General features: G+C 65.0%; 120 protein-coding genes. 56 read left to right on the top strand and 64 right to left on the bottom strand.

Annotated features, from left to right (window positions below):
* The first annotated feature begins 96 nt into the window (after positions 1-96).
* The 9 genes from HAP40_RS17915 (at position 97) to HAP40_RS17955 (ending at position 4120) form a co-directional block, all read left to right on the top strand.
* Positions 97-348: a hypothetical protein gene (locus HAP40_RS17915; RefSeq protein ID WP_166816560.1), complete on the top strand. Its 252-nt coding sequence runs from the start codon at positions 97-99 to the stop codon at positions 346-348.
* The gene (locus HAP40_RS17920) at positions 341-652 is read left to right on the top strand and encodes a hypothetical protein (protein WP_166816559.1); all 312 of its coding nucleotides are present in this window, start codon (positions 341-343) and stop codon (positions 650-652) included. The genes HAP40_RS17915 and HAP40_RS17920 overlap by 8 nt, the downstream gene beginning before the upstream one ends.
* Positions 653-815: 163 nt before the next feature.
* Entirely contained in the window at positions 816-995 is a 180-nt protein-coding gene (locus HAP40_RS17925) for a hypothetical protein (RefSeq protein ID WP_166816558.1), read from the top strand.
* Complete coding sequence (locus HAP40_RS17930) at positions 992-1117, top strand: hypothetical protein (RefSeq protein WP_256380439.1); 126 nt, start codon at positions 992-994, stop codon at positions 1115-1117. Before HAP40_RS17925 ends, HAP40_RS17930 begins: the two co-directional genes overlap by 4 nt.
* Before the next feature lie 3 nt (positions 1118-1120).
* On the top strand, positions 1121-1561 hold the full coding sequence (locus tag HAP40_RS17935; protein ID WP_166816557.1) for a DUF2493 domain-containing protein: 441 nt from the start codon (positions 1121-1123) through the stop codon (positions 1559-1561).
* Positions 1498-3177, top strand: a complete 1680-nt coding sequence (locus HAP40_RS17940; RefSeq protein WP_166816556.1) for a DUF7178 family protein — start codon at positions 1498-1500, stop codon at positions 3175-3177. Before HAP40_RS17935 ends, HAP40_RS17940 begins: the two co-directional genes overlap by 64 nt.
* On the top strand, positions 3137-3304 hold the full coding sequence (locus HAP40_RS17945; RefSeq protein WP_166816555.1) for a hypothetical protein: 168 nt from the start codon (positions 3137-3139) through the stop codon (positions 3302-3304). The genes HAP40_RS17940 and HAP40_RS17945 overlap by 41 nt, the downstream gene beginning before the upstream one ends.
* Positions 3305-3453: 149 nt before the next feature.
* Positions 3454-3708, top strand: coding sequence for a hypothetical protein (locus HAP40_RS17950; protein ID WP_166816554.1), 255 nt, complete (start codon positions 3454-3456; stop codon positions 3706-3708).
* Positions 3650-4120: a hypothetical protein gene (locus HAP40_RS17955; RefSeq protein ID WP_166816553.1), complete on the top strand. Its 471-nt coding sequence runs from the start codon at positions 3650-3652 to the stop codon at positions 4118-4120. The genes HAP40_RS17950 and HAP40_RS17955 overlap by 59 nt, the downstream gene beginning before the upstream one ends.
* 54 nt (positions 4121-4174) lie before the next feature.
* Here the strand turns inward: HAP40_RS17955 and HAP40_RS17960 are convergent, their stop codons facing one another.
* The 17 genes from HAP40_RS17960 to HAP40_RS18045 form a co-directional block, all read right to left on the bottom strand.
* A complete protein-coding gene (locus tag HAP40_RS17960; protein WP_166816552.1) occupies positions 4175-5455 on the bottom strand; it encodes a hypothetical protein in 1281 nt (426 codons plus the stop codon).
* Positions 5452-7272, bottom strand: coding sequence for a hypothetical protein (locus tag HAP40_RS17965; protein ID WP_166816551.1), 1821 nt, complete (start codon positions 7270-7272; stop codon positions 5452-5454). Before HAP40_RS17965 ends, HAP40_RS17960 begins: the two co-directional genes overlap by 4 nt.
* 9 nt (positions 7273-7281) lie before the next feature.
* Entirely contained in the window at positions 7282-7581 is a 300-nt protein-coding gene (locus HAP40_RS17970) for a hypothetical protein (RefSeq protein WP_166816550.1), read from the bottom strand.
* 1 nt (position 7582) lies between these two features.
* Entirely contained in the window at positions 7583-7825 is a 243-nt protein-coding gene (locus HAP40_RS17975) for a hypothetical protein (protein WP_166816549.1), read from the bottom strand.
* Positions 7822-9240 carry a hypothetical protein gene (locus HAP40_RS17980; protein ID WP_166816548.1) on the bottom strand — a complete coding sequence of 473 codons (1419 nt, stop codon included), beginning with the start codon at positions 9238-9240 and terminating at the stop codon, positions 7822-7824. The genes HAP40_RS17975 and HAP40_RS17980 overlap by 4 nt, the downstream gene beginning before the upstream one ends.
* Positions 9241-9582 carry a hypothetical protein gene (locus HAP40_RS17985; protein WP_166816547.1) on the bottom strand — a complete coding sequence of 114 codons (342 nt, stop codon included), beginning with the start codon at positions 9580-9582 and terminating at the stop codon, positions 9241-9243.
* Position 9583: 1 nt separating this feature from the next.
* Positions 9584-9973, bottom strand: a complete 390-nt coding sequence (locus HAP40_RS17990) for a hypothetical protein (protein WP_166816546.1) — start codon at positions 9971-9973, stop codon at positions 9584-9586.
* A gap of 45 nt (positions 9974-10018) precedes the next feature.
* On the bottom strand, positions 10019-10225 hold the full coding sequence (locus HAP40_RS17995) for a hypothetical protein (protein ID WP_166816545.1): 207 nt from the start codon (positions 10223-10225) through the stop codon (positions 10019-10021).
* 67 nt (positions 10226-10292) lie between these two features.
* A complete protein-coding gene (locus HAP40_RS18000) occupies positions 10293-10712 on the bottom strand; it encodes a hypothetical protein (RefSeq protein ID WP_166816544.1) in 420 nt (139 codons plus the stop codon).
* Positions 10713-10790: 78 nt separating this feature from the next.
* Positions 10791-12056, bottom strand: coding sequence for a DUF4043 family protein (locus HAP40_RS18005; protein WP_166816543.1), 1266 nt, complete (start codon positions 12054-12056; stop codon positions 10791-10793).
* 152 nt (positions 12057-12208) lie between these two features.
* A complete protein-coding gene (locus HAP40_RS18015) occupies positions 12209-12400 on the bottom strand; it encodes a hypothetical protein (protein WP_166816542.1) in 192 nt (63 codons plus the stop codon).
* Between the two features lie 477 nt (positions 12401-12877).
* Positions 12878-13093: a hypothetical protein gene (locus HAP40_RS18020; RefSeq protein WP_414645389.1), complete on the bottom strand. Its 216-nt coding sequence runs from the start codon at positions 13091-13093 to the stop codon at positions 12878-12880.
* A gap of 534 nt (positions 13094-13627) precedes the next feature.
* Positions 13628-14347 carry a Crp/Fnr family transcriptional regulator gene (locus tag HAP40_RS18025; protein WP_166816541.1) on the bottom strand — a complete coding sequence of 240 codons (720 nt, stop codon included), beginning with the start codon at positions 14345-14347 and terminating at the stop codon, positions 13628-13630.
* Between the two features lie 149 nt (positions 14348-14496).
* Positions 14497-15075: a hypothetical protein gene (locus HAP40_RS18030; protein WP_166816540.1), complete on the bottom strand. Its 579-nt coding sequence runs from the start codon at positions 15073-15075 to the stop codon at positions 14497-14499.
* A complete protein-coding gene (locus tag HAP40_RS18035; RefSeq protein ID WP_166819464.1) occupies positions 15072-15323 on the bottom strand; it encodes a helix-turn-helix domain-containing protein in 252 nt (83 codons plus the stop codon). The genes HAP40_RS18030 and HAP40_RS18035 overlap by 4 nt, the downstream gene beginning before the upstream one ends.
* Before the next feature lie 208 nt (positions 15324-15531).
* Positions 15532-15963: an ArsR family transcriptional regulator gene (locus HAP40_RS18040; protein ID WP_166816539.1), complete on the bottom strand. Its 432-nt coding sequence runs from the start codon at positions 15961-15963 to the stop codon at positions 15532-15534.
* Between the two features lie 235 nt (positions 15964-16198).
* Entirely contained in the window at positions 16199-17620 is a 1422-nt protein-coding gene (locus tag HAP40_RS18045; protein ID WP_166816538.1) for a tyrosine-type recombinase/integrase, read from the bottom strand.
* A gap of 305 nt (positions 17621-17925) precedes the next feature.
* Here HAP40_RS18045 and HAP40_RS18050 point away from each other — a divergent pair, with 305 nt between their 5' ends.
* The 4 genes from HAP40_RS18050 to HAP40_RS18065 all read left to right on the top strand — a co-directional run bounded on the left by HAP40_RS18050 (position 17926) and on the right by HAP40_RS18065 (position 21087).
* Positions 17926-18876, top strand: a complete 951-nt coding sequence (locus HAP40_RS18050; RefSeq protein ID WP_166819463.1) for a DUF2778 domain-containing protein — start codon at positions 17926-17928, stop codon at positions 18874-18876.
* A gap of 67 nt (positions 18877-18943) precedes the next feature.
* Entirely contained in the window at positions 18944-19201 is a 258-nt protein-coding gene (locus HAP40_RS18055) for a hypothetical protein (protein ID WP_166816537.1), read from the top strand.
* Between the two features lie 94 nt (positions 19202-19295).
* Positions 19296-19799 (top strand): SMI1/KNR4 family protein, encoded by a 504-nt coding sequence (locus HAP40_RS18060; protein WP_166816536.1) that lies wholly within the window; start codon positions 19296-19298, stop codon positions 19797-19799.
* A 196-nt stretch (positions 19800-19995) separates the two neighbouring features.
* Entirely contained in the window at positions 19996-21087 is a 1092-nt protein-coding gene (locus tag HAP40_RS18065; RefSeq protein WP_166816535.1) for a TRAP transporter substrate-binding protein, read from the top strand.
* A gap of 148 nt (positions 21088-21235) precedes the next feature.
* Here the strand turns inward: HAP40_RS18065 and HAP40_RS18070 are convergent, their stop codons facing one another.
* The 6 genes from HAP40_RS18070 to HAP40_RS18095 all read right to left on the bottom strand — a co-directional run bounded on the left by HAP40_RS18070 (position 21236) and on the right by HAP40_RS18095 (position 26430).
* The gene (locus HAP40_RS18070; RefSeq protein WP_166816534.1) at positions 21236-22018 is read right to left on the bottom strand and encodes an ABC transporter ATP-binding protein; all 783 of its coding nucleotides are present in this window, start codon (positions 22016-22018) and stop codon (positions 21236-21238) included.
* Positions 22006-23061, bottom strand: a complete 1056-nt coding sequence (locus tag HAP40_RS18075) for a dihydrodipicolinate synthase family protein (RefSeq protein WP_166816533.1) — start codon at positions 23059-23061, stop codon at positions 22006-22008. Before HAP40_RS18075 ends, HAP40_RS18070 begins: the two co-directional genes overlap by 13 nt.
* 6 nt (positions 23062-23067) lie before the next feature.
* Positions 23068-23889 carry a GNAT family N-acetyltransferase gene (locus HAP40_RS18080; RefSeq protein WP_166816532.1) on the bottom strand — a complete coding sequence of 274 codons (822 nt, stop codon included), beginning with the start codon at positions 23887-23889 and terminating at the stop codon, positions 23068-23070.
* Positions 23876-24913 carry an NAD-dependent epimerase/dehydratase family protein gene (locus HAP40_RS18085; RefSeq protein ID WP_166816531.1) on the bottom strand — a complete coding sequence of 346 codons (1038 nt, stop codon included), beginning with the start codon at positions 24911-24913 and terminating at the stop codon, positions 23876-23878. The genes HAP40_RS18080 and HAP40_RS18085 overlap by 14 nt, the downstream gene beginning before the upstream one ends.
* A gap of 15 nt (positions 24914-24928) precedes the next feature.
* Positions 24929-25699, bottom strand: a complete 771-nt coding sequence (locus HAP40_RS18090; RefSeq protein WP_166816530.1) for an ABC transporter permease — start codon at positions 25697-25699, stop codon at positions 24929-24931.
* Positions 25700-25782: 83 nt separating this feature from the next.
* Complete coding sequence (locus HAP40_RS18095; RefSeq protein WP_166816529.1) at positions 25783-26430, bottom strand: TetR/AcrR family transcriptional regulator; 648 nt, start codon at positions 26428-26430, stop codon at positions 25783-25785.
* 100 nt (positions 26431-26530) lie between these two features.
* Here HAP40_RS18095 and HAP40_RS18100 point away from each other — a divergent pair, with 100 nt between their 5' ends.
* The 6 genes from HAP40_RS18100 (at position 26531) to HAP40_RS18125 (ending at position 31193) form a co-directional block, all read left to right on the top strand.
* Positions 26531-27547, top strand: coding sequence for an ABC transporter substrate-binding protein (locus HAP40_RS18100; RefSeq protein WP_166816528.1), 1017 nt, complete (start codon positions 26531-26533; stop codon positions 27545-27547).
* 311 nt (positions 27548-27858) lie between these two features.
* Complete coding sequence (gene minC / locus HAP40_RS18105) at positions 27859-28554, top strand: septum site-determining protein MinC (protein WP_166816527.1); 696 nt, start codon at positions 27859-27861, stop codon at positions 28552-28554.
* A 21-nt stretch (positions 28555-28575) separates the two neighbouring features.
* Positions 28576-29391: a septum site-determining protein MinD gene (minD, locus tag HAP40_RS18110; protein WP_166816526.1), complete on the top strand. Its 816-nt coding sequence runs from the start codon at positions 28576-28578 to the stop codon at positions 29389-29391.
* Positions 29388-29669 carry a cell division topological specificity factor MinE gene (gene minE, locus HAP40_RS18115; RefSeq protein ID WP_060735910.1) on the top strand — a complete coding sequence of 94 codons (282 nt, stop codon included), beginning with the start codon at positions 29388-29390 and terminating at the stop codon, positions 29667-29669. Before minD ends, minE begins: the two co-directional genes overlap by 4 nt.
* A gap of 167 nt (positions 29670-29836) precedes the next feature.
* Positions 29837-30910: a linear amide C-N hydrolase gene (locus tag HAP40_RS18120; RefSeq protein WP_166816525.1), complete on the top strand. Its 1074-nt coding sequence runs from the start codon at positions 29837-29839 to the stop codon at positions 30908-30910.
* 97 nt (positions 30911-31007) lie between these two features.
* Positions 31008-31193: a hypothetical protein gene (locus HAP40_RS18125; protein ID WP_060735911.1), complete on the top strand. Its 186-nt coding sequence runs from the start codon at positions 31008-31010 to the stop codon at positions 31191-31193.
* 7 nt (positions 31194-31200) lie between these two features.
* Here HAP40_RS18125 and HAP40_RS18130 read toward each other — a convergent pair whose 3' ends face one another.
* From HAP40_RS18130 to HAP40_RS18140, 3 genes are all read right to left on the bottom strand, one after another.
* Complete coding sequence (locus HAP40_RS18130) at positions 31201-33312, bottom strand: PAS domain-containing protein (RefSeq protein WP_166819462.1); 2112 nt, start codon at positions 33310-33312, stop codon at positions 31201-31203.
* Between the two features lie 134 nt (positions 33313-33446).
* Positions 33447-33698 carry a hypothetical protein gene (locus HAP40_RS18135; protein ID WP_166816524.1) on the bottom strand — a complete coding sequence of 84 codons (252 nt, stop codon included), beginning with the start codon at positions 33696-33698 and terminating at the stop codon, positions 33447-33449.
* Between the two features lie 108 nt (positions 33699-33806).
* Entirely contained in the window at positions 33807-34199 is a 393-nt protein-coding gene (locus HAP40_RS18140) for a hypothetical protein (protein ID WP_166816523.1), read from the bottom strand.
* A gap of 131 nt (positions 34200-34330) precedes the next feature.
* Between HAP40_RS18140 and HAP40_RS18145 the strand changes: the two genes are divergently transcribed.
* Positions 34331-35116 carry an SDR family NAD(P)-dependent oxidoreductase gene (locus HAP40_RS18145; RefSeq protein WP_166816522.1) on the top strand — a complete coding sequence of 262 codons (786 nt, stop codon included), beginning with the start codon at positions 34331-34333 and terminating at the stop codon, positions 35114-35116.
* Here HAP40_RS18145 and HAP40_RS18150 read toward each other — a convergent pair whose 3' ends face one another.
* Both HAP40_RS18150 and HAP40_RS18155 read right to left on the bottom strand, forming a co-directional pair.
* Positions 35117-35347 carry a DUF6894 family protein gene (locus HAP40_RS18150; protein ID WP_166816521.1) on the bottom strand — a complete coding sequence of 77 codons (231 nt, stop codon included), beginning with the start codon at positions 35345-35347 and terminating at the stop codon, positions 35117-35119.
* A gap of 393 nt (positions 35348-35740) precedes the next feature.
* Positions 35741-36748, bottom strand: coding sequence for a hypothetical protein (locus HAP40_RS18155; RefSeq protein WP_166816520.1), 1008 nt, complete (start codon positions 36746-36748; stop codon positions 35741-35743).
* Between the two features lie 322 nt (positions 36749-37070).
* Here HAP40_RS18155 and HAP40_RS18160 point away from each other — a divergent pair, with 322 nt between their 5' ends.
* From HAP40_RS18160 to HAP40_RS18170, 3 genes are all read left to right on the top strand, one after another.
* A complete protein-coding gene (locus tag HAP40_RS18160) occupies positions 37071-37688 on the top strand; it encodes a L,D-transpeptidase (RefSeq protein WP_246556689.1) in 618 nt (205 codons plus the stop codon).
* Between the two features lie 121 nt (positions 37689-37809).
* Positions 37810-38796, top strand: a complete 987-nt coding sequence (locus tag HAP40_RS18165) for a hypothetical protein (RefSeq protein ID WP_166816518.1) — start codon at positions 37810-37812, stop codon at positions 38794-38796.
* A 17-nt stretch (positions 38797-38813) separates the two neighbouring features.
* Positions 38814-38978 carry a hypothetical protein gene (locus HAP40_RS18170; protein WP_166816517.1) on the top strand — a complete coding sequence of 55 codons (165 nt, stop codon included), beginning with the start codon at positions 38814-38816 and terminating at the stop codon, positions 38976-38978.
* A gap of 18 nt (positions 38979-38996) precedes the next feature.
* Here HAP40_RS18170 and HAP40_RS18175 read toward each other — a convergent pair whose 3' ends face one another.
* Positions 38997-39428 carry a hypothetical protein gene (locus tag HAP40_RS18175; protein ID WP_166816516.1) on the bottom strand — a complete coding sequence of 144 codons (432 nt, stop codon included), beginning with the start codon at positions 39426-39428 and terminating at the stop codon, positions 38997-38999.
* 133 nt (positions 39429-39561) lie between these two features.
* Positions 39562-40026, bottom strand: a complete 465-nt coding sequence (locus HAP40_RS18180) for a MarR family winged helix-turn-helix transcriptional regulator (RefSeq protein ID WP_166816515.1) — start codon at positions 40024-40026, stop codon at positions 39562-39564.
* Between the two features lie 103 nt (positions 40027-40129).
* Between HAP40_RS18180 and HAP40_RS18185 the strand changes: the two genes are divergently transcribed.
* From HAP40_RS18185 to HAP40_RS18200, 4 genes are all read left to right on the top strand, one after another.
* Complete coding sequence (locus HAP40_RS18185; RefSeq protein ID WP_166816514.1) at positions 40130-42052, top strand: FAD-binding monooxygenase; 1923 nt, start codon at positions 40130-40132, stop codon at positions 42050-42052.
* 175 nt (positions 42053-42227) lie between these two features.
* Positions 42228-42506, top strand: coding sequence for a hypothetical protein (locus tag HAP40_RS18190; protein ID WP_166816513.1), 279 nt, complete (start codon positions 42228-42230; stop codon positions 42504-42506).
* A gap of 273 nt (positions 42507-42779) precedes the next feature.
* Positions 42780-42986: a hypothetical protein gene (locus HAP40_RS18195; RefSeq protein ID WP_166816512.1), complete on the top strand. Its 207-nt coding sequence runs from the start codon at positions 42780-42782 to the stop codon at positions 42984-42986.
* Positions 42987-43056: 70 nt separating this feature from the next.
* Positions 43057-43362, top strand: coding sequence for a hypothetical protein (locus tag HAP40_RS18200; RefSeq protein WP_166819461.1), 306 nt, complete (start codon positions 43057-43059; stop codon positions 43360-43362).
* 19 nt (positions 43363-43381) lie between these two features.
* On the opposite strand, the gene HAP40_RS18205 is transcribed toward HAP40_RS18200, so the two are convergent.
* The 3 genes from HAP40_RS18205 to HAP40_RS18215 form a co-directional block, all read right to left on the bottom strand.
* On the bottom strand, positions 43382-43951 hold the full coding sequence (locus HAP40_RS18205; RefSeq protein WP_166816511.1) for a TetR/AcrR family transcriptional regulator: 570 nt from the start codon (positions 43949-43951) through the stop codon (positions 43382-43384).
* Positions 43951-44295 (bottom strand): DMT family transporter, encoded by a 345-nt coding sequence (locus HAP40_RS18210; protein WP_166816510.1) that lies wholly within the window; start codon positions 44293-44295, stop codon positions 43951-43953. The genes HAP40_RS18205 and HAP40_RS18210 overlap by 1 nt, the downstream gene beginning before the upstream one ends.
* Before the next feature lie 210 nt (positions 44296-44505).
* A complete protein-coding gene (locus tag HAP40_RS18215; protein WP_166816509.1) occupies positions 44506-45171 on the bottom strand; it encodes an O-methyltransferase in 666 nt (221 codons plus the stop codon).
* Positions 45172-45258: 87 nt separating this feature from the next.
* On the opposite strand from HAP40_RS18215, the gene HAP40_RS18220 reads away from it, so the two are divergent.
* From HAP40_RS18220 to pdxY, 3 genes are all read left to right on the top strand, one after another.
* Entirely contained in the window at positions 45259-45891 is a 633-nt protein-coding gene (locus HAP40_RS18220) for a TetR family transcriptional regulator (protein ID WP_166816508.1), read from the top strand.
* A gap of 102 nt (positions 45892-45993) precedes the next feature.
* Positions 45994-46635, top strand: coding sequence for an FMN-binding negative transcriptional regulator (locus tag HAP40_RS18225; RefSeq protein WP_166816507.1), 642 nt, complete (start codon positions 45994-45996; stop codon positions 46633-46635).
* Positions 46636-46675: 40 nt separating this feature from the next.
* A complete protein-coding gene (gene pdxY / locus HAP40_RS18230; protein WP_166816506.1) occupies positions 46676-47494 on the top strand; it encodes a pyridoxal kinase in 819 nt (272 codons plus the stop codon).
* 5 nt (positions 47495-47499) lie between these two features.
* Here pdxY and HAP40_RS18235 read toward each other — a convergent pair whose 3' ends face one another.
* On the bottom strand, positions 47500-48798 hold the full coding sequence (locus HAP40_RS18235; protein ID WP_166816505.1) for a hypothetical protein: 1299 nt from the start codon (positions 48796-48798) through the stop codon (positions 47500-47502).
* A gap of 359 nt (positions 48799-49157) precedes the next feature.
* Here HAP40_RS18235 and HAP40_RS18240 point away from each other — a divergent pair, with 359 nt between their 5' ends.
* The 4 genes from HAP40_RS18240 to HAP40_RS18255 all read left to right on the top strand — a co-directional run bounded on the left by HAP40_RS18240 (position 49158) and on the right by HAP40_RS18255 (position 50472).
* The gene (locus HAP40_RS18240; protein ID WP_208024939.1) at positions 49158-49322 is read left to right on the top strand and encodes a Flp family type IVb pilin; all 165 of its coding nucleotides are present in this window, start codon (positions 49158-49160) and stop codon (positions 49320-49322) included.
* A gap of 92 nt (positions 49323-49414) precedes the next feature.
* Entirely contained in the window at positions 49415-49621 is a 207-nt protein-coding gene (locus HAP40_RS18245; protein WP_166816504.1) for a hypothetical protein, read from the top strand.
* Between the two features lie 172 nt (positions 49622-49793).
* Entirely contained in the window at positions 49794-50045 is a 252-nt protein-coding gene (locus tag HAP40_RS18250; RefSeq protein ID WP_166816503.1) for a hypothetical protein, read from the top strand.
* 280 nt (positions 50046-50325) lie between these two features.
* Positions 50326-50472, top strand: coding sequence for a hypothetical protein (locus tag HAP40_RS18255; protein ID WP_166816502.1), 147 nt, complete (start codon positions 50326-50328; stop codon positions 50470-50472).
* Here the strand turns inward: HAP40_RS18255 and HAP40_RS18260 are convergent.
* Entirely contained in the window at positions 50439-51050 is a 612-nt protein-coding gene (locus HAP40_RS18260; RefSeq protein WP_166819459.1) for a bifunctional transcriptional activator/DNA repair enzyme AdaA, read from the bottom strand. The genes HAP40_RS18255 and HAP40_RS18260 overlap by 34 nt on opposite strands.
* A 132-nt stretch (positions 51051-51182) precedes the next feature.
* Here HAP40_RS18260 and HAP40_RS18265 point away from each other — a divergent pair, with 132 nt between their 5' ends.
* The 5 genes from HAP40_RS18265 to HAP40_RS18285 all read left to right on the top strand — a co-directional run bounded on the left by HAP40_RS18265 (position 51183) and on the right by HAP40_RS18285 (position 54627).
* The gene (locus tag HAP40_RS18265) at positions 51183-51599 is read left to right on the top strand and encodes a nuclear transport factor 2 family protein (RefSeq protein WP_166816501.1); all 417 of its coding nucleotides are present in this window, start codon (positions 51183-51185) and stop codon (positions 51597-51599) included.
* Positions 51600-51685: 86 nt separating this feature from the next.
* Positions 51686-52606: a DMT family transporter gene (locus HAP40_RS18270; protein WP_166816500.1), complete on the top strand. Its 921-nt coding sequence runs from the start codon at positions 51686-51688 to the stop codon at positions 52604-52606.
* A gap of 316 nt (positions 52607-52922) precedes the next feature.
* The gene (locus HAP40_RS18275; protein WP_166816499.1) at positions 52923-53333 is read left to right on the top strand and encodes a VOC family protein; all 411 of its coding nucleotides are present in this window, start codon (positions 52923-52925) and stop codon (positions 53331-53333) included.
* A 218-nt stretch (positions 53334-53551) separates the two neighbouring features.
* The gene (locus tag HAP40_RS18280) at positions 53552-54211 is read left to right on the top strand and encodes a cell envelope biogenesis protein TolA (protein ID WP_166816498.1); all 660 of its coding nucleotides are present in this window, start codon (positions 53552-53554) and stop codon (positions 54209-54211) included.
* 89 nt (positions 54212-54300) lie between these two features.
* A complete protein-coding gene (locus HAP40_RS18285) occupies positions 54301-54627 on the top strand; it encodes a (2Fe-2S) ferredoxin domain-containing protein (RefSeq protein WP_166816497.1) in 327 nt (108 codons plus the stop codon).
* A 42-nt stretch (positions 54628-54669) separates the two neighbouring features.
* Here the strand turns inward: HAP40_RS18285 and HAP40_RS18290 are convergent, their stop codons facing one another.
* The gene (locus tag HAP40_RS18290) at positions 54670-54927 is read right to left on the bottom strand and encodes a hypothetical protein (RefSeq protein ID WP_246741078.1); all 258 of its coding nucleotides are present in this window, start codon (positions 54925-54927) and stop codon (positions 54670-54672) included.
* Between the two features lie 215 nt (positions 54928-55142).
* Here HAP40_RS18290 and HAP40_RS18295 point away from each other — a divergent pair, with 215 nt between their 5' ends.
* Positions 55143-55421, top strand: a complete 279-nt coding sequence (locus HAP40_RS18295; protein WP_166816496.1) for a hypothetical protein — start codon at positions 55143-55145, stop codon at positions 55419-55421.
* 341 nt (positions 55422-55762) lie between these two features.
* A complete protein-coding gene (locus HAP40_RS18300) occupies positions 55763-56269 on the top strand; it encodes a hypothetical protein (RefSeq protein WP_166816495.1) in 507 nt (168 codons plus the stop codon).
* 181 nt (positions 56270-56450) lie between these two features.
* Here the strand turns inward: HAP40_RS18300 and HAP40_RS18305 are convergent, their stop codons facing one another.
* Positions 56451-57248 carry a transglycosylase SLT domain-containing protein gene (locus HAP40_RS18305; protein ID WP_166816494.1) on the bottom strand — a complete coding sequence of 266 codons (798 nt, stop codon included), beginning with the start codon at positions 57246-57248 and terminating at the stop codon, positions 56451-56453.
* Between the two features lie 206 nt (positions 57249-57454).
* Between HAP40_RS18305 and HAP40_RS18310 the strand changes: the two genes are divergently transcribed.
* Positions 57455-58489, top strand: a complete 1035-nt coding sequence (locus tag HAP40_RS18310) for an acyl-CoA desaturase (RefSeq protein ID WP_166816493.1) — start codon at positions 57455-57457, stop codon at positions 58487-58489.
* Between the two features lie 93 nt (positions 58490-58582).
* Here HAP40_RS18310 and HAP40_RS18315 read toward each other — a convergent pair whose 3' ends face one another.
* The 5 genes from HAP40_RS18315 to HAP40_RS18335 form a co-directional block, all read right to left on the bottom strand.
* Positions 58583-59785, bottom strand: coding sequence for a calcium-binding protein (locus tag HAP40_RS18315; RefSeq protein ID WP_166816492.1), 1203 nt, complete (start codon positions 59783-59785; stop codon positions 58583-58585).
* A gap of 95 nt (positions 59786-59880) precedes the next feature.
* Positions 59881-61083 carry a calcium-binding protein gene (locus HAP40_RS18320; protein ID WP_166816491.1) on the bottom strand — a complete coding sequence of 401 codons (1203 nt, stop codon included), beginning with the start codon at positions 61081-61083 and terminating at the stop codon, positions 59881-59883.
* Between the two features lie 269 nt (positions 61084-61352).
* The gene (locus HAP40_RS18325; RefSeq protein ID WP_166816490.1) at positions 61353-62405 is read right to left on the bottom strand and encodes a hypothetical protein; all 1053 of its coding nucleotides are present in this window, start codon (positions 62403-62405) and stop codon (positions 61353-61355) included.
* A 282-nt stretch (positions 62406-62687) separates the two neighbouring features.
* Positions 62688-63380: a phasin family protein gene (locus HAP40_RS18330; protein WP_166816489.1), complete on the bottom strand. Its 693-nt coding sequence runs from the start codon at positions 63378-63380 to the stop codon at positions 62688-62690.
* Positions 63381-63523: 143 nt separating this feature from the next.
* Positions 63524-63697 carry a hypothetical protein gene (locus HAP40_RS18335; RefSeq protein WP_166816488.1) on the bottom strand — a complete coding sequence of 58 codons (174 nt, stop codon included), beginning with the start codon at positions 63695-63697 and terminating at the stop codon, positions 63524-63526.
* Between the two features lie 361 nt (positions 63698-64058).
* Between HAP40_RS18335 and HAP40_RS18340 the strand changes: the two genes are divergently transcribed.
* Complete coding sequence (locus HAP40_RS18340; RefSeq protein ID WP_025575662.1) at positions 64059-64325, top strand: DUF2312 domain-containing protein; 267 nt, start codon at positions 64059-64061, stop codon at positions 64323-64325.
* Between the two features lie 120 nt (positions 64326-64445).
* Here the strand turns inward: HAP40_RS18340 and HAP40_RS18345 are convergent, their stop codons facing one another.
* The 3 genes from HAP40_RS18345 to HAP40_RS18355 all read right to left on the bottom strand — a co-directional run bounded on the left by HAP40_RS18345 (position 64446) and on the right by HAP40_RS18355 (position 69762).
* The gene (locus tag HAP40_RS18345) at positions 64446-64961 is read right to left on the bottom strand and encodes a ParB N-terminal domain-containing protein (RefSeq protein WP_166816487.1); all 516 of its coding nucleotides are present in this window, start codon (positions 64959-64961) and stop codon (positions 64446-64448) included.
* A 260-nt stretch (positions 64962-65221) separates the two neighbouring features.
* On the bottom strand, positions 65222-65908 hold the full coding sequence (locus tag HAP40_RS18350; RefSeq protein ID WP_166816486.1) for a hypothetical protein: 687 nt from the start codon (positions 65906-65908) through the stop codon (positions 65222-65224).
* Positions 65909-65991: 83 nt separating this feature from the next.
* Entirely contained in the window at positions 65992-69762 is a 3771-nt protein-coding gene (locus HAP40_RS18355; RefSeq protein ID WP_166816485.1) for a vitamin B12-dependent ribonucleotide reductase, read from the bottom strand.
* Positions 69763-70532: 770 nt separating this feature from the next.
* Here HAP40_RS18355 and HAP40_RS18360 point away from each other — a divergent pair.
* Complete coding sequence (locus tag HAP40_RS18360) at positions 70533-71432, top strand: DMT family transporter (protein ID WP_166816484.1); 900 nt, start codon at positions 70533-70535, stop codon at positions 71430-71432.
* Here the strand turns inward: HAP40_RS18360 and HAP40_RS18365 are convergent.
* The 3 genes from HAP40_RS18365 to HAP40_RS18375 all read right to left on the bottom strand — a co-directional run bounded on the left by HAP40_RS18365 (position 71429) and on the right by HAP40_RS18375 (position 75067).
* Complete coding sequence (locus HAP40_RS18365; protein ID WP_166816483.1) at positions 71429-73669, bottom strand: CHASE3 domain-containing protein; 2241 nt, start codon at positions 73667-73669, stop codon at positions 71429-71431. The genes HAP40_RS18360 and HAP40_RS18365 overlap by 4 nt on opposite strands.
* The gene (locus HAP40_RS18370; RefSeq protein ID WP_166816482.1) at positions 73666-74088 is read right to left on the bottom strand and encodes a response regulator; all 423 of its coding nucleotides are present in this window, start codon (positions 74086-74088) and stop codon (positions 73666-73668) included. Before HAP40_RS18370 ends, HAP40_RS18365 begins: the two co-directional genes overlap by 4 nt.
* A 208-nt stretch (positions 74089-74296) precedes the next feature.
* Positions 74297-75067 (bottom strand): BA14K family protein, encoded by a 771-nt coding sequence (locus tag HAP40_RS18375; RefSeq protein WP_166816481.1) that lies wholly within the window; start codon positions 75065-75067, stop codon positions 74297-74299.
* A gap of 241 nt (positions 75068-75308) precedes the next feature.
* Between HAP40_RS18375 and HAP40_RS18380 the strand changes: the two genes are divergently transcribed.
* The gene (locus HAP40_RS18380; protein ID WP_166816480.1) at positions 75309-75719 is read left to right on the top strand and encodes an NADH:ubiquinone oxidoreductase subunit NDUFA12; all 411 of its coding nucleotides are present in this window, start codon (positions 75309-75311) and stop codon (positions 75717-75719) included.
* Positions 75720-76679: 960 nt separating this feature from the next.
* Here the strand turns inward: HAP40_RS18380 and HAP40_RS18385 are convergent.
* Positions 76680-77366, bottom strand: coding sequence for a DJ-1/PfpI family protein (locus HAP40_RS18385; protein ID WP_166816479.1), 687 nt, complete (start codon positions 77364-77366; stop codon positions 76680-76682).
* A gap of 91 nt (positions 77367-77457) precedes the next feature.
* Here HAP40_RS18385 and HAP40_RS18390 point away from each other — a divergent pair, with 91 nt between their 5' ends.
* Complete coding sequence (locus HAP40_RS18390; RefSeq protein WP_166816478.1) at positions 77458-78396, top strand: GlxA family transcriptional regulator; 939 nt, start codon at positions 77458-77460, stop codon at positions 78394-78396.
* Positions 78397-78466: 70 nt separating this feature from the next.
* On the opposite strand, the gene HAP40_RS18395 is transcribed toward HAP40_RS18390, so the two are convergent.
* The 3 genes from HAP40_RS18395 to HAP40_RS18405 all read right to left on the bottom strand — a co-directional run bounded on the left by HAP40_RS18395 (position 78467) and on the right by HAP40_RS18405 (position 81715).
* The gene (locus HAP40_RS18395; RefSeq protein ID WP_166816477.1) at positions 78467-79444 is read right to left on the bottom strand and encodes an MBL fold metallo-hydrolase; all 978 of its coding nucleotides are present in this window, start codon (positions 79442-79444) and stop codon (positions 78467-78469) included.
* A 192-nt stretch (positions 79445-79636) separates the two neighbouring features.
* On the bottom strand, positions 79637-80650 hold the full coding sequence (locus HAP40_RS18400; protein WP_166816476.1) for a Na+-dependent transporter: 1014 nt from the start codon (positions 80648-80650) through the stop codon (positions 79637-79639).
* A 117-nt stretch (positions 80651-80767) separates the two neighbouring features.
* Positions 80768-81715: an alpha/beta hydrolase gene (locus HAP40_RS18405; RefSeq protein ID WP_166816475.1), complete on the bottom strand. Its 948-nt coding sequence runs from the start codon at positions 81713-81715 to the stop codon at positions 80768-80770.
* A 205-nt stretch (positions 81716-81920) separates the two neighbouring features.
* On the opposite strand from HAP40_RS18405, the gene HAP40_RS18410 reads away from it, so the two are divergent.
* Complete coding sequence (locus tag HAP40_RS18410) at positions 81921-82946, top strand: DUF2155 domain-containing protein (protein WP_166816474.1); 1026 nt, start codon at positions 81921-81923, stop codon at positions 82944-82946.
* Between the two features lie 9 nt (positions 82947-82955).
* On the opposite strand, the gene aat is transcribed toward HAP40_RS18410, so the two are convergent.
* The 10 genes from aat to HAP40_RS18460 form a co-directional block, all read right to left on the bottom strand.
* On the bottom strand, positions 82956-83636 hold the full coding sequence (gene aat / locus HAP40_RS18415; protein WP_166816473.1) for a leucyl/phenylalanyl-tRNA--protein transferase: 681 nt from the start codon (positions 83634-83636) through the stop codon (positions 82956-82958).
* A 60-nt stretch (positions 83637-83696) separates the two neighbouring features.
* Complete coding sequence (locus tag HAP40_RS18420) at positions 83697-84800, bottom strand: sensor histidine kinase (RefSeq protein WP_166816472.1); 1104 nt, start codon at positions 84798-84800, stop codon at positions 83697-83699.
* Positions 84797-85237, bottom strand: coding sequence for a response regulator (locus HAP40_RS18425; protein ID WP_166816471.1), 441 nt, complete (start codon positions 85235-85237; stop codon positions 84797-84799). The genes HAP40_RS18420 and HAP40_RS18425 overlap by 4 nt, the downstream gene beginning before the upstream one ends.
* Positions 85234-86760, bottom strand: a complete 1527-nt coding sequence (locus tag HAP40_RS18430) for a sensor histidine kinase (RefSeq protein WP_166816470.1) — start codon at positions 86758-86760, stop codon at positions 85234-85236. Before HAP40_RS18430 ends, HAP40_RS18425 begins: the two co-directional genes overlap by 4 nt.
* A gap of 107 nt (positions 86761-86867) precedes the next feature.
* Positions 86868-88226, bottom strand: coding sequence for an acetyl-CoA carboxylase biotin carboxylase subunit (gene accC / locus HAP40_RS18435; protein WP_166816469.1), 1359 nt, complete (start codon positions 88224-88226; stop codon positions 86868-86870).
* 59 nt (positions 88227-88285) lie between these two features.
* Complete coding sequence (accB, locus tag HAP40_RS18440; RefSeq protein WP_166816468.1) at positions 88286-88780, bottom strand: acetyl-CoA carboxylase biotin carboxyl carrier protein; 495 nt, start codon at positions 88778-88780, stop codon at positions 88286-88288.
* Positions 88781-88814: 34 nt separating this feature from the next.
* The gene (aroQ, locus tag HAP40_RS18445) at positions 88815-89282 is read right to left on the bottom strand and encodes a type II 3-dehydroquinate dehydratase (RefSeq protein WP_166816467.1); all 468 of its coding nucleotides are present in this window, start codon (positions 89280-89282) and stop codon (positions 88815-88817) included.
* A gap of 228 nt (positions 89283-89510) precedes the next feature.
* On the bottom strand, positions 89511-90332 hold the full coding sequence (locus tag HAP40_RS18450) for a DUF1236 domain-containing protein (protein WP_166816466.1): 822 nt from the start codon (positions 90330-90332) through the stop codon (positions 89511-89513).
* A gap of 207 nt (positions 90333-90539) precedes the next feature.
* On the bottom strand, positions 90540-91307 hold the full coding sequence (locus HAP40_RS18455) for a DsbA family protein (protein WP_166816465.1): 768 nt from the start codon (positions 91305-91307) through the stop codon (positions 90540-90542).
* Positions 91308-91406: 99 nt separating this feature from the next.
* Positions 91407-92807 carry a M48 family metalloprotease gene (locus tag HAP40_RS18460; RefSeq protein WP_166816464.1) on the bottom strand — a complete coding sequence of 467 codons (1401 nt, stop codon included), beginning with the start codon at positions 92805-92807 and terminating at the stop codon, positions 91407-91409.
* Between the two features lie 206 nt (positions 92808-93013).
* On the opposite strand from HAP40_RS18460, the gene HAP40_RS18465 reads away from it, so the two are divergent.
* The 3 genes from HAP40_RS18465 to HAP40_RS18475 all read left to right on the top strand — a co-directional run bounded on the left by HAP40_RS18465 (position 93014) and on the right by HAP40_RS18475 (position 96268).
* Positions 93014-94201: a pyridoxal phosphate-dependent aminotransferase gene (locus HAP40_RS18465; protein ID WP_166816463.1), complete on the top strand. Its 1188-nt coding sequence runs from the start codon at positions 93014-93016 to the stop codon at positions 94199-94201.
* A 90-nt stretch (positions 94202-94291) separates the two neighbouring features.
* On the top strand, positions 94292-94849 hold the full coding sequence (locus tag HAP40_RS18470; protein ID WP_166819457.1) for a biotin transporter BioY: 558 nt from the start codon (positions 94292-94294) through the stop codon (positions 94847-94849).
* Between the two features lie 84 nt (positions 94850-94933).
* Entirely contained in the window at positions 94934-96268 is a 1335-nt protein-coding gene (locus tag HAP40_RS18475; RefSeq protein WP_166816462.1) for a dicarboxylate/amino acid:cation symporter, read from the top strand.
* 113 nt (positions 96269-96381) lie between these two features.
* Here the strand turns inward: HAP40_RS18475 and HAP40_RS18480 are convergent, their stop codons facing one another.
* Positions 96382-97614 (bottom strand): NAD(P)/FAD-dependent oxidoreductase, encoded by a 1233-nt coding sequence (locus HAP40_RS18480; RefSeq protein WP_166816461.1) that lies wholly within the window; start codon positions 97612-97614, stop codon positions 96382-96384.
* Positions 97615-97990: 376 nt separating this feature from the next.
* On the opposite strand from HAP40_RS18480, the gene HAP40_RS18485 reads away from it, so the two are divergent.
* Positions 97991-98656 (top strand): helix-turn-helix domain-containing protein, encoded by a 666-nt coding sequence (locus tag HAP40_RS18485; protein WP_166816460.1) that lies wholly within the window; start codon positions 97991-97993, stop codon positions 98654-98656.
* A 161-nt stretch (positions 98657-98817) separates the two neighbouring features.
* Here HAP40_RS18485 and HAP40_RS18490 read toward each other — a convergent pair whose 3' ends face one another.
* Complete coding sequence (locus HAP40_RS18490) at positions 98818-101118, bottom strand: Rne/Rng family ribonuclease (protein ID WP_305793600.1); 2301 nt, start codon at positions 101116-101118, stop codon at positions 98818-98820.
* Between HAP40_RS18490 and HAP40_RS18495 the strand changes: the two genes are divergently transcribed.
* The 5 genes from HAP40_RS18495 (at position 101050) to HAP40_RS18515 (ending at position 108872) form a co-directional block, all read left to right on the top strand.
* Positions 101050-102012: a hypothetical protein gene (locus tag HAP40_RS18495; RefSeq protein WP_334271021.1), complete on the top strand. Its 963-nt coding sequence runs from the start codon at positions 101050-101052 to the stop codon at positions 102010-102012. The genes HAP40_RS18490 and HAP40_RS18495 overlap by 69 nt on opposite strands.
* A 616-nt stretch (positions 102013-102628) precedes the next feature.
* Positions 102629-103924 (top strand): N-acetylmuramoyl-L-alanine amidase, encoded by a 1296-nt coding sequence (locus HAP40_RS18500; protein WP_166816458.1) that lies wholly within the window; start codon positions 102629-102631, stop codon positions 103922-103924.
* Between the two features lie 321 nt (positions 103925-104245).
* Entirely contained in the window at positions 104246-106747 is a 2502-nt protein-coding gene (locus tag HAP40_RS18505) for a penicillin-binding protein 1A (RefSeq protein ID WP_166816457.1), read from the top strand.
* A gap of 109 nt (positions 106748-106856) precedes the next feature.
* A protein-coding gene (gene prfB / locus HAP40_RS18510; RefSeq protein ID WP_166816456.1) for a peptide chain release factor 2 occupies positions 106857-107988 on the top strand; the annotation gives its coding sequence in 2 pieces (ribosomal slippage) (positions 106857-106925 and positions 106927-107988; 1131 coding nt in all).
* Between the two features lie 2 nt (positions 107989-107990).
* Positions 107991-108872 carry an NAD(P)-dependent oxidoreductase gene (locus HAP40_RS18515; protein ID WP_166816455.1) on the top strand — a complete coding sequence of 294 codons (882 nt, stop codon included), beginning with the start codon at positions 107991-107993 and terminating at the stop codon, positions 108870-108872.
* The last annotated feature ends 56 nt before the right edge of the window (positions 108873-108928 follow it).

Genomic DNA, 108928 nt, shown 5'->3' on the forward strand with positions numbered 1-108928 from the left:
GCCCCAAGGGCGGCATCATCGAGGCCTCGCCGGGTCGCGCGCGCAAGCCCCCCAGCCCCAGCGGCGCGGCCCGGCAACAATCATCGAGGACAGGCGATGATCGATCTGGACCACGAGATCAACCGCGATGTGCTCGTCGAGCGCATCGACGCTCTCCAGGACGCGCTGCAGTCCATCGTGCAGTGGTCCGAAGCCTATCCGCTCGATGTTTTCCCCGAACCCGATCTGAAGAAGGCACGCCAGCTGCTGGAAGCAGGCGGCGTCAGCCTCGACAGCGTGAGCGCGCACTGCATGCGCCACGTCATCACGTCGGTCGGCGAGATCGCGAGGAGGGCGCTCGATGAGTGACAAGGCCGTCGCCGCGCTGCGCGCCCACGTTGCCCGCCTGGAGGCCCGCGTCCATGCGATGGAGACGGTGCTGTTCAAGCTGTCGCCGTCCAAGGATGTCACGTATCTCGACAGCGTCGAGGCGGTGAAGCAGTTTCTGCGCAAGATCGACATCGATGCGATGCCGCCGCACGTCGCCACGTTCCTCCAGGAGCGGCTGCCGTCCGATTGGCGGCTGCTGTGCTCGCAGCACGGCTACCGGCAGACCTTCATGCTGCTGAAGGATGATCTCTCGATCATCGAGGCGCGCAGGAGGCTCGCATGACGACGAAACTGACGCGTGAGCAGTGCATCGATGTCATCCGCGACGAGCTGAAGCGCCAGCAGCGCGAGCGCAAGGTGTCGATTGTCGCCGCCGAGACGCCGACAAGTTCGAGGTGATGTGTGATCGACATCCACGCCATCGCCGAAGCGATTGCGGGGCGCGAATGAGCGACGAGTTCGACCGCATCATCGAGACCGCGCTCGACAAGTCGTTTCACAACGGCGTCGCCACCACGGTGGCGCTGTTCGAGCATTATGCGAGCCTCGGTTACTGCCCGTTCTGCTGCTTGCGCGAGGTCAGGAAGAAATTTCTGCTGCCGCAGCCGGAAGACACGCGGCAATGATGGCGCTCATCCTCAGCATGAAGTGGCTGCTGATGTCGTGGCTGGCTGAAACCCAGTTTTCGAAGGTGCTCTGCCTGTTCAATGCGAGCATTTTCCTGCTGATCGCAGCGGGAGGGCGCTGAACCGTGAAAGTGCTCGTCTGCGGCGGTCGCAAATTCACAAACTACGACGCTGCCGAGAAGTATCTTGACATGCTGAACTCGATCTACCGCTTCGCGCTGGTGATCCACGGCAATCAGCAGGGCGCGGACGCCTGCGCCGACCGCTGGGCGCGATCCCGGCACATCGACGTGCAGGCATTTCCTGCGGCGTGGGTCGAGCACGGCAATTCGGCCGGGCCGATCCGCAACGGCCGGATGCTGCGCGAGGGCAAGCCCGATCTGGTGGTCGCGTTTCCCGGCAATCGCGGCACGCGCGACATGCTCAAGCAGTCACGCCGCGTGCCGAACCTGAAAATCATCAACCTGGACGAGGCAAACGTCCGGACGGAAGTGGAGAGGCAATGGCGGACGGTTATGGACCGCTCGATCATCTCCGCTACCGGCGGGGCGTGTCCGAACCGCTGAGCAATCTCTCGCAGGATGCCGCCGAAACCGCAGCTGCGCGCGTGCGCCGCTCCGTGAAGTCGGAAGCCCGCCGCGCCTCCGCCCTGGAGGGCGGCGCCGACGCGGCCTCGATGGCCGCCGGTCTGGTGCCGGGTGCTGGCATCGCCGACGTGCTCGGCCTACTGCCCGATTTCGGGGGCGGCTACCAGCCGTCGTTCGGCCGCAACCTCATGAGCGGCAACTACCGCGACGCGGCGCTGCAGACGTTCGGGCTCGGCGGCGACATGATGCTGGCAACGCCCCTGGCGGCGCTCGGCATGGCCGCCAAGGGCGCGCGCGAGGCGTCGAGGCTGCCTATCGCTGCCGGTGACACGCGCGTCTCGACGCGCTTCCCGACCGCCGTGAAGGCGACGGAAGACCCGCTGCGAGAGCACCTGTCGATTGGCCTCAACGAGATGAAGGCCGACCCCGAGACCTTCGCGCACAACACCTCGATCCTGTCGCGCGCGCCGGGCTTCAGGCGGCTCGCCGAGATGGCGCCCGACGAGGCGGCCGACGCCTACATCAACCAAGCCAAGGGCAACATGCAGTTCCTGTATGAGAACTCGCCTGAGGTGATGAAGACGCGGGCGCCGCTCTGGTACGAAGGCGCCAACCGCATTTCGGATGCGCTCGCATCGCGCTGGGGCATCCCGCGCCAGAGCGCGTCGGCTGCCCTGGCTGCACTGTCGCCCCAGAAAGACTGGTTCATGAACGCGACGCTCGGCGAGCGCGTCGGCGACATCGTCATGAACAACCCGCGCGCCACCTCCGACATGGAGGCGTGGATCAGGTCGCAGCCGAAAGTCATGGCGGCCGACAATGCGGAGGAGATGCTGCGCCGGATCAGCGGCCAGCGGCTCGACCAGTTGAACCCAAAGGACGCTGCGCTGTTCGTCCGCGCCTTCGACGAGGCACACAACACGCGCAACTACCGCTCGATCCTCCCCGAAGGCGATTTCGGTGACTGGTTCACCACGCAGAGCGGCGACCCCAGCAAGGTCGCGTGGGGCACGTTCGGCGACATCGGCAAGGCGGTGAGCGCGATCCAGTCCGGCGGCGACATGGATACGATTTCGCGGCTGCTCGGCGAGAAGCACAAGGTGCGCTCGTTCTACAACAACATCGAGGTGCCCAACGACCCGCGCTTCGGCGACGTGACAGCGGACACCCATCAGGTCGCCGCCGCCCAGCTACGGCCACTGTCCGGCGCATCGGAGGCGGTGATCCAGCATCTCGCGTCAGGTGGCCCGGCGGGCTCGGTGAACTCGCGCTCCAGCGCGATCACGGGCGTGAAGGGCACTTACGGACTCGTGAACGACGCCACGCGTCAGTTCGCCGAGGATGCAGGTCTGCTCGGCCGGGCCGGTCAGTCGGCGACGTGGGAGCCGGTGCGCGAACTCTTCCCTGCGAAGTGGAAAACGGCTAAAAACAATGCAGCTGTTGACGACATCTGGGGGGCCTATGACCGTGGTGAAATTCCCATCGAACAAGCCCGAAAAGCGATCTTCGATCTTGCTGGCGGAATTGGAACGCCTGAGTGGGCACGAAGCGGCATTGGCGCAAGTTCTCCATATCAAGGATCGACTTACCGGTAGGCTCGCCAAAGAGTTCATCCAGATCAACTGGTGGGGCGAGGAGCCTGAGGTGATCGAATGCGAGGAGCAGCACATCATCGATCTGCTCAACGAGTACGACGCCGCTCGCGCAAGCGAGGCGCAGTAACTGCGCAACCTCAGCGAAACGCCGCTTGGTTTCTACGATTGTCAAGCAGGCTATCGCATTAAGCACGATACGCACTGCCGCAGCGGTTTTTGTTGCGGCCCTGATCAAAGTAGCGTGTGATGGTTTCCCTTCGGTGTGGGGAAGCTGCAATGTCAAAAGAAGAAGGACGGCACCACTACGCTCTGACTTCGGTCCTCGATGCATTCACCGACACGACGGGGGTGTCGGCCAAGCGGCTGGACAAGAAGCTCGGCCTTCCGAATTTCGTATCGCACGTCCACGACGGTGACGTGACCAGCAAGGAAATCAAGGCGGCCTTCAAGTTCATGGGCCGCTACTTCAGCAATGATCTCGGCGGAAGACGCCGCAGGGGAAATCCTGCGGCGAAAGCTGCTCCGCGCTAGTCTTGCGGAGTGGTGCATCGCGAACGGCTACACGCCCGCCCGTCACCACCGACTGCTGATCGACAAGCTGGAAGCGCTGGCGCGCGGCGACATCCCGCGCCTCGCGATCTTCATGCCGCCGGGCTCGGCCAAGTCCACCTACGCCTCGGTGCTGTTCCCGCCCTGGTGCATGGGGCAGCATCCGAAGGCGCAGTTTCTCGCCGCGTCGCACACCACCGAACTCGCTGAGCGCTGGGGCCGCCGCGTCCGCAAGGCGACGCGAAACGTGCCGACACCGATGATCGTGATGTTGCCGTCGTCGGTTGACGCGCGCAGATACTGGCAGCCGAACTTGTCGCTGATCTGGAAGACGATGGAGCAGCCCGTGAGATCCACCGGGTTATCGTCGAGGTCGATGATCTCGCCGAGATAGATGAAGCTTTCGCGATTTGTGCGCGGAGGAAAGGCGATGTGATACATGACGCCCTCACAGCTTCAGGTAAGCGGTCACGAGCAGCGTCGGCTGGACGTTGGCGTGCGGCTGATTGCCGGTGCCAGGGATCGCTCCCGAGAATGGATGCTGGTGGCGTGTGCTCGCGCCGCCCGTGTTCTGGGCAATGTCTTGAATTGCGACCGTGTACTGGTTGGTGCCGTCCTGATGCAGCCCGCCGCCGCGTTGCGTGTACGGGTGGGTGTGATCTGGCGCGTCATTGCCGGTGGTGCCGCTGAAAGCGAGCGTCGGCAGTTGCGTCAACGTGATCTGGTTGCTTTCCGAGCCGCCGCGCGCGCCGAGCACCGTCGCGGCCGTGCCGAAATAAGCCGCCGTCAGCCGACCGGCGGCGGGCGCGCCCATGTCATCGAGCGAACCGAAAACACACCCACGCGCGTCGGGCAGCGCGATCTGCTTGTTGGCCGCCCAGTCGGCCGCTGAACTTGCGCCGCGCGACGGGATGAGCGCGAGGTTGGCCTGCCGCATGTTGTCGAGCGCGCTGTGGGCGTCATCGACCAGCTCCTCGATGGGCGCGTTGCGCCGCATCTGGTCGCGCAGCGCCGCCGAGGCTTCGCCGCCCTCCTTGCCTGCGAGCCGGGCCGCGTCCACCGCCGCGCCGTACGCGCCGGTCGAGGTGCCCAAGACATGCGCCGCCGTCTTCAGCGTGCCGGTCCCGGCCAGCGTCGGCAGCGTCAGCGGGTCCACCACCTTGCTGGCGATGCCCGCCACCTTGGCGGCCCTGCCAGCCACGCCAGGAGCCCGCGCCAGGGCGGTAGAACCGCCCGAGAGCACCGTGGAGAGGTCGCCCGCGACGCCCACCGGATCGGTCGCCAGGGCGCGCTTGAAGCCTTCCATGCTGCCGTAGCGGTCGGCAAAGAACTGTCCAATCGCATCCGCCTTCGCCACGTCGTCGGTGCCGGACGCGAGCCCCAGCTTTTGCGCGAGCCCGTGGCCCGCGTCGCCGATGGCGCTGAGCGTGTCGATGGGGTGAATGAACGGCTGGATGATGTCGGAGCCGAACTGCGCCGCGCTGCCCGGCAGGTTCGCCAGCATCTGCCCAGGCACGTCGGACCAGGACAGCTCGCCGCCGTCCTGGCGGCGCTGCTGCGCGGCCAGTAGCTGGTCGGCCGTGAGCTGCTGCTGCGAGCCCTGCGGCGCGCCCTGGGGCGCCCGGTAGGCCTTGAGGAGGTCTTCCGTGCTCACGCCGCTGAGGTCGCCCTGGGGCTGCCTGTAGGCCCGCAGCAGCTCGTCGGTGGACACCTGAGACAGGTCGCTCACTTGATCGCTCCTCGCCTGCGCAACTCGGCCTCGATGGCGGCGCGGTTGCCAAGGTTGGCGCGGCTGGGCGCTGCGACCGGCGCCTCCAGCAGATTGCCGCCGCCCCGGCCACGGCCGAGCACCTCACCGATGTGGAAGAGGTGCCGCTCCAGCGCGTCGATCTTCGACGTAACGACGGCGGCGGTGTCCTTCGCGGTCAGGCGGTACTGCTCCGCGTTCTGCCGCGCCTCCGTCTCGTTCATGCCCGCGCCGGTCAGCATGCGGATCAGCGCCTCCGCACCGGAGTCGAGCATCCGCTTGGTCTCGCCGGGCGTGCCGAGGTTTGCGAGTGCCTTGGCGTGGTTCATGCCGTTGTCGATGCCGACATCGCCGCGCGCCACGCGCTGGCGCAGCTGCGGCAGCGTGCTGATGAACGACTTGCCCAGACCGATGCGCGCCGCGATCTCGTCGCCGATCTTCTCGCCCGTGCTGCCGGGGATCGGCTCGACGCCCTTCGACTTGTCGTTCGGATCGATCCAGCGCGAGTTGGCGGGCAGCTTGCCGTAGCGCGCGCCGTCGCCGCCGCCGCCATCGACAAAGGTGTTGGTGTTGGGATCGAAGACGCGCTGGTCCTCGCCGACCGTGAGCAGCTTCTGATGCGTCGGGATCACCGTGAAGCTGCCGTCGCGCTCGTTGTAGCGGATGACGCTGCCGTCGCCACCGGCAATGAACTTGTAGGTGCCGGGGTCGAGCATCTTCTGCAGGAACGCGTTCGCCACCGGCCGCGTCAGCGGGTTGCGATACAGCGCCGCGATCTGCTCGCGGCTGATGCCTGCGCTGCGCGCCTCAGTGTTCGGCGACGACAGGTTCTCGACCACGCGGTCGAATGCAGTCACCTGCGTCGGCTGCTCGCTCTGCGGCGCCGGACGCGACGTGCCTGCGGTGATTTCGGACGGCAGGCCCGCAGCACGGCTGAAGCGATCAGCATAGGACGACACCGAGGTGCCGAGGATGTCGCGGGCGTTCGGGTTGTGCATGCCGCGCTCGCCAGCGAACCACGCGCGCGCCGCGCCCTCCGGTCCATACTTCTGGACGTACTCACCGAACTTGCCGCGATAGACCGCATCCTGCGCAGCGGGGTTGACCAGGAACTGCTGCGGCGACAGCTCCTCGCCGAAATACTGCCGGGTCCAGTCGCGGACGTTCGAGCCCATCACCTGATAGCGGCCGTAGGCGCGGTCGCCGCCCTGCGTGGTCGGGCCGATCTTGCGGTAGTCGCCCTGCGGGCTGCCGCTCTCGATGGACGAGGTTGCGCGCGCATACCTGTCGAGATCGTCGTCCGCCGCCACGACGGGCGGCGTCGGCTGCAGCACGCTGGGCACCGGCATCGCGGTCGCGCCGGGGATCGGCACCATGGGCGGCGCCGAGATCGGCGGCTGCGGCGCAGCCTCTGCGGTCGCGCCAGGGAACGCCTCGAAGGCCTGGGCCACGCGCTGGTTCGGCGACAGCTCCGGCGGCGGCGCGGACGGTGCGCCAGGAAACTGCTCGAACGCCTGCGCGACGCGCTGGTTGGGCGTCAGCAGCGGCGGCAGCGCGAGCTGCTCCCTGGGCGCCGCAGGCGCCTGGGGAGCCTGCTGAGCGACCGCGCGCGGATGCGCGGGCTGATAGGCAGCGGGCTGCTGCTGGGCGCCGCCGCCATACAGCTGCGCGATCAGCTGCGCCGCCTCGTCCTGGTCGCGCTGGTCCTTGATGATCTGGCCAAGCCGGGCCAGGGGCGACCAGTCGATCTCGCCGACGAAGGAGCCCGGCATGTCGTAGCGGGAGGGGTTGATCGGCATGGCCTGACCTCAGAAAGCCGGATAGCCGGGCGTGGTCTGGAAGACGGACTGCGCTGCCTTCGAAGCGTCGGCGCCGTTGACGCCGAGCGCGTCGAGCCAGGTATCGCCTACGCGGCTGTATTTCGCGCCGAGCGCGGCGAGCGGATCGTAGGCGGCGATGCCCTTGTTGAGCGCGTCGGTGCCGGTGCCGTAGCCGGTCTTGAGATAGCCGAGCGCGTCGGTCTGGTACTGGGACGCGAGCGCCCGGTTCTTCTCCGCAGCCTCCCTCTCGGCGCCACCGCCGAATAGCGTATCGAAGAAACCAGCCATGTCAGTTTGCTCCAGCCTTGAACTGGCCTTGTGTCGCGTCCCAGATCAGCACTTGGTTGTTGGCAATCGCGGTGACGGCGGGCGGCGCTGCAGGCTTCACCGCAGGTCGCTTGAAATCGACGTAGCCGAACAGGTTGATGAAGGCCTCGATGGTCTTCAGCTTCTCGTACCAAGTCGGGTTGATGGTGCCGTCCGGCATCAGCAGCGGCACGTCGTAGGACGGCAGCGAAAATTTCGGCCTCATCGCAATACGTCCTGCAGCTGGTCGGCGCCCATGAACGCGAAGTCGAGACCGGCGCTTTCCTCGAACCGCCAGCGCACGCCCTGCACTTCCGCCTGACCCCAGATCGCCGCGCGCACGCGGCCATTCGTGATCGCCTGCTGCCCCATCTTGACGTTGCGCGGATTGCTCCAGTCCTGGCCGCCGTTGCGCGAGATCGAGATCGCGATCTCGGCGTCGGTCTCGTCGGGGTCGTGGCCGGTCGCGTCGCTCGCACCCTTGGTCAGGTACAGCTCGATGGCGTTGATGCGGACGGCTTGCGGGAACGAGCCGAACGGCCCGGTCTCGATCCGCATCCTGATCGGGGTGCCGAGTTCATAGCGGATGTTGGCGCTGATCTCGCACAGCGTCGCGCTGTCGCTGTCGCCGCACATCCACTTGCCATGCGCCTGGATCGGATAGAGCCCACGCCAGTAGTTCTTCAGCCACGAATTGCGCTCGTGCCATGTGCTGAGCGTGGTGTCGAAGACGTAGCACCACGTCGCGCCCTGGACGCTGACGAAGCCGTGGCCGCGCGAGACGAACACGCCGACGCGAATGGCGGTCTTGATCGGCTCGCGCTCGATCAGCGTGTCGAGGTCGCTGTTCGAGATCGGCGTGCAAGCATAACCGTCCAGGCGCGAGACGCGGAAATCGTCGCCCACCAGGAACAGCCCCTTGCCGAAGCCGTCTTCGGCGCCAGCGATGGCGGCGGGCCCGACGATGCCGCGCGGGATCGTTGCGATGTAGGAGAACGGGTAGCCGCTGTCGTTCTGGCCGCCCCACACCTCGATGGTCGAGGAGCCGCACAGCGCCAGCTGGCCGTTGCCGAGCGGCACCGGCCGGTACAGCGTGTCGGGCTTGCTCTCGGCCGTCGCCACGTCGAGCGTGTTGATGCTGGTGACGTTGACGCCGCTCGCGCGCGTGACGCCGTTGCCGTAGGTGAAGATGAAGAAGCCCCGGTGAAACACCACCGAATTCGGCTGGCCGACATTGGGGTCGGGATAGGCGACGACCGCGCCGCCGCCGTTGATCCAGAACGCGCCGTCGCCGGGACTGACGAAGACTACGTCGGCGTTGGCGGCGTTGTTGCGGGCGGCGAAGACGATGCCGATGCCGGGGATGCTGCCCGGCAGCAGCGTGCCCGCACCGCCCAGGATGCTGAACGAATAGACCGACGTGCCGAACACGCCATAGAACAGATTGTCCTTCTGCACGCCGCCGCGATAGCGGCCGGACGGCGCGGTGCCGAACAGGCCGAGGCCCGGCACCCTGAACCAGCCGTAAGGCTTGCCAGCGGTCGCGGGCAGCTTCTCGGGGTAGCAGTTGAGCACGCGACCGCCTGCGGTCTGCGGCTTCAGTCCTGGCGCTGACAGCAGGGGGAACGGAACGTCGGTCATCTAGAAATAGTTGCTCGCGAGCACTTCGTAGGTCGGCATCTGCGCGATCAGGTAACGCAGCCGCTGCTCGTGCTGCTGCACCGTGAGGAGGTCGAGCGGCTGGTTGGAGAATTCGGCCGCCGCGAAGATCGCGACCAGCCGCGCGAACGTGTCGAAGACGAGATCGGGGATCGCGTTGCGGTCGGCAATCACCACGATCTTCTCGATCTGGGCGATGACGCTATCGATGCTCTTGTCCAGCACCGTGTGCTCGACATCGCCGAGCGCCTCGCCGGGCACGTACTTGCCCAGGATCGCCGCCGCCTTGTTGACCGCCTCTTCGGCCGTGTAGGTGACCGGCATCTTACGTCACCAGCCGGATCGGCAGCGCCGGGCTGTTGCCACCAGCCACCTCACGAACATCGATGGCGATGGCGAACAGGCGCCCCGAAGGCTGCGGCTTCGGATGGTCGCGCGTGCCCGAGCGGAATTTCAGATGGGCGAGCGCACTGGTGATGTTGGAGGGGATCAGCACCGCGCTGCCGGGGATCACCTCGAACACGACCTCGCTGCCGTCGTGATAGTAGAGCGGGTTGAAGAACTGGCCGTCCGACGACACTTCGAACGTCAGCTGCGCAGCCGTCCAGTCGGCGGGCATGGTGATCCGCACGACATCGCCTGCGGTGCAATCCACCGCGTCCGACAGGCTCTCGCCTGCCGCAATGATCGGGCCGTCGATGATCTGGAGCGGCATGGTCGATCTCCACAAATGAAAAGGCCGCCCGAAGGCGGCCCGGCGTTACTTGTGCTTGTGCTTGGGGTCGGAGACCGTGTCGGCCTTGCCGCCCTCCTCGACCTTGAACAGCGGATTGTTCTTCAGCTTTTCGAGCCGCGCGTCGTCGAGATCAACGTCGGTCGCAACGCCGTCGAAGAAGGTGTAGCCCGCGTGCTCGCACACCTTGCTGTCGTCTTTCGGCGCCTTGTACGTGATGGTTGCCTTGGGCATTTCGTTCTCCTTACGATGGACGTTCCACATGAAACAATAAAAACGCGGGGCCGAAGCCCCGCGTTCCTTACTTCATGTAGCCTTCCATCAGGACGTTGATCGTCGGCGTGGCCGCGAGGCCCGCGCCCGCCACCGTCGCGGTCAGGAGGATGTCGGTGTCGTCGGTGAACTCGTAGAGCACGCCGCCCGCCGCCAGCGCCGGAAGCGCCGCACCGGCCTGCCCGATGTTCGAGGCCGCCATGAAGCGCGCATTGTTGCCCGCGTCACCGATGGCGAGCATCAGCGTGGCGCCGCTGTCGATGTCGCCGACCGTGCCGGTCCACGACATCAGAACGAAACCCTTGGGCACGCGCATGATCGCCGTCTGGGCGTTCAGCGCAATGTCAGCGGCGGTGAGCGTGAGAACGGGGCCGCCGAACACCTTCTTGGTGCGAGCGAAACCCTGGCCGCCAGCCTGCGGCTGACGGTATGCAGTGCGAGGAGCCATGATCATGATCTCGTCGAGAGGAAAATCCGCGCGGGCGGGTCCGTCCGCGCGGTCGCTGTCGTACCCTTCAGAGGAGGATTAGGCCGGGGTCGGCGCGGCGACGAAGCCGGTGACCATGCCCCAGTCCACGAGATCGCCCGCCGTGGCGTTCGGCACGGTGAGCGGAGCCTTGGCGATCTTGCCGACGCCGTACTGCGCCTCGATGCCGAGGCCGGTGACGAAGTCGTAGTCGCCGTCTTCCAGCTGCGTCGGGCGCGGCAGCTGGCCGGTGGCGTAGGCCATGGCGGCCTGACCGCAGAGGAAGAACGGCTCGACATCGACCGAGGCGGCGCCCGCCTGCTTCAACAGCAGGCGCTGCGTGATCTCCGGGATGTTCTTGTAGAGGATGCCGTCGTACTTCAGCGCACCACCCGTGAAGATCGGGTTGGTGGTGGTCGGTGAGCCCTCACGGGCGCGCGCGTCGCGGTTGGCCTGGAGCATCGCCGGGTCGTTCTGCAGCGACTGGAATGCACGGTCGCCCAGGAAGCAAACGTACATTTCCTCGTCCAGCTCCTCGATCTCCCAGGGGGTGATCTTGGGGCGGCCGTTGTAGACGCCGGGGTTGTTCGGATCGACACCGGACTGCTTCGCCAGCGACTTGGCGAGCGAGCCGATGGCGGCCGACATCTTGTCGGCGGCGCCATCGACGTTCAGCAGCGACGCCGCGACGGTCGCCGCGTAGTTGCCCAGCGCCGCGCCGTACAGCACGCGGTCGTAGTTGGCAACGTTCCAGCTGTTCTTCTGGGCAGCGGACGCAGCCGACCACTTCACGCCGTTGACGCGGTTGCCCGGCTCCTGGAGGCGGCCCGCCTGGATCGAGGCGGTCGGGATCGAGAGCAGCGTGTCAACGAGGTCGTCACGCACAATGCGCCGTGCCCAGCCGCGCAGCAGATCGCGGGCGGTGGAGCGGACGTTGAACGAGCTTTCCTTGTTGGACGCGCGGTTGTTGGCAACCGCGTTGCGTGCCCAGTCGGCCCAGATGGGGAAGCCGTAGCTGTCCATCATCTCTTCTTTGCCGCGCAGGGTGCCAGCACCGACGCCATCACCAGACAGCTGGTTGACGAGCGGGATGTTGACCTGCTTGCCGTCGCTTTCGAGAAGCACGCTGACGAGCGGCCCTATGCCAGCGCGGAAGCCGCTGCCCGCAAGCTGATCGAACTGGCCTCCAGCATCCCGCCCGTGCAGGATGGCCGCATCTACATCGAGAGAATCAACGCGCCGTTCCTCTTCACCCTCAAGGGCAGCGGCGCGGAATTCGGCGCAGGCATCGCCTACGCAGTCGCGAAGGGCTGGCTCGAACTGCACGAGAGCGGCACCTATGTGCGTCTGCTCTCGCCGGGCGAAGACCTTCTCAAGCGATGATCAGGCGGGCCGCGCGATCTTGAATTCAGGGCGAGCATCTCGCGCCGGGTCAGGGGCGCTCCGCTCCCTGGGCGAAAAAACAGCAGAAAGTTCTCTCAAGTCCGGGTGATGGTCCGGTTCGCTTGGTCGGCAATCGCCTTCTCAACTTCCGCGGCGAGGGTGTTCAGGTGCCCGGCCAACCGGTTGAATAACTCGCGTTTGTGAGGCTCGGTGGCAAGATCTCGAATGAGCGCGCACTCGGCGGCGTCCGTCCGCAGCTTTTCGGCCTGCGCTTGCATATCCTTCATGGATGCGTCCCTCCGCTTCTTCGAGTCGAAGTCGAAGAGTTTCCAATTCTGCCAGTTGAAAAGACAGTTCGTCTAGCCGTTGGGCAAAAAGGATCGCGCGAAAGTTCTGCATTGACGCCCCCACCACAAAAGCCACTCTCGAAATGACTACAAAGCAAAAGGCAGAACCGACGCAATCGCATTAAAGCATGTGAATCTTCGTCGCCCTTTGATTCCGAAACTGATATTTCGTCCTCCACTCTCAGGATTGGTGATCGAGTCCGTTCCCTGCGATCCGCGCAAATTCTCTAAAGAATGGCGCGACTAAAAAGGGCCCCAGCTCAGGGGGGCATGAAGCTGGGGCCCGCCCGTTGCCCTTTGCGTGAAGGGCTCGGGAAACTAAGCGATTCGACAGTGCAAATTTTTCAGCTGCCAGCAAAAGGCCCCAGCTCGGCAGTCGCGCCAAGCGCTCCATGCCAACTCTTCATCGTAACAGTTTCAGCGGCCTGCATCGCTCCTGCCGTTGGGGCTGCCATCGTCCCCGCCATTGCCCCAGCCATTGTTGCCACGACGTACCGCGCCTCCGCCGGAATGCGCAATCGCATCGGACGTGAGGGAGGTCGATAGCAGCACGGCGAGGGTCGGCGGAGTTACGGCGGCAAACTTTCCGCAGGATTTCAAAAATTCGCGCCGGTCATCGTCCGGGTTTGACATGGCAGGCTCCATCAGTTCGGAGAAACCAACATTAAATGTGAAATTTGGAATTAAAAGAATTAACGCATGTTAATAGACGGATCACAAAATGCTGCCAATCGGGAAAACTCTGCAATCTTGTCTGGTTCCCCGGGGGCGGGTTTGACTGCAGATACGGGCGACCATCGGCGTTGCCCCATGTTTTGATCCAGGTCATTCCTTAACCTGATCGGTGACACGGCTGAACGCCGGGTGCTTGCAGTTTCTTCACCTTGACGCAGTGCTCGCAGCGCCCGTCGCGGTAGGCGCGGTCGCCACGCTTGGACACCATGCGCTCCAGCCCCCCCGGCGAGTGCGGATCGACATCCCGGCCAGCAAAAGGCCCCGCCTCCAGGGTCGAGAGCCGGGGCCTAAAGCTGCCTAGGGGAAGGCAGCCAATTTGCCGTTGGGGACGGCATCGGGAAAATTCGGTAGGTGGCGAAGTGTTCCAGTGGGCCGCTGTCGCTACAGCTTCAGCGGCCAATATCGGTCTTAGATGTCGCCTCCCCCAAGACGTTATGCGGCCACTAACTCCTCATCGTACATGTGCTTAACTCTGTCTCGCATCACGGCGTAACACTCGCACGCCATCTTCTCCAGCCGTCCTCTGTTGACTTCGAGCATTCCTCGTCCGTCTGAAGAGATGCAGCCCGCCGCCCGAAGCCTGGCCATTGTTAGCGTCACGGTCGTTCGGCGCACCCCGAGAAGTTGGGCTAGCGCCTCCTGCGTGAGCTGAATGCGGTTGTCCGTAGTGCGGTCGCGAAGCTCAAGCAACCATCGAGCCATACGGCAATGCACCGGATGCACCGCATTGCAGGCCGCTGCGTTGTTGAGCTGCATCAATTGTGTGCGGAGATGGAGGCGGAGAACCCGTCTAACTGTGGTGCTTTGCTCAAAGGCAAGCTGCAACTGCGAGACTGGCACTTGGAGCGCGGCTCCGGCGACGTAGGCAGTTGCCGTGATTGGCGACCGCGAAGGACTTAGAATGGAAAGAGCCCCGACCGCTCCTTCCGAGCCCATGAGAGTTGACGCGACAATGTGCCCGTCTGACATTTCAACGAGGAACGCTATCGCCCCACTGAGGGGGAAATAGACTTGTTTGAACTCATCTCCCGTTCGCACCAATACCGCGCCAAAATCGAATGACGTTTTCCGGCTTTGGGGCGCGAGCAAGGTGAGTTCCTCGGGAGGCAATGCCTCCAGAAGTCTATTCCCAAGCCGAGGCAAGGGCGCCATCGTGAATGTTCCTTAATCGGGCAGAAACACCACTGTTCAAACCAGCGCTCGGAAGCCACGTTCCTATTAGGGGCAATTTTTGCAAATTTTCCGGGTGAGCCCAAACTTCGTTGGCGCCCCCGACGCCGGTCGGCGGCACCGGAGCAATGTCAGGCCGCTTGGCTTTCACCTCGCGCGAGCCGACCACGACGGCGCGGAGCAGCTGCCTTCTTTGCCGCCGCATCCTTGGCGGCCTTCTGAGCCGTCTTCCAGTGGACCCTCTTCGGCCGTTCGGGCTTTGCCTTCAGGCGCGCCTGTCCCCGGAATATCTCGACCTCATCACGGCTCTTCAAGTACTGCAGCTTCAGCTTGATCTGCTCGGCCGACAGGCCGGTGTCGCGCGGCAGCGTGTCGATGGTCACCCAGCGGTCGTGCGAGAGATACTCAACCAGCTTGACGCTGCGCGAGGAGGAGGGCGTCGGCGCCGCCTCGACCGGCTTGGGCACATAGGCGGCGATGTTGTCGCGCACGCCAGCAACGATCTTGTAGAGCCGCACCACCAGTTCGCTGAGGTCAGACATTTCGGCGCGCATCGCGGCGACCTGATCGGGGATCGGCAGCACGTCGGGCGTCGGCAGCGACATTGCCTTCTCGGCTTGCAGCACCTGCGGCTTCCTCGGCGGGGTGGACATTTTCAGGCTGACGTTGTCGGCGCGCAGCAGGCGGCGAACGTCAGCCCGGGTATTCATGCGTGATCGCCAGTCGCTGGTGGTTTTCGCGACGATGACCCGGCCACGCGGTTGGTGCCTTTTTCGTATTTCTGTATCTGCTGGAAGGAGAGGCCGAACTCGGCGCCGAGTTCTTGCTGGCTCATGTTCTTGGCGAGCCGCGCCAACCGCACGCGCGTGCCGATCTCGCGCTCGACATCGACTTCCACCTTCTTGCCCAGTCGCTCGACGCGCGCCACGCGCGCCTTCTTTTTCTTTGTCACGTTCATTGGCACGACCCCATCCTCCACTCTGGTTGCATGGTTTTCCTCGATGCAACCGCGCCTACGATTTTCAACCGGAGCGCGTTAACATAAGTGAATATCGGAACCAATCGCGGAGTCAACTGAAACAGCGGACTAAATACGACAACGCTGCGGCTATTCGTGGCCACATTGTGTCGCAGGATTTCGATTTCACCAATCTGGTGAAATCGGACTAATCACGAAGTGTATCGCGCAACAATGCGCGCAGCCGCTTCAGTTCAGTGAGGCAGGTCTCGATGGCCTTGATGTCGCGGTCAACATGCGCCTTCGACATCACGTAGCCGTCGAGCACGTCGAGGTCGGCGCAGTAGCGGCGTTTGCAGATTTCCACGGCGCCGTCCGTCAGCAATCGCTTCAGGTGGCGGTCCACCGTGCTGCGGGGCATCAGCAGCTTCTTGGCAAGGCCGCTGGCGGTGAGGGGTTTTCCGTCGCGCGTGGTCACCGACACCATCATCGAGACCATCATCAGTTCGAGCGCTGCGCCAAATCGCTTGGGCTGGCCGCGCGCGTAGCGCTTGAGGAAGATGCTGTGCAGCAGGTGAAGCAGCATCTTGTTGGCGGTGGCCGCAAGATCGGCCGGGCGCACTTTTCGGGTGGCGTGCATCGTCGTCGTCGTTCGTCAGGTCGCAGAAGTAGCCCGCGCCCCACGGGCAGGCTGCCTATATTTCCCGACACGCGTCTGGCAAAATGACAATTCTGACAACGTCTCGCCAGACACGAACGCGCCCTTGGTTTGTCCGGCATTTTCGCTGGGGCGGCGTGACAGCTACGGCAAAAACAAAAGCCCGCCATGCGGCGGGCTTCGTCGATTGTATGGATGCGATCCCTACAATCCAGTGTCAGGCGGCGTCGGCGATCTGCTTCGGCGGTGGCGGCAGCTGCTCGCTGGCCTGCGGCAGTTCGAGTATCTCACGCAGCGCGGCGTCGAGATCGTCGAGAGCCTTCACGCGCGGATCGACGATGTCGCGCGCGATGATCTTGACCGGCACGAGGTAATGCTTGCGGGTGACGACGGCGGCGTCCTTGTCCTTCGTCTTGTGCGTCATCACCTTGCCGATCTCGGCGTCGCTGTAGCCCAGCTGTTCAAGGATGCAGGCACCCGTGCGGCGCAGATCGTGCGGTGTGAGGTCGGGCGGCAGGCCGAGATATTCGGCAATGCCGATCTGGTCGCGATTGTCACCGGAGGCGCGCGTAAGGATGGTGAGCGACCGCTGCTCCATGTAGGGCTTTTTGGTCTGCGCCGCGCTGCGTGACTTGCGGCCACCGCGCGCTTTCGGGAAGGCGTATTCGCGGTTCGCATCCCCAATCGAAAACACCTCGCCGAGTATCTCGCGGGCAAGGCTGTTGAGCGGCTGCACCAAGTCGCGCGCCTTGGGCGAGCGGCGGCCCTTTGTGAGGGCGAGGGGGATGGTCACCGCATCGGCACCGATATCCTCGCGGCGGATGGCGACGACCTCTCCGGTGCGCAGCATGGTGACCAGCGACAGCTTGAAGACCAGCTTGGTCAGGCGGCGGCCGGGACACTTCGGGTCATCGAGGCCGAACCAGAGCGCGCGCAGTTGCTCGGCGGTGAGCACGCGACCGTCCTCGATCTCGGAGCGCTCGGTGACACGGTCGTCGCCCTTCAGGATCGGGCAGGGGTTCGCCGTCACGAACGCACGGTCGGGATGCAGGCCCCAGCCGAACATGGTGCGCAGGGTGGCCAGTACACTGTTGGCTTGCGCCGGGTGCTTCTCGGCAACGTAGGAGCGGTACAGGTCCATCACCTCCTGCCCGGTGATCTCGCTGACGACGCGGCTGCGCCACCACGCCAAAGGGCGCGACAGCTGGCTGCGAATGTTCTCGTGGCTCTCCTTGCGCGGCACGGCGCCCCAGCGGCGCAGCACCGGCTCGGCGCAGTAGGCGAGGTAGGCGTCATGCATCTGCTCGAATGTGCGGCCGGTGGACCGGGCGAGCGCCTGCACCTGCTTGCGCTCGGCGCTGAGGCTCTTGCCCCCCGCAACCAGCCCGGCGAGCCGGGTGGCCTCGACACGGGCGCGGGCGACCGACCAGTCCGGGTGCTCGCCGATCAGGTGCCACTCGCGCACCGGCTTGCCGGTCTCGGGGTGCAGGCGGTTCTTGTTGAGAAACTGATAGTAGAAGCTGAACACCCCGTTCGGGGTGGTGCGCAGCACGAAGCCTTTCTGGCCCCGCACCGGGTCGTCGCTGATGTTCTGACGGGTCGCGGAAGCTTTCAGGTGAGCGTCGGTGATGTACGGCATTGGTCCCCCAGAGTTAGGCAAAGACGCGTATCCTGGGCTAATCGAATCGCAGGAAACGCGCTGCAAGATGACGGAAAGGGAGTTCGGAGACTGAACCAGAAACCCTTGAATCGTAAGGCTTTCTGGTTTTTCTTCTTCGTGCCCTATTTCCGTTATAAAGCTGGCTCCCAATGTGGTAGCTGGTATAGAGTCTCCGGGTGGGGGTGGGCACCCCCGGGGGTCGATTTGGGGATCTGATGGTTTCCGACGCAGCACATGCCGAGAGGCTGTTGTCGCGCCGCCGTGTCGGGCGAGCCGAAAAGATTTTGCTGTCTCTGGCAGCGATCGCGCTGGCGCTTGGCGCTGCCGCGTGGGTTGCGGATATGGGCGACTCGACCCCGCTGGTGTCCGCCGCATTGCCGCCGACCAATGCCCCTTCATTCGAGGACCGTTTCGCGTCGGCCTCCGGCAATCCGCCCGCCCGCGAACTTGGCCTTCGGACCCTGGAGCGCTCTGCCCTGAATGCGGTGCAGCTCAAGCTTCGCGATGCCAAGGCGATGCTTGCCGAGAAGCTCCAGGGCGACGATTGGCGCTCGACCCTGACCGATGACGACCGGTCCACGGCCGACGAGACGAGGCCCTCGCAGCGGGCCGACGCCATCCCGATGCCGCGCTCGCGTCCGCCGCAGGCGGACTTCTCCGCCCAGATCGCCTCGAGCCAGGCCTATGCGGAGAGCAACCCCAGGGTCGACAACCGCAATTTCTTCGAAAGATTCACCGACAAGATCAAGCTGGCCTCGCTGACGCCCGGCGACGGCCTGTTCGCAAAGGCGCCCGATCTCGCCGCGCTCGGCTACGATTCGCGCACGGCGGTCTATGACATCTCGGCCAAGGCGGTCTATCTGCCGAGCGGCGTGGCGCTCGAGGCCCATTCCGGCCTGGGCGCGCTGATGGACGACCCGGACCATGTCGACCGGCGGATGGTTGGTGCGACGCCGCCGGCGACCTATGATCTAAAACCGCGCGAAAAGCCGTTCCATGGCGTCCGGGCGCTGCGCATGACCCCCGTCGAGGGCACCAGCGCGCTCGGCCGTGTCGGTCTCCTGACGCACAATTACCTGCTCGGACCGCGCGGCGATTCCAACGGCTGCGTCTCGATCAAAGACTATGATCGCTTCATCAAGGCCTACGACAATGGCGAGTTCAATCGTCTCGTCGTCGTGCCGAACCTGCGCGGATCGGCGACCGCCTCGCAGCGCGCCAGCACCGATTCCTGACATTTTGCCTGCCGCGGCGGGGCTGCCGTTTCCCCTTCGTTAAGTCGTCCTCGTCCAGAAGCAGCCCATGAGTGATCCATCCAACTCCGAGACCCCGCTGCGCACGACGTTCAAGATCAAGCTCAACGGCGACACGTTGGCGATCGCGACCGTCGGCCAGGCCTATCAGTTCCTGACCAATTTCAAGTCGGTGGAATGGATGGAATTCCGCTCCCTGCACGAGGACGCGGTCTTGGCGCTGGAAGGCGCGTCCGAGAACGCCATGCTCGCAGTGCAGGCAACCAACGCCGTGCGCGCGCTGTTCGTCAGCGCAAAGCTGCTCTGAGAAAGCCTCCTTCTGTCCTGATCCTTCCCGATCGAACCCGCTGCAAGGCGGGTGCGACGAAGCCCTGCGCGTTTCCGCGCCAGGGAGAGGGTGTATGGAATTTGTAGAATTCATCGCAGGCGTCGATCACGCCGGCGCGGAGCAGCCGACCGAAGCGGCGCTCGCCGGCTTCGAGAGCTCCATCGGCTGCCGGTTGCCGGACGATTATCGCCGCTTCCTGCTGGCCTGCGCCGGCGGTTATCATCAGGGGTCGGCCGAGTTCAACTGGCCGCAGGGGCACTGGGCTGGCGCGGTACAGGAGGTCCTGGGATTGCGGCGCGACGAATGCTCGCTGGTCCAGACGCGCCGGACGCCGCAGTGGCCGACGGTCGATGAGCTGTTGTGGATCATGAGCGACCATGGCGGCAATCCGATCTGCATGACCATCGACGAGACCCATTTCGGCAGGATCTGGTTCATGGACCACGAGGTTGCCGAGTACGAGAAGCCGTGGACGCTGGCGCAGGCGATGTCCGACAAATGGGGCTATGTCCTGCCGCTTGCACCGACATTCAGCGATTTCATCGCCGGCCTCTACGAGGAAGCCGCGGCCGCGTGAGGCGAAGCGCCCGCCTGCCTGGCTTGTCGCGCGGAAATGCGGATTGAGCCAGGTCAGCTGGCCCCGTCGGTATCTGATCCAAGCCGGTACTGCCTTTTCGGTCGCTTGAACTCCGCCTCAGGAACGGGCAAACGGTTCGCCAAGAAACCGTGGCCCGGGCCATCCATTCGACGCTGAGTTCAAGGGAGACACCATCATGAAACGCCGTACATTCCTCAAGGGCGGCGCAGTCGCCGGCGCGACGACGCTGGTTGCGGCCCCTGCGATCGCGCAGAGCGCGCCGGAGATCAAATGGCGCCTGACCTCGAGCTTCCCCAAGTCGCTCGATACCATCTACGGCACGGCGCAGACCTTCGCGAAATATGTCGCCGAAGCCACCGACAACAAATTCCAGATCCAGACCTTCGCGGCGGGCGAGCTCGTGCCCGGCCTGCAAGCGCTCGATGCCGTTAGCTCCGCTTCGGTGGAGATGGCGCAGACGCCGCTTTATTTCTACATCGGCAAGGAGCCCGCGCTGGCCTACGCCACCGGCGCGCCCTTCGGCATGAACCATCGCCATCAGGAATCATGGTGGCACTTCGGCGGCGGCGCCGACCTCACCAACGAAGCGCTCAAGCCGTTCAAGACGCACGCGATCCTCTGCGGCAATTCCGGCACCCAGATGGGCGGTTGGTTCCGCAAGGAGATCAAGACCGTCGACGACCTCAAGGGCCTGAAATTCCGCATCGCCGGCATGGGTGGCCATGTGCTGGCGCGGCTCGGCGTGGTCCCGCAGCAGATCGCCGGGGGCGACATCTATCCGGCGCTGGAGAAGGGCACGATCGACGCAGTCGAGTTCGTCGGCCCCTATGACGATGAGAAGCTCGGCTTCCAGAAGGTCGCCAAATACTATTACTTCCCCGGCTGGTGGGAAGGCGGCGCCATGCTGCATATGATCGTCAACGACGAAAAATGGGCGTCGCTGCCGAAGCAGTACCAGGCAATCGTCAACCAGGCCGGCTCGGCGGCCGGGGCCTGGATGCTCGAAAAGTACGACAGCGTGAATCCGGCGGCCCTGAAGCGGCTGATCGCCAATGGCGCGGAGCTGAGGGCGTTCCCGCAGCCGGTGCTTGAGGCCTGCTACAACGCGACCCAGGAGCATCTGAACGAGCTCGCCGCCAAGAGCGACCTGTTCAAGCGGACCAAGGAGAGCCACGACGCCTATATGAAGGAGCTCTTGTTCTACACGCAGATCGCGGAGAATTTTTACGACAACTATCTGCTCAGCAAGACACGCAACAAGACCTGACGACGAGGAAGGCGCGGTGTTCACGCCGCGCCCGGCTCTCGTAGGGTGGGCAAAGGCGCACTTGCGCCGTGCCCACGTTCTCTCGTTTCATTGGCAATGGTGGGCACGCTTGCGCTTTGCCCACCCTACAGGACCTCTGTGTGGCGTCTTACGCCGCTCCCAATCCCAGCTTCGCATAGATCCTTCTTGCATACGCCCCGAACGCGTCGGTGGTCTTCAGCGGCAGGTCGCGCGGGAAGGGCAGGTCGATCGGGAAATAGTCGGCCATCTTCGCGGGTCCGGCGGTCAGCACCGCGCAATGCGAGGACAGAAAGACGGCTTCCTGGATCGAGTGCGTGACGAAGACGATGGTCTTGCCGCTCTCGCGCCAGATCCGCAGCATCTCCAGATTCATCTGCTCGCGCGTCAAGGCGTCCAGCGCGCCAAACGGCTCGTCCATCAGGATCAGCTTTGGATCGTGGATGAAAGCGCGCGCGATCGCGGTGCGCTGCTGCATGCCGCCGGAAAGCTGCTGCGGATATTTCTGCTCGTAGCCGGCAAGCCCGACCAGATTGAGCAGATCGCGCGCCCGCTCGCGCGCGGCCTTCATCGGCAGGCCGACGATCTCGGCCGGCAAGAGCACGTTGTCCATGATGGTGCGCCACTTCAGGAGCAGCGCCTGCTGGAACACCATGCCGATGTCGCGGGTCGGATCGAACGAGCTCCTGGCGTTGCCGATCTTGACGGTGCCGCCGTCGGCGCCGTGCAGGCCGGCCAGGATCTTCATCACCGTGGTCTTGCCGCAGCCGGAGGGGCCGACCAGCGAGACCAGCTCGCCTTCCTGCACGTCCATGGTGACGTCGGACACCGCCAGGAACTCGGCGCCGCCGCTGCGATAGACCTTGCGGACGCCTTGCAGGCTGATGAAGGGGGCCGAGCTCATGCCAGCCATTTGTCCAGGTTGGCGGCGACGAATGCATCGTCGCTGAGGTCGGCGTGCTCGCGCGTGACGCGGTCGATCTCCTCGGTCTGGCCGGGGCTGAGGCCCTCGTTCGGATCGAGGCACCACAGACCTTTCATCAGGCCCTGGCGCCGCAGCACCTCGTGGCAGCCGGCGATGCAGCCGTGAAAATTGTTGGCGACGTCGAAGAAGGCGCTGTTGCAGTCGGTGACGCGGGCATCGAGCGCGAGCAGGTCCGCAGGCACGCTGTCCTTGTGCCGCGCGGCCTTGCAGCGCTCGAACTGCTTGATGGCGCTCGCGGTCCACACCGACCAATGGCCGAGCAGGCCGCCTTTGAAGTAAGTTCGCGTCGTGACGCCCTTGTCGCGCAGGTCGAACGGCAGCATCAGGTCGAGCAGGATGTGGTCGTCATTGCCGGTGTAGAGCGCGACGCGGTCGAGCGCGCCCGCGGCTGCCACGCCGCGGAGCACGTCAAGTGTACGGTAGCGGTTGAACGGCGCGATCTTGATGGCGATGACGTTGTCGACGGAGGCGAAGCGCTGCCAGAATTGGCTGGACAGGATGACGCCGCCGACGGCCGGCTGGAGATAGAAGCCGACCAGAGGAATCTCGGCGGCGACCGACGTGCAATGCGCGATGATCTCGTCCTCGGAGGCGGTCTTCATCGCAGCGAGGCTGAGCAGGCCGGCGTGATAGCCGATGTCGCGTGCGGTGCGTGCCTCCGCGACGGCCTGTCTTGTCGGACCCGCGAGGCCTGCGACCATCGCCAGCGGGCGCTTGGTCCAGCTTGCGGCGGTCTCCGCGGCGAGCTCGAGCACGGGACGGTAGAGGCCGACGTCGCGGATCGCGAACTGGGTCGTGTGCACGCCGACGGCAAGGCCGCCGGAGCCCGCGTCGATGTAATAGCGCGTGAGCGCGCGCTGGTGTGTCTTGTCGAGTTGCCGCTCGGAGGTGAGGGCGAGCGGGTGCGCCGGCAGCACGGTGCCGTCGGCGATCAGCTTGCGGACGTCGCTGTTGATCTGGCTGTGGTGCATGATGTTCTATCCGAATTCAGGGCCGGCGACGGCGAATGGCATTTCTTCGGCGGTGATGGTGGCGGGGCCGAACCGCATGCGCTGGAACGGCCGCTCGATGGTCCAGCCAGTCGCAAGCAATCCATCCAGGAATGCGCGTTGCGAGGCGACGGCGTCGAGCAGGACGGGACGGCTCTCGGACCGCGCGATCGCATGAACCAGCGCCACTGCTTCGGCAGCCTGATCGGCGAACAGGGGGCCGATATGGCGCGCGGTTCTGCCGTCGCGAACCAGGGCGATGGCGCCTTCAGCTGCGACGATGCGTGACCCGGAGCGCTGCGCGAAGGCGGCGAGCAAGGCAGCTCGGTCGAAGCCGGTGGCTCCCCGGTCGCGGGCACAAAGCGCCTCGAGCGTTGCGGCGGCCGGTGCCGGTCCGGAGGACGGCTCGGGATTTGCCAGCTTCAGCCGGCGCAATTGCAAGGTCGGCGTGAAGCCCAGTGGCCCGTAGACGGCGGCGCCGTCGGGCGTGGCGTCGAGCCAGCTCGTCAGGCCGTTCTTGCGCGCTGTGTCCAGGCAGGCGTCGACGAGCCGCGTTGCAAGGCCGCGGCGGCGGTGCGAGCCTGAGACCAGCACCATGCTGATCCAGGCGTTGTTGCCGGAATAGGGCAGCAGGGCGGCGGTCGCGACCAGTCGCGCGCCATCGCGAATGCCGAACACGATGCCGTCGCGCAGGAAGATGTACCAATCCTCTTCGGTCTGGTTCCAGTGTGCTTCGGTCGAGAGCGCGAGCCCCGCGATCGCGTCCTGCACGCCGAGCTTGAGGACGAGCGGAGCCTCAGTAGCGTCCATCGCGCACCTCGTATTTGGTGGGCTTGCCGAGGCTCGGCATAGCGCGCGAGACCCAGTCCGCGGTCCAGGCGATCAACTGCTCGGTGTCGACGACGGGCAGGCCGAACAGCTCGACCGCTTGCGACGTATCGGTCAGCCACGCGGTCGGCTCCTCCTTGCCCGTCAGCACCGGCGCGCGGCCGAACCTTGCGCCGAATTTCTGGGCGAGATCGCGCACCGCCAGGATCTCGTGGCCGCTGACATTGATCGGCGAGGTCGGCGCCGTGCAATGGGCGAGGCAGCGCAGCGCCTGCGCCGACGCATCGCCCTGCCAGATGAAGTTGACATGCCCCAGGCTGACGTCGATCGGCGTACCCGTGAGCACCTTCGTGGCGATGTCGTGCAGGACGCCATAGCGCATGTCGATCGCGTAATTGAGGCGGAACAGCCGGCCGGGCGTATCGAACTTGCGCGAGAAATATTCGAACATGCGCTCGCGGCCGACGCAGGACTGGGCGTATTCGCCGGGCGGGTTCGGTGCCATCTCCTCGGTCGAGCCTTTGCCGTCGACCGGCACGAACGGATAGATGCAGCCGGTCGAGAACGCCACGATGCGGGAGGAGGGGAAGGCCTGCGCGACCAGCGCCGGCACATGCGCATTCATCGCCCAGGTCAGCGACAGATCGCCCCCGGCGCCGAATTTTCTACCGGCCATGAAGACGATGTTGGGGGCTTTCGGCAGGGCTTGAATCGCGCGCTCGTCCATCAGGTCGCAATTGACGGTCTCGACGCCGCGCGCGTGCAGCCAATCCTTGACGGTGGCGTCGCTGAAGCGCGCGACGCCGATGACGCGGCGATCCGGGACGGCGGCTTTTGCCAGTCCTGCCAGCGTCGGCCCCATCTTGCCGGCGACGCCGAGGATCATGATGTCGCCTTCGACCTTCGCGAGGTCGTCGATCAGGGCCTGCGTCGGCCGGCACAGGAGCTCGTCGAGCGCCGCGATGTCGGGGATGGTCTTCGGCAGCGTCTGGCGGGTGAGCAGCATGGATTTGTCCCTGGCTTAGTTTTGCCTGGCATCGCCGACCACGAACATGCGTTCGAGTGCCAGCACCAGGCCGTAGAGAGCGACACCAAGCAGCGTCAGCAGCACGACCGCCATCACCATCGCGGGCGTGTCGAGCGAGGACTGCACCTGGATCATGAGGTAGCCGAGCCCGCGCTCGGAGGCGATGAACTCGCCGACGATGGCGCCGGCGACCGCGAGGATGGCGCCGACCTTCATGCCGGAGAAGATGTAAGGCAGCGAACCCGGCAGCTGGATCTTGCGGAACAACGTCCAGCGCGAGCCGCGCAGCGATTTGACGAGGTCGAGCAGATCCGGCTCGACCTCGCGCAGGCCGCGCGCGGTGGTGAGCAGGATCGGGAAGAAACAGATGCTGAAGGCGATCAGGATGTTCGGCACGATGCCGTAGGAGAACCAGACGATGAAGAGCGGGCCGAGCGCGACCTTCGGGATCATGTTCAGCGTCACGAACAGCGGCAGCAGCACGAGGCTGAGCAGCGGCGCCCAGCTGAAGATCACCGCCAGCGCGACGCCGACCAAGGCGCCGAGCGCGAAGCCGCCGAGGATCTCGATCGCGGTCACCAGCGTGTTGGCGCCCCAGGCATAGCCTGCGGTTCCCAGCGTCTGCACGGTGGCGAGCGGCGAGGGCAGGATGAATTTCGGGACCTGGAAGGCGTCGACCGCGACCTGCCAGAGCACGAGCACGGCAAGGTGCACGATCAGCACGATCGCAAAGCTGCGTGCGGTGCGCGCCCGGTCGGCTGCCAAGTGTTTGCTCCCTGTTGTCCGCGGCCTCGCTGCCGCGATGTCAGCCTAACGCTCCTTGGGGCAAGTTTCAACCAGTTGGTTGATTAGGGGCGGAGCGAATGGAGTACCAGATCGGCGACGTGGCGGCGGCGGGCGCGCCGCTGGGCGCGGCTCGACAGGTCCTTGCCGAAGATTGCCGAGAGCGTCGGCGTGTTGGAGAAAAAGAAATAGCTGAGGCCCGCAATGGAGATATAGAGCTGGACGGCGTCGATCCCCTTGCGGAACGCGCCCGAGCGCACGCCTTCGTTGAGGATGTGGGACACGCTCTTGACCAGGGGAGAATGCATCGCCTCCAGCCGCGTCGAGCCGCGGACGTGGCGGGCACCGCCGCGGTTCTCGTCGTTCAGAAGCACGATGAAATCAGGGTTTGCCGCGAGGTGGTCGAATGAGGCTTCGATCAGCCTGCGGATCGCCTTTTCCGGCGGCAGGCCTTCGAGATTGAGCCTGCGCTCCTGCTCGCGGATGTCCTCATAGACCCATTCGAGCACGGCGAGGTAGAGCGCGTCCTTGTCGCCGAAGTAATGATAGACGAGCTGCTTGTTGACACCGGCGCGCTCCGCGATCTCGTCGACGCGAGCTCCCGCAAGGCCGTGCCGGGCGAATTCCAGGCGGGCGGCGGTCAGCAGCTTCTTGCGGGTCGCGATGGGGTCGCGGCGCTGCGGCACGGTGTCGCCAGATCGTTTTGCGGGCATTTCCAACCAAACAGTTGACAAGTTGAAGGCGGGCTTGTTGCATTGGTAGCCTCACATGGGGAGAGCGACAAGCCGGGTCGCGGCAATGAGGAGAGGTGCGATGAAGCATTTGCAGGCGGCGGGCTCTGCCCTGGTGTTGGCTCTGGCGCTCGGTGCGTTGGCGGTGCCCGCGCGCGCGGGCGAGGCGGTCAACCTGATCCTGAATTGGACGCCGACGGCCGACCACTCGCCGTATTATTACGCCAAGGCGCAGGGCTGGTACGAGAAGGCGGGCATCGATCTCACGATCGAGACCGGCAAGGGCTCCGGCGTTTCCGCCGCCAAGGTCGGCTCCGGCGGCTCGCCGTTCGGCGTCGCCGATCTCGCCACCATGCTGGTCGCCAAGAGCAAGGGCGCCGATACCGTTGCGGTGATGAGCGTCTATGCCAATACCGGCCAGACCTTCTACTGGCTGAAGAGCTACGGCGTGAACGGCGTGAAGGATTTCGCGGGGCACAAGATCGGCAATCCGCCCGGCGATGCCTCGCGCGTGATGTGGCCGGCGTTTGCCAAGGCTGCGGGCCTTGCGCCTGACTCCGTCGGCTTCGTCAATGTCGGGCCGACCGCGAAGATCGCGGCGCTGAAGAGCCACACGGTCGACATCATCAGCGACTTCTACAACGAGCACGACCTCAAGGTGATCGAGTTCGGAAGCGACCTCGGCTACGTCAACTGGAAGGACATCGGACTCAATCCTTACGGCAACTCGCTGATCGTCAACGGCGCATACATGCAGAAAAACCCGAAGGTCGTCGAAGATTTCGTGCGCGTCACGCAGAAGGCCTTTGCGGCCTGCGTCGCCGACGTCACGCCATGCCTGAAGGCGCTGCTCGACCAGGTCTCCGGTCTCGACAAGGCGAACCAGGAGCGCCAGTGGGAGCGCATCAAGTTCCTGATGACCGACGAGTTCACGACGACCAAATCCCTCGGCTGGATCGACGGCGAGCGGATGAAGAAGGACTACGATCTGGTCCACACCTATCTCGGCATGGAGAAGCCGTTCGACGTGACGACCGCGTTCACGACGAAGATGCTCGACCCCGCCATCAAGATGGATGCGAGCAAGGTGAAGAAGTAGGGGGCTCTGTAGTCGCCCAGGACTCCGTCATTGCGAGCCGCTCTCCCTGATGTCGTCCTGGCGAAGGCCAGGACCCATTGCCCCAGGGAGCAGTTGGACGAAGACGCGCTCCCCACCATCCGCAATCGATAGATTCCGCGGCGGGTCCTGGCTTTCGCCGGGACGACGCCGGAGGTCGGGGTTGCGATCTGGCGTCCGTCGCCCAAAGCCCGCCCCAGCTATCCCCACGTAATGCCACAGAGAATTAACTGGCCGTTAACCATATCCGCCGCATCGTTAACCATTCAATAACGGGGAACGAGTCGGCCGCTATGGAGGCTGCAGCAAAAGTCCAACGCCAGATGGTGCGCCTGCGGGGACGCTCCTATGTCGCCTTCGTGTTCGTGCCGACGGTTCCAATCCTGGACTGGCTTCAGGAGATCGACGCCACGATCGCGCGCTCGCCGGGGTTCTTTGCCGGCCGGCCCGTGGTGATCGACCTGTCTTCGGTCGATCTGAGCCAATCCGGCATCGGCCATCTGCTCGCCAGCCTTCAGGACCGCAACATCCGCGTCCTCGGCATCGAGGGCGTGGAGGAGGGGCGGCTGACACTTTCGATGCCGCCGCTGCTCTCGGGCGGACGCAGCTGTGTGGTCGAGCCGAGCGCGCCCAAGAAGGCAGAGAAGGTCGGGACCAAGCCGACGTCGCTGCTGCTCGACCATCCCGTGCGCTCGGGCCAGACCGTGATCTTCCCGGAGGGCGACGTCACCATTCTCGGCTCGGTCGGGTCCGGTGCCGAGATCGTCGCCGGCGGCTCCATCCACGTCTATGGCGCGCTGCGCGGCCGCGCCATGGCCGGGGTCAACGGACATACCAGCGCGCGCATCTACTGCCAGAAGATCGAGGCTGAACTGCTTGCAATTGACGGATTTTACCAGACTGCGGACGACATCGACGCCGCCTTGCGCGGCAAGCCGGCGCAGGCCTGGCTGCAGGGGAATACCATGCGAATTACAGCACTGAACTGACCAGCAAAGGAGACATTTCAGATGAGTAAGGTACTGGTCGTGACATCAGGCAAGGGCGGGGTCGGCAAGACCACCACGACCGCCGCGTTGGGGGCCGCACTCGCGCAACGCGGCGACAAGGTCGTCGTCGTCGATTTCGACGTCGGCCTGCGCAACCTCGACCTCGTCATGGGGGCCGAGCGCCGCGTCGTATTCGACCTCATCAACGTGGTGCAGGGCGTGGCAAAGCTCCCGCAGGCACTGATCAAGGACAAGCGGCTGGAGAATCTCTGGCTGCTGCCGGCCTCGCAGACCCGCGACAAGGACGCGCTGACGGAGGAGGGCGTCGGCAAGGTCATCGCCGATTTGCGCGACCGTTTCGACTGGGTGATCTGCGACAGCCCGGCCGGTATCGAGCGCGGCGCCTCCATGGCCATGCGCTTCGCCGACGAGGCCGTGATCGTCACCAATCCGGAAGTTTCCTCGGTGCGCGATTCCGACCGCATCATCGGCATGCTCGATTCCAAGACCGTGCGGGCCGAGAAGGGCGAGCGCGTCGAGAAGCACATTCTCATCACCCGCTACGATCCCTCGCGCGCCGCACGCGGCGAGATGCTGACCATCGACGACATCCTCGAGATCCTCGCAACGCCCTTGCTCGGCATCATCCCCGAGAGCCAGGACGTGTTGAAGGCCTCCAACGTCGGCACGCCGGTGACGCTGTCGAACGCAGATGGAGCGCCGGCGCGGGCCTATATGGACGCAGCCAAGCGTCTCTGCGGCGAAAACGTGACGATGCACGTTCCGGCCGAGCGCAGAGGTTTCATGGACCGCCTGCTGCGACGGAGGGCTGCATGAGCATGGGTCTGCTTCGACTTCTCCGCGGCAAGAAGGCTTCGGCCCCCGTCGCTCGCGAACGGCTGCAGATCCTGCTTGCCCATGAACGCGGACAGCGCGGCCAACCCGATCTGCTCGCTGTGTTGCGTGAGGAAATCCTCGCCGTCGTGTCCAAGCACGTCACGCTGGACCCGACCAAGGTGATCGTGCGGCTCGAGCGCGGCGACGACGTATCGACCCTGGAGGTCGATATCGAGGTGCCCAACGATTTCGAGCGCAAGCGCGTGGCGGTCGCGTAGGGGACGCGACTGACGACGGCCCATTTGGGGTGGGTGAGAAGGCGGTCCGCCGGGCATGGCGGGCCGCCTTTTGTTTTATACGAAACCACCGTTTTGCCCGATTCCATCTCGACGCTGGATTGTCACCAAAAGACGTTACGCGTTTTGCTGGTCACGGAAGGGATGCCATGCCATCGGGAAAATCAATCCATCAGCGCATCACGGCCGCGGTCCTCGCCGCCGCGATGGCCGCAATGCCGTCGATCTCGATGGCCTGCACGCGCCTCGTCTATCACGGCGCAGGCAACCAGGTGATCACGGCGCGCTCGATGGACTGGAAGAGCGACGTTGCGACCAATCTCTGGATTTTTCCGCGCGGCATGGTTCGCACCGGCGAGGTGGGCCCCAATTCGCTGAAGTGGAGCTCAAAATACGGCAGCGTGATTGCGTCGGGCTACGACATCTCGACGACCGACGGCCTCAACGAAGCCGGGCTGATGGCCAACGTGCTGTGGCTTGTGGAGTCCAAATACCCCAAGTTCGACCAGAGCAAGCCCGGCCTGACCATCGCGGCCTGGGCGCAATATGTGCTCGACAATTTCGCCACCGTGCAGGAGGCCGTTGACGAGCTCGCCAAGGAGCCATTCACGATCGTCACCGACAACGTGCCCGGCGAGAAGCGGCTCGCGACGCTGCATCTGTCGATCTCGGATGCGACCGGCGACAGCGCCATCGTCGAATACATCGGAGGCAAGCAGGTCATCCATCACGGCCGCCAATATCAGGTGATGACGAATTCGCCCATCTATGACGAACAGCTTGCGCTCAATGCCTATTGGAAGCAGATCGGCGGTGTCGTGTTCCTGCCCGGCACTAACCGCGCCTCCGACCGCTTTGCCCGGGCCTCGTTCTACGTCAATGCGATCCCGAAGGACGAGAATCCCGACCGCGCACTCGCCAGCGTCTTCAGCGTGATCCGCAATGCGTCCGTGCCTTTCGGCATCAATACGCCGAACGAGCCGAACATCTCCTCGACCCGCTGGCGCACCGTCGCCGATCATCAGCGCAAGCTGTATTTCTTCGAGTCCGTGCTGACCCCGAACACGTTCTGGGTCGATCTCAAGAAGATCGATTTCTCGTCGCAGACCGGGAGAGTGAAGAAACTCGATCTCGGCCCGGACCAGGATCACACCTTTGCCGGGGATGCGACGACGAATTTTCGCGAGGCCGAGCCGTTCAAGTTCCTTGGGTTGCCGATGTGATCGGCGGCAGTCGGAACGGGACCTACGGCGTAATCGTTGTCGGACATTGCGGATAGCCGAGCCAGGCGCCGCGGTCTTGCCGAAAGGGAGAGCGCCCATGATGTCCGAGGTCCAGGTCCACACCGTCGCGCGTCAGATGCTGGAACAGCATGGATTTGCGGCGATTGCGAAGGCTGCCGAACAGGCGCAGGCCTGTGAAGGGCGTGGGGAGGCGGACGAGGCCAAGGAATGGCGTCATATTGCCGATGCCATGAAAATCATGCGCGGTCCGCACCAGAGCTGATTTGGGATCAGCTCCGTCCGGTTCCATCCCGGATCATGTCGAGAACGCGGCTTGCCAGCGTCTCGACCACGAAGGGCTTCGTCAGCACCTGCATGTCAGGGGCGAGCTGGCCGTTGCCGATAATGGCGTTTTCCGCATAGCCGGTGATGAACAGCACCTTCAGTGCGGGCTGCGTCGTGCGCGCGGCGTCGGCGAGCTGACGGCCGTTCATGCCGCCGGGCAGGCCGACATCGGTCACCAGCAGGTCGATAGTCGCGTCCGATTGCAGGATGTTCAGCCCGGTCGGCCCGTCATGCGCTTCGAGCACGTTGAAGCCAATCTCCTCCAGCGCGTCCGTCAGCAGCATGCGGATCGACGGCTCATCGTCGACGATCAGGATGGTGTGGCTCGCCTGTGGCCGTATCGAGGTCCTTGTCGCCGATGCTGATGGCTTGTCAGCCTCCTTGGCATAATGCCGCGGCAGGTAGAGGCACATGGTCGTGCCCTGGCCGACCTCGGAATAGATCCGGACCTGGCCGCCGGACTGCCGCACGAAGCCGTAGACCATGGAGAGCCCGAGGCCGGTGCCTTGGCCGATCGGCTTGGTCGTGAAGAACGGATCGAAGGCCCGCTCGATCACCTCGGCCGTCATGCCGGCCCCGGTATCGGTGACGCAGAGCGAGACATACTGGCCTGGCTCGAGATCGCGTTCGCCGGCGGCGTGCTCGTCGAGCCAGCGGTTGGCGGTCTCGATCGTCAGCCGGCCGCCGCCGGGCATCGCGTCACGGGCGTTGATGCAGAGGTTGAGCAGGGCATTTTCGAGCTGGGAGGCATCGATTAGCGTCGGCCACAGGCCGCCGGCGGCGACCACCTCCAGTGCGATCTCCGGACCGACCGTGCGACGGATCAGCTCCTCCATGCCCATCGTGAGGCGGTTCAGGTCGGTCGGCCGGGGATCGAGCGTCTGCCGCCGCGAGAAGGCCAGCAGCCGGTGCGTCAACGCTGCGGCGCGCTTGGCGGCGCCCTGCGCCGCGGTGACGTAGCGGTCGATATCCTTGACGCGGCCCTGGCCGAGCCGCACCTGCAACAATTCCAGCGAGCCGATGATGCCCGTCAGCAGGTTGTTGAAGTCGTGCGCGATGCCTCCGGTGAGTTGCCCGACGGCTTCCATCTTCTGCGACTGCCGCAGCGCCTCCTCGGCCTCGCGCAGCCGTTCCTGCTCCCGCAGCCGATCGGTCACGTCATAGGAGAACTGGTAGGCGCCCAACAGCTGGCCGCTCCCGTCGCGCAGGCAGTTGAACCGCATCTCGTAGAAGCGGCGGGCTCGTCCAGCCTGGCCAAACTCTGCGATCTCGACGAAGGCCTCGCCGGCGAGGGCTCTCGCCCAGACCGCGCGGACGGCGTCGCGATGCTCGGGTTGATCTTCAAGCAGCTCCAGCATGTTCTCACCAACCTTCGGCAAGATGCCGTAGATGCGGTGAAATTCCCGGGCCGAGGCGCCGTTGATGGCAAGCCAGCGGAAGTTGGGGTCGACGACCTGGACGAAGGCATCCGTGCCCTCGACGATGTCGGCAAACACGTTGCGTTCGGCTATGGCGGCGACCACCCGGGCTTCGAGGGTCTCGTTGAGACGCTGGAGCTCCTGCTCCGTGCGCTTGCGTGCCGTGATGTCCTGGAACAGCACGGCGACCTGCTTGCGGCTGGCAGGCTCGACACGAAAGGCGGCGAGTTCGAGGTGGCGGCCGGTCGCGATCAGCTCACGTTCGAAGCGGATTGGCTGCCCGGTCCGCAACACGCCGCCATAGAGCTCGACCCAGCCGTCGGCCTCGCCGGGGACCATCTCGCGAACCTTCTGACCGACCACGTTGGGAATGCCGGCATGCTGGGTGTAGGCAGGATTGGCCTCGACATGGACGTAGTCGCTGAGCGACCCATGCGGGCCGTCGAAGAATTCGATGATGCAAAAGCCTTCGTCGATCGAGTTGAACAGCGTCCGGTAACGCTCCTCGCTCTCGGCAAGCGCGCTTTCTGCCTTGCGGCGCCCGGTCTGGTCGGCCATCCCGAGCGCCTTGAGTTGCGCGTTTTCGTCCTCAAGCGCCTTCAGACGGCGCTGCAGGTCCTCAAGTTCGGTCGAAGCCACATACGCTCGCAGGGTTTGCGTTTCCAAGGGCCGCTCCTTGGCCCTGCCCACGGTATTTTGGTGGGCACCCCACCGCGGCATGCCGTCGGCTCAACTCGGCTGGAGCCGGCGGGTTCCCGCTGTGGATGGGCGGCTCAGCGCTCGCCCTGATCGTCGCTCTGGGGACCGGATTTGTGCTGCGTCTGCGGTTGGCCGCGCTCGCCGGTCTCCTTGCAGGGTAGCTGCTCCCACGATCCGTCCGGCGCCTGCTGATAGGCGCTGCACGATGACGACGTGGCCGATTTGTCCTCGCCCTTCTGGGCATCGGAATTCTTCGCCAATGCCGGGGCGGCGAGCATTGCGCTCGCCGCAAGCGTAGCGGCGACAATGAAATGAGCGATGCGCATGGGCTTCTCCTGTTCGAAGAGGCCCCGCATGCTTGCGAAAAATGTGACGAATATTTGCCGGTGCAGCGGTTCCGTCGCGGCGTGCTTAACGCTGCGAGCGCGTCCCTGTCAGCCGCCCTTGGCGCGGATCAATCCGGCGAGATTGGTCTTCTGGGCCTCGCACCAGCCGGACATGCCGAGGCGGCGCTGGTCCATGTCGGTGGCCTGGGTTGCGATTGCGACCTCAGCCATCAAATCATCGTCCTGCTTCTCGCCCATCTTGCCGCCGGTGTGCATCCAGGCGATGGCCTTGCGCACCTTCTCGGTGGTGCCGTCGGGCAGATGCATCTGTTGCGCCCTCTGCACGAGGTCCTGATAGGCGAGATCCGTGTTGGGGCACTCGACCTTGGCGGCAAAGGCCTGCAAGACCATGGTCACGTAGGTCGACCGCGGCGGCGCGTCGCCCGCCTGGGCCGGGGCGGTCAGCAGCAGCAGACCTGCCATCAGAAAACCGGTGCGCATCCTTGGTAATCTCCTCCGTTTTTTTGAGAGGCTAGCGTCCGGCGCGCCCCTCTGCAATGGGATCGGACCGCAATTGTCGCCCGGCCGTGCAGTGCGCTAACCTGGGATCTCTCCCAGCCTCGGAGCGCGACATGAGCCTGTTCAGCACGCCGTTCGATCCTGCACGCGACACCGCGCTCGTCACCGGCGCGGGCAACGGCATCGGCCGCGCGATCGCGCAGGCTCTGGTCGGCGAGGGCGTCCGGACCGTTTTCGCCGATGTCAGTGCCGACCGGGTGGCGAACGCGATCGGCGCGAGCGGGAGGCCCGAACTGGCGGTACCCTGGATCGGTGACCTCGCGAGCCTCGAGGCCTGCGATGAACTGCTGGCCGCCGCGCATGCCGCGCTGGGCGAGGTCTCTCATTTCGTCCACAGCGCATCGCCGCCGCGGCGGGAGGCGGATCATGCGCTCGCGGTCGATCGCAGGACCTGGCAGGAGATGCACGCCGTCAATCTCGACGCCGGCTTTCACCTGGCGCGCGGGATCGCGAAACGGCTGATCGCGGCGAAGCGGCCGGGCTCGTTCCTGTTTCTCACCTCGCTGCATGCCGGCACGCCGCGCAATCTTCCACACTACTCGACGGCAAAGGCGGGCATGGCGATGCTTGTGAAGGAGCTCGCCAAGACGTTCGGCCGCCACGGCATTCGCGTCAATGCGCTGGTGCCCGGCGCGATCGCGGCCGGCGGGTTCGTCGCGGATGCCTCGCTGGCGCGGCACATTCCACTCGGGCGTCTCGGCGTGGCCGACGACCTCGCGCCGATGGCGCTCACCGTCTTGTCGAACAAGCTCTCCGCTTACGTCACCGGCGGAGCCTTCGTCGTCGACGGCGGATTGTCGCTGACGAATTGGTTCGAGCCGCCAGTGCTTGGCGAGTAGCTAGCGCTGCCAGGCCGGCACGGGATCGAGCGGCGTGCGATAGACCTCGTTGTGATCGCGATCGGTGACGCGCACCGAGCAACCCTTCTGCTGGAGCTCGGGCTTCACCTGCGACAGCTCGCATGCCAATTGATCGGCGCGGTCGGAAGCGACCTCGATGTCTTCGAGGATGATTCCGCCCTGGTTCTTGAACTCTTCACCGACCACGAGATCGAAGGAATAGTAAGGCATCTGAATTCCCCGGTGTGACGACCCAGATCGAAAACCAAGTCTGAAAAGCAAGTCTTCAATGAAATCTCGACACGTCCGGGATGATACCACTGAGTCGATATTTATCGAATGAACAGGCCGCGCAATCTCTGTGCTTATGGCGCAGAAATGATGTGCAGCACGAAGGTTCGTTAAGAGTTTATTAAATATGCGGCGCGATCATAAAGCATGGAATTGCAACAGAACCGGGCTCCGGGAACCGGCAGTTGCAAGAGAAGGCCGCCGGCATAGATCCCGACGGCCTTTTCTCGTGAGCGGAAGATGAGCTGCGCATCGCTTCCCGTAATCGCCCGGACTCAACGCATCACATCGACTCGGACACCGTAGGCGACGTTGCTGTCGCTTGGCGTTGCGTTATCGCAGCGGCATCGGCGGACGCACGATAGGTCCGTCGTCGTCGGCAACCGCTTGCGTGGTGGTAACCGGCGCTGCCGGTGGCGGCATGGCGGCCGCCTGCGAAGGCGGCGGCGGTGCGAGCGGCGCGGGCGAAGAGGCCGGCATGTAGGTTCGCGTCACAGGCGGCTTCGGTTTGCGAACCGGTGGTGCGGCAGGTTGGGGCGGGAGCGCAGCAGCGCGTGCGCGCGGGTCGACCGGCCTGGTCTCGGCGGCCACCGGCTTCGGCACGGGCGGCTTCGCCATTTCGCGCGCCATCTGCTCCTGTCCGGCCTTCAGCTCGGCGATATTGGCCTTGAGCTGCTCGATCTGCTGCGCCATGGCGGCGAGATCGTTCGTCATCGCCTGCACCGATTGCGCCGGGTCGGGCTGCGCTACAGCCGGCGCGACGGCGGCCTGAGCGGGAGGCGGCGGCGCGGATGGAGCGACGGCTTGCTCGGCTGCCGCTTGCGCCGGAGGCGGGGCAGCTTGCGAGGCGGCGACAGGCGCCGTCTGCGATGTCGCGGGCATCAACGAAGTCATCAGCGACGCGACCACCGGCGTCCATTCGGCGAGTACCTTCTTTGCGGTATCGCCGTGCTGCTCCCACGCAATCGACGCGGCCACGCTGGCGCCGGCAAACAGGAAGGCCACGAACGCACCGCGCGCCCATTTGCCGACCGCGGATCGCTTCTTCGGGGCGGGGCCGTCGCTGGCGGTGATGCGGACGTCCGTGTCGACCGGCGGCGCCGCGGCGGGTTTTCCGTAGACGACGTTGATCGTAGGCTCCGGCGGGCGCGCCGGGCTCGGCGCGAATCTCGGTTCGGGACGAGGCGCGATCTCCGGCGCCAGCGCCGGCGCCGCGTTCCCCGGGCGCGAGGCCAGCACGATATCGGGAGAAATCTGAACCGCGTCGTGCGGATCGTTGTCCTTGACCGTGTCCTTCACGATCTCATCGACGATTTGCTTGGCGTTCAGCGTCGCGAGCATCGCAGCTCCTTTGAAGCCCAGTGTTTGACGTAGTGGTCGTTCGCATTGGCGCGAGCCGATCTGTTGAGGTCGGCCCATCCCCGAGCCTGGGCCCACGAGTCCAGTCGGGTTTGACCAAAGCAAGGCGAGGGGATGGAGATGATGCGACGCTCTTCTGCCGTTTGTGGTGATGGAACCCGCTTTAGCGAACACGCGCACGTGTTCCCGCTCCGCCTTGTTTTCAGCATGATTTTGACAGTATGTGACGGCGCGGGGAGCGTTGCTGTCCGCTATCGGGGGATCGGCGGTGCCAAAATCTTTTCTCGCTTTGTTCGTCGTTGCCATGTTGCCGCTCGGCGGCTGCATGCAGACGACGCTTTCGCCATCGACGGATGCGAGCATGACGGCGCGCGACCGGCAGTTGCTGGCCCATGCGCCTTATGCCAAGGCAAACGTGCCTGAGCAGTATCTGCGTCACATCGTCGATTACCGTCGCAAGGAGCAGCCGGGCACGATCCTGGTCGATACCGACGCGCGCTACCTCTATTTCGTGCTGCCCGACGGCAAGGCGATTCGCTACGGCGTCGCAGTAGGCGAGGAGGCCATGGCGTTCTCGGGCGTCGCGCGCGTCGGCCGGCTGGCCGAATGGCCGGACTGGGTTCCGACCGCAGAGATCCAGGCGCGGCTCGGGCCGTATCCGCCGCGCGTTGCCGGCGGTCCCGCCAATCCGCTGGGCGCGCGTGGCATTTATCTCTATGCCGGCAACAAGGACACGCTCTACCGCATCCACGGCACCAACCAGCCCGAATATATCGGACAGGCGATCTCGTCGGGCTGCATCCGGATGCGCAACGAGGACGTCATCGATCTCTACGACCGGGTGAAGCTCAATTCGATGGTCGTGGTGCTGCCGCCCGGGCAGAACGCGCAGGCAGAGACCGGCACGCGCTGGCGCGGCTAGGCGCGCCCTGGCGATGATGGGATGAAACCCGTCCTCGCCCACTTGCAGACAATTTTACTCATTGTCTTGCGCGGTCCGTAACGGCTCGCGTCTAGCGTGCAGCGGGCAAGGGGTTGCTCGCATGTATCTCGTGAAGAATTCGCCGCGCGCGCTGTTCGCTGCGTTAATTCCGCTGGCCATCGTCGAAGCCGTGCTGATGGCATATGCCATCGCGGGTGGACAGGTGACCGATCCCGCAGGCGTGCCGGCACCGGACCAGATTGTGGTGTTCTACGCGGGCCGCATGGCGATCAATGCGGCTCTGCTGTTCGCCGGGCACGTCGTGCTTCGGCAGTGGAAGATCTCGAGCCGGCTGGCCTACGGCCTCATGGGCGGCGTCATGGCCGCCGTGAGCTATGGCATTGCGATCCGCAACCACATCCAGTTGGCCGCGCCCGGCGACGGTACGGTGGTGACGATCGGTCTGTTGCCGACGGTCGCAGGGATGATCGGCGGATTCCTTTATGGTCAATTCGCCGGCCTGAGCCCGATTGCGCAAGCCGCCGGCACGGTTCTCGCCAACAATGGGCCGGCAGCGGCGCCCCCAATCGTCTTCGACGGACCGGTCCGCGTTCGCACATCGGTCGCGGGTATCGCGATCTCGGCCTTGATGCCGACAGTGCTTGCGACACTCGTGCCTTACACGCTGGTGCCGCTCCTGATGAATGGTTTCGCGGACAAGAACACTGCTTCCATCTTTGCGGCCGTGATCCCGGCGCAGACCTTCATGATCATGATGGTGATCTCGGTTATTCCTTCGAGCATCTTCATGCTCTGCGTGCACCACCTCGCGCGTGCGATGAGCCGCCGTAGCGCGTGGGAATATGCGGCGATCGGAGGCGTTGCCGCATTCGGCTGCCTGCTGCTGCTGGCGTTTGTTGTGCCGCTCCTTTTGGTGCTCCTGGTGCCCGCAGCGTTTTGCGGAGCCGTGATGGGCGCGCTCTATCGTCGCTTTGCCGGCCTCGAACCGATGCCATTGCCGGAAGCGGTGATCGCGACCGATCCCAACGCGCTGGTCGGCGCCGATCATCCGTCGCGGCACCAGCACGGCGTCATCCTCAGCAACTGATCGCCAAGGACCGAAGTATGAAAGAGTTTGCGGCGCTCGGCGCGGGGATTGTGATTGCGGCCGTGGCAGCGGTCTGGTTCACGACCAGGCCTGTGCTGGTGACCACGACGGTCGGGCCGCTTCAGGCGAGCGCGGACATTCCGACGTTCAAGTCGGTGCCGTCGAACCTGGCGCGCGAATAAGCCTGCAGGTTTGCCGCCCTAGTTCTCTGGCCGCGCGACGCGCCATTGCAGCGTCACGGCAGTGCCGTTGACATCGCCCGGCGCCTTGTCGGCGGGCGAGGTGTAGAGCGGGCGATAGCGGTATGCCCACATCTTGCTGCCGTCGTCGCGGTTGATCACGGTGAAATCGCCGACGGCCCTGGCATCTGGTGTCGCGGCCAGCGGCACCCAGCTCTCGGTGCACTTGCCGTTGCAGCTCGACGTTTTGCCGGTGGTGTCCCGCTCGTACGTGTAGAGAGTCATGCCGTTGAGATCGACGAGCTTGGGGCCCTGCTTGGTCAGGATCACCTTCGCTGGAGCCGTTGGCGCCTCGACTTTCGGTGGAGGGGGCTCGCCGCCGCCATGGCTGGTCGCGAGCGCATGGCCGGTTGAGAGCGTGATCGCCGCAGCTGCAATGAGGAACCTGAACATCCTGATCTCCCGAACGGCAAAGTTAATCGCGCGTTAATCGGCCAATTGGGCCGACCATAGCAGCCGAAGGTTAGTTCCAGGTTTCGCGATCCCGAGACAATTGCGAACAAACCGTCCGAAACCGGGCTCCGCACTAGGCCCGCACCTCGCGCTGCGGCGCGCGGCTGAGTTCGTTGCCCGCGGCGATTGCCTTCTGCAACAGCCGCATCAAGTCCTCGCTTTCCTTCGCACTCAATCCGCGCAGCAGGACGCGCTGCGCGGACTCGACGGCCGGCGTGATCCTGCGCAGCGTGCGTCGCCCTTCGTCGGTGATCTCGAGCTCCCGTGCGCGGCGGTCGCGGCTGGAGGCGCGGCGTTCGACAAGGCCCTTCTGCACCAGGCGATCGACCACGCCGGTGATGGTGGTGCGGTCATAGGCGATCAATCCCGCAAGCGTCACCTGGTCGAGCCTCGCATTGGCCTTGATGGTCGCGAGCGCGGCATATTGCACCGGCGTGAGATCGAATCCGGCATCCCCCACCTCAGCCAGGAACACCGCGACCGCGATCTGCTGAAACCGGCGCGCCAGATGTCCGGGCATGTCGTTGTTGTCTTTCACCGAATTCTCCGTGGGGCAGGGACGGCGGGGATCATTGACAAGTATACTGATAGTCAGCATACTGAGCAATATCCAAAACCGGGATTTGGCGGGAGAGGTGCTCATGCAATTCCATCTGAATGGATTTCAGCCGGGCGATCCCGAAATTGCGGATCCTGCCGAGCGCGTCCAGGCTTCGGGTGCCGCGGGTGCCACGCCCGAGGAGGTCGACGTCCTCATTGTCGGTTGCGGCCCCGCCGGCCTGACGCTCGCAGCCCAGCTCGCGCAATTCCCCGACATCAAGTCCTGCATAGTCGAGCAGAAGCCGAGTCGCTTGCTGGTGGGGCAGGCCGACGGCATCGCCTGCCGCACCATGGAAATGTTTCATGCCTTTGGCTTCAGCGAGCGTGTGCTGAAGGAGGCGTGCTGGATCAACGAGACGACGTTCTGGAAGCCGGACGAGCGGCGGCCCGAGGCCATCGTCCGCAGCGGCCGGGTGCAGGACGTCGAGGACGGGTTGTCCGAATTCCCGCACGTCATCCTCAACCAGGCGCGAATCCACGACGGCTTTCTCGACACCATGCGCAAATCGTCCGCCAAGCTCGAGCCCTATTACGGCCGGCGCGTGCTTGATCTCCATGTCGATCCGGCTGCCGGTCCCGCCGATCACGCCGTGACCGTGCGTCTTGAACGCGTCGATGGCATGGACGGGAGCAAGGTCGAGACCATCCGCGCCCGCTACGTCGTCGGCTGCGACGGCGCGCGGAGCATGGTCCGGAAGTCGATCGGCCGCGAGCTCCACGGCGATTCCGCCAACCATGCCTGGGGCGTGATGGACGTGCTGGCGGTCACGGACTTTCCGGACATCCGCTTCAAGTCGCTGATCCAGTCGGCCAGAGACGGCAGCCTGCTGATCATTCCGCGTGAGGGCGGCTACATGGTTCGCCTCTATGTCGAACTTGCAAAGCTCGAAATCGGCGAGCGCGTCGCCAATCGCAACATCGGCGCAGACGACATCATCGCCAAGGCGCAGCGGATCTTGAAGCCGCACGCGCTCGCGGTGAAGGAGATCGCCTGGTGGTCGGTCTACGAGATCGGCCAGCGCCTCACCGACAAGTTCGACGACGTGCCGGAGGCGGAGATCGACATGCGCCTGCCGCGCATCTTCATCGCCGGCGATGCTTGCCATACCCACAGTCCGAAGGCGGGGCAGGGCATGAACGTCTCGATGCAGGATGCCTTCAATCTCGGCTGGAAGCTTGCTGCCGTCCTGCGCAAGCAATCTGCCCCGCACCTCTTGCATTCCTATTCGGGCGAACGCCAGGCGGTTGCGAAGGAGCTGATCGATTTCGATCGTGAATGGGCGGGCATTCTCGCCTCCGCCGCGAAGGCCGGCGGCGCCGATGCTGCAAAGACGCAGGACTATTTCGTCCGGCACGGCCGATACACGGCAGGGACCGCGACGCATTATCGTCCGTCGGTGCTCACGGGTGCAGCCTCGCATCAGCATCTCGCGGAAGGCCTCGTCATCGGCAAGCGCTTCCACTCCGCGCCGGTGATCCGGCTGGCGGATGCCAAGCCGGTGCATCTCGGCCACGCGGCGCAGGCCGACGGCCGCTTCCGCATCTACGCGTTCTCGCCCGCGCAAGATCCTGCCGCCAACGGTTCGGCCATTCGCGCCTTGTGCAGTTTTCTCGACGAAGCCGGGGAATCGCCGGTCAGGCGATACACGCCCGTGGGTGCCGACGTCGACAGCGTGATCGACCTGCGTGCGGTCTTCCAGCAGGATCATCGCGAGCTTGCCGTCGAGGCGATGCCGGCGCTGCTGCTCCCGCGCAAGGGCCGCCATGGTCTGATCGATTACGAGAAGATGTTCTGTCCGGACATCAGGAGCGGCAACGATGTCTTCGCGATGCGCGGTATCGACCGGAAAGCCGGCTGCATGGTCGTGGTCCGGCCGGACCAGTATGTCGCGACCGTGCTGCCGCTGGATGACTTTGCTGCGCTTGCGTCGTATTTCGACGCCTTCATGCTGCGGGTAAAGTGAACGGCAGAAGCTACAATCCTCTGACAGAGAGCCCGGCCATCGCGCCGGGCTTCTTCGTGCATGGTGAAACCCTTACAATTTAAGTCAGTTCTTCGCGGGCAGATTTCATCGATCGTAATATGTCTACTCAAAGCTGTAAGCATCCACTCGGGGCAGCGGGGCACGGGAGGATGAGATGAGACAGAGCCAGGCGGAGACGCGCCGCCAAAATGTCGCGAAGCGGTCGATGACCAAGGAGGCCAAGCAACTGTCCGGCCTGATTGCCGGGTTGCGCAAATCGCTCGAAGAGATTCACAAGGAACGGGCGGGCACGAAGCTCACCGGCGCCGAGATGGGCATGCTCGACGAGCGCCGCAACAATCTGCTCCTCACCATCGCAGCCCTGGACGACCGCCTCTCGGCGGTGCAGGGGCTGATCGATCTCGGCCGGCCGCACGTGATCCGCGTTCACTAGTGGAACCCGGACAGGGGCTATCGGTCCGTGACAGTCGTGACGGAGCCGGTGGCCGAAGCAGCATACATGATGAGGGCCCCGCATAAGGGGTCTGCGCGCTGTATGCCTGGCGGCAAGCATGCCTCGGCAAGCCGTATCGCGTCCCCGACGTAACGCACGCTCAATCCGGTCACCCGGCCATGAGCGGGCCAACGCCGTGCTGCCTGCGGAAGGCACCAAATTGCCACGCTCCTGGCGAAATGCCGCCAAAGCCCGCTGCCACGAGTGGGGCGGGTGCAGGGCAACGCAAGGGGATGCGCATTGGCCTACAAAATGGTCGCAGAACGCGACAATGAGAAATACAGTTTCGCCCGCGAGAGCCGGTTGCTCATCGTGGCCAAGGCGAAGGTCTGGGCAAGCGAGGGCTGGCGGGTCGTTATCACCGACCAGGACGGCAATCCCTACGTTCCGCCCGAATTTGAACAGCTGTCGGCGGCGTGACCGCACGACGGGTCCGGGAACGACATTGATTTCGCTGTTTCGACCGGGGCGCGGCTTGATCGCGTCCTCGATGGTTCTTGGCGCCTCCATTTTGACGACGGTTGCAACGGCGCAGAACCTCGATGCCGGAAAGTCGCCCGCGCGGCTCTTTGCCGATGGCTGCGCGACTTGCCACCGCAGTCCGCGCGGCCTTGCCAAGGGACGCTTCACCCTGACGCTGTCCTGGTTCTTGAAGGACCATTACGCGACCAGTTCCGACTCCGCCAAGGCGCTTGCTGCCTATCTGCAATCGGTCGATGAACCGCCGCCACGGGCTGCGGCCAAGCCTGGCGCAAAACAGCCGCGACGTCCGCCGACGCCGGTGCAGAGCCAGTAGCTGTCGTCGCAAGCCCCGGCTAAGCGCGTCGATAGGTCTGAGCGATCAGACGGTCGTGCACGGCGCGCAGGTCGGCGCTGATGCGGGTCTGTCCTGTCGTGACATAGGACAGCCATGCGCCGTCGGCAGCAAGGCGGACGATGTGAAGGTCGGGCGCGCCATCGCTGGCGCGATGGCGTTTCAGCCGGGCCTTGATCCAGTCGTTCCAGAGCCTGCGCAGCGACGGATCGGTGACGACGACCATGCTCAGCGCCGCCCAGGGGGTCGCGAAGCCGAAGGCCTTGCCGGTGAACACCGCATTCACATAGGCGCGCGTGAAGCTGCCGCGCGGCTTGGGATCCTGCTCGATGGCAGTGTCGATCTCGGCATCGACGCGGGCGAGGAGATCGGCGAACAGGCCCTCGATCAGTGCCTGCTTGCTTCCGAAATGATGAAACAGCCCGCCTTTGGTGACACCGGCGGCGGCTGCGACCGCCTGCACCGTGACGCCGGAGACGCCGTGGTCCATGGCAATGGCAGCCGCATGATCGAGCAAAGCGCGCCGCACCTGCTCAGGCTGCTTGGCGCGAGTGTAGCGGCTTTCCGGCATCAATGCACCGCGGTCTCCGAGAACAGGTTGATGACCACGACCCCCGACACGATCAGCGCGATACCGACGAAGGCGGCAGCGTCCAGCATCTGACGGAACAGCACGAAGGAGACCGTGGCGGTCAGGATGATGCCGACCCCGCCCCAGATCGCATAGGCGATGCTGAGCGGAATGACGCGGATCGCGATCGACAGCGCGTAGAACGAGGCGACGTAGAACAGGACCATCGCCAGCGTGGGCCACGGCCGGGTGAATTGCGCCGACTGCTGCAGGAAGGCGGAGGCGGTGACCTCGAAGACGATGGCGATAGCGAGTGCCGCATAGGCATGAAAGGCGGATGTCATGACGAGCTCGGGCCTGGCGCGGCTCGAAAGATACCGCGCGGTAGGTTTGTTTAGCACGCGGAACATGGCTTTTGCCAGCAGCGGATATCACGTGTGAGTGACGAGCCTGCGACAGGCGCCGAGGTTCCACGGTCTGCCGCCGGCGGCCGGAAGCCGCCGCGCGATGAATCGTGCGGCGGCTCCCGGATGTTGCGACGATAGGATCCAGCTTCAATCGATCCGCACCGAGAGCTCGACGTCCTCGGCAAAAGCCGTGGACATGTAGCCGCTTCCGGGCTTGCGCACACGCGCCAGATAGTCGGGGCTGTCATCGGCATTGTCGGCGACGATGATCGCGCCCGGTCTGAGACGCTCCTCGAGCAGGTCCAGGATCTCCGGATAGAGCGCCTTGGCGCCGTCGAGCAGCAGAAGATCGATCGTGTCGGGCAGATCGGATTTGAGCGTCGTCAACGCATCGCCTTCGCGAATTTCGACGAGATCGATCACGCCGCCGGCCGTGAGGTTGTCGCGCGCCCGAGCCGCCTTGGAGGGCTCGAACTCGCTGGTGATGAGGTGGCCGCCGCCATTGTCGCGCAGCGCGGCGGCAAGGTGCAGGGTCGAGATGCCGAACGACGCCCCGAACTCGACGATCGCCTTGGCGCCGGAGCTGCGCGCCAGCATGTAGAGCAGGCGGCCGGTCTCGGGGGAGACCGCGAGCGGCGCGTGCTTCAGGCGCCCGTACAGCTCGCGGTACGCGGACCTGCTCCGCAGCATCCGCGTCCGGTCGGCTTCGGACAGATCGGCGACGGCGGCCAGCGTCGCGCCGCTTGCTGCGTCGGCCTCGTCGAACAGTCGAGCCAGCAGCGGCGCAAGCGACGTGATGGTTGATGTGGTCATTCGGTGTCTCCAACAGCGCATGCTTGCGCGGAGACCGAAATACGACTAATTCGTCGCATTTCCTATTCGCATTCCTGGCAGGGTGCCGTGGCCGACCGTCGAAGTCGTTCAATCTCCTCACGAAAGCAGCCGCAACAGGCGCGCTCGAACGAGCTGGTGGCGGCCATCCTGGATGCCGCTGTTCAGGTTCTGGCGAAAGAGGGAGCTCAGCGCTTCACGACGGCGCGGGTGGCGGAGCGGGCCGGCGTGAGCGTCGGCTCGCTCTATCAATATTTTCCGAACAAGGCGGCAATCCTGTTCCGACTGCAGAGCGACGAGTGGCGGCGCACCAGCGAGCTCCTACGTGACATCCTTGCGGACCGGGCGAAGCCGCCGCCGGCGCGGCTGCGCGCGCTGGTCCATGCCTTCATCCGCTCAGAGTGCGAAGAAGCTGCGATCCGCGTCGCGCTCAACGATGCCGCGCCGCTCTATCGCGACGCGCCCGAGGCGCACGAGGCGCGCGCGGCCGGCGAGGGCATCGTCGCCGCCTTCATGCGCGAGGCCCTGCCCAAAGCCTCTGATGGGCCACGCTGCCTTGCAGGCGAAATGATCACGACGACGCTGAGCGAGGTCGGCAAAAGTTTTTCAGAGGAGACGCGGAGCGAGATGGAAATCGCGGCCTATGCCGATGCCATGGCCGACATGTTCTGCGCCTATCTGGCGAGGCTGGCGCGGCGCTGAGGCATTGCTGACATCGCCGTTTGCGGGCCGATTATCCTTCAGATTTCGTTCGATCATGGGTAGCCTCGCTTCATCCGTCATCCAGTCGTCGAGCGCCGCGCCATGCACGTCCTCCGCCCCCAATTCCGCATCGAGGAGCAGCGCGCGCTGGAATTTGCCGGATCGCGCGGCTTCGGCGTGATCGTGGCGGCGGACGAGCGCGGGCCCCGGGCCTCGCACGTGCCGTTCGTGCTGGGCGAGCGCGGCGGGCACACCATCGTGCAGATCCATTTCACCGCCAAGAACCCGCTCGTGCCGCTGGCCGACGGCAGCAGGCGGTTTCTGCTGATCGTTGCCGGCGACGATGCCTACGTCTCCAACGACTGGTATGCCTCGCGCGACAACGTCTCGACCTGGCTTTATGAGGCGGTGCATCTGTCGGGCGTGGCGCATCTGTGCGCGCTCGACGAAAACCGCGAACACGGCGACGCGCTGCTTGCGGTCTCCGAGGCGCGGTTGCCCAAGCAGCCCTGGGATCTCGCACAGATGGAGGCGGGCAAGCGCGAGAGCATGCTGGCTGCGATCCGCGTCGTCGATCTCGTGGTGGATCAGATCGAGGGACAGGCCAAGCTCAACCAGCACAAGAGCGATGCCGACCATGTCGCTGTCGCCGACCAGTTGCTGCGGTCGGCGGAGACAGGCCACCGGCGGCTTGCGCGCCGGATGCAGGCGCTGCGACCAGGGCTCAGATACGAGATCCCGTAGCCCTTGCCCCGTCCGACGTTTGACCTTACGGACCTCCGTCATGCTCGTCATCTCCATTCAAAGCCAGGTGGTCCACGGCCATGTTGGCAACAGCGCGGCGGCCTATGCCATGCAGGCGGAGGGCGTGAACGTCGCGGCGGTGCCGACGACGCTGCTGTCGAACCATCCGCGCTACCCCAGCCTGCGCGGACGGGTGCTGGAGACCGAGCTGGTTGCCGATCTGCTGAAGGGTGTCGAGGAGCGCGGCCTCGTCGACGAGGCGGCCGTGCTCGTCACCGGCTATCTCGGCTCGCCCGGCAATGCTGCCGTGGTCGCCGATTTCGTCGAGCGGGCTTTGGAGCGCAATTCGAAGCTCATCTATCTCTGTGATCCCGTGATCGGGGACGATGGCCGCGTCTATGTCGCCGACGGAATCCTGGACGTGGTCCGGCATCGGCTGCTGCCGGCCGCGAACCTGACGACACCGAACCGATTCGAGCTCGAGCTGCTTGCGGGGCTTACAATTTCCGATACGCAGGACCTGCGCGCCGCCTGCGCCGCGCTCGCGGGACGAGGCCGCATCGACGTCGTCGCGACCGGCTGCACGCTCGCGGACACGCCGGAAGGGCAGTTGGAGACGATCCTTTGCGCCGATGGCCAGCTGTCGCGCTTTGCGACGCCGCGTCTGCCGATCCGTCCCTATGGCACCGGCGACCTGCTGACGGGACTGATCGCGGCGCATCTGGCCAAGGGCGAGGCGGCGGAGGTGGCGGTGCAGCTTGCGGTCGAGACCATCTTTGCGGTGCTGGTGCGCACGCAGGAGGCTGGCACGACCGAGATGCGTCTCGTGCCGCTACCGACGCGGGGCCGCGAGCCGTAACGGCCTCAGGTCGCGCGCTTGCCGGCCGATTGCGCCGCCTTTTGCGGCTTGGCCGTATTCTTCTGCTCGCGCGCGGCCTGGGCCTTGGGCGGCTTCGCATGGGCCGCAGCGTGCGCCTTCTTCGGCCTGACGTTGGCGGCTTCCTTGCGGTCCGTCGTGCCCCGGCGCGAGATATATTCCTTGCCGTCGATCGGGCCGACATGCGGCGGATCGCGGCCGAGATAGGGCCGGCCGATGCCGTACGCCTTGCCGTTGGCATCGACCCACTTCCACAGGATTTCGGTCGAGACCCAGCGCTGCGCGCGGTTGTTGCCCTGCGTGCTGACGATGTCGGCGGCCATGCCGTGACCGTAGCCGCCGCGCGTGCTCCCGCCATGATAGGAGCGGTCGGAGGCAGCCTTCAGGCCGCTCGCGATGGACTGACGATAGTCGTCGCGGAACGCACTGGTGATGCCCGGCGAGAGGCCGGCGGCCTCGGCTGCGAGCAGCGTGCGAAACAGCTTTCGCTTGAAGCTCTTGTCCATGCCGCCGATGACGTAATCCATCATCGACATGCCGGCGCGCTCGGCGGCCTTCGGGTCCTTCCAGGTAAAATCCTGGTCGACCAGCTTGGCGAAGCTGCGCATCACGGTCACCGTCTTGCCCTTGCGCTTGACGGTGACGGGGCGGCGCTCCACCACCCTCATCGAGTCTTCCTTCGCGGTGCGCTCATAGAGCGCCCAGAGATAACGGTCGATGCAGGCGTCCATGACGAAGCATTCGTCGAGCACGGCAACGGTGTCCGCCGGCGGCGAGGCCTTGCTTGCCACGACCGGGGCGGGACCGCCCGCGATCGTCGCGGCCGACAATGCTTCGGTGGCCACGATCTCGGTGGGATCGGCGGAGGCGAGCTTGACGGGCTCTGGCGCCGGCGCTGGCGGAGCTTCGCTGACGACAGGTGCTGGCTCCGGTAAAATCTGAGGCGCGGGCGGCTCCGCCGGCAAGATCAGCGCGGGATCGGCCGACGCCAGCTTGATGGCAGCGATAAGCGGCTCCGGCGGGGGTGCGGCTTCAACATTTGGCGGAATTGCTGCGGCAGCAGCGATGTCGGCGGTCAAGGCGACACCGTCCTCGATCGTCGCGGCGCGTGGAACGTCGGCGAGGTCGAGGCGGCCAAGATCCTTCGCGGGCGAGACGGCAGCCGCATTGGCGCTGCTGTGCTCGATGAGGGCAGGCGCGTAGGCGGACAGTGAGAGCACCAGCCAGCCGGCGAAAACGGCCGACGGGCACAAAACCGCGACCAAAAGAGACCGCCGATCATTCATGATCCCTGCCTCCAAACGGTTCTGTCCGAACCAGTCTCGTTCGAACAGTGGTGATGCAAACAGTCTTGATGCAGTCAGACTTGCACGGAAAGGCACGCAGTGGGTCGATTGTTCGGGGGACGGTGTGGCGACGCAATGGCGTAATTCCGGGAAATAGGTTTTTCGGAAAGAGTGTTGCGAAGTTGCAACGGAAGTTCCCCAACGGTTCCAAGGACGTAATCCTTGGAAACTACCTGCAGATGCAAAGCCCCGATTGTCGTCAAATTGAACGAAGTGCGTTTACTCAATCTTGGATTGCGGCGTGCATTGCTCGGGCGCCGGCAATTTCCGGTGGAATTGGGAAGGACGCGTCCGTGACGTTGAAATGCAAATGGGCCGAGTTCGTTGCCGATGAATCCGGCGCGACCGCAATCGAATATGGTCTGATCGCGGCCGGCATCGCACTCGCGATCATCGAAATCATCTATGCGCTCGGCACCAATCTTGTCGCAAAACTGCAATCGCTCGCGACCGCATTGAAGTAGCGGATACCGAGGCTTCCGCGATCGACGGTTGACTAGGGCGTCTTGAAAAATGCTCTCGGCAACTTTGGGCGGGGCTAGGCGTTGATCGGCCCATGAGCACGCATCCCTCGCTTCGTCCCATGGACGCCTTCGATCCGACCGAACCGGCCGTTCTGCACGATCGGGTGTCCGACACCATCATCACCTGGACCGCCGATCAGGCGGATGACTACCGGCGGGCCAGTCGGCTGCGTGAGGATGGAACCGTGGTCTGGAAGGCCTACCTGTTCGATGGGTGGGGCAATGTGCTCGGTGGCTGACCAGCGCCCATAAAAGCTCCATGTCGCGGCCGGCGCGATTCGGCCAAGACTCTGTACGCATTAAACATATCGCCATGCGCGGCGGGCGATGTTGCGATGCAATAGAACATGTCGCAATGCAGCAAAGCGCGCTTAAGTGTGTGCTCCGAATCTTCCATCAGGAGCATCACCAATGAACAAGACTTTGACGATCGCCGCCACCGTCCTGACGATCGCGAGCGCTACGTCGGCTTTTGCCGCCGAGCTGCCGACCTATGAGGCCAATGGATTTCCGGTCTCTCCCTTGCAGGTTCGCGTGCTCGGGGCCAGCCATGTCGAGCAGCAGGTGACCGCGCCCACGACGGTCGCCTCGGTGCACCAGGCGAAGGTGCTCGGCTCCCGCAAGGTCAAGACCGCCGACGTCACCACGGGCGCGGCCCGCTGAACTGACATTGCATGAAGGGCAGACGGGTCTCGCAGCGCGCGACCCGCTGCCTCATGCGATCATCGAAGTTAGATCTCGTCTCGCGCGAGCGGCGAGGAGACAAATTGCGCTCGATGCGCTGATCGAGACTCCGGCCGCGAGCAAGTTCGCGTGAAGCTGCCGGTCATGTATGCTCGTTCATAACGAGCGTGATCCCCTTAACAGTTGATTTGCAGGTCGCATTGCTTGATGCGGCCGCCGCATCGTCGCGGCCATTTTTTGAAATCATAATGGAGGCATCATGCCCGTTGCGCAGAAGGCCGCTATCGCCACCGCCTCGCCGCGTGCGTTCATTCTCAGGCACGCCACGCTGTTCGCCGCCGCCGTGCTGTTCGTGTTCGTGCTGAGCCTGACCTATGGGCTCGATCTCAGCCCGGGATTGTTCTGAGCGATTGCGCGACCTGACGACAGGCGTGGTGCGCGCAGGCTCGACGGCGAGCGGCCGTAGAGCTCGGCGAAGGCGGCGTTGAACCGGCGCAGGCTGCCGAAGCCGGCCTGGAACGCGATCTCCGTCATGGTGCGATCGCCGGCATCGAGCAGGCGCTTGGCGCGCTGCACGCGCAACGTCCTGGCGAGCTGCTGCGGCGTCGCACCGACGTGCCGCTCGAACAAGCGCGCCAGATGACGCGAGGAGATGCCGAGCCGCATCGCGAGCGTCACCACCGAGTCCTGATCGAGTGCGCCGCCGTCGATCAGCTTCACCGCGCGCGCCACCGTCGACCGCGTGCCGTTCCAGGCCGGGCAGAACGGCGCGGTCTCGGGACGGCAGCGAAGGCAGGGCCGGAAGCCCGCCGCTTCCGCCGCGGCCGCCGTCGGATAATAGCCGACATTGCGCGTCAGCGGCTGCTTGGCCGGGCACACCGGGCGGCAATAGATCCCCGTGGTCTTCACCGCCGTGAAGAAGCGGCCGTCATAGCGGGGATCGCGGCGCAGGCGCGCGGCGTTGCAGGTCGTAAAGCTCAGCATCGCCGCATGATAGCGCAGACGCATGGGGAGGAAAGGGTTGCGGGATGACCGAGTCCGATTGTGGCGAGCGGCAAGGCGCATCAAGGCCTAGAAGGCGGCCCTCGTTTCAATGCAAGCCGCGGAGCGCGCCTCGTGACCAGCCCGAAAGACGTCGTCCTCAATGCCTGGAAGACCTTCGCCTCGCGCGATGCCGCCCGCATCGCCGCGCTGTTCACGGACGATGCCGAATGGATCGCGCCGAAAGGCAACGCGACCGCGATCGCGCTCGATCACACCGACCACATGGTCGGCGCACCGCAGATCGCGCGCTTCATCGCGCAGGAGATGCACAGGCTGTTCTCGAACGTCGATATCGCATTCGTCGGCGTCCATGCCGACGGCGACAAGGTGATCGTTGAGGAGCGGATGCGCGCCACGCTTCCCGGCGGGGCTTGTTACGAGAACGATTATTGCTTCGTGTTCACCGTTGCAGGCGACAGGATCCGCGAGGTGCGCGAATACATGGATACGCGCAAGGGCTGGCGGATGGTGTTCGGCGAGGAGGGGTGAGGATGCGAGCCCCGCCCTTGCCATTGCGTGCCAGCCCTGCAGCCGCGTGGGTTGAGGCATCTGGCGCGCTGACATAAGGCTTCTCCATGGATCAGCGGACGAGCGGCGCTGACGCTCCCACCCAAGCGAATGACGCAGGCCCGGCGCTGCTCGGCGTCCTCTGCGGGCTGGCAGCGGCGCTGTTCTGGGCGCTTGGCTTCGCCAGCACGCGGCACGGCCTCAATGTCGGCTTCACGCCGGTCGACCTGCTCGTGCATCGCTATGTCTGGTCGGGAATCGCGTTCCTGCCGCTGGTGTTTCGCGCCGGCATCTCCGATCTCTGCGGCATCGGCTGGGGCAGGGGCCTTGCGCTGATGGTGCTGGGCGGCCCGGTGATGGCGCTGATCTCCTACACCGGATTCCTGTTCGTGCCGCTTGGCCATGGCAGCGTGATCCAGCCCTCCAGCGCGACGCTCGGCGGCCTGCTGCTCGCCGCTTTGTTCCTGAAAGAGACGATCTCCGCTTCGCGTCTGGCCGGCGCGTTGCTCATCGTCGCCGGCCTCGGCGTGATCGGCGCGGAATCGATCGGCCATATCGGCGCCGACGGCGTGCTCGGCGATCTGATCTTCGTGCTCACCGGGTTCATGTTCGCCGGCTTCGGCGCGCTGCTGCGCCACTGGCGCGTCTCCGCCGTGTCGGCCGCGCTCGTCATCAACGTGCTGTCGCTGCTGCTGCTGCCGATCTATCTCGCAACCGGCGGGCTCGCCCGCATCGCTGCAATCGGCCTTCGCGAGAACGCGATCCAGGCGCTGGCGCAGGGCGTGCTGGCAGGGCCCGCCGCGCTCTATCTGTTCGCCGTCTCGGTGCAGCGCCTCGGCGTCGCCCGGGCCGCGGTGTTTCCCGCGATCGTGCCGGCGCTGACGCTGCTGGTCGGCTGGCTGCTGCTCGGCGAGCCGCCGACGACGCTGCAGGCCGCCGGTCTCGTGACGGTTCTGTGCGGGTTTTACCTCGCGCAGCGGCAGCGGTAGACCGCCGGTGCATCGCGGCGCCGCGCTCAAACAGGAAGGCCGCCCGGAGGCGGCCCCTCAAGTCTCAAAGCTGTGATGCAATCGAACAGGTAACCCTGCAAGCCAGCCCCGGGGCGAGAAAATCGATGCGCACTGAAAACGCCTGCCCGGCAGCCATTACCTTACACAGATTTGCGACAACGATAAGAAGAATTGTGCGTTCCAGCCTCAGGAACCGGCGTTAGCGTTACCGCGAGCGACGGCCTTCCTCGCGGCGCCGCGAGGTGCGGCACCATCCCGGATTGCGCCGCGCCCCGGCCGGGCTACGCTGGCCATCATGACCTTCCTGCTCAACATCGACGTCCCCGACGTCATCGCCGCCACGACCTTTTACACCGAGGCCTTCGGCCTCACCGTCGGCCGCCGCTTCGGCACCGGCTTCGTCGAGTTGCTGGGGTGGCCGGCGCCGGTGTACCTGCTCACCAAGCAGGCCGGGACGGTGGGCGCCGGCGGCGATCGCCGCCGCTACGAGCGGCACTGGACGCCGGTGCATGTCGACGTCGTGGTCGACGATGTCGATGCCGCGGTCGAACGCGCGCTGCGCGCCGGCGCGGTCCTCGAGGTCGCCGCAACCGATGCGCCTTATGGGCGGATCGCCATGCTGGCCGATCCGTTCGGGCACGGGTTTTGTCTGCTGACGTTCAGCGAGCGCGGCTATGACGCGCTGCTCGATGCGGATGGAGCCTAGCCCGGGGGCCGCACGGCAATATTGCCCAAAACAACCCCATGCACAGTAGGGAACCCTTTGAGATTGCTTGATTCTGCAATACCGAAGTCATGACGGCTAGGTCGGGCTCGATTCTGTAATCCCGAAATAGAGTTTGACTCGTCGGGCAAAACAAGGGCACACTGGCATGGTGGCGCCGGTGCGACAGCGGCTTGTGCGTCGCCAGCGCGCGGGGCGGAATGGCGAAGACACCCAACCGAAAACTGAAGACCTATCAGACCTCGCTCGGCTTCTTCGACCAGGCGATCGCCGCGCCCTCGATGAAGGCGGCGCTTGCCGCCTGGGGCGCCAGCTCCAATCTGTTCCATCAGGGCGTCGCGAAAGAGACCGACGACCCCGACATTGTCGCTGCGACGATGGAAAAACCCGGCGTGGTGCTCAGGCGCCCGGTCGGATCGGATGGTCCGTTCTCCGAGAGCGCGGAGCTGCCGACTGATCTCGCCGAGGATGACGCGGGGCCCAAGCGCAGGCCGAAGAAGCGTCCGGCCAAAACGACCAAGACGAAGCCTGCAGCGAAGAAGACCGCCAAGGCACCCTCGCGCAAGAGCGACGATCAGGCCGCGCGCAAGGCCGCAGCGGCCTTCGAGAAGGAAGAGCGGCGTCGCGAGGCCGAGCGGAAGAAAGAGGAGGCCGCCCGCGCCAGGGAGCGTGCGCGCCGGGACAAGGCGGTCGCGAGCGCGCAAGCCGCGCTGGACAAGGCAAGGCGGGAGCACGAGGCGCGGGCAGAGGCCATCGACGCCGAGCGGGCTGCGCTGGATGAGCGTGCGGAGGCCGAGCAGCGAAGCTGGGACAAGCAGCGGATGAAGCTCGAGGAGGCCGTGCGCCGGGCGCGGGCGTAGGCGCCGGCTCATGCGTGCGGGATCGCCGCGCTCAGCGGCAGGACCGCGGTTCCATCCCTATATGGGCTGAAGTCCCCTATAGGTCTTCCATGCCAGCAAAGCCCTCGAAATCCGCAAACCCGATGCTCGTGCGCCCGCGTCGCGCGGCGCCCGTCCTGGTGTGCCGCAAATGCCTCAAGCGCAGCGACGAGGGCCGCGACGTCAGGCGTGCGCTGAAGTCCGAACTGAAGGCGAGCAGGCGCGACGGCACCAAGCCGGCCAAGCTCGTCGTGACCGGATGCTTCGGCCTCTGCCCGAAGACGTCGGTCGTGATCGCGAGCGGCGCCAGCCTGGCGCGGCAGGAATATGTGCTGGTTGCCGACCGCGATCAGGTGCCGCAGGCGCTCGCGCTGCTGGACGGCGAGAGCGTGGAGTGACCTCCAGCGCTGCGCGGAGCAGCTGGCGAGGAAGGGCAGGACTCAAGCGCGCGCCTCCAGGCAGGCGCGGACCTTGTCTGCCTGCGGGCGCGGAACGGCATGAGCACGCCACTGCTCGCGCGTGGCGCCGGCGGCGGTCAGGCAGCGGTTGATATTGCGGTCATAGCTGTCACGGGACATGCGATCGCGCTTGGCCTGGCAGGCAGCGTCGCCGCCGCACTCGTAAAGCGGCGCGGCCATGGCTGCCGGGATCCCCATCGCCAAGGACGCCAGGACGAAAGCCGTCATCAACTTGTTCATCTATGCCCCCGGGAAACGAATCGATTTTGCTTTAATGAGAGATCGTCTAGCGTGTCCAATTGCCGCATGCAATCTGAAGACGCGCGGAGCCCCGGTCGGTCTCGGAGGTGTTGCGGCCGCCAGGGCCGGCGACGTTCATTCACGCAATGTCGAGATTGAATTGGCTTGCCTTGCCGTGCGTCCTTTTGCACTCTGGCGGCAAGGAGACCAATTCAATGAAGAAAATGACCATCGCTTATGCGCTCGGTGCGGCCCTGGTGCTGGGGAGTCTTGCAACATCGGCTGCCGAAGCAAAGCCGCGCAAGCAAGTGGTTCGTGCACCGCAGGAGAGGCTGATCGTCACGGCGCCCGTGCTCCGGCCGACGCCGTGGGATTACTATATCGTTCCGCGCTATCGCTACCGCCCGGAGGACGACAAGGTCGATCCCTATGGCCCGCCGCTGGTGCCGTCTTATGTCCGTTATCAGGGTTGGCGTTGGCCGTATTGGTGGTGAATACCATCACGTTCTTCGGCGAGTGGTGATCGACCATCGACGAACCCGGAGTTGAGCTCGCGGTCGGCGTCAAGCGCCGGCCGGTTGGCACGATGCGGGGTGCGATCGCCCGCCGATTCGATCCGGCTCGTTCCTCGCTGGGGGGCGATTTCTTGTGAAAACTCCTATCTTCGCAGAGGTTTGACGGCAGCGACTTCACCATCGCTGCGTGCGGTGGCCAATGACGGGAGAAAGTGGCAAACTTGCGACTGTCAAGGGTAGATCTGAGTAGAACGTGGCTTGTCCCCGTAATAAACAAAATATTGTTTGGGGTGCGGGGCGCGTATTGAGAGGATCAAACCATGGCAAGTGTTGAGGTATTGCACAGACGAGAAGGCGTAAATCTGCTTCAGCTCGAGGCGGACATTGCTTCGGTCCGCACGGGCAGCTCTATCGCTTCCATTTCTCTGCCCGATTATGTCGAACATACCGAGGGGGTGTCACGCGTCGGCGCGCTCAGTGCAGAGGCGGTCATCCGCGACTATGAGTCCGCGGCAAAAGAGATCGAGGCCATGGGCACGGAATTGATCGACGCCGCGCGGAAATGCGAGGCGCTGACGGCCCAGGTCCATGATGCGATCGCCTTCATGCGGGAAACGGCAGCGGGGTATCGTGAAGAGGGACGCAAGATCTTCAGGCGCATCGAAGAATGCGCGCTGTTCACCGAAGACGTCCGCAAGACCTGCGAACAGGTCAAGCGCAGAATGACCGAAGGCTCGGTAGGCCAATTTTCCGATGACGAGCCTGCGCCGGAAGAGCCCGAGCTGAGCGGGATCGCAGCCCACGTGTCGATGACCGAGGTACGGTGAGGCGGGCGTAGTGGGGAGTTCGTAGGATGGGTTGAGTGCTTGCGAACCGCGTCGTTGCGCGCAGCGTCGATGCGTATCGCTTCCGCCTTCGGCGAGCCTCGGCGGGACAAGTCCGCCTTCGCTCGGTGAGCCAGGGCGGACAGGTCGCTCCACCCATCCTACGGTCTGCGACACCCATGGTCTAACCGCCGTCATCCGCCGCAAGGCGCTGAAACTGCCGCTTCATCGCGTTGACGCGCGCAATGTAGGCCGCGACGAGATGATCGCCGCAGCGCTCGCCTGATATCATCTGAAACTTGCGCCGGGCATAGGCCGTGGCGGGGCCGCCGCCGCAGAGATGGATGAAGGTGGCCAGATCCTGCTTCTGCTGCGGGCTTGGCTTCGCATCGCCGGCGCGGGCGAGAACCCCAGCCATTTGCCGGTCGAGATACACCGACGCCAGCTCGACGGCATGGCTCGGGATTACCCGAACATAGAACCCGCTGAACCCGCATCCGGTGTCGGTGACCGCGTTGCCGCGGACGCAGAACCGCGCGGCTTCGGTGAAAGCCGGGTCGGTCATCTGGAACAGCCCGACGGCGCTGGAGGCGGGGCGCCAGATCGCGAGCGGATTGAAGCTCCATCGCCAACGCCAATAGGTGCGCGCCAGCGGATTGCCCGAGCTCTCCGTCTGCGCCAGCGCGGCCAGCAATTCCGGCGTGACCGCAGCAGTGGCATGCTTGCGGAACAGCGGGGCGTATCTCGCCCAGGTCTCCTCCGGCTCCTTGTCGAGGGCGTGGCCGACGACGGCGAACAGCTCGGTCGGCTTGCGGAGCGTTTGATAGGCGACGTTCAGAAGTGCTGCGGCCGCAAGCAGCGCCGCCGCGCCGCCCGCGATCCGGACCATCCGCGGCGCGCGCGCGAACCTCGTCCGCGCCCACCGGGCGGCCCGCCGGACACTGCGCAGGCGAGGGAGGAAGCTGTTGCGTTTGGCTGGCATCGACGCTGCGGGAGTGGATTGCGGAGAGTTTGTATTTAGTTAACGCCGTCCGCCCGGCCTTGAAATCCCGATTCATTTCGCGCTGTCCGAGCCGTTCGAGGCTTCGCCTCCGTGCTCCTACGGCCGCCGCACGCCTTGCGGGAAAAAACCCCCGGTTGTAGGTTGCGCTGCAGAACAGTTAATTTTGCGTAAATGGATCGGCGAAAATGACCGTCATCGATAGCGTCGCGCCAGAGGCAGTTCCGAATCCGAAAATGCCGCCCGGCGTGCTGCTGGAAGGGCCGGTGGTCGAAGCCAAGTTCCTCGATTCCTACATCGCGTTCGGCTTCATGATCGGCGGCTCGGTCGGGGCGCTGATCTGGGCCCTGCTGCAAGGCATCGGCTGGGTCGAGGTGTCGGTCTTCGCAGGTATGTTCCTGCTGACCACGATCGGCATCGGCTTCATGCATCGCTACTTCGTGCATCGCAGCTACCGCTGCGGTCCGGTGATGCGGACGATCCTCGCCCTGATCGCCACGCTGGCGGTGCAGGGCTCGATCCTGAAATGGGTGAGCAACCATCGCCGCCACCATCTCCATTCCGACAAGCCCGGCGACGTCCACAGCCCTTACTATGATGGCTACGGCAACCGCTACACCAGCTTCCTCAAGGGCATGTCCCATGCGCAGGGCGGCTGGGTGTGGGACCAGGCCACCACCGACGGCGAATACTACGCCAAGGACATCCTGGCCGACCCGATCGCCATGTTCTTCACGCGGACGCGCTGGTACTGGTACGCACTGTCGGCGGTGATCATTCCCGGCGCGATCGGCTACGCCTTCGGCGGCGTGCGCAGCATGATCGGCTGCATCCTGTTCGCCGGCCTGTTCCGCAGCTACATCATGACCATGGCGACCTCGCTGGTGAACTCGGTCTGCCACAGCGACGGCCGCTGGGGCTACCGCCGCTTCCAGACCAGCGACGGCACCACCAACGAGCTGGTGACGACGTTCCTCACCTTCGGCGAAGGCCTGCACAACAACCATCACCGCTTTCCGCGCGACGCTTATCTCTCGCACGCCTGGTACGAGATCGACATCAACGGGCTGATCATCCTCGGGCTCGGCAAGCTCGGGCTGGTGCATGACATCTTTGGTGTCGGCAAGCGTCAGCTGTCGGCGGATGCGGAGCAGGGCGGAGCCGCCGAAAGTCAGAACGCATTCGATGGCGCCGCGGACGACCTTCGCTCGGCCGGCAGGTAGGCGCTCTGAAGGGATTGGCGGGGCGGGGCAGGTGTCACCCGCATCTCGCCCCGCTATGGGCGGGGCGAGATGGCTGCCTCCAGAGCAACTCGTTCAGATGATGAAGTCGGTCGGGTGCAGGTTTGCTGCGTGGACGCCGTCGAGCGTGATGGTGTCGTTGGCCGAGAGGTGAACCACGGCATCGCCGGCGGCATTGTCGCTGATCAGTTTCGACAGCGCCGTCCAGTCCGCAAACCCGTAATCGTGCACGTTGATCAGGTCGTGCTCGGCCACGGTGCTGCCGACCGCCTTGTTGCCCTGGTCGAAGTCGGTGATGAGGTCATTCCCGGAGCCGGCGTTGAAGACGAAGGTGTCGCTGTTTCCGCCGCCCGAAAGCTGGTCGTTGCCGGCGCCGCCGTTGAGAATATCGCGGCCGCCGGTGATCGAGCCAGGGGTCGCGGGATTATAGACCTCCGCATCGCCATAGAGGCGGTCGGTGGCCGCTCCGCCAGTGAGGATATCGTTTCCGCCATGGGCATTGCCGGACATGGTCGGCGCGTCGCCGAACATCACATCGCGGGCATCGTCGGTGTACTGGGTGCTGATCTTGACGGTGAGGATGTCGTCGCCGCCCTGGGCGTTGTCGGTGAGGGATGTAGAGGAATCTCCCGACACCGAGGCGCCGGCCCAGACGTTGTCACCGCTCATGGTCAAGTTGATGTTGTCGTTGCCGCCATGCGCATCCCCGCCGATGGAACCGATGGCGTCGCCACTGATTCTCACCGAACCCTCCCTGGTGTCCAGATTGATGTTGAGCGTGTCATTGCCGCCCTGCGCCGTGCCGCTCATGGAACCACCGGCATCGCCGGCGTATATATTGTCGTAGCCTCGCCAGCCCACCTCGCCGATGATGGTGTCACTGCCGCCGTGCGAATTGCCCGACATGTCGCCGGCGACATCGCCGAAAACATGCGCGTTGGTGTACAACGACTTGTCCTCGGTATCGATCGTGTCGTTGCCGCCCCTGGCGTCGTCGGTCATCGCCTGGGCATCGCCGACCACGAGGGCGGTGTTCCAACCGTAATTGAAATTGACCGTCAGCGTGTCGTTGCCGCCGTGGGATTGGCCATGCAGCGTCGTGTTGTCGTCGCCGAAGATCGTGACCTCTGCTTCAGGCTGGCTGAGAGTTGCCGTCACGGTGTCGTTGCCGCCCCAGGCGTCCGTGGTGGTCGGGAAGTTCGGATCTCCGGTGATGGTTTCGATTTGACCAAACTGGTCGAGCAGGACGTCGATGGTGTCGTTGGGCAGATGTTGCATGGCGTAACTCCCATTTCATTGTCGGAGGCGGGCCGCACGCCGGCAAAATGCGCGACGTGCTGCGACCACGCTTCACGAAGGCGAATCCAGTTTCCTCAGATGATGAAGTCGGTCGGATGCAGGCTCGCGGCGTGAACCCCGTCCAGCGTGATGGAATCGTTGGCGGACAGGTGGATCACGGCGTCGCCGGCGGTGTTGTCGCTGATCAGTTTCGACAGCGCGGTCCAGTCGGTAAAGCCGTAGTTCTGCACGTCGATCAAATCGTGCTCCGCCGCGGTGCTGCCGACGGCCTCGTTGCCCTGATCGAAGTCGTTGATCACGTCGTTGCCGGAACCGGTGTTGAAGACGAAGAGGTCGTTGTTTGGTCCGCCCCACATCTGGTCGTTGCCGGCGCCGCCGTTCAGCGTATCCATGCCGCCGGTGATCGAACCCGGTGATGCGGGTTCATAGGTCCGCGCATCGCCATACATGAAGTCCCGGCCGGCGCCGCCGTTGAGGATGTCGTTGCCGCCCTGAGCATGACCCGTCATGTCCGGCGCGTCGCCGTACATCTGCGAGATCGCATCCGCATTCTGGCCGTCGATCTTGACGGTCAGGACATCGTCGCCGCCCTTGGTGAGATCCATCAGCGACGTCGACGAATCCCCCGACAGGGTTGCGCCGGATATCGGGCTGTCGCCGTCCAGGGTGGTGGTCAGATTGTCGTTGCCGCCCTGGGCAAGGCCGCGCAGGGCGCCGATGGCGTCGCCGCTGACAGCCGCCCCGCCGTCGATGGTGAGCACGCTCACATCGAGCGTGTCGTTGCCGCCGTGCGAGGTGTCGATCATGGAACCGCCGGCATCGCCGGCGAACAGGTTGGAACCGCCGCGCCACCCGATCGAGCCGGTGATGTCGTCATTGCCGCCCTGCGCGTTGCCCGACATGTCGCCCGCGACGTCGCCGAAGGCCGAGACAGGGGTGTAGATCGTGCCATGGGCATCCGCGACGATGGTGTCATTGCCGCCCTTGGCGTCGTCGATCATCGCCTGGGTATCGCCCACCACGAGGGCGGAGTTCCAGCCGCCGCTGATGTCGGCGATGAGCGTGTCGTTTCCGCCTTGCGAGTGACCGAGCAACGTCGTGTGGTCGTCGCCGAAGATCGTGAGTTGGGTATGGAGTTCGGCGACGGTGGCCGTCACGGTGTCGTTGCCGCCGACGACGTCCTTGGCCGCGGGAAAGCCGGGGTCTCCGGACACGGTCTCGATTTGACCAAACTGGTCAAGGGTGACGTCGAAGGTGTCGTTCGGCAGATGCTGCATGACGGAACTCCCATTTCCATTGCCGGAAGCGGGGCTGAGGCCTGCAGAGTTTCTTGCAAGTCGCGTTGTTGACCACGCTTCACCGGCAGCAATCTACCTTGGGTAGATGGCAGAGATTTGTAGGAATTCGGGAGAGAGTTTGATCGCACGCATGGAACCGCGGCGGCGATCGCGAAGATCGCCACCGCAAGCTTGCGCGTTGCTTCAACGTTTAATGACCTGCTTGCAGCAGCAAGCTGGCATGCACAACGCGTAGCCGCCTTGCCGGCTCACCAATCCGGATCGACGTAATAGGGATCGGCCATATAGGGCGGCATCCACCGGCCTCGCGGCGGCGGCCTGGGCCGCCTGGGTTCGGCCGCCGGTATGCGCGGCCGGGCATGCGCAGCCGCATCGTTGCTCACCACGCTGCGCACGACGGGCTTGGGGGCTGCAGAGGCGGATGACGCCGATGACGCGCTCAGTTGCGTCTGCAGCGCCTGGACCTGCGCGGCGAGGCGCGCATTCTCCGCCGCATCCTTCTCCTGCGCCGCCTTGAGCTGCTGAATCGTGGCGGCCTGCTCGCGCAGGGTCTGCTCGTTGCTGCTCTTCAGTTGCTCGAGCTTGCCGCTGATGCTCGCAAGCTCGCTCGTGATGGCCTTGAGCGATTGCGCGAGCTCCGGCGATGCCGGCTCAGGCGCCGCGGCAGCGGCAGGCTTTGGCGCGCTGTCCGTGTCCTTGGCGGCTGGCGGTGCGGGCACAAGGCTCGGTTCATCCGCGGCAGCCAGTTGCACCGCCGGCGGCTGCGCTGGAGTTTCGACGGCGGACGACTGAGGTGGCGCGCTCGCAGGCGGCGGAGCCCATCGCGCCATGATCGACTTGCCGATCGATGTGGCCTCGTCGCCATATTGCGAAGCGACGGCGGCACCGAGCAAGCCGATCGCCAACACGAGAATGAACAAGGCGCGCATCATGGCCCGGTCTCCCTTCAGGCCCTGGTCGCGAGGCTCGCGAGGCTTGGCATTCGAAATTTTGGCATTCTGAACCTTGACGTCCGGCGCAGGCGTCTTGTCTCCGGATGTGGCGGCTGCCGTCGCAGCGGCGCTTGCGTGCGAGGTCCGCGGGGCTTCGCTGCTCCGTTCCATTCCGGAAACCAGCCGGTCCAGCCGCGCAAGGTCTTCCTCTGCGCTCTTGATCCGGTCATAGGCCCGCGTCAGCCCGCTATCGGCGCGCGCCGCATCAGGATTGGCGGCGTCAGGCTTGGCAGCATCCGGCTTGGACGTATCAGACTTGCCGGTATCCGGTTTGGGGTCGTTCGTGTCAGGCACCGATGCGCTCTCCATCCGGTCGGGCTTCAATGGGAGGCAGTCCGATCTTGGAAAGGATAGGTCTCGCCGCTGTCTGACACAACGCGTGTGGCGAGGAAAAATTATGGCGGGCTCGGAAGCGGGGCGGAGTGAGGCCGCTAGCGCGCGGGTAGGTTCGGTTAGCTCCGTGGCTGCGCAAAGCGCAGTGAGTAAGAGGCCCGAGCGAAGCCCATCAACGCCGATGCTCGAATGATGGGCTTCGCGAGGGGCCTACCTATGGACATCCGGCGCCTGCGGCGCCGGAACAGGCAACTGCCGCTAGTGACGTGTTGCGCGGATTTCGAGCGTCGTCTGGGTGAGCCTGGCCACGAACCCCTCAAGATGCATGACCCGTTGTCTGGTCAATTGTTCATGCAACGCGGCGATCTTCTGGGATTCGGCGACGAACGATTCGCACGCCTGTTTCGCGTACTCCATCTGAAGCTCAAAGGCCTCGACGGGTGAGCGCGCCGTCGCGAGCTTTCCCAGGAAGGTCCAGGCACGCTCAACCGACGTCCCGATGTAGTCGCCATAGGCATCGGCAATCGCCCGCGTGCTGGCCTGGGAAGGTTCCGCCGCCGCGACCGGCGCGCTTGCAGCGATCTCGACCCCGGAAGCCGCGCCCGGCAAGGCTGCAGCCGAAGGTGCCTGCGCACTGATCGCTGGGCTCGTCTCTTGCCTTGTTTTTTGCTCGGTCTCATGCCTGTTCTGTTGGCTGATCTCTTGGCTGATCCCTTGGCTGACGTCCGCCGAGGCATCCGGCAATTGATGCGCTGCGCCTGCGCGTTTCTCGCTGGCTGCGGTCCGTTGCCCGGCCTTCTTCTTGCCGCCGCGCCGACCTGATTTTCCCGTTGGCTTATTTTCTCCCGCACTCAACATTGCAAATGGCTCCTGAATATCGCTGAAGCCGCGAGCCTCCGTCGCGTTTGCGCTGAAATCGCGCTTGCGGGTTGTCGCTTGCGTGGCGGCCATGTGGTGAGATTTTGCCGGGCATCGGCAAGGCGTAATTCGCAGGTGATGGCCTGGACTACTTCGCGGAGCCTGTCATCGCGCCGCGCTCCGCGCGGGCCCGGTGGCTCGCAATAACGGGCGTCCTGGTCCTCGCGCGTTCGTCGTCACCGGAACAGGGCGACATAGATCACGTACAGCCAGCCCAAGATGCCGTGGATGATCGCCCACAGGATCGAATGATTGTTGGTGTAGGAGATTGCGATGGCGAGTGCGGAGCCAAAACCCACGCCGTATTTCGCACCCTCGACCCGAACCCCGTAGTAGCGATTGCCGTTCATGGCGGTCCTTCCCGCGGGCCACGCTTGCTCATCATGCCTTATAAAGCTCTTCCGGCAATTGTGAAATGACACACAGACGGCAGCGCTCGGGTCTGCGCCTCGCTGGCGTTTCAACTTGTCGCCCCGCGGACGTTTCATGCCGCGCAGCGGTTTCGCGCGCGCTGGGTTGCCAGAAGAGACGCAAGACAAGCTGCGAGGCAAGCACGCCGCAACCCGACTATTCCGCTTTAGATCGCAACCGGTGTGCGAGCTTGAGCCCATGGAGCAAGACCTCGCGGACCGAACGCGCGCGGCTGCGAGGTTAACACATTGGTCATGTCTTTGCGGTCATTTTCACGACCTCAGTCAGCAAAGAGGCACCATGTCCGACATCACCATTCCCGGCGGCAAGATCCGTTCCTTCGTCGAGCGGATCGAGAACCTCGACAGCGAAATGCAGGAGTTGAGCGAACAGAAGAAGGAAGTCTTCGCGGAAGCCAAGGGCGAGGGCTTCGACGTGAAGATCCTCAAGGAAATCATCAAGCTGCGCAAGGAAGACAAGAACGAGCGCGACGAGCGCGAAAGCCTGCTCGACCTCTACATGCGCGCGATGGAGACGGCCTCGCCGGAACAGGCGAAGGCGGCGTGAGACGATCGCGACAATGCAAAGGAGCGATAGCCGCGGCGTGCGGCTATCGCTCCCGCAAGACGATGACGAGTTGATCGACTTTGTGATGCGTTTGGTTCGATCTCGCTGCAATCCCGGCCATCAATAGCGGCCGCCGCTGCCCTTTTGCTGCGTGATCCAGGCCGACAATGATTTCGGCGCCGCTTTCGCAGTCCGGCCCGGTGATGCCTTCGAATTGTCGCGGGCGCCTTTCGCCAGACGGGTGCGCGGCGCTTCCGTTGCGCCAGCGCCCCTCAAGGCAGCCGTCGATGCTTCTGCGGCTTCTTTCTCAAGTCGCAACTGTTTCAATCGCGCCATCTTGAGGCGCTCTGCCTCGACTTCGGGTCGTTCGGACAACAGCGGCTTGTGTTGAGCAAGTTCGGCCGCGACCAGCACACCGACAATGGTTGTCTCGCCGAGCGCCTTGCAGGCCTCTAACCGATGCAGTCCCTCGACCAGAACCAGGCGGTCTCCGTCGAGCCGAACGGAAATGGGCTCCTGTTGTCCGATCTCCATAATACTTTCCGCGACCTCCGCGACGGTCTCGGGCTTGATGGCTTTCTTCTGCTTCGTGGGAACGAAGATCTTCTCGATCGGGAGGCTTTCCGGTTTGGGCATAACTCAACTCCGCTTCTACCGGGCCCGTCGGAACCCATGCCGGTGGTGATTGGAGTTTAGGAGGGAAGGGGGCGACCGCAAAGGGAATTTCGGCAGCAGGATATTGAGGAGCATCGAAGTCGGAACCAAGATGCGATTACGGCAATGCACTAAACGCCCACCAAATGCGAACCGAAGCCGCAGATCGGCAGGACGGAGCGAGCGAATTTAGTGCGCTGTCACCGCAATCTGTAGTTTCATCTTCCTGTCGATTGCAAACCTCAAAGGTCTTCGGGATGGGTATACGACCACTTCTCGAACTTTAACTTCCCATCTTCCCAAAACCTGTAGAGACAGGCTTCCCAGAGCACAAAAACGCGTTTGAATCTGGTCTTGGCGGGCGCTGTGTGATCGCGAAGAATGGGCAAGCCCTCTTCCACGAAGGCACCGTAGCAACCGAGGTTAACGTAGATCGCCAAGTTAATCTCTGGTGAGTAGTTCTTTTCCAGCTTCTTCGCGACCACTCGATCAATCGCTGCTGGAATTGCCTCAAATCGCTCACGCCAGCTCTCGACCGGATCCGGCCGAGGAATCAGGTCATCCGGTTCGTCGCCACGCCGCCGACCGTCCATGTCTGCCTCGGTGGCTTCGAATTGCTCAATCCTTTCGTCAGTCTGAATCTCGAAATCGGGGCGGTCAGACGAGATCAGTCGAACCAGGTCGGACGACAGCGCAGATGCGAGCCGGCTCGCAATCCAGGCGTCACGTAAGAAGGCGAGGCCGCCTTGGCCGAAAAATATCTTTCGGGGAATGGTTTGAGTTATCTGATCGATACGAGCGCGGAATACGTCCGGCTGAGTCCATTCCGAAAGGTCGTTTTTCCAAGCGTTGAGAGTGTCTTTAGGAACACGAGTGAGAGGTGAGATCTCCCTTCTCTCCGAGATTGCAAGCTGGACGCTGTTGCTCAAGTGCACTGGCCCCGCGTTAAGAAAAAGGCCGCTCAACGGAGCGGCCTTCCCACGTCATCGCTAGTTTAGTCGGTTCTAGATAGTCACGAACACCCCGTCGTGCTGCCGCAAGTATCGCACTTCATACAGGTCCCATTCCGCACCAACGTGAAGTTGCCGCACTCCGAGCACATCTCGCCCTCGTAGCCCTTGGCCTTGGCTTCCGCGCGGCGCTCGGCCTTGGTGGGGGCGGCGGTTGCGGCGCTGCCGGCCTTGCTCCACTGGAGCTGCTCGAGCTTCTCCGTGGGGGAGAGGTCGTGGCTGGCTTCCTGCTTCAGGGCGACGGCGCCTTCGATGGCATCGCCGGCGCGGGCACTCGTGCCGTGCGCGGCGAGGGCCGTGACCTTGCTGCCGCCTGATGGCGCGCCGTCGTTGCCTTGCGAGACCGCGGCCGAGCCGCCGCGCATCACGACGAGGTTGTCCGTGCGCGAGCGGGTGAGGCCGCGCGAGACCAGCCTGGTCGCGTGGTGGCCGCCGTCCTCGTCCGGCTCCCTGCCTTCCTCGACGCCCTTGCCGAGCGCGTCGAAGCCGGTCTCGTTGGGATCGACATGGGCGAGGTCGAAGCGCGACATGTAGCTCACCGCCAGCTCGCGGAAGACGTAGTCGAGGATCGAGGTCGCGTACTTGATGCTGTCGTTGCCCTGCACGGGGCCCGCCGGCTCGAAGCGGGTGAAGGTGAAGGCGTCGACATATTCGTCCAGCGGCACGCCGTATTGCAGGCCCAGCGACACCGCGATGGCGAAGTTGTTGATGAAGGAGCGGAGCGCCGCGCCTTCTTTGTGCATGTCGATGAAGATCTCGCCGAGACGGCCGTCGTCGTATTCGCCGGTCCGGAGATAGACCTTGTGGCCGCCGACGACCGCCTTCTGGGTGTAGCCCTTGCGGCGATCCGGCATCTTCTCGCGCTCGCGCATCACGATGATGCGCTCGACCAGCTTCTCGACGATCTTCTCCGAGACCTGGGCGGTGCGCGCCGCCATCGGCTTCTCGTAGAGATGGTCGACCGCGTCGTCCTCGTCCTCATCGTCGCTGATGAGCTGCGAGTTGAGCGGCTGGGAGAGCTTGGAGCCGTCGCGATAGAGCGCGTTGGCCTTCAGGGCAAGCTTCCACGACAGCATGTAGGCGGACTTGCAGTCCTCCACCGTGGCGTCGTTCGGCATGTTGATGGTCTTGGAGATCGCGCCCGAGATGAAGGGCTGCGCCGCCGCCATCATGCGGATGTGGCTCTCGACCGACAGATAGCGCTTGCCGATCTTGCCGCAGGGATTGGCGCAGTCGAACACCGGATAGTGCTCGGCCTTGAGGTGCGGGGCACCTTCCACCGTCATCGCGCCGCAGATGTGGACGTTGGCCGCCTCGATCTCGCGCCGGGTGAAGCCGACGGCCTGGAGCAGGTCGAAGCCGGGGGCCGCGATCGCCTCGGCGCCGATGCCGAGCTGGTCGCGGATGAAGTCCTCGCCGAAGGTCCACTTGTTGAAGGCGAACTTGATGTCGAAGGCGGTCGGCAGGGCCTTCTCGACCTTGGCGATCGCTTCATCGGTGAAGCCCTTGGCCTTGAGGGTCGAGGCGTTGATGCCGGGCGCGTTGGAGAGCGAGCCGTGGCCGACGGCATAGGCCTCGATCTCCGCGATCTCGCTCTCGCGATAGCCGAGCGCGCGCAGCGCCGCGGGGACCGCGCGGTTGATGATCTTGAAGTAGCCGCCGCCGGCGAGCTTCTTGAACTTCACCAGCGCGAAGTCGGGCTCGATGCCGGTGGTGTCGCAATCCATGACGAGGCCGATCGTGCCGGTCGGCGCGATCACCGTTGTCTGGGCGTTGCGATAGCCGTGCTGCTCGCCGAGCTCGAGTGCCGCATCCCAGGCTGCCTGCGCGTGGCTGACGAGGTCTCCTTGCGGGCACGACACGAGGTCCATCGGCACCGGGTTGACGGAGAGCGCCTCGTAACCGGAGGTCTCGCCATGCGCGGCGCGGCGGTGGTTGCGGATGACGCGCAGCATGTGCGCGGCGTTCTTCTTGTAGCCGGGGAAGGTGCCGAGCTCGGCCGCGATCTCGGCCGAGGTCTTGTAGGTGATGCCGGTCATCACTGATGTCAGCGCGCCGCAGAGCGCGCGGCCTTCCTTGCTGTCATAGGGCAGGCCCATGGTCATCAGCAGGCCGCCGATATTGGCGTAGCCGAGGCCGAGCGTGCGGAATTCGTAGGAGAGCTCGGCGATCGCCTTGGACGGGAACTGCGCCATCATCACGGAGATTTCGAGCACGAGGGTCCAGAGCCGGCAGAGATGCTCATAGCCTTCGACGTCGAACAGCTTGGTCGTGGTATTGTAGAACGTCAGCAAATTGGCGGAGGCGAGATTGCACGCCGTGTCGTCCAGGAACATGTATTCCGAGCACGGATTGGACGCGCGGATGTCGCCGGACGCCTTGCAGGTGTGCCAGTCGTTCATCGTGGTGTTGAAGTGCAGGCCCGGGTCGGCCGAGGCCCAGGCGGCGTAGCCGATCTTTTCCCAGAGGTCGCGCGCCTTCAGCGTCTTCGTCACCTTCTTGGAGGTGCGGGCGTTCAGGTTCCAGTCGCCGTCCGTTTCGACCGCACGGAGGAAGTCGTCCTTCAGCGAGACCGAGTTGTTGGAGTTCTGCCCGGAGACCGTGAGATAGGCTTCGCTATCCCAATCGGTGTCGTAGGTGTCGAACTGGATGTCCTTGTAGCCCTGCTTGGCGAACTGAATGACGCGCTTGATGTAGTTGTCGGGCACGAGCGAGCGGCGCGCGAGCTTGATCTCGCGGCGGAGCGCCGGGTTCTTCTCGGGGTCGAAGCAGTCGTCGCCCGAGCCTTCGCAGTTGACGCAGGCCTTCAGCACCAGCTTGAGGTGCTTCTGGTTGATCTTGGAGCCCGTGACGAGGGCGGCGACCTTCTGCTCCTCCTTCACCTTCCAGTCGATATAGGTCTCGATGTCGGGGTGATCGACGTCGACGACGACCATCTTGGCCGCGCGGCGCGTGGTGCCGCCCGACTTGATGGCGCCCGCCGCGCGGTCGCCGATCTTGAGGAAGCTCATCAGGCCGGACGAGCGGCCGCCGCCGGAGAGTTTTTCACCCTCGCCGCGCAGGCGCGAAAAATTGGAGCCGGTGCCCGAGCCGTATTTGAACAGGCGGGCTTCGCGGACCCAGAGGTCCATGATGCCGCCTTCGTTGACGAGGTCGTCGCCGACGCCCTGGATGAAGCAGGCATGCGGCTGCGGGTGCTCATAGGCCGACTTGGACTTGGTCAGCTTGCCGGTGAAGGGGTCGACATAATAGTGGCCCTGGCCGGGGCCGTCGATGCCGTAGGCCCAGTGCAGGCCGGTGTTGAACCATTGCGGCGAGTTCGGCGCGACCATCTGCATGGCGAGCATGTAGCGAAGCTCGTCGTAGAAGGTCTGGGCGTCCTCGTCGGTGGAGAAGTATTTGCCCTTCCAGCCCCAATAGGTCCAGCAGCCGGCGAGGCGGTCGAACACCTGCTTGGCTGAGAGCTCGCTGACATAGCGCTCCTTCTCGGGCAGGAGGCTAAGCGCCTCGGTGTCGGGCACGGAGCGCCACAGGAAGGAGGGGACGGATTCCTCCTCGACCTTCTTCAGACGCGCGGCGACGCCGGCCTTGCGGAAATATTTCTGGGCGAGCACGTCCGAGGCGACCTGCGACCACTCGGTCGGGACCTCGACGCCGTCCATTTTGAACACGACCGAGCCGTCGGGATTGCGAATCTCCGACGTGGTCAGGCGGAAATCGATTCCCGCGTAAGGTGACTGTCCTGAAGTGGTGTGGCGCCGCTCAATCCGCATGGTCTTGCCCCGTCCTTTAATCTTTTGACCGAACCGCCTCCGTTCAGGCGTCCGGCCGACATTTCGTTTGGCGAACCCTTGAAGGGCCTCGTGGCCCCAGAGGTTTCGCGGTTCTGGCCGGTGGATCCGGCTCACTTTCTCCCGGCGAAGGCCCGGTGCGAGCACCTTGCATCCGCCGGCACGTCCAGACCCGTCCGCCCCCAAGGGGATGGGTCCGACATGCGTTCAACGCCCCACAACATCACAACTTCTACCGGTGCCATGCGAGCCTGTTGCCGGCCCGTTCTGGCGCCCGAAAAGTCCGCTTCTCCGAGGGCAGACAAGCCCTCATCCCGCAGCCTTTGGCCGGCTGGCGGAGCTGAGATTTGCGAGACCCTTCGGGGGAGTGCCGGCGGGACGCAAACTCACTCGCGCCGAACGGACCGAAAGCTAGGACTCTCCGTTGCGCCCGTCAAGAACTAGTGCGAGTTCCTGAATCAAATACTAAATATGGTGGATTGCGGGGGATAACAGGGGTCTAGGCCGCGCCTGTTGTGGAGCCAAGTATCAGTGAGTCCTCACGGATTCCCAACCGAAAAAATTTGCATCCCGTGACGATGCGGAGGCTTCATCCCGCTGTTCACAGGGCAGGTATATTTTTGAACCATGGGATTGCGCCAGCGGGACTCACGTAGCCCTACGGAAGGTGAGGGCAGGCATGCCCGTCGGGGTGGTGGTTTGAGCGGCGAATCCGCGCCAAGCTGGTCGTAAGATTTTGCCGGATTGCCCTCATGCTTGATTCGACCCGCCGGGATGCGCGATCGCGCATCGCCCCGGCCGGCCTGATGTTCCTCGCGATCACCTCGATCGGCTGGGGCTTCAACTGGCCGGTGACCAAATTCCTACTCGCCGAGCTGCCACCACTGACCTTGCGCGGCGTGACCGGCGTGCTCGGAGCGGTGCTGCTGGCGCTGCTTGCGGTCGTGCGCCGGCAGAGCCTGAAGGTCGATCCGGCGATCTGGCCGCGCCTCCTCACCGCCGCCGTGCTCAACGTCACCGGCTGGATGGTGCTGATGGGCCTGGCGCTGCTCTGGCTGCCGGCGAGCGAGGCGGCGCTGATCGCCTACACCATGCCGGTCTGGGCCTCCATCATCGCCTGGCCGGTGCTGGGCGAGCGGCCGACGGTGCTGCGGACGATCGCGCTGGTGATGGCCTTTGCGGGCCTTGCCTCGATCATGGGCGGCAACGGCATTGCCGCCAGCGTCGAGAAGGCGCCCGGCATCATCATGGCGCTGTGCGGCGCCTTCGGCTTTGCGGTCGGCACGGTGTTCTCGAAGAGGTACCCGATCCATCTGCCGCCGATCACGGCCGCGGCCTGGCAGATCGGAATCGGCTGCCTGCCGATCTCGGTCATCGGCCTGCTGGTCGAGACCACGCATCTCTCGAACGTGACGCCGCTCGGCTGGTGGCTCCTGGTCTATTCGACGGTGGTGCAGTTCTGCATCGCCTATGTCAGCTGGTTCGCCGCATTGGCGCGCCTGCCGGCCTCGGTCGCGGCGATCGGTACCATGGCGGTGCCCGTGATCGGCGTGGTGGCGTCGGCGATCGCGCTGCATGAGCCGCTGGGGCCGGGCCAGATCTCGGCGCTGATCTTCACGCTGGCCGCGGTGGTGCTGGCGACGCGCGGTTAGGTGCCCAGCGCCTTCCTGATCATCTCGGCGAGCTGGTTTCTCCGGTAGGGCTTCGTCAGCAGCATCACGCCGTCGTCGAGCTTGCCGTGATGGACGATGGCATTGTCGGTGTAGCCGGAGGTGTAGAGCACCCTCACACCGGGCCGGCGCCTTGCCACCTCTTCGGCGAGTTCGCGTCCGCTCATGCCGCCGGGAATGACGACGTCGGTGAAGAGCAGATCGAACTTCTGGCCGCCATTGATCAACTCCAGCGCGCTTCGGCCATCGGGCGCGGCCACCGTCTTGTAGCCGAGGCTCTGCAGCTGCGCGGTGACGAAGTTGCGCACCAGCGGGTCGTCCTCGACCACGAAAATGGTCTCGGCGCCGCCCTCGGCCTGCGGCACGACCGCAGCGGCCATGTCTGCCGTGCCTTCGCCCGGCGGCAGATAGAGCTTGATCGTGGTGCCGTGGCCTTCCTCGCTGTAGATCTTGATGTGGCCGCCGGACTGCTTGACGAAGCCGTACACCATGGACAGGCCGAGGCCCGAACCCTTGCCGACCTCCTTGGTGGTGAAGAACGGCTCGAACGCCTTCTGCTGGACCTCGGCCGGCATGCCGGAGCCGGTGTCGCTGACGGCAAGCATCACGTAAGGGCCGGGCCGGACGTCCGGATTGTTCTGCGCATACGCCTCGTCGAGCACGACGCGGTGGGCCTCGAACAGCAGCTTGCCGCCGTTCGGCATGGCGTCGCGGGCGTTGATCGCCATGTTGAGCACGGCATTGGTGAGCCGGGACGGGTCGATATGCGACGTCATCGGCCCCTGTTCCAGCGCGGTCTCGATCTGGATCTGCTCGCCGAGGGTGGGGCGCAGGAGCTTTGCGATGTCCGCGACCGCGCCGCTGATCTCGACATTGCGCGGCTGGAGCGGCTGGCGGCGCGCAAAGGCGAGCAGATGCTGGATCAGCTCGGCGCAACGCTCGGCGGCATCGTCGATCAGGCGCGCGGTGCGCTGGAGCTCGGGTTGGCCCTTCAGGCTCTCCACCAGCGTCTCGGTGTTGCCGGAGATCACGGTCAGCATGTTGTTGAAGTCGTGCGCGACGCCGCCGGTCAGCTTGCCGATGGCATCCAGCTTCTGCGACTGGTACAGCTGCCGCTCGGTCTCCCGCGAGGTGGTTGCGTCGTGATAGACCAGAACCGCGCCGGAAATGTTGCCGTGGCCGTCTCGCATCGGCCGGCCGCTGATCATGAGATGGCGTGCAGGATCGCTGCCGTGCGGGCGGACGATCATCTCCAGCTCTTCGAACTGCTCGCCGCGCAGCACTCGCGTCGACGGCAGCTCGTCGGACTTCAGCGGCGTGACGCCGTCGCCGTGATAGACATCGGACAACGCGCGCAGATTGCGCAAATTCATCCCGGCGCGATGCAGCAACATGCGCTCGGCGGCTGGATTTGACAGAAGGACGGTGCCCTCAGCATCGATGACCAGCACCGCCTCCGCCATGCTGTGGAACGTGCTTTGCAGCACGTTGATCGAGAGGCGCAGCTCGTCATGCGCGTTGACCAGATGCTCGGTGCGCTCGGCCACCGCCGCCGCCAGCGCTTCCTTGGCGGCCGTGGTCTCCATCAGCGTGCTCTTCAGCGCGACTTCGGTGCGCCGGCTTTCGCGCATCACCATCACGACCAGCAGCAGGATCACCAATGCGCCCGCAACATCGATGCCAAGCAGCACGATGCCGGTGCGGCGCGAATCCTGGGAGCGGGCGGTGAGAAGGCGTTCTTCCTCGGAGCTCAACTGGTCGAGGTTGCCCATCACCCTGTCCATCAGGCCGCGGCCTTCGCCCTTGCCGTTGAGCGCGGCGATGCCGGCTTGGTCGTTCTCGGCGCGCATGCGCATGGCGTCGGCGGCAATCTCGATCCGGCGCAACGCCAGCGGCTCGGTGCCCTCCATCAGCGCGACCTGATCGGGAATGTCGCGCACGCCCCGCTTGAGATCGGCCAGCGCCGGCGCGATCTGGGCGCGCACCGCCTGGAACTCGTCGTAGAAGCCCTGGCTGCGATAGAGCTCATAGCCCCGCGCGGCGCTCTCGGCGCGACGCATCAGCACGCGCAGGTCGGAGATCTTCTTCTGGACCTGGACGGTGTGGTTGACCCAGGCAGCATCGGACCGCGACTTGACGTCGAGAGCGATCGAGGCCGCAGTGATGATCAGGAGGATGGCAAGTCCAGCACCGAGAATGACGCGCTGCGTTGGGATCAAGGGGCTTCTTTCTTGTCCTTCGGCTGCGCGCTCTCGTCCACACCAGTGATGCATTCCCGGATCGTGGTCAGCAGCGTGTCCGGCGTGAACGGCTTGCGCAGGCAGCGGCTCGCGCCGAGCTCAAGCGCCATGCGGAGAAAGTCGGGAGAGGGCGAGGCGGACGAGGCGAAGGCGTAGCCGGACATCGCGATCAGCGGTGTGGCAGGCGCGCGCTCGTGAAAGATGCGGATGGATTCGAAGCCGCGCATGTGGGGCATGAAGATGTCGACCAGCATCACGTCGAAAATCTGTGTTTCGAGCGCGGCCAATCCTGTTTCTCCGCCGTCGGTCAGCGTGACGTCGAAGCCCTGACGTTGGAGGAGGACCTCGATGGTCGCGCCGACCATCGGATCGTCATCAACCACGAGAATACGCGGCATGACTCTTCCCAGCAATCGAAGTCCCCACAGACCGGTGATACAGGTGAATCGCGCACCGGGTCAATTTTGGATTGGGTCAATGTAGATATGCACGGCGCAGTGCATAGGGACTGTTGGCTCAATTTGGAGACGTTTTCGTAAGGCTGGTACGCGCGAAAAAGGCGCCGCATTGCTGCGACGCCTTTGCTTCGATCGATCTTCGACCGGCTTACGGACAGGGATGACGCTGGCCGTCGTAGCCGAGATAGGTGCCCGAGGCCGGGTCGTACGACTTGTAGCGCTGCGCGCAATAGGCTGCGGAGTCGCCGCCGCTGTCAGGCACCACCGCTACTGACGGCTCATCATAGTAGCTATCGCCGTAGTAGTAGGGGTCGTCATAATAGCCATAGCCCCCGCCGTAATAGGCGTAGGAGCCCAGGCCGCCGATCGCGGCACCCGCTGCGAAACCCGGCCAGAAGCCGCCGCGACGATGATGCCAGCGGCGGCCGTCCCAGTTGCCTCTGCCCTGCCAGTTGCCTCTGCCCTGCCAGTTGCCTGCGGTTGCGACGTTGCGGGGCCCGCTGAAGGACGGCGAAAGGGCGGGACGGGCGATCGCTGCGCCGGTTACAAGGCTGCCGCTGCTTGGACGGACCGCGGTGCCGGCTGGGAAAGCGCCGGCGCTTGGACGGACCGCGGCGCCGGCTGCGAAAGCGCCGCCGCCCGGACGCATCGCAGGGCCGGCCGCGAAACCGCCACCGCCCGGACGAACCGCTGCGCCGCCTCCTTGGAACGCGGCGCCGCCGCCACCCATCCGTGCTCCGCCACCGAAGCCGCCGCCGCCCATGCGGGCGCCGCCTCCGCCGAAGTGAGCACCACCACCGCCGCCTCCGACATGGGCGCCGCCGCCCAGGGCAGGACGATTCTGAGCAAAGCTCGGGCTCGCCAGCGGAAGAACCAGCGCCACGGCCGCGGCGGCACTCAAAAACTTCAGATTGTTCATGATCAAACTCCTTTTCCCGGATGCCAACCCTGTGAAAAGGCGCTGGTTCCTGGATCACGCCGGTTTGCGTGCGTTCAGGGAAAGTCCCACCTGACCGCTGTATCCAGCATGAATGGATCGCGCCGGTTTTGCGGCAGCATGCGTTCCAGAGCCGCATTTGCGGAGGGCGGCCGTCCCCGCCGAACTGGACATTTCGGCGCCCGGATGGCATCAGGACCCGACGAAGCAGGGCCCTTGCCGCATGAAACAATTCTTCCTCAAGTTCTTCACCTGGTGGAACGGCCAGACGTTTGGCACGCAACTCTGGACCAAACGGTACGGGGAACTGGTCGGTCAGGACGAGCAGGGCAATCTCTATTATCGCACCCGAGGCGGGGCGATCGATCCGACGCTCGGCTTCGAGCGGCGTTGGGTGGTCTATAACGGCTATGCCGAGGCGAGCCGCATCCCGCCGTCCTGGCACGGCTGGATCCACCACGTCGTCGACGTGCCGCCGACCGAGGCCAATTACCAGCCGCGCGAGTGGGAAAAGCCGCACCAGCCCAATCTCACCGGCACGGCGAACGCCTACCGTCCTTCCGGCTCGACGCTCGCCAGCGGACGGCGCCCGAAGGCGACCGGCGACTACCAGCCCTGGACCCCCGCCAACTAAGCATCTGCCAAGCCCGCGAATCGTCGTCGCGCCATTCGATGCACGCGCATCCGTCTCACACCGCTGTGGACAACGGGAACAGCGGGGATGGCGTCTGCCCGGGCGTTGCGCTCACGCAAGCGTTGCGGCTCAATGGTCCCATCTTACGGAGATGGGAGACCATCGCGTTCGGTTCGGGCAACAGTTCGCGACTGTCCCGAGATGCAGCGGCCGCCGAGAAAGGACTCGATCGGGAGATAGGCCCCCGGTCTGGAAGGTCCGAAATCGCCCGATGGAATGTGCAGCCGCCGTAGGACAGGAAAGGCCGCTTGGGAAACCGAGCGGCCTTTTTCTTTGGCGGGGCCGAATGCCTTGCGCCCCGGACGCGGCGCAGCGCTTCTTCAGCGGTGCGCTGCAGAGCCGGGGCCCATGTTGCAGCGGAGCGTGTAGCTTCCCGCGTCCCGGCTCTGCGCCGCATCGCTACGCGCCGCAGCGCGTTCGGGACACGAGCGAACCGGCGCTGCCTCGTTCTCCGTCATTGCGAGCGTAGCGAAGCAATCCAGAAATACATCCGCGGAAAGATGCTGGATTGCTTCGTCGCAAGAGCTCCTCGCAATGACGATGTCGATGCAGGTGTACGCTAAAGATTTAGGGGCTGCGCCCCGGACGCGGCGCAGCGCTTCTTCAGCGGTGCGCTGCAGAGCCGGGGCCCATGTTGCAGCGGAGCGTGTAGCTTCCCGCGTCCCGGCTCTGCGCCGCATCGCTCGCGCTGCGGCGCGTCCGGGACGCGAGCGAACGGCGCTGCATCGTTCTTCGTCATTGCGGGTGTAGCGAAGCAATCTAGAAATACATCCGCGAAAAGATGCTGGATTGCTTCGTCGCAAGGCCTCCTCGCCATGACGATGTCGATGCAGCTTGCGCCAAATTCAGTCTTGGGCCGTAGCGCTACACGTTGCGCCGCATGCGGGACGAGAGCGGGGCCTACATCACCTTTTCTGCCGCACGCTTGACCGCCTCGAGCCGCCGGGCATGGTTTTGCGCGCCGCGCTCTCTGAGCAGGGCCAGCACCTCGGCCGGCGCGGTGTCCGGCGAGCCTGAATTGAACGGCGGGGCGGGATTGTATTCCATCTGGAGCTGGATCGCTTCGGCCGTGGGGCGGTCGACCAGGATCGAGACCAGCGTCAGCGCGAAGTCGATGCCGGCGGTCACGCCGCCGCCGGTGATACGGTTACGGTCGACGCAGACGCGTGTCTTGGTCGGCATCGCGCCGAACTGGGCGAGCATCTCCATCGCGCTCCAATGGGTGGCGGCGCGGTAGCCCTTCAACAGGCCGGCAGCGCCGAGCGCCAGCGACCCCGTGCAGACCGACGTGACGTACTGCGCGCCCTCGGCCTGCCGGCGCAGGAAATCGAGCACCTCGTCGTCGTTGAGCAGGTCGTTGGTGCCGTGACCGCCGGGCACGCAGATCACGTCGAGCTGCGGGCAATCCGCGAAGGTCGTGGTCGGCGTCAGCGTCATCACGGAATCGCTCGGCACCGGCTCGATCCGCTTCCAGATCAGGTGCAGCTTCGCCCCCGGAAGCATGGCGAACACCTGCAAGGGGCCCGTGAAGTCGAGCTGGGTGACGCGCGGAAACACCAGGAATCCGATCTGCCGCGGTGACGGCATGGGGGCCTCCGATAATGAGCTTGACGGATGCAGGATGGCATGGTGCCCTCCTGGCCGAAATGGCGTAAATCCCTCACTTTCGGACAAGGCGATGATCGGCATCCTGATCTTCCCGGACTTTCAATTGCTCGACGCGGCGGGCCCGATCTCGGCATTCGAGGTCGCCGCGCGCTGTACCGGCAAGGCGCCTGCCATTCGCGTGCTGGCGGCGAGGGCGGGACTCGTGCGCAGCTCGTCGGGCGTCGAGATGATGGCGCGTGATTTCAGGTCGGCGAATGCGCTCACGACGCTGGTCGTGGCCGGCGGTGCGGGCGTGGCGGATGCCGCGCGCTGCGAGGTCACGCGCGCTTTCGTGCAGCGGCTGGCAAAGCGCGGCGTGCGGGTCGCGAGCGTCTGCTCGGGCGCCTATGTGCTGGCCGAGGCGGGCCTGCTCGACGGGCGCCGCGCCACCACCCATTGGGGCCGGACGCGCGATTTCGTCGCGCGCTATCCGAAGGTGAAGTTCGAGCCGGACCAGATTTTCACTCGCGACGGCAATGTCTGGACCTCGGCGGGCATCACGGCGGGCATCGATCTCGCGCTTGCGATGGTCACCGAGGACCATGGCGAGGAGATTGCGCGACAGACGGCAAGGCACCTCGTGCTCTATCACCGCCGCAGCGGCGGCCAGTCGCAATTCTCCTCGCTGCTGGAGCTGAAGACGCCGACCGGGCGGTTCGGCGCGCTGTTGTCCTGGGCGCGCGAAAATCTCGATGCGCCGCTGACGGTCGAGGACCTCGCCGATCGCGCCGGCATGAGCGCACGGCATTTTGCCCGCGCCTTTGCCGCCGAGACCGGCACGACGCCGTCGAAGGCGATCGAGCGGTTGCGGCTCGAAGCGGCACGCGAGCGCGTGCAGTCCTCGCGCGAGGCGATCGAGCTCGTCGCGGAAACGACAGGCTTCGGCGACCCCGAGCGAATGCGCCGCGCCTTCATCCGCGCCTTCGGCCAGCCGCCGCAGGCACTCCGTCGCGCGGCGCGGGCGGGTTAGGGCGTGTCACGCTGCGTGCTTGCGGAAAAGCGTTGCCGCCGCAGGCCCGTCCGGTCTGCGGCGGTTGATCTCAGACGCCCTTGTAAACGAGCCGGACGAAGAACTCCGGCGTGATGACAAACTGACCCCATTTTGCGTCGAAGGCGGCGGTCGGCTTGGCTGCGATCGCTTCGTCGATCGAACGTCCCTGGCTCTTGAGTTTCGCCACGTTGTCGCGAATGGTGACCAGCATATCGCGGTAAGACGACAGGTCTTCCCGGTTGCTCACCGGCGCGCCATGCCCCGGAATGACGATGGTCCGCTGCGTTGCAGCGGCCAAATTCGCTTCCGTCGCCTTGATCATGCCCCCGATGCTTCCACCGGTCGAATAGTCGATGAACGGATAGATCCCGTTCCAGTAGGTGTCGCCGACATGAACAATATCGGCCTCGCTGAAATTGACCGAGATGTCGCAGTCGGTGTGTGCCGGTCCATAGTACTTGAGCTGGATGGTCGATCCATTCAGCTTCAATGTCTTGTCCGTGTCAAAAGTATCGGTCGGAACGGCGGCAAGCGCTGAGGGCGTAAAAGTGAAATCCCAGTCTTCGACCCGCTGTGCGGACATCAGATGCTTGGAGGTGTTCTCGTGCGCTGTGATCTCGGCACCCTCCGCGTTCAGCCACGCATTGCCGTCGGCATGGTCGAAGTGCCAATGCGTGTTGATCACATGCGTGATCGGATCGCGGCTGAGACTGTTCGCCGCCTCCAATATACGTGGCCGCGATGCCGTGATGCCGGCGTCGACGAACACTTTGCCGTCGCGTCCGGTCAGCACCGCGATATTGCCGCCGGAGCCCTCGAGGATGCTGACATTGCTTCGGAGCTTGTGAACCTTGATCTTCGTCTTGGCCGCCTCGTCACGGATCAGGTCGACGATGCTGCGCGCCTTGGCGTAGGCGGTTGCGGGGGTGAGCCATCCGCCCGTTGCCGCGAAACCGGCGGCGGTGATGCAGCAGAGGCAGAAACCACGACGCGAGAGCACGGGCTCATGATTGGCTGACAGGGCCATGATCCTTCCTCCATTTGGAGCAGCGCGGTTGCACCGTCGCAGCTATGCTTCGCGATGGAATATTCGTGGCGGCCGAGGCCGTGAATGCCTCAGCGGATCAGCTTCGTGCCCAAGCGGATCATTTGCGCGATTGCTGAGAGGAAGCCGCGGCAAGCAGAGAACGCCTGTCGCCGGGCGGCCTTTGTCCCGGACTTATGAACGCACGCCCTCGGTCCTGCTGCTTGCAGCCGCCGCGCCGGCGCCCGCCGTCAGCCGCCGTGCGATCGGCATCAGCATGTACGGCGCGAGATGAATCGGAAATTGCGTCATCGCGAAATAGAGCCAGGTGGTGGGCGGCAATACGCCGGCGGTCGCGGCCAGCATCAGGCCGAGATTGCGCTGTGACACCATCAGCCCGAGCGCCAGCGCGCGCTCGGTACCGATGCGGCGGAACAGCAGCGTGGTGACCGCGAGCAGGGTGAAGTAGATCGCGAAGGACAGAGCTGCGAGGCTGATGGTGAACAGCGGCTGCGCGAGGAGGTCGCTCACGACATCGCCCATGATCGCGGCAGCGAACATGAAGAGGATGATGATGTTGAGGCCGTCGATCGGCTTCTTGTGATGCTGGATCGCCTCCGCGCCGAAGATCCATCTGATGGCGGTCGCGGCCAGCAGCGAGGCTGCGAGGATGCCGAGCAGTTTCAGGCCCAGCGTCAGCGGCGTGATGCTCAGCATGTCGCCGAGGAAGATGCCCGCGAACAGCGAGGCCGTGAAGGGCACCAGTGCGGTCGAGGTCACCAGCGTGATGAGCACGATGGTGGCATCGAGACCCATCAGCGCGGCCAGGGCAGGGGAGGCCATCATCGGTGACGCCATGCTCTGGAGCATCAGTGCGAGCGAAAGCGCGGGCGCGCGCGCCGTGAGCCCGGATGCGTGAGCGATCAACCCGACGACCAGCGGCACCCCGATGGTGGTCCAGACCGTGGCAGTTGCAACCAGCGCCGGTCGACGCAGATGACTGTAGAGGGCGGCCAGATCGACCCGCATGAAGGAGATACAAAGCAGGCAGAGGATGGCCTCGGTGAGATAGGGACGCAGCAATGCGCCGAGCGGTGGCACCGCGGCCGCGATGAACACGATGGCCGCGACCCCGCGCGTGCCCTGGCTGCCGAGCCAGGTCAGGGCGCGCAGCGGGAGGGCGACGATGGTTTGAAGAACGGCAAGCATGTTTTTCGGTGTCGATACGTAGCCCGGATGAGCGCAGCGATATCCGGGACAGGTCTTTCAGTGAGGTGAGAGCGGACCCACATGCCGCTGTCGCTCATGCGGGTGACGCGACTGCCGTCAGCCCAATCCCTTCAGCCACGCGCCGATCTCGCCGACGGCGATATTGGCCTGCTGCAACAGCCGGCCCATCGTGAAGAAGCCGTGAAACTGGCCGGGATAGTGTCTGGCGGTGACGGGCACACCGGCCTGCTTGAGCCGCTCGGCATATTCGTCACCCTCGTCGCGCAGGGGATCGGCGCCGGCCGTCAGCACATAGGTCGGCGGCAGCCCGACGAGGCTTTGTGCGCGCGCCGGCGAGGCGTGCCAGTCGTGGATGTCTGCGGCGCCATTGAGATAATGGTCGCGGAACCAGCGGATCACCGAATGGGTCAGCAGCACGCTGGTCTCGGGCTCGCTGTGGGAGCCGTGCGTCATGGCGAAATCGGTCGCCGGATAGATCAACACCTGGCCGGCGATGGCGGGGCCGCCAGCGTCGCGCGCGGCAAGCGCCACGACCGCGGCGAGATTGCCGCCGGCGCTGTCGCCGCCGATCGAGAGACGTGAGGCGTCGATGCCGAGCTCGCGTGCGTTCGCGGCGACCCATTTGGTCGCGGCGAGGGCGTCGTCGGTTGCGGCGGGAAACTTGTGCTCTGGCGCGAGACGGTAGTCGACCGAGATCACGATCAGCGCGCCGTCGACTGCGAGCTGGCGGCACACGACGTCGTGGGAATCGAGATCGCCGATCACCCAGCCGCCGCCGTGGAAGAACACCAGCGCCGGCGACAGGCCGTCGTGCCGGCGCGGCGCCTTGGGAACGTAGAGGCGGGCGGGGATCGTGCCGTGCGGCGCCGGGATGGCGAGCGCTGCGACGCGGGCGAGCTCCGGCGCCTCGGGATTGGTGGCAAAACGTGCCTGCAAATAATAGGCGCGCGCCTCCGGTGCGGTCAGGGTCTCGTAGGCGGGCCGGCCGGCCTCCTGGAAGGCCTTGTAGACGGCAGCGGCATCGGGATCGAGCACAACGGGCATGGAGGGCGGCCTCTGGATTGTCCGGTCATGGTGGGAACATCGTCTGGGGGCGAGGTCTGGTTCAGCCCCGCGGAGGGTCTTTGCGACTATCCCATCCGGGGCCCGGTCTGGCCAGCGGGCGCCGGGAAGGGCAGGGATGCCGCCCTTCCCCCGCCGTATTCGGCGTGTTAACCGGAGGCCTGCGAGCGGCGGTATCCCTTGTAGAATGTCCAACGAGCCCGATTCGCTGTTGAAGCCGCGCGAGATGTTCAAAACCTTTTCCCTGACAGGCCTTGCGGCATTGCTGGCCGCCACCGCGCTGACGGTTGCGACGCCGGCACAGGCGCAGATCGGCACGATCTTTTCCGATCCGCCGCCGCTGCGGCCGCCCGGCAACATTCCGCGCGGCCAGCCGCAACCGCAGCAGATTCCGGACGACGACGAAGAGGTGCCGGAGCTGCCGCCGCAGGGCCGCGTGCTGCCGTCGCGCCCGATGCCGCCGCCTCCGGGCCGCCAGGGTAACGTGATGCCGGGGCCGGTCGAGAGCCAGCCCTTGGCACCGCCGCCGGGCTCGACCGTCGCGCCGCCGAGCCAGCCGCCCTCCGCGGCGATCGCCCCGCCGGGTCCGCAAGGCGCGCCCGGTCAGCGCCAGCCCCAGCAGAAGGGCGCGCCGGGCACGGTGCCGCAGGCGCCAGCGAGCCTGCAGCCGGGCGACGAGGTCGTGACCGAGCCGCCGGCCCAGAAGATCGTGAACAAGAAGGCGACCTTCTCCGGGCTCGACAAGATCACCGGACGCATCATCAATTTCGACGAGGAGATCGGCGAGACCGTCCAGTTCGGCGCGCTCAGGGTCAAGACCGACGCCTGTTACACGCGGCCGGCGACGGAGGCCACCAACACCGATGCCTTCGTCGAGGTCGACGAGATCACCCTGCAGGGCGAGGTGAAGCGCATCTTCTCGGGCTGGATGTATGCCGCGAGCCCCGGCCTGCACGGCGTCGAGCATCCGATCTACGACATCTGGCTCACCGACTGCAAAGAGCCGCAGCAGACCATTGCGACCGCAGCGCCGGACCCCGCAGCCAAGCCGCCCGCGCCGCCGCCTACGCAGAAGAAGGCCGCGCCCCGGCAGGCCACGCAGCAGCGTCCGCCGCAGCCCTTGCCGCCACCGCCGCAGCAGCAACCGGCACCGCCACCTCCGCCGCCACAGCAGCAGCCGGGCCTGTTCAATTTCCCGGGCTTCAGCCGATAATCTGAATGGTCATGGCCGCGAGGCGATGATCTCGAGGGCGCGCGCGCCCGGGATCGCTTCGCCGGTGGAGAGCCGCAGGAAATCGCCGGGCTCGCCAGCCAGCGCCTTGTCGAGCAGCGCGGTGTAGCGCCGCCGCGAGATCTCGACCGCGCCAAAACTCCTCAAATGCTCGGTGACATATTGCGTGTCGAGCAGCTCGAAGCCGCCATGGATGAGCCGTGCGACCAGGTGCACCAGCGCGACCTTCGAGGCATCGCGCGCGGTGTGGAACATGCTCTCGCCGAAGAAGGCGCGCCCCAGGCTGACGCCGTAGAGTCCGCCGACCAGATCGTCGCCCTGCCAGGCCTCGACGCTGTGGCAATGGCCGAGATCGAAGAGGCCGCCATAGAGGTCGCGGATGCGCTTGTTGATCCAGGTGTCCTCGCGCCCTTCCTGCGGCGCGGCACAGCCGGCGATCGTCGCCTTGAACGCGGTGTTGACGGTGACGCGGAAGGTATCCGAGCGCACGGTGCGTGCGAGCCGCGAGGACACGCGAAAGCCGTCCAGCGGGATGACGCCGCGCAGCTCCGGCTCGACCCAGAACAGGGTCGGATCGTCGGCACTTTCCGCCATCGGAAAGATGCCGCAGGCATAGGCGCGCAGCAGCACGGCAGGCGTGATTTCAGACGAGGCAGAGTCGCGCGAATTCATGACCTGCGACAATAGCAGGATCGCAAGGCGGTTGCGATGGGTGGTGCGGGGGAGTCGATTTCAGCCCGCGGCCGCGTGGTTGCTCTTGCCGGGCGCCGGGGGCACGCGCTGGAACTTCAGCACGATCCGGGTTCCGTTATGGGCGGGATCGCGCTCCACGGAGGCGTCGAGCTTGGAGGCCATCGCGGCGACGATGCGCTGGCCCATGCCGGTGGAGCGCGGATCGGCCTTGACGTTGTCGCCGACGCCGTCGTCGGTGATCGACAGCAGCAGATCGTCGCCCCGCGAGATCAGCTCGACATGGATCGGGCCGGCACCATCGGGATAGGCATATTTCACCGCGTTCATCACCAGCTCGTTGACGATGATGCCGACCGCGACCGCACGGTCCGGATCGATCTCGATCGGCTCGGCCTTCAGCGTCAGGCGCGACATCCGGTTGCCTTCGGCCGAGCGGCGGAGATCCTCGAGCAGGGAATCCAGATACTGGTTCAGCACCACGCTCTTCAGGTCCTGCGAGGTATAGAGGCGGCGGTGCACCTGCGCGACCGCGGCGACGCGGCCCATCGCGTTGGTCAGCGCCGCCTTGACCTCGTCCTGCGCGGCCGAGCTCGCCTGAAGGTGCAGCAGCGAGGCGATGATCTGGAGCGAATTGCCGACGCGGTGGTTGACCTCGCGCAGCAGCAGCTCGCGCTCGGCGGCAAGCGCCGCGTAGCGATCGCGCGAGGCGTGGACCTCGGCTTCGGCCTCCTCGCGCGCCCTCTGCAATTCGGACTGCCGCAGCGCGCCTTCGGCGGCGACGTGGAGCAGGGGAATGAAATCGCCCTGGACGTCCTTGACCAGATAATCGGCCGCTCCCGCCTTCAGCGCAGTGACGGCGATGCTGGAATCCTGCGACGCCGTGACGAACACGACCGGCGGCGCGTCCGGGATCGCCATGATCTGCTCGAGCGTCTCGAGCCCGTCGAGGCCCGGCATGTACTGGTCGAGCGCCACGACGTCGATGCCGCCCTCGGCGCCTGCGCGGCGGATGCGCTCCAGGCCTTCCTCGCCGCTCGCGGCATGAATGACCCTGTAGCCGCGCCGCGTCAGGCCGCGGTCGACCAGCCGCGCCAGCGCGCTGTCATCGTCGATATAGAGCAGTGTTGGCGTGCGCTGGTTCATGAGGCGGCGGGCGGGACCTGGATGACCGAGAAGAACAGGCCGAGCTGCCGGATGGCATTGGCGAAATTCTCGTAGTTGACGGGCTTGGTGATGTAGACGTTGCAGCCGAGCTCGTAGCAGCGCTTGATTTCCTGGGAATCGTCGGTGGTGGTCAGCACCACCACGGGCGAGGCCTTCAGATATTTGTTCTCCTTGATCTGCTTCAGGATGTCGATCCCGGTCATGTCCGGGAGATTGAGGTCGAGCAGGATCAGGAGCGCATTGCCCTTCTGCACGAGCCCGGAGCCGTCGGCACCGAACAGGTGCATCATCGCGTCCGTGCCGTTCTTGAAGGAGACGATCTCGTTGTTGACGCCGGACCTTCGGATGTTGCGCTCGATCAGGCGGGCGTGGCCCTCGTCGTCCTCGATCATGATGATGGTGACAGGCTGGGTCATCGATCTCTATTCCGGTTGCTCTCGTTCCAGGCGATCGGCAGCGTGATGGTGAAGGTGCTGCCCGCGTTCAGTTCCGATGATACCGACATGGTGCCGCCGAGGCGACGCACAAGTGCACGCACATGGGCAAGGCCGATGCCCTGGCCGGGCTTGTCCTGGGTTCCCGCGCGGCGGAACAGGTCGAATATCCGCTGGTGATCCTTCGGATCGATGCCACGGCCATTGTCGCTGATCTCGAAGATGGCATAGCCGAGCTTGGTGCGCCCGCGAATTCTGATCTCGCCGGGCACGCCGCTCTTGAGGTACTTGATCGCGTTGTCGATCAAATTGGAGAATATCTGCTCGAGGGCGAGGCGGTCGCTCACGAGGTTCGGCAGCGGTTCGACATGGATCTCGGCCTGCGCCTCGGCCGCCTGGTGCGCCAGCGTCGAGACGATGGCCTCGATCAGCTCGCGCGTGTCGACCTTCACCGGCTGGAATTCGCGGCGGCCCTCGCGGGTGAGGTTGAGAATGGCCGAGATCAGCCGGTCCATCTTGGCGATCGACGTCTTGATGAAGCCGAGCGCTTCGGAGAAATCGTCCGAGAGCTGCTTGTCGGCGCCCTCGAGCGCGACCTCGCCGGGCCCTGCGGGCGCCAGCGGCGGCCCGTTCGCAGGGACGGGGGCAAGGCCGCCGATCCGGCGGAAGATGTCGCCGCGGAGCTCCTCGAGTTCGCTGGTGAAGCCCATGATGTTGACGAGCGGCGAGCGCAGATCGTGGCTGACGATATAGGCAAAGCGCTGGATTTCGTCGTTGGCTTCGCGCAGATCCGCCGTGCGCTCATCGACGACGGATTCGAGGTTGGCGTAGGCCTCGCGCAGGCGCGCCTCGGCCTCGTCGCGGGCGCGCGCCGAGCGCCGCACCAGCCAGATCGAGATCAGCGCCAGCACCACGACGAGGCCGGACCCGATGCCGGTCATCGAGGCGGCGAGCGTCTGGCTGCGGTCGGAGTTGGCCGTGCGGAGGCGGAACAGACGTTCCTCCTCCTGGATCATCGCATTCGCGACGGTGGTGATCCTCGTCGTGGTGTCCTGAGCCGCGGCCTCGCGAACCAGCACCATGGCCCTGTCCGGCTGGCCTTGCTGGATGAAGGTCATTTCCTGCGCGAACTGGCCGAGGCGGATTTCGATGGCCGCGCTCAGCTTCTCGACGTTCGCGCGTTGCCCCGGATTGTCGGCGCTCAGGCGCGTGAGCTTGTCGAGGGCGGGGATGATGGCGGCCACGGCCTTTTCATGGTCGGCTTTGAAGTTGTCCCCCTGGGTCAGAAGGTAGCCGCGGGCGCCGCTCTCTGCGCGCCGGATCTCCAGCAGCAGGGCGTGGATCTGGTTTTCCACCTCGATGGTATGGACCACCCATTTGCTGTCCTGCCGCGCCTCGTTGACGAGATAGACGGAACCAGCGCTGATCACGGTCAGCACCAACAGGCCCGCCGAGACCAGCAGGATCTGCCAAAATGTACGCCGTCGATGGGCTTCAGCCGTCACGACGGTTCGCCTGTGTGGTTTCCGTGAAAGTTCAAAACGCCCCCTTGGAACTGGCCCCAACCGTCCAGAACGCGATTGGGTCCAAAGGGTTCCATATGGGCAGACGATTATCTCGGGGCGGGTTCCGCCTTGCCGGCCAGGTACTGTTCCAGCCAATGAATATGATAGTCGCCGTTAATGATGTCGTCCTCGCGCACCAGCGCGCGGAACAACGGCAGCGTGGTCTCGATGCCCTCGACCACCATCTCGTCCAGCGCCCGGCGCAGCCGCATCAGACATTCGGCGCGGGTCTTGCCGTGGACGATCAGCTTGCCGACCAGCGAATCGTAATAGGGCGGGATCGTGTACCCTTGGTAGACGGCGGAATCGATCCGGACGCCGAGCCCTCCGGGCGGGTGGTATTGGAGGATGCGGCCGGGCGAGGGGCGGAAGGTCTGCGGATTCTCCGCGTTAATGCGGCACTCGATCGCATGGCCGATGACCTGGATTTCGTCCTGCTTCGCCGGCAGGTCGCCGCCGGCGGCGATTCGGATCTGCTCCAGCACGAGGTCGATGTCGGTGATGCTCTCGGTGACGGGATGCTCGACCTGGATGCGCGTGTTCATCTCGATGAAATAGAACTCGCCGTCCTCGAACAGAAACTCGATGGTGCCGACGCCGAGATATTTCATCTCGCGCATCGCCTTGGCGCAGGTTTCGCCGATCTTGGCGCGTGCGGCGGCGGCGAGGACGGGCGAGGGGCCTTCTTCCCAGACCTTCTGGTGACGGCGCTGCAGCGAGCAGTCGCGTTCGCCGAGATGGATGGCGCCACCGCGGCCGTCGCCGAGGATCTGGATCTCGATGTGGCGCGGCTTCTGGAGGTATTTTTCGAGATAGACGGAGGCATCGCCAAAGGCGGACTTGGCCTCGTTGGCGGCCGTCGACAAGGCCACTTGGAGGTCGGCCTCGCTGTGTGCGACCTTCATGCCACGGCCGCCGCCGCCGGCCGCCGCCTTGACCAGCACGGGGAAGCCAATCTTCTTCGCGATCGCCATCGCGTCGTCACCGGGACCGACGGCGCCGTCGGAGCCGGGCACCACGGGGATGCCAAGACGCTTGGCGGTCTTCTTGGCCTCGATCTTGTCGCCCATCAGGCGGATGTGCTCGGCTTTCGGGCCGATGAAATGCAGATTGTGCTCACTGAGAATCTCGGCAAAGCGCGCGTTCTCGGACAGGAAGCCGTAGCCGGGATGCACCGCATCTGCGCCCGTGATCTCGCAGGCCGCCAGCAGCGCGGGCACGTTGAGATAGCTGTCCTTGGAGGGCGGCGGCCCGATGCAGACGCTCTCATCCGACAGGCGCACGTGCATGGCATCGGCGTCGGCGGTGGAGTGCACGGCCACGGTCGCGATCCCGAGCTCCTTGCAGGCCCTGAGGATGCGAAGGGCGATCTCGCCGCGATTGGCTATGAGGATCTTGTCGAACATGGTGTCCTTAAGGGACTAGCGCGCGGAAGCAGCCGATGGCGGCTGGCGCCGCCTGGCCGTTACTCAATGATGACGAGCGGCTCGCCGTATTCGACCGGCTGGCCGTCCTCGACCAGGATCTGCGTCACCGTGCCGGCGCGCGGCGACGGGATCTGGTTCATGGTCTTCATGGCCTCGATGATCAGCAGCGTCTGGCCGACCGAGACCTTGCTGCCGACCTCGATGAACGGCTTGGCGCCCGGCTCCGGCGCCCAATAGGCGGTGCCGACCATTGGCGAAGTCACGGCGCCGGGATGCTTCGACAGGTCGGCCGCGGCCGTTGCAGGCGCGGCAGCCGCCGCCGGCAGGGCGGCGGGGGCGGCTGCCAGCGGCATGGGCATCGGCATGGTCGCGGCAACGCTGACGTTGCGAGCGACGCGCAGGCGCAGGCCCGCCCGTTCGATCTCGATCTCGGTGAGGCTGGTCTCATCGAGCAGCAAGGCAAGCTCGCGGATGAGCGCGGAATCCTCGCTGGAAAACTTTGCGGCTGCTTTGTCGTCTGGCTGGCGCGCCATGTTGTTTGATCCGAATGTTCTGTTGGAGGGGGCGTCAGGCTTTGGGCTTGATGTCGAGCTTGGCAGCAAGGCCCTGGATGGCGAGGCGGTAGCCCTCGATGCCGAAGCCGCAGAGTGAGGCGAAGGCCGCGCGCGCGGTGTAGGAGTGATGACGGAAGCTCTCGCGGGCGTGGATGTTGGTCACGTGCACTTCGACTGCGGGAATCTGCACCGCGAGCAGCGCGTCGTGGAGCGCGATTGAGGTGTGGGAGTAGCCGCCGGCATTGATGATGATGCCCTTCATCTTGCGCGCATGCGCCTCGTGGATGAAATCGATCAGCTCGCCTTCGCGGTTGGACTGACGACAGTCGGCCTTGAGGCCGAAGGACGCCGCGGTCTGGCGGCACAGCGCCTCGACGTCGGCGAGCGTCGCATGGCCGTACTTCTCAGGCTCGCGCGTCCCCAGCATGTTGAGGTTCGGCCCGTTCAGGACGAGGATCGTGTCGGTTGCAGGTTCAGCCATTCCAATCCCGGAAGAGGTGCTTCGGCGTGGCGGGGGTTATAGGTAACAAAGTGACCTAGGGGAAGCCTTGAAGGACCTTCCGGGTGCCTTCAGGTACCTCATCCCAGGTGCAAAAATCTGTGCGGAAGCTACGGAAATTGCTTGTTAACCAGTCCAAAGCATGGCTGCCGGCCCGACGCAAAGGGGCGGGCATCGCTGCCCGCCCTCTGACGTTGCCAATATCCGGCCTTAGCCTTCGATGATGTACACGATCTCGCGCGTCTGCGGACGGACGATCACGTACTGACCGCGGACGAAGATCACCTCATAACCACGCCACTGCGGGTAGATCTCGACGATCCGGGCAGGCAGCGGGTGGAAGCGGACAGATGCCGGAATCGCGGCGCCGACCGAAATGTTGAAGTTGACGTTCGTAGTCTCCTCGATCTTGGTCGACTTGATCGCCGTCGAGATTTCGGTCCGCTTCTCGGCCGGTGGTGCGGCGGTCGCTGTGGCCGAAGCGGTGCCGGTCGTAGCCTGGGACTTGGTGTCAGTGGTCGCAGGACGGTTCTCGGCATTGTTGCTCTTGGCCGCGCCGCCGGCCTTGTTGTCCTCGGCCTTCATGTCCTTCGAGCCAGACTTGGTGGAGTCAGACTTGGTCGAGTCCGAGCTCATGCTCTTCGACTTGTCCTGCGTACCCTGGGCGCGCTCACCCTTGGCCGCACCGGCCTTATCGTCGGCCGCGTTCTTGTTCATTGTTCCGGACTTTTCCATGCCGCCGGATTTCTCCATGGCACCGGATTTCTCCATCGCGCCAGACGACTTCTCTTCGACGGCGCCGCCGGACTTCATGGAGCCGCCAGCCTGGCCCACGGTCCCCTTGTCGGGAGCTGCGGAGTCCCGGCCCATCGAGCCGCCGCGCTCGGCGGCGCCGCCGGAGGGCTGCGACTGCTGCATTTGCGCGCCACCGGCGCCGCCGCTGTCGCGGCCCATGTTTCCTTGTGCGTTCGCTAGACCGGTGCCCGCGACGAGTGCGACTGCGGCCACCGAGATCATAAAGCGGTTCAACATCGAAATTCTCCTCACGTGTTTATCGCGTCATTGCCCGCGCCAACAACGAAAGGAGATTTCAGTTGTTCCGGAACTTCGCCTGTTCCGCGGCATTTGTTTGTTGAATGCCAGATGAACGACTTGGCACGAAGACGCCAACGTTCGGCGCAAGAAAAAGGCCGGCTTTTCAGCCGGCCATCTCGCGTCCACAGATCGTGAAACGTGCGATCAGCAGGTCGCCTTGCCGCAGCGGGCCATGCTGATCTTTTCCTTGAGGGCTTCGGCGCCGACAGCACCGATCACGATCTGCTTGCCGATGACGTAGCTCGGCGTGCCATTCATGCCCATCGCTTCGGCAAGCTTGAAGTTCTCCTCGATCGTGGCGCGCACCTCGGGACTGGCGATGTCCTTCTCGATCTTGGCGGTGTCGAGGCCGGCCTCCTTGGCCGCCTGAATCGCGCGCGCCTTGTCCGCGGCGCCGCGACCGCTGAGCAGCTTCTGGTGGAAGTCGAGATATTTCTTGCCGGAGGGATCCTGCATGCGCACGGCGACGGCGACCTGGGCCGCCTCGACCGAGCCCTGGCTCAACACCGGAAACTCCTTCAGCACGACCTTCAGCTTCGGGTCGCTCTTCATGATGTCGAGCATGTCGCCCATGGCGCGCTTGCAGTAGCCGCAATTGTAGTCGAAGAACTCGACGAAGGTGACGTCGCCGTCCTTGTTGCCGAGCACGACCTGGCGCGGCGAGTTGAAGATCGCTTCGGCATTCTGCGCGATGCTGGCCTCGTGCTTTTGCGTCTCGGCCGCGGCCTGGCGCTTGCTGAGCTCGGCCATCGCCTCCTCGAGCACCTCGGGATGGCTCACGAGATAGTTCTTGATGATCTTCTCGATATCGGTGCGCTGGGTATCGGAGAAGCTGTCAGCCGATACGGGCGCGGCTGCACCGAACATGGCGAGCGCAAACAGCGCGGGAGCAAGCAGGCGCAGCGAAGGCATGGGCAAATCCTCTTATCCAATGCAGGTTTCGGTAAAACGTCCCGGCGGACTTAAGCTCGATGTCGTGACGTCGTGGTGTCGGGCGTCGGTTGCGTTCTGTCAGTTGCGCGGCGGCTTGGCCGCCACGATGTCGTCGGCCTTGACCCATCCCGGCGTGCCGACGGCGAAGCGGGTCTTCGCGCGCGTGGCGAGCTCGCGGGCGGTCTTGTTGTCGCCGCGCAAGTAGGCGGCCTGCGCCGAGGCGAGATCGGCTTCGGCATAGTCTCCCTTCCGGCCATAGGCCATCGCGAGCTGGGTGTAGCCGATCGCGGCCTCGGGCTCTCGCGCCACTGCGGCGCGGAGAATCCGAACGGCGTCGTCGGTGTAGGCCTTATTATCGGTTCCAACCAGAGCCTGCCCAAGTAACATCTCGATGAGGGGTGCGTTGTTCGACAGCTGCGCGGCCTTGCGCAGCGGAGCGATGGCCTCTGCGGCCTTGCCACTCTCCAACAAGGCCTGACCGCGCACTTCGTAGAAGTACGGATTGTTCGGCTGCACCTGGATCAGCGCGTCGATCTGGGCGAGGGCGCTGCGCAAATCTCCATGCAGATAGGTGCTGATGGCGCGGGCATAGCGCGCCGGCATGCTGTCGTTGGTCTGGGGATAGCGGCGGTACACCGTCTCGGGCCGCTCCATGAAGGCGGAGATCTTGGCGCGCACCATGTCATGGCGGAGCTGGAGCGCGGGGTCGTCCTTCTTGTCCCAATAGGGGCTGGAGCTTGCGAATTCCTGGAGCGCGGCGACGCGCTCGGCCGGCATCGGATGCGACTGGAGATAGGGATCGGCGCCGCGCGCTGCGAACAGGCTCTCGCTGGTGAAGCGCTTGAAGGTCTCGTACATGCCCTTCGGCGACTGTGCCGTCGCGGTCAGGAATTTCACGCCGGCCCGGTCTGCGTTCTCTTCCTGCTGGCGCTGGTAGGACAGCAGCGTACGGCGGATCACCTCCTGCGGAGCGGAGATCGCGGCCGCACCGGCATTGGCAAGGCCGTTGTTGCCGGCGCTGCTGCGCTGGGTGCTGCCCACTGCGATCGCGCCGGCGCCGAGCAGCATCGCGATGATCATCTGGGTCTGGGCGGTGGCGAGCTGCTCGCGCAGCTTGGACAGATGTCCGCCCGCCAGATGCCCGGTCTCGTGCGCGAGCACGCCGATGATCTGGTTCGGCGTCTCCGACTGCAGGATCGCGCCCCAATTGACGAAGATGCGACGGCCGTCCGCGACGAACGCGTTGAACGCGCCGTCGTTGATGATCACCATCTGGATGTTGTGCTTCTCCAGGCCGGCGGCTCGCAGGATCGGGCGGGTATATTCGCGTAAGAGCTGCTCGGTCTCGGTGTCGCGCAGGACCGGGGGCCCCTTGGCCTGGGCACGCGCGGCCGAGACCGGCGTCAGCGCGATCGCCGCGGCCGTGAGGAGGGCGGTGAGGGCGGAGGCCTTCTTGCGCAATGCGATCTGGAGCAACATCAAGCGGTCTGGGTCAAACGGTCTTGGTCAGGTCGTTTCGTGATTGGTTTTGGCGATTGGCGGCGGACCGGATACGCGATATGCCCTTGTGAGCCGTACTCCTATGGGGCGTCCCCTTATGAGCCGTACAATGCGGCCAGTCTGGGGCGCAAGCGCCCCGTTTTCCGGACCGGATCGACCGGTTCGCCAGCGAATAGCAGAAATCGATGCACGATGCGACATTGAGGAACCGGTTGGGGCAGTGGCTCGAGCCCTCCCGCCGCAGCGATGTTCCCCCGTTCATGGTGATGGACGTGATGGCCGCGGCGGCCCGAATCGAGGCTGCAGGCGGTCATGTCATCCACATGGAGGTCGGCCAGCCTGCGGCCGGTGCGCCCAGGACTGCGATTGCGGCCGCCCAGGCCGCGCTCGAGGCGGGTCGGATCGATTATACCTCTGCGCTCGGCATCCCATCGCTGCGCGAGCGCATCGGCCGGCATTATCGCGACGTCCATGGCTGTGACGTCAGCCCCGAGCGGATCGTGCTGACCACCGGGTCCTCCGGCGGATTTATCCTGGCCTTCCTGTCAATGTTCGAGCCCGGCGATCGCGTCGCCGTGACGGTGCCAGGATATCCACCCTACCGCCATATCCTCACCGCGCTCGGCTGCGAGCCGGTGCTGATCGAGACCACCAACGAGACGCGCCACGCGCTCACCGGCGAGGCGTTGCTTGCGGCCCATCGCAAGGCGCCGCTCAAGGGCGTGCTGGTGGGCAGCCCCGCCAATCCGACGGGGACCATGATGTCCCGCGAGGCGCTCGCGGGCCTGATCGCGGCCGCACAGGATGCAGGCATCCGCTTCATCTCCGACGAGATCTATCACGGGCTCGACTACGCGCTTCCGGCGGTAACGGCGGCAGCGCTGTCGGACCACGCACTCGTGATCAATTCGTTCTCGAAATATTTTTGCATGACGGGCTGGCGCGTCGGCTGGATGGTCGTGCCTGAGATCCTGGTGCGCCCGATCGAGCGGCTGCAGCAGAACCTCTCGATCTCGGTGCCGTCGCTGTCGCAGATCGCAGCAGAAGCTGCCTTCGACGGAGCGGCCGAGATGGAGGAGATCAAGCACGGCTACCAGGAAAACCGGCGTATCCTGATCGATGGATTGCCGAAGGCCGGCTTGACGAGGTTCCTGCCGGCCGACGGCGCGTTCTATCTCTATGCCGACGTCTCTGACTTCACCGCCGACAGTTTCGAGTTTGCCAAGCAGATGCTGGAGCAGGCCCATGTCGCGGCGACGCCCGGGCTCGATTTCGATCCCATCCACGGACGCTCGTTTGTTCGCTTTTCCTATGCACGATCGCCCGCAGAGATGCGGGAGGCAGTTGACCGGATCGCTCACTGGCTTAAATAGCCGCCAGTTTTCGATAGCCTCCCGGAGTTGAACTTGTCTGACCGTCCCGTCTTGTCTGCCGCCGCTTCGCATTCACCTCTCGCCGCCCTGATCTGGCCGACCCGACCGGGCGAAACCGTTGGCGCACTGCGCGCGATCGTGCTGATCGTGCTCGGCACCGCGCTGATGGCGCTGTCAGCCAAGGTCAACGTGCCGCTGCCTTACGTGCCCATGACGTTGCAAACGCTGGTGGTGTTGATGATCGGCGCGGCTTATGGCTGGCGCCTTGGCAGCGCAACCATGATCGCCTACCTCGCCGAGGGCGCGCTTGGTCTTCCGGTATTTGCCGGTCCGGTCGGCGGCATTGCTCCGCTGCTCGGGCCAACCGCGGGCTATCTGTTTGGCTTCGTTGCGGCAGCCTTCGTGACCGGCTGGCTCGCCGAGCGCGGCTGGGATCGCAGCGTGGTCCTGCTGTTTGCAGCGATGGCCGTTGGTCACATCGTGATTCTAGTCGCCGGGTTCGGCTGGCTGACCTTCGGCCTCGGTCTCGGCGCCGCGAAAGCCTGGCAGATCGGCATCGTTCCGTTCATCGCGGGTTCGCTGGTCAAGAACGCGCTCGGCGCGACGTTGATGCCGGCAGCGCGCCGGATCGTCGATCGCCGCGGGTAAGACGCGACACAACCAGCAGTTTGAATTGACAGGGCCGGCCGAGTTGATCTTGGCTGGCCCCGAGTGTTTGAGCGGAGTGAAACGATGACGACGACAACGATGACGGGGGCACCGGTTGCGCCGCCCGCCGCCAAGCCGTGGTACAAGGTCCTCTACGTGCAGGTGCTGATCGCCATCGTGCTCGGCGCCATCGTGGGCTGGTTGTGGCCACAGCTCGCCACCAACGACTGGATCAAGGCGATGGGCGACGGCTTCATCAAGCTGATCAAGATGGTGATCGCCCCGATCATCTTCTGCACCGTGGTCTCGGGCATTGCCCACATCCAGGACGCCAAGAAGGTCGGCCGCATCGGCGTCAAGGCGCTGGTCTATTTCGAGGTCGTCTCGACGTTCGCGCTGGTGATCGGACTCATCATCGGCAATCTGGTGAAACCGGGCGCAGGCTTCGGCAGCGGTGCGGCAAGCGAGGCGGCCGTCGCAAACTACGCCAAGCAGGCGGCCGGCCAGAAGTCCGTGGACTTCGTGCTGCACATCATTCCCGACACCGTGGTCGGAGCGTTCGCGCAAGGCGAGATCCTCCAGGTGCTGCTGTTCTCGGTGCTGTTCGGCTTTGCCATCATGAGCCTCGGCGAGCGCGGCCACACCATTCGCAGCTTCATCGATGACGCCGCTCATGCCGTGTTCGGCGTTATCTCGATCGTGATGCGCGCGGCGCCGATCGGCGCGTTCGGCGCGATGGCCTACACGATCGGCAAGTTCGGCACAGGCGCGATCCTCAACCTGGTCGGGCTGATCGCGACGTTCTACGTCACCGCGGCGCTGTTCGTTTTCGTCGTGCTTGGCATCATCGCGCGCATGGCCGGATTCTCGATCTTCAAGTTCCTGGCCTACATCAAGGACGAGCTCCTGATCGTGCTCGGCACGTCGTCCTCGGAAAGCGCGCTGCCGTCCCTGATGGAGAAGCTCGAGCGGCTGGGCTGCTCCAAGTCGGTGGTCGGCCTCGTGGTGCCCACGGGCTATTCGTTCAACCTCGACGGCACCAACATCTATATGACGCTGGCGACGCTCTTCATCGCGCAAGCGCTCGGCTACGATCTCTCCTTCAGTCAGCAGGCCACGATCCTGGTCGTGGCGATGCTGACTTCCAAGGGCGCCTCCGGCATCACCGGCGCCGGCTTCATCACCCTGGCGGCGACGCTCGCCGTGGTCGATCCGCGGCTCGTGCCGGGCATGGCGATCGTGCTCGGCATCGACAAGTTCATGAGCGAATGCCGCGCGCTGACCAATCTGTGCGGCAACGGCGTCGCCTGCGTGATCGTCGCCTGGTGGGAGGGCGAGCTCGACCGCGACAAGCTCAACGCCAACCTCTCCAAGCAGATCGATCCGACCGACATGGAGACGGCGATCACGACGGACTGATCGGCGCGCCGCGCCGCCAAGCTAGCAGGGCTGGTCGAGATTCTCGATCAGCCCTTCTTGTGCATCCAGGTACGGCGCCGCGTCGTGCTCGAAGCTGGCGAGCGCCGAAAGCGCTAGAACCGCTCCGGCCGATAGGGCGTGGGATCGATCGCCGGCGTCTCGCCGCTCATCATCTCCGCGAGCAGGCGTCCGGTCGCGGGCCCCAGCGTAAAGCCCTGGTGGCCGTGGCCGAAATTCATCCAAAGGCCGGGGTGACGCGGAGCCTGTCCGAGCACCGGCAGCATGTCGGGCGTGCAGGGGCGGGTGCCGAACCACGGATCGGGCTCGGCCCGCTTGCCGAGATCGATCAGCTCGCGCGCGAAGGCCTCGGCGCTGGCGAGCTGCACCGGCGTTGCGAGCGCGTCCATGCCGGTCAATTCCGCGCCGGTGGTGATGCGGATGCCCTTGGCCATCGGGCCCATGGCGTAGCCGCCGCCCTTGTCGACGAGGGGCAGATCGAGCGAGGCGCCGCCGCTGTAATGCATGTGGTAGCCGCGCTTGCGCACCAGCGGAATACGATAGCCGAACTTGTGCAGCAGATCGGGCGACCACGGCCCGAGCGTCACGACGGCATGGGGCGCGTCGAGGCGGCCCTGGTCCGTATCGACCGACCAGCCGGTCGTGGTCTGGCGCAGGCTCTGGGCATCGCCGAGGACAATGGTGCCGCCGAGGCGCTCGAACAGCTCGGCATAGGCCGTGACGAGGGCGCCCGGATCGGAGACGGTCCAGGTGTCGAGCCAATGGATGGCGCCGGGAAGATCGTCGCGCAGGATCGGCTCGGCCCTGGCGAGCTCGCTGCCGGAGAGCACGCGGAAATTCACGCCGAACTCGCGCTGGTCTTCCTCCGCCGTCTTGATTGCGAGATCGAAGGAAGCGGCATCACGATGCAGCATGCGATAGCCGGCGCGGCGGATCAGATTGTCGGCATGAGCCTCGCGAATGAGGATGTCGTGCTCTGCCGTCGCATAGGCGATCAGCCGAGCCCAGGCCTCGATCGCCTCGCGATGCCGCTTCGGCGCCGAATGCCACCAATAGCGGAGCAGGGGCTCGATGTGGCGATGAAGCGACGAAAGGCTGTAGCGCACGTCGTTGGTGCGGCCGGTCGCGATCTTCAGCAGCGTCGTGAGGTCGCGCGGCATCGGATAGGGGCGGACCGCTTCCGCCTGGATCATGCCGGCATTGCCGTAGCTGGTCTCGCGGCCCGGCTCCCTGCGGTCGACGAGCGTGACGGACCAGCCGCGCTGGCGCAGGTGCAGCGCCGCGCTGACGCCGATCATGCCGCCGCCGAGAACGATCACGCTTTGCATTGGCAGAGTTCTCCTGTGAGGCTGTTGTCGGGCACGCGGATCATTCCCAGGCAAGGAAGCCGGGTGCGGCCGGCCGCGGCGAGCCGCGCCAGCAGCTCTTCGGGCGAGATCGCCCGGGCGGCCAGCAAGCCGTGCAGCTCAACGGCACTGGAATGGCAAGGCTCTGACATCGCCGGTCCTTTCATTTTCTGAAAACAGTTTAGCATATCGGAAAGCAGGCAGCGCGCACCATTTCGTCAGTTCAGGGGTGTTTTTTTGCAATTTTGAGCAAGGAGCGTCGAACTGCGGGCATTCAACGCGTTCCCGATCTGGGGTATCGTCGAAAAGATTAGTCGGATCAGTCAACAATTTTTCTCTTCCATGCTAGGATTCCTGCATGAGCGAGACCACAACGGCGCCGGAAGGCGCGAACTCCCAACTCGGGCAATGCCTCAAGGCTGCCCGCCAGGCGCGCGGGCTGACGCTCAAGCAGGTGGCGGAGCGGACCGGCATGGCGCTCTCGACCCTCTCCAAGGTCGAGAACGGGCTGATGTCGCTGACCTATGACAAGCTGGTCCAGCTCACCTCGGGCCTGAAGATGGAGATCGCCGAGCTGTTCAATCCGGCAACGCCGCGCCCCGCGCCAGGCCGGCCGGTGACGGCGCGGCGAAGCATCAGCCGGGCCGGGCAGGGGCAGGTGATCACCACCAGATTCTACACCTACACGTATCAATGCACCGATCTGATCGGCAAACGCATGGTGCCGATCGTCGCCGAGGTCCGCGCGCGGTCGCTGGAGGAGTTCGGACCGCTGCTGCGCCATTCCGGCGAGGAATATTTTGTGGTGACGAGCGGACGCGTGGCCGTGCACTCCGAGTTCTATGCGCCGGAGATCCTGAACGAGGGCGACGGCATCTATCTCGACAGCACCATGGGCCACGCCTACCTCAACGCCGGCGATGCGCCGTCGGCCATGGGTGTCTGCCTCTGCACCAGCGAAGCGCCCGACCTCTACGACCAATTGCGTCAGATCACCTCGCGCGAGGGCGAGCCGTCGCGCTAGGGCATGGCGCGGAAAAGTGTGCAGCGGGGTTCCGAAAGGATCATGCGCACACCAAAACCTAAAGCGCGACGACGCTTCATCCTGATCTCATCGCGCCTTAAGGAGAGCGCCGAAACAAAAACGCCCGGCTGTGCCGGGCGTTTTGCGTTGCATGTTCGGCTCTATTCGCCGCCGCCGAAGCGGCGCGACCACCAGCCGGCACGGCGCGGAGCGGCGGGCGTTTCGCTTGCGGCCTCCGGCGCCGGCTCAGCTTCCGCCACGGGCGGGGCGACCGGTTCGGTTGCCTGCGCAACCGGCATCGCGGACTCGCTCGGGCTGCTCGACAGGAAGCTCACCTTTTCCCGCACGGTGGAGCGGCGTCGTGCGGCCTTGTCCTCGGCGGGCTCTTCTTCGGCCGCGGCGACGGTCGGCTCGGGCGCGGCCTCAGTCTGCAATTCGGCGCGGGGCTCAAGCTCCGCAGCCTGTGGTTCCGCCGGCTGTTCGGCCTGCGCAATCGAGGGCGCAGCCTCGCTGCCGAAGCCGTCGAAATCGGCAACTGCCGCGGTCGCTTCCGACGGCTGACCGGCGCCGAGCTCGTCGCCGATGGAGCCGGCGAGACCCTCCTCGGTGCCACCGCGCCGACGGCGTCCGCCGCGGCGACCACGCCGGCGGCGGCGGTCACCGCTACCCTGCTGCTCGCCACGGGCGGCCTGTTCCTCGCCTTCTTCGCCGTCCTGCTCGGCCTCTGCATCCTCTTCACCTTCACCGGCCGCCACAGCGGTCTCGGGAAGGGCGGGCGTGCCATCCTCACGCAGCTCGCCGTCGCGCTGGCCGCCGCGGCCGCGGCGCCGGCGACGACGCTTGCGGCGCTGGCCGTCCTGCTCGGAGGCTGCCTCGCCGGCGGCCTGCTCCTCGGTGAGACCTTCGGTCTCCTCGGTCTCGACCTCGGATTCGAGTTCGGAATCGAATTCCTCGTCGTCGTAGGCTTCTTCAACGATCGGCGGCGGGCTCGCTGCCGCCTGCGCCGAAAGCAGCGCCTTGGCGGCTTCCAGCGTATGCACCTGCTCGCCGCGGTCGATCAGATAGGCCTGCGGACCGCTGACGCTTGCGTCGGCAATGACTGATAGCGTGACCTTGAAGCTGTTCTCGAGGTCGCGCAGATGGCCGCGCTTGTGGTTCAGCACATAGAGCGCGACGTCGGTGCGGGTGCGGACCACGAGGTTGTGGGTCGCGCCCTTCATCAGGATCTCTTCGAGGCCGCGCAGCAGCTGGAGCGCCACCGAGGAGACCGAACGGACGTGGCCGGTGCCGCCGCAATGCGGGCAGGGATCGGTCGAGCTCTCAAGCACGCTGGCGCGGATGCGCTGGCGCGACATCTCGAGCAGGCCGAAATGCGAGATGCGGCCGACCTGGATGCGCGCGCGATCCTGCCGGAGGCAATCGGACAGCTTGCGCTCGACCGCGCGGTTGTTGCGCTTCTCGTCCATGTCGATGAAATCGATGACGATGAGGCCGGCGAGGTCGCGCAGGCGGAGCTGGCGGGCGACCTCTTCGGCCGCCTCCAGATTGGTCTTGAGCGCGGTGTCCTCGATATGGTGCTCGCGGGTCGATCGCCCCGAGTTGACGTCGATCGAGACCAGCGCCTCGGTCTGGTTGATCACGACATAGCCGCCCGAGCGCAGCTGCACCGTCGGCGAGAACATCGCGTCCAGCTGGCTCTCGACGCCCATGCGCGAGAACAGTGGCTGGCCGTCGCGATACTGCTTCACCGCGCTGACATTGGCGGGCATCAGCATCTTCATGAAGTCGCGCGCTTCGCGGTAGCCGGACTCGCCGGCGACCTGGATCTCGTCGATCTCCTTGTTGTAGAGGTCGCGCAGCGAGCGCTTGATCAGCGAGCCTTCCTCGTAGACGAGGGTCGGGGCCTGCGACTTCAGCGTGAGGTCGCGTACCGTTTCCCACATCCGGATCAGATATTCGAAGTCGCGCTTGATCTCGGGCTTGGTGCGCGCAGCGCCAGCGGTGCGCAGGATGATGCCCATGCCCTCGGGCACGTCGAGATCCTGCACCACTTCCTTCAGCCGCGAACGATCCTGGGCGCTGGTGATCTTGCGGCTGATGCCGCCGCCGCGCGCGGTGTTGGGCATCAGGACGGCATAACGGCCTGCGAGCGACAGGTAGGTCGTCAGCGCCGCCCCCTTGTTGCCGCGCTCTTCCTTGACGACCTGAACCAGCATGACCTGGCGGCGCTTGATGACTTCCTGAATCTTGTACTGGCGGCGCGGCCGGAAGGTGCGTTCCGGCACTTCCTCCAGCACATCGTCGCCGCCGACGGATTCAACGAGTTCCTCTTCGGCTTCCTCGCCGTCCTCATCCTCGTCGTCTTCGTCGCCCGCTTCTTCCGGGGCCTCGGCATGCGGCGCTTCGGCGCCATAGACGGCCTCGGCGTAAACGGCATCGGCCGGCTCGGCGGCGGAGCTCATGGCTTCGGCCAAAGGCTCCGCATGCGCTTCGGAGGCGACGGTCTCCTGCGGCTCGGAAGCGGTCTCGGTCGGGACCACGGGCTCGGCGCCGACGGCCGCGACAGGCGCGGGCGTCTCGTCGGCATGATCATGGTCGCGATGATCGTGATGATCGTGCTCGCCATGGTGAGCATGAACGTCATGACGATCATGGTCGTGACGGTGACCCTCATCATGGTGCTGATGATCGCCGTGATCATGATCGCCATGGTCGTGGTCGTGGTGATCGTGGCCCTCGTCCGCGCCGTGATGCTCGGCATCGGCGTGCAGGTGCTCACCTTCGTGCAAAGCGCCCTCGGCCTGCGCCGGCAGGACCTCGCCCTCGACCGGCTGGGCCGCGGGATCGGCACCGGCGTCGAGACCTTCGACGATGTCGCTGCGGACACGCTCGCCATGGCCGCGGCGACGGGCATTGCGGTGACGCGAGCGGCGGCGGCCGTGGGAGCGGTTCTCGCTCTCTTCCTCGGCCTCGCGATGGGCCTGCTCCTCGGCCTCGATCAGCGCCTGCCGGTCGGCGACCGGGATCTGATAATAGTCGGGATGGATTTCGCTGAAGGCGAGGAAGCCGTGGCGGTTGCCGCCGTATTCGACGAAAGCGGCCTGAAGCGAGGGTTCGACCCTGGTGACCTTGGCGAGGTAGATATTCCCGCGCAGTTGCTTGCGTTGCGCGGTTTCGAAATCAAACTCTTCGACGCGATTGCCGCGGACCACGACGACCCGGGTCTCTTCCGGGTGGGTGGCATCGATCAACATCTTGTTGGGCATGTCTTAACTCTTGGCGGCGGCGGGCGCGATTCACCGTGGGCGCGTATCGCGCCGCCGGGTGACGCGACGGTCCACCTGATTCGGGGGTGAGGGGAAGGCCGAAACGCCGTCTCTCGCGCCTTGCCGGACCGGAAGCTTCAGGACCATGGCGGCGCGCGGGGTTTTCAATCCGCAGCGTCGCGAATGGTCCTTCAGAATTCGTCGGCACAGTCTGGCGCATCAAGCGTCGGCCCGTATGAAACATTGGGCGGCGAGGCCGCCCCTCAATCAGTTGCTGCTGGCCAGGCATGGCGCGAGCGCGCTCGCCTTGGGGTCACGAACCGCTCCCTTGGGATCAAGGGACCGGGTAATGGGTTACGTCGCTGTCAGAACCGCCCGGGTGACGTGAGTGGTAACCCGAGACCGTCCGCCGCCGGGGCTTGACCCGCTCCATCTCGTTGCCGCGCACCGCGCTGGTCTTGGAGAGGAACGGAAAACGCTGGAATTCCCAAGTCTTGAGAGTTCCGGCGATGCACCGGGAGGCTGAATGCGACACAACCGGAAATATCGGCCGTCAGCAATCCGTACATACGAGGAATGAGCCAACCGTGCAAGGGAGCGTCGCACGGCGGTCACACTCAGCGAGTTTCGCGCTTTCTGTCATTAAGGATCGTTTAACCCTGTGGTTCTATTGCGTTAAAGAAGGCTGCTCGGAGGCACGGAATCGGTGGCGAGCCGCACAAATCAAAGGGTTTTACTGGGATGCGTGCTGCTGTGCGCCGCAGCATTGCCGTGTGCTGATTCTTCGCGCCTGAGCGCGGCGGAAAGCCAGCCGCAACCCTCTGTTGCAGTAGCAAATTTTCCAATCGCCTCAGCCGCCCGCCTGGCCGGCGACGGCAAGCACACGCGCTTCATCCTCGACATCGACCAAGCCGTTACCTTCCGTGCCGTCACGCTCGCCGACCCCTACCGCGTCGTCGTGGACGTGCCGCAGGTCAATTTTCAGCTGCCCGCCGGTACCGGGACCGGGGGGCGGGGGCTGGTCAAGGCCTTCCGTTACGGCCTCGTCATGCCCGGCGGCTCGCGCATCGTGTTCGACCTGACAGGACCGGCGAAGATCGCCAAGTCCTTCGTGGTCGAGGCCGCCAACGGCCAGCCAGCCCGGCTCGTGCTCGAGCTGGAGGAGGTCGAACGCTCCGCCTTCGCGCCGTCGCCCGCCCCCGAAAACCGTCCCGAGTTGCGGCCGGCCCTCGCCGAGACGCCGCCGGCGACGGCTTCCGCCAAGCCAACCCCTGATGCCACGCAGCAGAAGGCCGATGACCGTCCGGTGGTCGTGATCGATCCGGGCCATGGCGGAATCGACAACGGCACGCAGTCGAGCGGCGAGAGCGAGAAGAACCTGGTGCTGGCCTTTGGGCTGGCGCTCCGCGACAAGCTGGAGAAGGCCGGCAAGTACCGTGTGGTGATGACGCGGGACGACGACACCTTCATCCCGCTCGATGACCGGACCAAGATCGCCCGCAACCAAAAGGCTGCCTTGTTCGTCTCGATTCACGCCGATGCGCTGCCACGCGCCGAGGGCGATGCGCAGGGCGCGACCATCTACACGCTGTCGGATAAGGCATCCGACGCCGAGGCGCAGCGGTTGGCGGATGCGGAAAACCGGGCGGATGCGATCGCCGGCTTCAACCTCGCGGAGGAGCCGACCGACGTCGCCGACATCCTGATCGACCTTACGCAGCGGGAAACCCGCACCTTTTCAAACCGTTTCGCCCGCCTTCTGATGGGGGAAATGAAGGCGACGGTGCGGATGCACAAGCATCCCCTGAAGTCGGCGGGCTTCCGCGTGCTGAAGGCGCCCGACGTGCCCTCGGTGCTGGTCGAGATCGGCTATGTCTCCAACAAGGGTGACCTTGAGCATCTGGTCTCCGAGGGCTGGCGGTCCCGCGCCGTTGGCTCCATGGCGCAGGCAATCGACGGATTTTTGACCAAGCGAATGGCCACGGCGGGATCGTCAAACTGACGCCCCCGGGATCGTCAAATTGACGACCCTGGGATCGTCAAACTGACGACCTCGGGATCGCCCAATTGGGCGACCCTGGGTTCTTCGAATCAAAAGGGTTTTTCCGTGCCGACGCAAAAGCCCTAGTTTGGCCACAGCGGGCGCTCTATAAAAATGCCGCAGGGGGTTCCGGAATCGGAGGGAATCCTGCTCGGCAAGCGTCTCAAAGTCCGGCCTGATGGTATTGTGTAAGCCGGTGAACTCGTGACGTGAAGTTGGCCCCGGTTTGGGTGCCAAGGGCTGATACTGGGCTGATCCAGAGTTTGAACGGATAAACACATAATGCGCTTGCTGGTGCGGTTCATGGGCTTCCTGTTCGCCGCGGGAACGGTGTTGTTCCTTGTCGGTGTCGGGGCCGTGGCAGGCCTGATCTGGCATTTCTCCAAGGACTTGCCGGACTACTCTCAGCTTCAGGATTACGAACCGCCGGTGATGACCCGCGTGCACGCGGTCGACGGTTCGCTGGTCGGCGAATACGCCAAGGAGCGGCGGCTCTATCTGCCGATCCAGGCCGTGCCCAAGCTCGTGATCAACGCGTTCCTCGCAGCCGAGGACAAGAATTTCTACGAGCATGGCGGCATCGACTACACCGGCATGGCGCGCGCAGGCCTGGTCTACATCCAGAACTACGGCTCGAACCGGCGTCCGCAGGGCGCCTCGACCATCACCCAGCAGGTCGCCAAGAACTTCCTTCTCACCAACGAGGTCTCCTTCGCGCGCAAGATCAAGGAAGCCTTGCTGGCGATGCGCATCGAGAAGACCTACTCGAAGGACAAGATCCTCGAGCTGTATCTGAACGAAATCTATCTCGGTCTCGGCGCCTATGGAATCGCGGCCGCCTCGCTGGTCTATTTCGACAAGTCGGTGAACGAGCTCACCGTGGCCGAAGCGTCCTATCTGGCGGCGCTGCCGAAGATGCCCGCGACCCTGCATCCGGTGCGCAACCGCGACCGCGCCATCGAGCGCCGCAACTACGTGATCGACCGTCTGGTGGAGAACGGCTGGATCAAGCAGGCCGACGCCGACAAGGCCCGCAAGGAGCCGCTCGCCGTCGCCAGCCGTTCCAACGGGGCCCACACCTTCGCCGGCGAATATTTCGCCGAGGAAGTCCGCCGCGACATCTTCGAACGCTACGGCGAGAAGAAGCTGTATGAGGGCGGTCTGTCCGTCCGCACCACGCTCGATCCGAAGATCCAGGTCATGGCGCGCAAGGCCATGGTCACCGGTCTCGTGAATTACGACGAGCAGCAGGGCTATCGCGGCGCCATCAGCAAGCTCGATATCTCGGGCGATTGGGGCGTGAGGCTCGCCGAGATCAAGTCGCTCTCCGACATCTCGCCATGGCGCATGGCGGTGGTGCTGGAGACCAGCGATCAGTCGGCACGGATCGGCTTCCAGCCGAACCGCGAGCTCGGCGGCGCGGTCAGCAAGCAGCGCGAGACCGGCATCGTCACCGTCGACGGCGTGCGCTGGGCGCGGGCCGTGCAGGGCGGAACGAGGGGCAAGACGCCGACGGCGGTGTCGCAGGTGCTCCAGCCCGGCGACGTCATTTATGCCGATCCGCTCTACAAGGACGGTCAGCCCGTCGAAGGCCAGTACCGGCTCCGCCAGATTCCGGAGGTCTCCGGAGCGATGGTGGCGATGGATCCCTGGACCGGCCGCGTGCTCGCGATGGTCGGCGGCTTCTCGTTCGACCAGAGCCAGTTCAATCGCGCGACGCAGGCCTATCGGCAGCCGGGTTCGTCGTTCAAGCCGATCGTCTATTCGGCCGCACTCGACAATGGCTATACGCCCTCGACGGTCGTGCTCGACGCGCCGATCGAAATCGACCAGGGCCAGGGCGCCGGCGTGTGGCGGCCTGAAAACTTCTCCTCGGGCAAGTTCCAGGGACCGGTGACGCTGCGCAACGCGTTGCGGCAATCGCTGAACACCGTGACGGTGCGCCTCGCGCAGGACATCGGCATGCCGCTGATCGGCGAATATGCCCGCCGCTTCGGCGTCTATGACGAGCTGCCGAACTATCTGTCCTACGCGCTCGGCGCTGGCGAGACGACGGCGATGCGCATGGTCACGGCCTATTCGATGCTCGCCAATGGCGGCCGCCGGGTGAAGCCGACCTTGATCGACCGTATCCAGGACCGCTACGGCCACACCATCTTCAAGCACGACCAGCGCGAATGCCGCGGCTGCGACGCACCTGGCGGCTGGAAGAACCAGCCCGAGCCGCAGCTGATCGACCGCCGCGAGCAGGTGCTGGATTCCATGACCGCCTATCAGATCACCGAGCTGATGGAAGGCGTGGTGCAGTCCGGTACGGCCACGGTCATCAAGGCGGTCGGCAAGCCGATCGCCGGCAAGACCGGTACCACCAACGAGGCCAAGGACGCCTGGTTTGTCGGCTTCTCGCCCGATATCGCCGTCGCCATCTATATGGGCTACGACAAGCCGCGTCCGCTCGGCAAAGGTAACGCCGCGACCGGCGGCCATCTGGCAGCTCCGATCGCGCGCGACTTCCTCCAGCTCGCGCTCGCCGACAAGCCCGCCGTGCCGTTCAAGGTGCCGGCCGGCATCAAGCTCGTGCGCGTCGCCGCCAAGACCGGCATGCGTGCAGGCCCGGGCGAGACCGGCGGAACGATCCTCGAAGCCTTCAAGCCGGGCACGGCGCCGCCGGACAATTACTCGGTCATTGGCGTCGCCGACGCCGACGGCCGCATGCCGGCTTCGCAGCAGCAGCAACCGGACACCGGCTTCTTCATGCGGCCGGGCACCGGCGGGCTGTATTAGCGGATAACGCCGCCTTTTGCGGTGGCCGGCGGTTGCGCTTTGGCACCGCCGCCGCTACATCCGCGGTTCAATTGCCTGCGGAGCCAATTCCGCGAGACCAGAGAACGACATGCGCGCCGAAATCGAACGGTTGGTAGAAGAGATCAAGCAGTCAGTCGGGCTGCTGAGGAGGCATCTTTGACGTCGAGAAATCGACGGCGCGCCTCGCTGAGCTGAACAAGCTCGCAGAAGATCCCAATCTCTGGAACGATCCCCAGAAAGCCCAGAAGCTGATGCAGGAGCGCACCTCGCTCGAGGATGCGCTGTCGGGCATCGGCAAGGTCGAGCAGGAGCTCGAAGACGACATCGGCATGATCGAGCTCGGCGAGGCCGAGGGCGATGACGGCGTCGTCGCCGAGGCCGAAGCCGCGCTGAAGAACCTGAAGAAGGAGGTGGCGCGGCGCGAGCTCGAGGCGCTGCTGTCGGGCGAGGCGGATCGCTTCGATTCCTATCTCGAAGTCCATGCCGGCGCCGGCGGCACCGAGAGCCAGGACTGGGCGCAGATGCTCTTGCGCATGTACACGCGCTGGGCCGACACGCACGGCTTCAAGGTCGAGGTGCTGGAAGAATCCGAGGGCGAAGAGGCCGGCATCAAGTCGGCCACGATCCAGGTGTCGGGCCACAACGCCTATGGCTGGCTGAAGACCGAAGCGGGCGTGCACCGCCTGGTGCGCATCTCGCCGTTCGATTCCAACGCGCGGCGGCACACCTCGTTCTCGAGCGTGCAGGTGTTCCCGGTCATCGACGACAGCATCAAGATCGACATCAAGGAATCCGACGTCCGCACCGACACCATGCGCTCGGGCGGTGCCGGCGGCCAGCACGTCAACAAGACCGAATCCGCGGTGCGTCTGACGCACATCCCGACCGGCGTCGCCGTGGTCTGCCAGGCCGGCCGCTCCCAGCACAAGAACCGGGCGCAGGCCTGGGACATGCTGCGCGCGCGCCTGTACGAGATCGAGCTGAAGAAGCGCGAGGAGAAGGCGGCCGCCGATCAGGCCGCCAAGACCGATATCGGCTGGGGCCACCAGATCCGCTCCTACGTGCTGCAGCCCTATCAGATGGTGAAGGATCTGCGCACGGGCGTGCAGACCTCCGACACGTCGGGCGTGCTCAATGGCGAGCTCGACGATTTCATGGCCGCGACGCTGGCGCAGCGCGCCTTCGGCACCGCCGGCGGCGATATTGAGGACGTAGACTAGCCATGCCTCGTGTCGCCTTCATCGGGCTTGGGCGGATGGGCCATGGCATGGCCGGCCGCTATCTCGATGCCGGCTTCACGGTGACGCTGTGGAATCGCAGCAAGGCGAAGGCCGAAGATCTGATCGCGCGCGGTGCGCTTTGGGCGACCTCGCCGGAGGATGCCGCGATCGATGCCGACGCGGTCGTGACCATGGTTGCCGACGACGAGGCTGCGCGCGCCGTCTGGCTCGGGCTGAACGGCGCGGCCAAGACGGCAAAGGCCGGCACCATCGCGATCGAGTGCTCGACCGTCTCCTATGACCACGCCCGCGAGATGGGCCGCGAGCTGAACGCGCGCGGGCTCATCTACATCGATTGTCCCGTCACCGGATTGCCCGATGCAGCCGCAGCCGGGAAGTTGACGCTGCTGGCCGGTGCCGATGCGGCCGATCTCGAGCGTGCGCGGCCCTATCTCGAACCGATCGGCTCGACCATCCGCCATTTCGGCCCGGTCGGCGCCGGCACGGTCTACAAGCTCATCAACAACCTGATGGGGGCCATCCAGATCGCGGGCCTCGCCGAGGGGCTCGCAATCGCCGAGCAGGCCGGGCTCGACATGAACCTGGTGCTGGAGTCGATCCAGGCCGGCGTTGCCGCAAGTCCGCAGGTGCAGCGCCACTCCAAGCGCATGGTCGCCCGCGATTTCAGCGGCGCGACCTTCACGGCGGCGTTGCGGCACAAGGATGCCGCCTATGCGGTGAGGCTCGCCGAGAGCTTACTCGCCGACAAGCCGCTGGTCGCGCGCGCCGCGGTCGAAGCCTACGCGCAGGCGAAGGCGGCGATGCCGGACGATGACGAAGGCAGGATGATCGAGCTGGTGTCGCGGCCACAGAAGTCCTCTTAGCTGGTCATCGGAACATCGGGCAGGCGGGTAGCTCCATCCCGTCCGATGTCGATTTC

The sequence above is a fragment of the Bradyrhizobium sp. 1(2017) genome, from assembly GCF_011602485.2.
GTDB lineage: Bacteria > Pseudomonadota > Alphaproteobacteria > Rhizobiales > Xanthobacteraceae > Bradyrhizobium.

Excerpts from the sequence above, each read along its gene's own strand:
- HAP40_RS17975 (WP_166816549.1), bottom strand. The coding sequence starts at position 7,825 with ATGAGGCCGAAATTTTCGCTGCCGTCCTACGACGTGCCGCTGCTGATG.
- HAP40_RS18015 (WP_166816542.1), bottom strand. The coding sequence starts at position 12,400 with ATGAAGGATATGCAAGCGCAGGCCGAAAAGCTGCGGACGGACGCCGCC.
- HAP40_RS17970 (WP_166816550.1), bottom strand. The coding sequence starts at position 7,581 with ATGGCTGGTTTCTTCGATACGCTATTCGGCGGTGGCGCCGAGAGGGAG.
- HAP40_RS18420 (WP_166816472.1), bottom strand. The coding sequence starts at position 84,800 with ATGAACCAGCGCACGCCAACACTGCTCTATATCGACGATGACAGCGCG.
- HAP40_RS18455 (WP_166816465.1), bottom strand. The coding sequence starts at position 91,307 with ATGCCTTCGCTGCGCCTGCTTGCTCCCGCGCTGTTTGCGCTCGCCATG.
- HAP40_RS18355 (WP_166816485.1), bottom strand. The coding sequence starts at position 69,762 with ATGCGGATTGAGCGGCGCCACACCACTTCAGGACAGTCACCTTACGCG.
- minE (WP_060735910.1), top strand. The coding sequence starts at position 29,388 with ATGAGCATGGGTCTGCTTCGACTTCTCCGCGGCAAGAAGGCTTCGGCC.
- pdxY (WP_166816506.1), top strand. The coding sequence starts at position 46,676 with ATGCTCGTCATCTCCATTCAAAGCCAGGTGGTCCACGGCCATGTTGGC.
- HAP40_RS17985 (WP_166816547.1), bottom strand. The coding sequence starts at position 9,582 with ATGCCGGTCACCTACACGGCCGAAGAGGCGGTCAACAAGGCGGCGGCG.
- HAP40_RS17950 (WP_166816554.1), top strand. The coding sequence starts at position 3,454 with ATGTCAAAAGAAGAAGGACGGCACCACTACGCTCTGACTTCGGTCCTC.
- HAP40_RS17940 (WP_166816556.1), top strand. The coding sequence starts at position 1,498 with ATGGCGGACGGTTATGGACCGCTCGATCATCTCCGCTACCGGCGGGGC.
- HAP40_RS18260 (WP_166819459.1), bottom strand. The coding sequence starts at position 51,050 with ATGCTGAGCTTTACGACCTGCAACGCCGCGCGCCTGCGCCGCGATCCC.
- HAP40_RS18375 (WP_166816481.1), bottom strand. The coding sequence starts at position 75,067 with ATGAACAATCTGAAGTTTTTGAGTGCCGCCGCGGCCGTGGCGCTGGTT.
- HAP40_RS18175 (WP_166816516.1), bottom strand. The coding sequence starts at position 39,428 with ATGTTCAGGTTCCTCATTGCAGCTGCGGCGATCACGCTCTCAACCGGC.
- accC (WP_166816469.1), bottom strand. The coding sequence starts at position 88,226 with ATGTTCGACAAGATCCTCATAGCCAATCGCGGCGAGATCGCCCTTCGC.
- HAP40_RS18255 (WP_166816502.1), top strand. The coding sequence starts at position 50,326 with ATGCCCGTTGCGCAGAAGGCCGCTATCGCCACCGCCTCGCCGCGTGCG.
- HAP40_RS18205 (WP_166816511.1), bottom strand. The coding sequence starts at position 43,951 with ATGCCGGAAAGCCGCTACACTCGCGCCAAGCAGCCTGAGCAGGTGCGG.
- aat (WP_166816473.1), bottom strand. The coding sequence starts at position 83,636 with ATGAATTCGCGCGACTCTGCCTCGTCTGAAATCACGCCTGCCGTGCTG.
- HAP40_RS18225 (WP_166816507.1), top strand. The coding sequence starts at position 45,994 with ATGCACGTCCTCCGCCCCCAATTCCGCATCGAGGAGCAGCGCGCGCTG.
- HAP40_RS18370 (WP_166816482.1), bottom strand. The coding sequence starts at position 74,088 with ATGCCGCGTATTCTCGTGGTTGATGACGATCCGATGGTCGGCGCGACC.
- HAP40_RS18400 (WP_166816476.1), bottom strand. The coding sequence starts at position 80,650 with ATGCTTGCCGTTCTTCAAACCATCGTCGCCCTCCCGCTGCGCGCCCTG.
- HAP40_RS18300 (WP_166816495.1), top strand. The coding sequence starts at position 55,763 with ATGGCAAGTGTTGAGGTATTGCACAGACGAGAAGGCGTAAATCTGCTT.
- HAP40_RS18080 (WP_166816532.1), bottom strand. The coding sequence starts at position 23,889 with ATGGACGCTACTGAGGCTCCGCTCGTCCTCAAGCTCGGCGTGCAGGAC.
- HAP40_RS18410 (WP_166816474.1), top strand. The coding sequence starts at position 81,921 with ATGTCCAACGAGCCCGATTCGCTGTTGAAGCCGCGCGAGATGTTCAAA.
- HAP40_RS18145 (WP_166816522.1), top strand. The coding sequence starts at position 34,331 with ATGAGCCTGTTCAGCACGCCGTTCGATCCTGCACGCGACACCGCGCTC.
- HAP40_RS18125 (WP_060735911.1), top strand. The coding sequence starts at position 31,008 with ATGATGTCCGAGGTCCAGGTCCACACCGTCGCGCGTCAGATGCTGGAA.
- HAP40_RS18120 (WP_166816525.1), top strand. The coding sequence starts at position 29,837 with ATGCCATCGGGAAAATCAATCCATCAGCGCATCACGGCCGCGGTCCTC.
- HAP40_RS18310 (WP_166816493.1), top strand. The coding sequence starts at position 57,455 with ATGACCGTCATCGATAGCGTCGCGCCAGAGGCAGTTCCGAATCCGAAA.
- HAP40_RS18270 (WP_166816500.1), top strand. The coding sequence starts at position 51,686 with ATGGATCAGCGGACGAGCGGCGCTGACGCTCCCACCCAAGCGAATGAC.
- HAP40_RS18190 (WP_166816513.1), top strand. The coding sequence starts at position 42,228 with ATGAGACAGAGCCAGGCGGAGACGCGCCGCCAAAATGTCGCGAAGCGG.
- HAP40_RS17980 (WP_166816548.1), bottom strand. The coding sequence starts at position 9,240 with ATGACCGACGTTCCGTTCCCCCTGCTGTCAGCGCCAGGACTGAAGCCG.
- HAP40_RS18045 (WP_166816538.1), bottom strand. The coding sequence starts at position 17,620 with ATGCCGTACATCACCGACGCTCACCTGAAAGCTTCCGCGACCCGTCAG.
- accB (WP_166816468.1), bottom strand. The coding sequence starts at position 88,780 with ATGGCGCGCCAGCCAGACGACAAAGCAGCCGCAAAGTTTTCCAGCGAG.
- HAP40_RS18135 (WP_166816524.1), bottom strand. The coding sequence starts at position 33,698 with ATGCGCATCGCTCATTTCATTGTCGCCGCTACGCTTGCGGCGAGCGCA.
- HAP40_RS18480 (WP_166816461.1), bottom strand. The coding sequence starts at position 97,614 with ATGCAAAGCGTGATCGTTCTCGGCGGCGGCATGATCGGCGTCAGCGCG.
- HAP40_RS17995 (WP_166816545.1), bottom strand. The coding sequence starts at position 10,225 with ATGCCCAAGGCAACCATCACGTACAAGGCGCCGAAAGACGACAGCAAG.
- HAP40_RS18070 (WP_166816534.1), bottom strand. The coding sequence starts at position 22,018 with ATGGCTGGCATGAGCTCGGCCCCCTTCATCAGCCTGCAAGGCGTCCGC.
- HAP40_RS17955 (WP_166816553.1), top strand. The coding sequence starts at position 3,650 with ATGATCTCGGCGGAAGACGCCGCAGGGGAAATCCTGCGGCGAAAGCTG.
- HAP40_RS18170 (WP_166816517.1), top strand. The coding sequence starts at position 38,814 with ATGAAAGAGTTTGCGGCGCTCGGCGCGGGGATTGTGATTGCGGCCGTG.
- HAP40_RS18335 (WP_166816488.1), bottom strand. The coding sequence starts at position 63,697 with ATGAACGGCAATCGCTACTACGGGGTTCGGGTCGAGGGTGCGAAATAC.
- HAP40_RS18325 (WP_166816490.1), bottom strand. The coding sequence starts at position 62,405 with ATGGAGAGCGCATCGGTGCCTGACACGAACGACCCCAAACCGGATACC.
- HAP40_RS18140 (WP_166816523.1), bottom strand. The coding sequence starts at position 34,199 with ATGCGCACCGGTTTTCTGATGGCAGGTCTGCTGCTGCTGACCGCCCCG.
- HAP40_RS18185 (WP_166816514.1), top strand. The coding sequence starts at position 40,130 with ATGCAATTCCATCTGAATGGATTTCAGCCGGGCGATCCCGAAATTGCG.
- aroQ (WP_166816467.1), bottom strand. The coding sequence starts at position 89,282 with ATGGCTGAACCTGCAACCGACACGATCCTCGTCCTGAACGGGCCGAAC.
- HAP40_RS18450 (WP_166816466.1), bottom strand. The coding sequence starts at position 90,332 with ATGTTGAACCGCTTTATGATCTCGGTGGCCGCAGTCGCACTCGTCGCG.
- HAP40_RS18505 (WP_166816457.1), top strand. The coding sequence starts at position 104,246 with ATGCGCTTGCTGGTGCGGTTCATGGGCTTCCTGTTCGCCGCGGGAACG.
- HAP40_RS18295 (WP_166816496.1), top strand. The coding sequence starts at position 55,143 with ATGAAGAAAATGACCATCGCTTATGCGCTCGGTGCGGCCCTGGTGCTG.
- HAP40_RS18275 (WP_166816499.1), top strand. The coding sequence starts at position 52,923 with ATGACCTTCCTGCTCAACATCGACGTCCCCGACGTCATCGCCGCCACG.
- HAP40_RS18490 (WP_305793600.1), bottom strand. The coding sequence starts at position 101,118 with ATGAGCTCCGCCGCCGAGCCGGCCGATGCCGTTTACGCCGAGGCCGTC.
- HAP40_RS18150 (WP_166816521.1), bottom strand. The coding sequence starts at position 35,347 with ATGCCTTACTATTCCTTCGATCTCGTGGTCGGTGAAGAGTTCAAGAAC.
- HAP40_RS18025 (WP_166816541.1), bottom strand. The coding sequence starts at position 14,347 with ATGGCGCCCTTGCCTCGGCTTGGGAATAGACTTCTGGAGGCATTGCCT.
- HAP40_RS18065 (WP_166816535.1), top strand. The coding sequence starts at position 19,996 with ATGAAACGCCGTACATTCCTCAAGGGCGGCGCAGTCGCCGGCGCGACG.
- HAP40_RS18290 (WP_246741078.1), bottom strand. The coding sequence starts at position 54,927 with ATGAACAAGTTGATGACGGCTTTCGTCCTGGCGTCCTTGGCGATGGGG.
- HAP40_RS18465 (WP_166816463.1), top strand. The coding sequence starts at position 93,014 with ATGCACGATGCGACATTGAGGAACCGGTTGGGGCAGTGGCTCGAGCCC.
- HAP40_RS18305 (WP_166816494.1), bottom strand. The coding sequence starts at position 57,248 with ATGCCAGCCAAACGCAACAGCTTCCTCCCTCGCCTGCGCAGTGTCCGG.
- HAP40_RS17965 (WP_166816551.1), bottom strand. The coding sequence starts at position 7,272 with ATGCCGATCAACCCCTCCCGCTACGACATGCCGGGCTCCTTCGTCGGC.
- HAP40_RS18040 (WP_166816539.1), bottom strand. The coding sequence starts at position 15,963 with ATGCACGCCACCCGAAAAGTGCGCCCGGCCGATCTTGCGGCCACCGCC.
- HAP40_RS18155 (WP_166816520.1), bottom strand. The coding sequence starts at position 36,748 with ATGCTCGCGACGCTGAACGCCAAGCAAATCGTCGATGAGATCGTGAAG.
- HAP40_RS18475 (WP_166816462.1), top strand. The coding sequence starts at position 94,934 with ATGACGACGACAACGATGACGGGGGCACCGGTTGCGCCGCCCGCCGCC.
- HAP40_RS18055 (WP_166816537.1), top strand. The coding sequence starts at position 18,944 with ATGAGTGATCCATCCAACTCCGAGACCCCGCTGCGCACGACGTTCAAG.
- HAP40_RS18340 (WP_025575662.1), top strand. The coding sequence starts at position 64,059 with ATGTCCGACATCACCATTCCCGGCGGCAAGATCCGTTCCTTCGTCGAG.
- HAP40_RS18390 (WP_166816478.1), top strand. The coding sequence starts at position 77,458 with ATGATCGGCATCCTGATCTTCCCGGACTTTCAATTGCTCGACGCGGCG.
- HAP40_RS18330 (WP_166816489.1), bottom strand. The coding sequence starts at position 63,380 with ATGGCCGCCACGCAAGCGACAACCCGCAAGCGCGATTTCAGCGCAAAC.
- HAP40_RS18320 (WP_166816491.1), bottom strand. The coding sequence starts at position 61,083 with ATGCAGCATCTGCCGAACGACACCTTCGACGTCACCCTTGACCAGTTT.
- HAP40_RS18235 (WP_166816505.1), bottom strand. The coding sequence starts at position 48,798 with ATGAATGATCGGCGGTCTCTTTTGGTCGCGGTTTTGTGCCCGTCGGCC.
- HAP40_RS18515 (WP_166816455.1), top strand. The coding sequence starts at position 107,991 with ATGCCTCGTGTCGCCTTCATCGGGCTTGGGCGGATGGGCCATGGCATG.
- HAP40_RS18030 (WP_166816540.1), bottom strand. The coding sequence starts at position 15,075 with ATGAATACCCGGGCTGACGTTCGCCGCCTGCTGCGCGCCGACAACGTC.
- HAP40_RS18095 (WP_166816529.1), bottom strand. The coding sequence starts at position 26,430 with ATGCCCGCAAAACGATCTGGCGACACCGTGCCGCAGCGCCGCGACCCC.
- HAP40_RS18060 (WP_166816536.1), top strand. The coding sequence starts at position 19,296 with ATGGAATTTGTAGAATTCATCGCAGGCGTCGATCACGCCGGCGCGGAG.
- HAP40_RS18160 (WP_246556689.1), top strand. The coding sequence starts at position 37,071 with ATGTTGCCGCTCGGCGGCTGCATGCAGACGACGCTTTCGCCATCGACG.
- HAP40_RS18035 (WP_166819464.1), bottom strand. The coding sequence starts at position 15,323 with ATGAACGTGACAAAGAAAAAGAAGGCGCGCGTGGCGCGCGTCGAGCGA.
- HAP40_RS18460 (WP_166816464.1), bottom strand. The coding sequence starts at position 92,807 with ATGTTGCTCCAGATCGCATTGCGCAAGAAGGCCTCCGCCCTCACCGCC.
- HAP40_RS18200 (WP_166819461.1), top strand. The coding sequence starts at position 43,057 with ATGGTTCTTGGCGCCTCCATTTTGACGACGGTTGCAACGGCGCAGAAC.
- minC (WP_166816527.1), top strand. The coding sequence starts at position 27,859 with ATGGAGGCTGCAGCAAAAGTCCAACGCCAGATGGTGCGCCTGCGGGGA.
- HAP40_RS17990 (WP_166816546.1), bottom strand. The coding sequence starts at position 9,973 with ATGCCGCTCCAGATCATCGACGGCCCGATCATTGCGGCAGGCGAGAGC.
- HAP40_RS18100 (WP_166816528.1), top strand. The coding sequence starts at position 26,531 with ATGAAGCATTTGCAGGCGGCGGGCTCTGCCCTGGTGTTGGCTCTGGCG.
- HAP40_RS18495 (WP_334271021.1), top strand. The coding sequence starts at position 101,050 with ATGCGGCGCTTCGGCGCCATAGACGGCCTCGGCGTAAACGGCATCGGC.
- HAP40_RS18395 (WP_166816477.1), bottom strand. The coding sequence starts at position 79,444 with ATGGCCCTGTCAGCCAATCATGAGCCCGTGCTCTCGCGTCGTGGTTTC.
- HAP40_RS18360 (WP_166816484.1), top strand. The coding sequence starts at position 70,533 with ATGCTTGATTCGACCCGCCGGGATGCGCGATCGCGCATCGCCCCGGCC.
- HAP40_RS18075 (WP_166816533.1), bottom strand. The coding sequence starts at position 23,061 with ATGCACCACAGCCAGATCAACAGCGACGTCCGCAAGCTGATCGCCGAC.
- HAP40_RS18250 (WP_166816503.1), top strand. The coding sequence starts at position 49,794 with ATGAACAAGACTTTGACGATCGCCGCCACCGTCCTGACGATCGCGAGC.
- HAP40_RS18285 (WP_166816497.1), top strand. The coding sequence starts at position 54,301 with ATGCCAGCAAAGCCCTCGAAATCCGCAAACCCGATGCTCGTGCGCCCG.
- HAP40_RS18215 (WP_166816509.1), bottom strand. The coding sequence starts at position 45,171 with ATGACCACATCAACCATCACGTCGCTTGCGCCGCTGCTGGCTCGACTG.
- HAP40_RS18405 (WP_166816475.1), bottom strand. The coding sequence starts at position 81,715 with ATGCCCGTTGTGCTCGATCCCGATGCCGCTGCCGTCTACAAGGCCTTC.
- HAP40_RS18020 (WP_414645389.1), bottom strand. The coding sequence starts at position 13,093 with ATGTCAAACCCGGACGATGACCGGCGCGAATTTTTGAAATCCTGCGGA.
- HAP40_RS17915 (WP_166816560.1), top strand. The coding sequence starts at position 97 with ATGATCGATCTGGACCACGAGATCAACCGCGATGTGCTCGTCGAGCGC.
- HAP40_RS18345 (WP_166816487.1), bottom strand. The coding sequence starts at position 64,961 with ATGCCCAAACCGGAAAGCCTCCCGATCGAGAAGATCTTCGTTCCCACG.
- HAP40_RS18315 (WP_166816492.1), bottom strand. The coding sequence starts at position 59,785 with ATGCAACATCTGCCCAACGACACCATCGACGTCCTGCTCGACCAGTTT.
- HAP40_RS17925 (WP_166816558.1), top strand. The coding sequence starts at position 816 with ATGAGCGACGAGTTCGACCGCATCATCGAGACCGCGCTCGACAAGTCG.
- HAP40_RS18000 (WP_166816544.1), bottom strand. The coding sequence starts at position 10,712 with ATGGCTCCTCGCACTGCATACCGTCAGCCGCAGGCTGGCGGCCAGGGT.
- HAP40_RS18210 (WP_166816510.1), bottom strand. The coding sequence starts at position 44,295 with ATGACATCCGCCTTTCATGCCTATGCGGCACTCGCTATCGCCATCGTC.
- minD (WP_166816526.1), top strand. The coding sequence starts at position 28,576 with ATGAGTAAGGTACTGGTCGTGACATCAGGCAAGGGCGGGGTCGGCAAG.
- HAP40_RS17930 (WP_256380439.1), top strand. The coding sequence starts at position 992 with ATGATGGCGCTCATCCTCAGCATGAAGTGGCTGCTGATGTCGTGGCTG.
- HAP40_RS17920 (WP_166816559.1), top strand. The coding sequence starts at position 341 with ATGAGTGACAAGGCCGTCGCCGCGCTGCGCGCCCACGTTGCCCGCCTG.
- HAP40_RS18380 (WP_166816480.1), top strand. The coding sequence starts at position 75,309 with ATGAAACAATTCTTCCTCAAGTTCTTCACCTGGTGGAACGGCCAGACG.
- HAP40_RS18245 (WP_166816504.1), top strand. The coding sequence starts at position 49,415 with ATGAGCACGCATCCCTCGCTTCGTCCCATGGACGCCTTCGATCCGACC.
- HAP40_RS18385 (WP_166816479.1), bottom strand. The coding sequence starts at position 77,366 with ATGCCGTCACCGCGGCAGATCGGATTCCTGGTGTTTCCGCGCGTCACC.
- HAP40_RS18280 (WP_166816498.1), top strand. The coding sequence starts at position 53,552 with ATGGCGAAGACACCCAACCGAAAACTGAAGACCTATCAGACCTCGCTC.
- HAP40_RS18085 (WP_166816531.1), bottom strand. The coding sequence starts at position 24,913 with ATGCTGCTCACCCGCCAGACGCTGCCGAAGACCATCCCCGACATCGCG.
- HAP40_RS18165 (WP_166816518.1), top strand. The coding sequence starts at position 37,810 with ATGTATCTCGTGAAGAATTCGCCGCGCGCGCTGTTCGCTGCGTTAATT.
- HAP40_RS18485 (WP_166816460.1), top strand. The coding sequence starts at position 97,991 with ATGAGCGAGACCACAACGGCGCCGGAAGGCGCGAACTCCCAACTCGGG.
- HAP40_RS18425 (WP_166816471.1), bottom strand. The coding sequence starts at position 85,237 with ATGACCCAGCCTGTCACCATCATCATGATCGAGGACGACGAGGGCCAC.